95 protein-coding genes (2 of these 95 running past the window's edge) are annotated in these 115,343 nt (G+C 52.6%); 58 read left to right on the plus strand and 37 right to left on the minus strand.

The features are described 5' to 3' along the window. The 9 genes from V8L73_RS07595 to V8L73_RS07635 form a co-directional block, all read left to right on the plus strand. Positions 1-2,078: the 3' portion of a DNA translocase FtsK 4TM domain-containing protein gene (locus tag V8L73_RS07595; protein WP_347254545.1), read on the plus strand. 1,450 nt of this gene lie to the left of the window's left edge; 2,078 of the gene's 3,528 nt are visible here — the last part of the coding sequence; its start codon lies off the left edge, out of view; it ends in the stop codon at positions 2,076-2,078. A gap of 182 nt (positions 2,079-2,260) precedes the next feature. Beyond that, positions 2,261-2,872 carry an outer membrane lipoprotein chaperone LolA gene (gene lolA / locus V8L73_RS07600; protein ID WP_347254546.1) on the plus strand — a complete coding sequence of 204 codons (612 nt, stop codon included), beginning with the start codon at positions 2,261-2,263 and terminating at the stop codon, positions 2,870-2,872. Positions 2,873-2,879: 7 nt separating this feature from the next. Continuing rightward, positions 2,880-4,223 (plus strand): replication-associated recombination protein A, encoded by a 1,344-nt coding sequence (locus tag V8L73_RS07605; protein ID WP_027274500.1) that lies wholly within the window; start codon positions 2,880-2,882, stop codon positions 4,221-4,223. A 104-nt stretch (positions 4,224-4,327) separates the two neighbouring features. Then, positions 4,328-5,620: a serine--tRNA ligase gene (gene serS, locus V8L73_RS07610; RefSeq protein WP_027274501.1), complete on the plus strand. Its 1,293-nt coding sequence runs from the start codon at positions 4,328-4,330 to the stop codon at positions 5,618-5,620. 686 nt (positions 5,621-6,306) lie between these two features. Further along, entirely contained in the window at positions 6,307-8,745 is a 2,439-nt protein-coding gene (locus tag V8L73_RS07615) for a DmsA/YnfE/YnfF family dimethyl sulfoxide reductase (RefSeq protein WP_036023788.1), read from the plus strand. A 10-nt stretch (positions 8,746-8,755) separates the two neighbouring features. Further along, positions 8,756-9,373, plus strand: coding sequence for a DMSO/selenate family reductase complex B subunit (locus V8L73_RS07620; protein ID WP_261831628.1), 618 nt, complete (start codon positions 8,756-8,758; stop codon positions 9,371-9,373). A 1-nt stretch (position 9,374) separates the two neighbouring features. Then, positions 9,375-10,229 carry a DmsC/YnfH family molybdoenzyme membrane anchor subunit gene (locus V8L73_RS07625; protein ID WP_347254547.1) on the plus strand — a complete coding sequence of 285 codons (855 nt, stop codon included), beginning with the start codon at positions 9,375-9,377 and terminating at the stop codon, positions 10,227-10,229. Positions 10,230-10,323: 94 nt separating this feature from the next. Next, complete coding sequence (gene dmsD, locus V8L73_RS07630) at positions 10,324-10,965, plus strand: Tat proofreading chaperone DmsD (protein WP_036023827.1); 642 nt, start codon at positions 10,324-10,326, stop codon at positions 10,963-10,965. Between the two features lie 163 nt (positions 10,966-11,128). Continuing rightward, positions 11,129-12,277 (plus strand): MFS transporter, encoded by a 1,149-nt coding sequence (locus tag V8L73_RS07635; protein WP_027274506.1) that lies wholly within the window; start codon positions 11,129-11,131, stop codon positions 12,275-12,277. A 54-nt stretch (positions 12,278-12,331) separates the two neighbouring features. Here V8L73_RS07635 and V8L73_RS07640 read toward each other — a convergent pair whose 3' ends face one another. From V8L73_RS07640 to ycaO, 5 genes are all read right to left on the minus strand, one after another. Continuing rightward, positions 12,332-12,832 (minus strand): cytochrome c oxidase assembly factor Coa1 family protein, encoded by a 501-nt coding sequence (locus V8L73_RS07640; protein WP_347254548.1) that lies wholly within the window; start codon positions 12,830-12,832, stop codon positions 12,332-12,334. Positions 12,833-12,861: 29 nt separating this feature from the next. Then, positions 12,862-13,602, minus strand: a complete 741-nt coding sequence (gene pflA / locus V8L73_RS07645) for a pyruvate formate lyase 1-activating protein (RefSeq protein WP_036023790.1) — start codon at positions 13,600-13,602, stop codon at positions 12,862-12,864. A 175-nt stretch (positions 13,603-13,777) separates the two neighbouring features. Continuing rightward, complete coding sequence (gene pflB, locus V8L73_RS07650; RefSeq protein ID WP_027274509.1) at positions 13,778-16,060, minus strand: formate C-acetyltransferase; 2,283 nt, start codon at positions 16,058-16,060, stop codon at positions 13,778-13,780. 58 nt (positions 16,061-16,118) lie between these two features. After that, on the minus strand, positions 16,119-16,970 hold the full coding sequence (gene focA / locus V8L73_RS07655) for a formate transporter FocA (protein ID WP_027274510.1): 852 nt from the start codon (positions 16,968-16,970) through the stop codon (positions 16,119-16,121). A 365-nt stretch (positions 16,971-17,335) separates the two neighbouring features. Beyond that, a complete protein-coding gene (ycaO, locus tag V8L73_RS07660) occupies positions 17,336-19,099 on the minus strand; it encodes a 30S ribosomal protein S12 methylthiotransferase accessory factor YcaO (protein ID WP_347254549.1) in 1,764 nt (587 codons plus the stop codon). Positions 19,100-19,308: 209 nt separating this feature from the next. Between ycaO and ansB the strand changes: the two genes are divergently transcribed. From ansB to kdsB, 12 genes are all read left to right on the plus strand, one after another. Then, on the plus strand, positions 19,309-20,358 hold the full coding sequence (gene ansB, locus V8L73_RS07665) for an L-asparaginase 2 (protein WP_027274512.1): 1,050 nt from the start codon (positions 19,309-19,311) through the stop codon (positions 20,356-20,358). 313 nt (positions 20,359-20,671) lie between these two features. After that, on the plus strand, positions 20,672-21,757 hold the full coding sequence (gene serC, locus V8L73_RS07670; protein WP_027274513.1) for a 3-phosphoserine/phosphohydroxythreonine transaminase: 1,086 nt from the start codon (positions 20,672-20,674) through the stop codon (positions 21,755-21,757). Positions 21,758-21,871: 114 nt separating this feature from the next. Beyond that, complete coding sequence (locus tag V8L73_RS07675) at positions 21,872-22,567, plus strand: aspartate/glutamate racemase family protein (protein ID WP_347254550.1); 696 nt, start codon at positions 21,872-21,874, stop codon at positions 22,565-22,567. A gap of 58 nt (positions 22,568-22,625) precedes the next feature. Continuing rightward, positions 22,626-23,912, plus strand: coding sequence for a 3-phosphoshikimate 1-carboxyvinyltransferase (gene aroA / locus V8L73_RS07680; protein ID WP_347254551.1), 1,287 nt, complete (start codon positions 22,626-22,628; stop codon positions 23,910-23,912). 187 nt (positions 23,913-24,099) lie between these two features. Further along, the gene (gene cmk / locus V8L73_RS07685) at positions 24,100-24,777 is read left to right on the plus strand and encodes a (d)CMP kinase (RefSeq protein WP_261831636.1); all 678 of its coding nucleotides are present in this window, start codon (positions 24,100-24,102) and stop codon (positions 24,775-24,777) included. 140 nt (positions 24,778-24,917) lie between these two features. After that, entirely contained in the window at positions 24,918-26,597 is a 1,680-nt protein-coding gene (rpsA, locus tag V8L73_RS07690) for a 30S ribosomal protein S1 (protein ID WP_027274517.1), read from the plus strand. Positions 26,598-26,650: 53 nt separating this feature from the next. Continuing rightward, positions 26,651-26,941, plus strand: coding sequence for an integration host factor subunit beta (gene ihfB / locus V8L73_RS07695; RefSeq protein WP_027274518.1), 291 nt, complete (start codon positions 26,651-26,653; stop codon positions 26,939-26,941). A 227-nt stretch (positions 26,942-27,168) separates the two neighbouring features. Continuing rightward, the gene (locus V8L73_RS07700) at positions 27,169-29,466 is read left to right on the plus strand and encodes a DNA internalization-related competence protein ComEC/Rec2 (protein WP_347254552.1); all 2,298 of its coding nucleotides are present in this window, start codon (positions 27,169-27,171) and stop codon (positions 29,464-29,466) included. Positions 29,467-29,501: 35 nt separating this feature from the next. After that, complete coding sequence (gene msbA, locus V8L73_RS07705; protein ID WP_027274520.1) at positions 29,502-31,250, plus strand: lipid A ABC transporter ATP-binding protein/permease MsbA; 1,749 nt, start codon at positions 29,502-29,504, stop codon at positions 31,248-31,250. Beyond that, entirely contained in the window at positions 31,247-32,242 is a 996-nt protein-coding gene (lpxK, locus tag V8L73_RS07710; protein ID WP_347254553.1) for a tetraacyldisaccharide 4'-kinase, read from the plus strand. Before msbA ends, lpxK begins: the two co-directional genes overlap by 4 nt. Positions 32,243-32,347: 105 nt before the next feature. Then, the gene (locus V8L73_RS07715; protein ID WP_027274522.1) at positions 32,348-32,530 is read left to right on the plus strand and encodes a Trm112 family protein; all 183 of its coding nucleotides are present in this window, start codon (positions 32,348-32,350) and stop codon (positions 32,528-32,530) included. After that, positions 32,527-33,282 (plus strand): 3-deoxy-manno-octulosonate cytidylyltransferase, encoded by a 756-nt coding sequence (gene kdsB, locus V8L73_RS07720; RefSeq protein ID WP_027274523.1) that lies wholly within the window; start codon positions 32,527-32,529, stop codon positions 33,280-33,282. Before V8L73_RS07715 ends, kdsB begins: the two co-directional genes overlap by 4 nt. A 51-nt stretch (positions 33,283-33,333) precedes the next feature. Here the strand turns inward: kdsB and elyC are convergent, their stop codons facing one another. After that, the gene (elyC, locus tag V8L73_RS07725; protein ID WP_347254554.1) at positions 33,334-34,101 is read right to left on the minus strand and encodes an envelope biogenesis factor ElyC; all 768 of its coding nucleotides are present in this window, start codon (positions 34,099-34,101) and stop codon (positions 33,334-33,336) included. A 135-nt stretch (positions 34,102-34,236) separates the two neighbouring features. On the opposite strand from elyC, the gene cmoM reads away from it, so the two are divergent. From cmoM to V8L73_RS07760, 7 genes are all read left to right on the plus strand, one after another. Next, on the plus strand, positions 34,237-35,034 hold the full coding sequence (cmoM, locus tag V8L73_RS07730) for a tRNA uridine 5-oxyacetic acid(34) methyltransferase CmoM (RefSeq protein WP_347254555.1): 798 nt from the start codon (positions 34,237-34,239) through the stop codon (positions 35,032-35,034). Then, positions 35,031-36,353 (plus strand): chromosome partition protein MukF, encoded by a 1,323-nt coding sequence (gene mukF, locus V8L73_RS07735; RefSeq protein WP_027274526.1) that lies wholly within the window; start codon positions 35,031-35,033, stop codon positions 36,351-36,353. Before cmoM ends, mukF begins: the two co-directional genes overlap by 4 nt. Further along, a complete protein-coding gene (gene mukE / locus V8L73_RS07740; RefSeq protein WP_347254556.1) occupies positions 36,334-37,056 on the plus strand; it encodes a chromosome partition protein MukE in 723 nt (240 codons plus the stop codon). Before mukF ends, mukE begins: the two co-directional genes overlap by 20 nt. After that, positions 37,053-41,561: a chromosome partition protein MukB gene (gene mukB, locus V8L73_RS07745; protein WP_261831644.1), complete on the plus strand. Its 4,509-nt coding sequence runs from the start codon at positions 37,053-37,055 to the stop codon at positions 41,559-41,561. Before mukE ends, mukB begins: the two co-directional genes overlap by 4 nt. 210 nt (positions 41,562-41,771) lie before the next feature. Further along, entirely contained in the window at positions 41,772-43,505 is a 1,734-nt protein-coding gene (ldtD, locus tag V8L73_RS07750) for a L,D-transpeptidase (protein ID WP_347254557.1), read from the plus strand. A 228-nt stretch (positions 43,506-43,733) separates the two neighbouring features. Beyond that, positions 43,734-44,294: a YcbK family protein gene (locus V8L73_RS07755; RefSeq protein ID WP_027274529.1), complete on the plus strand. Its 561-nt coding sequence runs from the start codon at positions 43,734-43,736 to the stop codon at positions 44,292-44,294. 123 nt (positions 44,295-44,417) lie between these two features. Beyond that, a complete protein-coding gene (locus V8L73_RS07760; RefSeq protein ID WP_261831646.1) occupies positions 44,418-45,062 on the plus strand; it encodes an MBL fold metallo-hydrolase in 645 nt (214 codons plus the stop codon). A 68-nt stretch (positions 45,063-45,130) separates the two neighbouring features. On the opposite strand, the gene V8L73_RS07765 is transcribed toward V8L73_RS07760, so the two are convergent. Beyond that, entirely contained in the window at positions 45,131-46,321 is a 1,191-nt protein-coding gene (locus V8L73_RS07765) for an amino acid aminotransferase (RefSeq protein ID WP_027274531.1), read from the minus strand. Positions 46,322-46,648: 327 nt separating this feature from the next. Here V8L73_RS07765 and V8L73_RS07770 point away from each other — a divergent pair, with 327 nt between their 5' ends. The 7 genes from V8L73_RS07770 (at position 46,649) to V8L73_RS07800 (ending at position 50,477) form a co-directional block, all read left to right on the plus strand. Next, positions 46,649-47,221, plus strand: a complete 573-nt coding sequence (locus V8L73_RS07770) for a hypothetical protein (RefSeq protein ID WP_347254558.1) — start codon at positions 46,649-46,651, stop codon at positions 47,219-47,221. A gap of 137 nt (positions 47,222-47,358) precedes the next feature. After that, complete coding sequence (locus V8L73_RS07775; RefSeq protein WP_347254559.1) at positions 47,359-48,279, plus strand: CdiA family toxin C-terminal domain-containing protein; 921 nt, start codon at positions 47,359-47,361, stop codon at positions 48,277-48,279. Further along, positions 48,276-48,653 carry a hypothetical protein gene (locus tag V8L73_RS07780; RefSeq protein ID WP_347254560.1) on the plus strand — a complete coding sequence of 126 codons (378 nt, stop codon included), beginning with the start codon at positions 48,276-48,278 and terminating at the stop codon, positions 48,651-48,653. The genes V8L73_RS07775 and V8L73_RS07780 overlap by 4 nt, the downstream gene beginning before the upstream one ends. Before the next feature lie 390 nt (positions 48,654-49,043). After that, the gene (locus V8L73_RS07785) at positions 49,044-49,508 is read left to right on the plus strand and encodes a hypothetical protein (RefSeq protein WP_347254561.1); all 465 of its coding nucleotides are present in this window, start codon (positions 49,044-49,046) and stop codon (positions 49,506-49,508) included. Beyond that, on the plus strand, positions 49,508-49,717 hold the full coding sequence (xreR2, locus tag V8L73_RS07790; RefSeq protein ID WP_261831685.1) for a cell morphology transcriptional regulator XreR2: 210 nt from the start codon (positions 49,508-49,510) through the stop codon (positions 49,715-49,717). The genes V8L73_RS07785 and xreR2 overlap by 1 nt, the downstream gene beginning before the upstream one ends. Before the next feature lie 121 nt (positions 49,718-49,838). Then, positions 49,839-50,021 (plus strand): type II toxin-antitoxin system HicA family toxin, encoded by a 183-nt coding sequence (locus V8L73_RS07795; protein ID WP_347254562.1) that lies wholly within the window; start codon positions 49,839-49,841, stop codon positions 50,019-50,021. A gap of 24 nt (positions 50,022-50,045) precedes the next feature. Beyond that, positions 50,046-50,477, plus strand: a complete 432-nt coding sequence (locus V8L73_RS07800) for a type II toxin-antitoxin system HicB family antitoxin (protein WP_347254563.1) — start codon at positions 50,046-50,048, stop codon at positions 50,475-50,477. 486 nt (positions 50,478-50,963) lie between these two features. On the opposite strand, the gene ompC (V8L73_RS07805) is transcribed toward V8L73_RS07800, so the two are convergent. The 4 genes from ompC (V8L73_RS07805) to pncB form a co-directional block, all read right to left on the minus strand. Beyond that, positions 50,964-52,049, minus strand: coding sequence for a porin OmpC (ompC, locus tag V8L73_RS07805; RefSeq protein ID WP_347254564.1), 1,086 nt, complete (start codon positions 52,047-52,049; stop codon positions 50,964-50,966). Between the two features lie 311 nt (positions 52,050-52,360). Next, positions 52,361-53,461, minus strand: a complete 1,101-nt coding sequence (gene ompC, locus V8L73_RS07810; RefSeq protein ID WP_261831686.1) for a porin OmpC — start codon at positions 53,459-53,461, stop codon at positions 52,361-52,363. Between the two features lie 296 nt (positions 53,462-53,757). Next, complete coding sequence (asnS, locus tag V8L73_RS07815; protein ID WP_027274541.1) at positions 53,758-55,158, minus strand: asparagine--tRNA ligase; 1,401 nt, start codon at positions 55,156-55,158, stop codon at positions 53,758-53,760. 274 nt (positions 55,159-55,432) lie between these two features. Continuing rightward, positions 55,433-56,641: a nicotinate phosphoribosyltransferase gene (gene pncB, locus V8L73_RS07820; RefSeq protein WP_347254565.1), complete on the minus strand. Its 1,209-nt coding sequence runs from the start codon at positions 56,639-56,641 to the stop codon at positions 55,433-55,435. A gap of 413 nt (positions 56,642-57,054) precedes the next feature. On the opposite strand from pncB, the gene pepN reads away from it, so the two are divergent. The 3 genes from pepN to V8L73_RS07835 all read left to right on the plus strand — a co-directional run bounded on the left by pepN (position 57,055) and on the right by V8L73_RS07835 (position 61,662). Next, positions 57,055-59,679 (plus strand): aminopeptidase N, encoded by a 2,625-nt coding sequence (pepN, locus tag V8L73_RS07825; protein WP_347254566.1) that lies wholly within the window; start codon positions 57,055-57,057, stop codon positions 59,677-59,679. A 146-nt stretch (positions 59,680-59,825) separates the two neighbouring features. Next, positions 59,826-60,845 (plus strand): quinone-dependent dihydroorotate dehydrogenase, encoded by a 1,020-nt coding sequence (gene pyrD, locus V8L73_RS07830; protein WP_347254567.1) that lies wholly within the window; start codon positions 59,826-59,828, stop codon positions 60,843-60,845. Positions 60,846-61,116: 271 nt separating this feature from the next. After that, positions 61,117-61,662, plus strand: a complete 546-nt coding sequence (locus V8L73_RS07835) for a cell division protein ZapC (protein WP_027274545.1) — start codon at positions 61,117-61,119, stop codon at positions 61,660-61,662. A 64-nt stretch (positions 61,663-61,726) separates the two neighbouring features. On the opposite strand, the gene V8L73_RS07840 is transcribed toward V8L73_RS07835, so the two are convergent. Continuing rightward, a complete protein-coding gene (locus tag V8L73_RS07840) occupies positions 61,727-62,827 on the minus strand; it encodes a YcbX family protein (RefSeq protein WP_347254568.1) in 1,101 nt (366 codons plus the stop codon). Positions 62,828-63,366: 539 nt separating this feature from the next. On the opposite strand from V8L73_RS07840, the gene rlmKL reads away from it, so the two are divergent. The 6 genes from rlmKL (at position 63,367) to V8L73_RS07870 (ending at position 71,886) form a co-directional block, all read left to right on the plus strand. Beyond that, a complete protein-coding gene (rlmKL, locus tag V8L73_RS07845; protein ID WP_261831662.1) occupies positions 63,367-65,526 on the plus strand; it encodes a bifunctional 23S rRNA (guanine(2069)-N(7))-methyltransferase RlmK/23S rRNA (guanine(2445)-N(2))-methyltransferase RlmL in 2,160 nt (719 codons plus the stop codon). A gap of 3 nt (positions 65,527-65,529) precedes the next feature. Continuing rightward, on the plus strand, positions 65,530-67,437 hold the full coding sequence (locus V8L73_RS07850) for an ABC transporter ATP-binding protein (protein ID WP_027274548.1): 1,908 nt from the start codon (positions 65,530-65,532) through the stop codon (positions 67,435-67,437). Between the two features lie 145 nt (positions 67,438-67,582). Further along, positions 67,583-68,878 (plus strand): membrane integrity-associated transporter subunit PqiA, encoded by a 1,296-nt coding sequence (gene pqiA, locus V8L73_RS07855; protein WP_347254805.1) that lies wholly within the window; start codon positions 67,583-67,585, stop codon positions 68,876-68,878. 12 nt (positions 68,879-68,890) lie between these two features. Continuing rightward, positions 68,891-70,522 carry an intermembrane transport protein PqiB gene (pqiB, locus tag V8L73_RS07860; RefSeq protein WP_027274550.1) on the plus strand — a complete coding sequence of 544 codons (1,632 nt, stop codon included), beginning with the start codon at positions 68,891-68,893 and terminating at the stop codon, positions 70,520-70,522. Beyond that, a complete protein-coding gene (gene pqiC / locus V8L73_RS07865) occupies positions 70,519-71,082 on the plus strand; it encodes a membrane integrity-associated transporter subunit PqiC (RefSeq protein ID WP_347254569.1) in 564 nt (187 codons plus the stop codon). Before pqiB ends, pqiC begins: the two co-directional genes overlap by 4 nt. Positions 71,083-71,136: 54 nt before the next feature. Beyond that, positions 71,137-71,886 (plus strand): MipA/OmpV family protein, encoded by a 750-nt coding sequence (locus V8L73_RS07870; RefSeq protein ID WP_027274552.1) that lies wholly within the window; start codon positions 71,137-71,139, stop codon positions 71,884-71,886. A 64-nt stretch (positions 71,887-71,950) separates the two neighbouring features. On the opposite strand, the gene V8L73_RS07875 is transcribed toward V8L73_RS07870, so the two are convergent. The 3 genes from V8L73_RS07875 to gapA all read right to left on the minus strand — a co-directional run bounded on the left by V8L73_RS07875 (position 71,951) and on the right by gapA (position 74,854). Next, complete coding sequence (locus V8L73_RS07875; protein WP_347254570.1) at positions 71,951-72,829, minus strand: D-hexose-6-phosphate mutarotase; 879 nt, start codon at positions 72,827-72,829, stop codon at positions 71,951-71,953. Between the two features lie 69 nt (positions 72,830-72,898). Further along, positions 72,899-73,792 (minus strand): hypothetical protein, encoded by an 894-nt coding sequence (locus V8L73_RS07880; protein ID WP_347254571.1) that lies wholly within the window; start codon positions 73,790-73,792, stop codon positions 72,899-72,901. A gap of 66 nt (positions 73,793-73,858) precedes the next feature. After that, positions 73,859-74,854: a glyceraldehyde-3-phosphate dehydrogenase gene (gapA, locus tag V8L73_RS07885; protein WP_027274555.1), complete on the minus strand. Its 996-nt coding sequence runs from the start codon at positions 74,852-74,854 to the stop codon at positions 73,859-73,861. 469 nt (positions 74,855-75,323) lie between these two features. Between gapA and msrB the strand changes: the two genes are divergently transcribed. Further along, entirely contained in the window at positions 75,324-75,731 is a 408-nt protein-coding gene (gene msrB / locus V8L73_RS07890) for a peptide-methionine (R)-S-oxide reductase MsrB (protein WP_027274556.1), read from the plus strand. A 129-nt stretch (positions 75,732-75,860) separates the two neighbouring features. Here the strand turns inward: msrB and ansA are convergent, their stop codons facing one another. Further along, positions 75,861-76,880, minus strand: a complete 1,020-nt coding sequence (gene ansA, locus V8L73_RS07895; protein WP_036023792.1) for an asparaginase — start codon at positions 76,878-76,880, stop codon at positions 75,861-75,863. Between the two features lie 138 nt (positions 76,881-77,018). Then, entirely contained in the window at positions 77,019-78,872 is a 1,854-nt protein-coding gene (sppA, locus tag V8L73_RS07900) for a signal peptide peptidase SppA (RefSeq protein ID WP_347254572.1), read from the minus strand. 178 nt (positions 78,873-79,050) lie between these two features. On the opposite strand from sppA, the gene V8L73_RS07905 reads away from it, so the two are divergent. The 4 genes from V8L73_RS07905 to V8L73_RS07920 all read left to right on the plus strand — a co-directional run bounded on the left by V8L73_RS07905 (position 79,051) and on the right by V8L73_RS07920 (position 83,855). Next, positions 79,051-79,599, plus strand: a complete 549-nt coding sequence (locus tag V8L73_RS07905) for an NAD(P)H nitroreductase (protein ID WP_347254573.1) — start codon at positions 79,051-79,053, stop codon at positions 79,597-79,599. A gap of 157 nt (positions 79,600-79,756) precedes the next feature. Continuing rightward, positions 79,757-80,800, plus strand: coding sequence for a selenide, water dikinase SelD (gene selD, locus V8L73_RS07910; RefSeq protein WP_347254574.1), 1,044 nt, complete (start codon positions 79,757-79,759; stop codon positions 80,798-80,800). Continuing rightward, positions 80,800-81,894 carry a tRNA 2-selenouridine(34) synthase MnmH gene (mnmH, locus tag V8L73_RS07915; protein WP_027274561.1) on the plus strand — a complete coding sequence of 365 codons (1,095 nt, stop codon included), beginning with the start codon at positions 80,800-80,802 and terminating at the stop codon, positions 81,892-81,894. The genes selD and mnmH overlap by 1 nt, the downstream gene beginning before the upstream one ends. Beyond that, on the plus strand, positions 81,894-83,855 hold the full coding sequence (locus V8L73_RS07920; RefSeq protein WP_036023794.1) for a DNA topoisomerase III: 1,962 nt from the start codon (positions 81,894-81,896) through the stop codon (positions 83,853-83,855). The genes mnmH and V8L73_RS07920 overlap by 1 nt, the downstream gene beginning before the upstream one ends. On the opposite strand, the gene V8L73_RS07925 is transcribed toward V8L73_RS07920, so the two are convergent. The 5 genes from V8L73_RS07925 to V8L73_RS07945 form a co-directional block, all read right to left on the minus strand. Next, entirely contained in the window at positions 83,852-84,256 is a 405-nt protein-coding gene (locus V8L73_RS07925; RefSeq protein ID WP_422655623.1) for a pyrimidine (deoxy)nucleoside triphosphate diphosphatase, read from the minus strand. The genes V8L73_RS07920 and V8L73_RS07925 overlap by 4 nt on opposite strands. 14 nt (positions 84,257-84,270) lie before the next feature. Further along, positions 84,271-85,077 carry an exodeoxyribonuclease III gene (xthA, locus tag V8L73_RS07930; RefSeq protein WP_027274563.1) on the minus strand — a complete coding sequence of 269 codons (807 nt, stop codon included), beginning with the start codon at positions 85,075-85,077 and terminating at the stop codon, positions 84,271-84,273. Positions 85,078-85,164: 87 nt separating this feature from the next. Then, the gene (locus V8L73_RS07935) at positions 85,165-85,740 is read right to left on the minus strand and encodes a TIGR00730 family Rossman fold protein (protein ID WP_347254576.1); all 576 of its coding nucleotides are present in this window, start codon (positions 85,738-85,740) and stop codon (positions 85,165-85,167) included. A 208-nt stretch (positions 85,741-85,948) separates the two neighbouring features. Continuing rightward, positions 85,949-86,782 carry a formyltetrahydrofolate deformylase gene (gene purU, locus V8L73_RS07940; protein ID WP_347254577.1) on the minus strand — a complete coding sequence of 278 codons (834 nt, stop codon included), beginning with the start codon at positions 86,780-86,782 and terminating at the stop codon, positions 85,949-85,951. A 53-nt stretch (positions 86,783-86,835) separates the two neighbouring features. Continuing rightward, positions 86,836-87,300: a YchJ family metal-binding protein gene (locus V8L73_RS07945; RefSeq protein WP_347254578.1), complete on the minus strand. Its 465-nt coding sequence runs from the start codon at positions 87,298-87,300 to the stop codon at positions 86,836-86,838. A 236-nt stretch (positions 87,301-87,536) separates the two neighbouring features. Here V8L73_RS07945 and rssB point away from each other — a divergent pair, with 236 nt between their 5' ends. Both rssB and galU read left to right on the plus strand, forming a co-directional pair. Continuing rightward, positions 87,537-88,553, plus strand: coding sequence for a two-component system response regulator RssB (gene rssB, locus V8L73_RS07950; protein ID WP_347254579.1), 1,017 nt, complete (start codon positions 87,537-87,539; stop codon positions 88,551-88,553). Between the two features lie 170 nt (positions 88,554-88,723). Beyond that, positions 88,724-89,638 (plus strand): UTP--glucose-1-phosphate uridylyltransferase GalU, encoded by a 915-nt coding sequence (galU, locus tag V8L73_RS07955; protein WP_261831672.1) that lies wholly within the window; start codon positions 88,724-88,726, stop codon positions 89,636-89,638. Positions 89,639-90,309: 671 nt separating this feature from the next. On the opposite strand, the gene hns is transcribed toward galU, so the two are convergent. Further along, the gene (gene hns, locus V8L73_RS07960; protein WP_027274569.1) at positions 90,310-90,717 is read right to left on the minus strand and encodes a histone-like nucleoid-structuring protein H-NS; all 408 of its coding nucleotides are present in this window, start codon (positions 90,715-90,717) and stop codon (positions 90,310-90,312) included. A gap of 1,238 nt (positions 90,718-91,955) precedes the next feature. Continuing rightward, positions 91,956-94,631, minus strand: coding sequence for a bifunctional acetaldehyde-CoA/alcohol dehydrogenase (gene adhE, locus V8L73_RS07965; protein WP_027274570.1), 2,676 nt, complete (start codon positions 94,629-94,631; stop codon positions 91,956-91,958). Positions 94,632-95,066: 435 nt separating this feature from the next. On the opposite strand from adhE, the gene V8L73_RS07970 reads away from it, so the two are divergent. Then, complete coding sequence (locus tag V8L73_RS07970; protein WP_027274571.1) at positions 95,067-95,714, plus strand: YchE family NAAT transporter; 648 nt, start codon at positions 95,067-95,069, stop codon at positions 95,712-95,714. A gap of 55 nt (positions 95,715-95,769) precedes the next feature. Here V8L73_RS07970 and V8L73_RS07975 read toward each other — a convergent pair whose 3' ends face one another. Beyond that, positions 95,770-96,105: an HI1450 family dsDNA-mimic protein gene (locus V8L73_RS07975; protein ID WP_027274572.1), complete on the minus strand. Its 336-nt coding sequence runs from the start codon at positions 96,103-96,105 to the stop codon at positions 95,770-95,772. 34 nt (positions 96,106-96,139) lie between these two features. After that, complete coding sequence (gene cls, locus V8L73_RS07980; RefSeq protein WP_347254580.1) at positions 96,140-97,600, minus strand: cardiolipin synthase; 1,461 nt, start codon at positions 97,598-97,600, stop codon at positions 96,140-96,142. Between the two features lie 295 nt (positions 97,601-97,895). Here cls and V8L73_RS07985 point away from each other — a divergent pair, with 295 nt between their 5' ends. Next, positions 97,896-98,075: a YciY family protein gene (locus tag V8L73_RS07985; RefSeq protein ID WP_071783366.1), complete on the plus strand. Its 180-nt coding sequence runs from the start codon at positions 97,896-97,898 to the stop codon at positions 98,073-98,075. 87 nt (positions 98,076-98,162) lie between these two features. Here the strand turns inward: V8L73_RS07985 and V8L73_RS07990 are convergent, their stop codons facing one another. Continuing rightward, complete coding sequence (locus V8L73_RS07990) at positions 98,163-98,459, minus strand: YciI family protein (protein ID WP_027274574.1); 297 nt, start codon at positions 98,457-98,459, stop codon at positions 98,163-98,165. 405 nt (positions 98,460-98,864) lie between these two features. Here V8L73_RS07990 and V8L73_RS07995 point away from each other — a divergent pair, with 405 nt between their 5' ends. Beyond that, positions 98,865-99,563: a TonB family protein gene (locus V8L73_RS07995; protein ID WP_347254581.1), complete on the plus strand. Its 699-nt coding sequence runs from the start codon at positions 98,865-98,867 to the stop codon at positions 99,561-99,563. Positions 99,564-99,628: 65 nt separating this feature from the next. Here V8L73_RS07995 and yciA read toward each other — a convergent pair whose 3' ends face one another. Together yciA and V8L73_RS08005 are read right to left on the minus strand one after the other, a co-directional pair. Continuing rightward, a complete protein-coding gene (gene yciA / locus V8L73_RS08000; RefSeq protein WP_027274576.1) occupies positions 99,629-100,048 on the minus strand; it encodes an acyl-CoA thioester hydrolase YciA in 420 nt (139 codons plus the stop codon). 96 nt (positions 100,049-100,144) lie between these two features. Continuing rightward, positions 100,145-100,705, minus strand: a complete 561-nt coding sequence (locus tag V8L73_RS08005; protein WP_261831676.1) for a septation protein A — start codon at positions 100,703-100,705, stop codon at positions 100,145-100,147. Between the two features lie 224 nt (positions 100,706-100,929). Here V8L73_RS08005 and V8L73_RS08010 point away from each other — a divergent pair, with 224 nt between their 5' ends. Then, positions 100,930-102,642, plus strand: coding sequence for a SulP family inorganic anion transporter (locus V8L73_RS08010; RefSeq protein WP_027274578.1), 1,713 nt, complete (start codon positions 100,930-100,932; stop codon positions 102,640-102,642). 54 nt (positions 102,643-102,696) lie between these two features. On the opposite strand, the gene V8L73_RS08015 is transcribed toward V8L73_RS08010, so the two are convergent. Beyond that, positions 102,697-103,458: a YciC family protein gene (locus V8L73_RS08015; RefSeq protein ID WP_347254582.1), complete on the minus strand. Its 762-nt coding sequence runs from the start codon at positions 103,456-103,458 to the stop codon at positions 102,697-102,699. Between the two features lie 371 nt (positions 103,459-103,829). On the opposite strand from V8L73_RS08015, the gene ompW reads away from it, so the two are divergent. Next, on the plus strand, positions 103,830-104,480 hold the full coding sequence (gene ompW / locus V8L73_RS08020) for an outer membrane protein OmpW (protein ID WP_174788509.1): 651 nt from the start codon (positions 103,830-103,832) through the stop codon (positions 104,478-104,480). Between the two features lie 48 nt (positions 104,481-104,528). On the opposite strand, the gene ppx is transcribed toward ompW, so the two are convergent. The 4 genes from ppx to V8L73_RS08040 form a co-directional block, all read right to left on the minus strand. Beyond that, positions 104,529-106,058 carry an exopolyphosphatase gene (gene ppx / locus V8L73_RS08025; protein WP_027273463.1) on the minus strand — a complete coding sequence of 510 codons (1,530 nt, stop codon included), beginning with the start codon at positions 106,056-106,058 and terminating at the stop codon, positions 104,529-104,531. A gap of 5 nt (positions 106,059-106,063) precedes the next feature. Further along, positions 106,064-108,151, minus strand: a complete 2,088-nt coding sequence (gene ppk1, locus V8L73_RS08030; RefSeq protein WP_027273462.1) for a polyphosphate kinase 1 — start codon at positions 108,149-108,151, stop codon at positions 106,064-106,066. 192 nt (positions 108,152-108,343) lie between these two features. Further along, positions 108,344-108,862, minus strand: coding sequence for a bifunctional 3-hydroxydecanoyl-ACP dehydratase/trans-2-decenoyl-ACP isomerase (gene fabA / locus V8L73_RS08035; RefSeq protein WP_027273461.1), 519 nt, complete (start codon positions 108,860-108,862; stop codon positions 108,344-108,346). A gap of 96 nt (positions 108,863-108,958) precedes the next feature. Next, on the minus strand, positions 108,959-110,707 hold the full coding sequence (locus V8L73_RS08040) for a Lon protease family protein (protein ID WP_347254583.1): 1,749 nt from the start codon (positions 110,705-110,707) through the stop codon (positions 108,959-108,961). A gap of 177 nt (positions 110,708-110,884) precedes the next feature. Here V8L73_RS08040 and matP point away from each other — a divergent pair, with 177 nt between their 5' ends. Then, a complete protein-coding gene (gene matP / locus V8L73_RS08045) occupies positions 110,885-111,340 on the plus strand; it encodes a macrodomain Ter protein MatP (RefSeq protein WP_027273459.1) in 456 nt (151 codons plus the stop codon). An 82-nt stretch (positions 111,341-111,422) separates the two neighbouring features. On the opposite strand, the gene ompA is transcribed toward matP, so the two are convergent. Both ompA and V8L73_RS08055 read right to left on the minus strand, forming a co-directional pair. Then, a complete protein-coding gene (ompA, locus tag V8L73_RS08050; protein ID WP_027273458.1) occupies positions 111,423-112,484 on the minus strand; it encodes a porin OmpA in 1,062 nt (353 codons plus the stop codon). A gap of 782 nt (positions 112,485-113,266) precedes the next feature. Then, positions 113,267-113,752, minus strand: a complete 486-nt coding sequence (locus tag V8L73_RS08055; protein WP_347254584.1) for a cell division inhibitor SulA — start codon at positions 113,750-113,752, stop codon at positions 113,267-113,269. 233 nt (positions 113,753-113,985) lie between these two features. On the opposite strand from V8L73_RS08055, the gene V8L73_RS08060 reads away from it, so the two are divergent. Continuing rightward, complete coding sequence (locus V8L73_RS08060; protein ID WP_081650734.1) at positions 113,986-114,627, plus strand: TfoX/Sxy family DNA transformation protein; 642 nt, start codon at positions 113,986-113,988, stop codon at positions 114,625-114,627. Between the two features lie 16 nt (positions 114,628-114,643). On the opposite strand, the gene yccS is transcribed toward V8L73_RS08060, so the two are convergent. Further along, positions 114,644-115,343, minus strand: partial view of a YccS family putative transporter gene (gene yccS, locus V8L73_RS08065; RefSeq protein ID WP_422655624.1) — the 3' portion only. The gene runs 1,451 nt beyond the window's last position; the window shows 700 of its 2,151 coding nt (coding positions 1,452-2,151); the start codon falls outside the window, past its right edge — the gene reads right to left on this strand; the stop codon is at positions 114,644-114,646.

A 115,343-nucleotide genomic window follows, 5' to 3' on the forward strand; every position in this document is an offset into this window, starting at 1 on the left:
AACGAGAAAAGCTGAACGATCTGAAAATTCAGGACGTAGAGCAAAGCGTACAGAATAGCGAAGAAGATCTGGACGCCATGCAGGAAGAGGCGCTGAGAAGAGCCTTCGCCGAGGAGCAGCGTGAGCGCTACGGTGACGATTATCAGATGGACGATGCGCACAGCAGCGCCGGCGATTTCTCTGCACAAAATAGCCCGTTGGCCGGCGTATCCGCCCGTGACGAAGACGATGAACCAATGGAAAGCCGTCCGGTTGAGCCGCTGTTTACTTTGCCTTCGCAGGCTAACTCAACGGATTTTGACGATCTGCCGTTTGGCAATCTGAATGACGTGACTTCACCGGCGTTTAGTTCTGCTCCTGTGGCTCCCGTTCAGGAACAGCCCTCGCACCCGGCGGCGCTCTCTGAGCCCGTTACGCCGCGTGCAGAGCCTGATTATGACAGTCATCCGCAGGCTTCGATTCAAGCGCCGGCGTTCACAACCCAGACGCCAGCCTTTATGCCGGAACCGGAAGAAGAGTCAGAACCCACGGCTCCGTCGATGGAAGGGCTGATTCATCCTTTCCTGATGCGCAACGAGCGCCCGTTGGAAAAGCCAACCACGCCTTTGCCGTCCCTTGACCTGTTGGCCGCGCCGCCGGCCAACCCGACGCCGATAGATATGGAAGCGCTGGAAGAAACGGCGCGGCTGTTGGAGCGTCGCTTGGCCGACTTCCGCGTCAAAGCGCGCGTGGTTGATATCCTGCCTGGACCAGTCATTACGCGCTTTGAACTGGATTTAGCGCCCGGCGTGAAGGCCGCTCGCATTTCCAGCCTGGCGCGAGACTTGGCGCGTTCCCTGTCGGTAGTCGCCGTGCGCGTTGTGGAAGTTATTCCCGGTAAGCCCTACGTGGGGTTAGAGTTGCCGAACGAGCACCGCCAAACCGTCTATATGCGTGAAGTGCTAAACGGCCCGGAGTTCACCAACGCCGCGTCGCCGTTAACGATAGTTTTAGGTAAGGATATTTCCGGGCAACCGGTGGTGGCGGATCTGGCTAAAATGCCCCATTTACTGGTGGCCGGTACGACCGGTTCAGGTAAGTCGGTCGGCGTCAACGCCATGATCTTAAGCATGCTGTTTAAGTCCAAGCCGGAAGAAGTTCGGTTTATCATGATCGACCCTAAAATGCTTGAGCTGTCGGTCTATGAAGGCATTCCACATCTGTTGACCGAAGTTGTCACCGACATGAAGGATGCGGCAAACGCATTGAACTGGTGCGTCGGTGAGATGGAGCGTCGCTATAAGCTGATGTCTGCGCTCGGGGTAAGAAACCTGGCGGGTTATAACGAGCGTCTGGCTGAGGCGGAAGCGCTGGGCCGCCCGGTTCCCGATCCGTTCTGGAAGCCGACGGACAGCATGGACATGACGCATCCGGTACTGGAAAAACTGCCCTATATCGTCGTGATGGTAGATGAATTTGCCGATTTGATGATGGCGGTGGGTAAGAAAGTCGAAGAGCTGATTGCTCGACTGGCGCAAAAAGCGCGCGCGGCGGGGATCCACTTGGTTCTGGCAACGCAGCGTCCGTCCGTTGACGTCATTACCGGCCTGATTAAGGCCAACATTCCGACTCGAATGGCGTTTACCGTTTCCAGCAAGATTGACTCGCGTACGATCCTCGATCAGGGCGGTGCGGAATCGCTGCTCGGCATGGGCGACATGCTTTATCTGCCGCCGAACTCTTCTATGCCGATGCGCGTGCACGGCGCCTTCGTTCGGGATCAGGAAGTACACGCCGTGGTTCAGGATTGGAAGGCCCGCGGGCGTCCTCAGTATATTGAGAACATCACCGCATCCTCTGACGAAAGCGGCGATGGTTTGGGCTTTGACGGCGAAGAGGAGCTGGATCCGCTGTTCGATCAGGCGGTGGCTTTTGTTATCGAGAAGAAGAAGCCGTCCATTTCCGGCATTCAGCGCCAGTTCCGCATTGGTTATAACCGGGCGGCGAGAATTATCGACCAGATGGAAGCTCAGGGCATCGTTAGCCCGCCGGGGCACAGCGGCAACCGCGAGGTGCTCGCACGCTCTCAGTTTGAGTAAACGACGACGGGCCGCCTATGCGGCCCGAACTCTATAAGTGAAAAGATAGGTAAAAGATTATCGTTCAAGCGCTTTAGCGCGATAGTCTGTCGAAATGCACGATTTAGGTCGCGTGTCTTCTAAACGAAACGCTATGCACGCGGTGAATTAAAGAGTTACATGAGAGTGGAGTGATAGTCACGATGAAGAAGTCTCTTATTGTCGCAGGCCTGTTGTTGACCGTGGCTTCATTCGCCGCATTGGCTGATGCTCGCTCCGATCTGCAAGGGCGCTTGAATAAGCTAAACAGCTTTCAGGCGCGCTTTACCCAGACGGTGAAAGACGCCGGCGGCGCTTCAATCCAACAGGGCGAAGGCGATCTGTGGGTCAAGCGGCCGAACCTGTTTCGTTGGCATATGACTTCACCGGATGAAAGCATTCTGGTGTCCGACGGTAAAACGCTGTGGTTTTACAACCCCTTCGTTGAGCAGGTTACCGCCACCTGGCTCAATAGCGTGACGGGCGATACGCCCTTCATGCTGATTACGCGCAATAGTAAGACCGACTGGGACAAATACGACGTCGCTCAAAAGGGCGACGAGTTTGAGCTGACGCCGAAGGCGAAGAAGGGCAACCTGAAAGCGTTTTCCATCAATGTTACCAGCGACGGCGCGATTAAGAGCTTCAGCGCCGTTGAGCAAGACGGGCAGCGCAGCACCTATCAGTTGAAGGGGCAGCAGGTCGGTTCCGTTGACGCATCCAAGTTTACTTTTACTCCGCCTAAGGGCGTCACTCTGGACGACCAGCGTCGGTGAGGTCAGCGTGAGCAACCTGTCTCTCGATTTTTCACAAAACGAATTTCAGCCGCTGGCCGCGCGCATGCGGCCTCGCTCGCTTGAAGAGTACGTCGGCCAGCGCCATCTGCTGTCGTCCGGCAAGCCTTTGCCGCGTGCGATTGCTGCCGGTCAGCTTCACTCCATGATCTTATGGGGGCCGCCGGGCACGGGGAAAACGACGCTGGCGGAAATTATTGGTCGCTACGCTAGCGCTGACATCGAACGCATTTCGGCCGTGACTTCCGGTATTAAAGAAATCCGGGAAGCGATAGAAAGAGCGCGTATTAATCGTGACGCCGGCAGAAGAACCATCCTGTTCGTTGACGAAGTCCACCGTTTTAACAAAAGCCAACAGGACGCGTTTTTACCCCATATTGAGGACGGAACGATCTTCTTTATCGGTGCGACCACCGAAAACCCGTCGTTTGAGCTTAATTCGGCACTGCTGTCCCGCGCGCGGGTCTATTTGCTTAAGTCGCTGGACGCTGAAGATATCGAGCAGGTGCTGCTGCAGGCCATGAACGATGAAGAGCGCGGCTACGGTAAGCAGAACGTTCAGCTGCCTGATGAAACGCGCCGCCTGCTGGCCGAACTGGTGAATGGCGATGCGCGTCGCGCGTTGAACATTCTGGAAATGATGGCCGATATGGCGGAAATATCGTCGGACGGCCAGCGCGTTTTGACGACGGAGCTGTTAAAAGAAGTCTCCGGCGAGCGCAGCGCCCGTTTTGACAATCAGGGCGATCGCTATTACGACCTTATTTCCGCGCTGCATAAGTCGGTGCGGGGCTCTGCGCCCGACGCGGCGCTTTACTGGTATGCCCGCATTCTTACCGCCGGCGGCGATCCGCTTTACGTTGCCCGCAGGCTGCTGGCGATCGCTTCTGAAGACGTGGGCAATGCGGATCCCCGCGGCATGCAGGTGGCAATCTCTGCCTGGGACTGCTTTACGCGCGTTGGTGCCGCTGAGGGCGAACGAGCGATTGCACAGGCGATAGTATATCTGGCCTGCGCGCCTAAGAGTAACGCGGTGTACACGGCCTTTAAGGCGGCAGTGAAAGACGCACGAGAAAGGCCGGACTACGACGTCCCGGTTCATTTACGCAACGCGCCGACTAAACTTATGAAAGAAATAGGCTTTGGCGCCGAGTATCGCTACGCTCATGATGAACCTAACGCCTACGCGGCCGGAGAGAGCTACTTCCCGCCGGAAATGGATGGGCACCGCTACTATTTTCCAGAGCCGCGAGGTTTGGAAACCAAGATTGCCGAAAAGCTGAACTGGTTGGCTGAGCAGGATCAAAATAGCGCAACAAAACGCTACCGTTAGCCGATAGGTTGCGGTAAGGTACAAGCTGTAAAAGGTTTATCAGCGCCCCTCAGAGGCGCTGATATCGTTATTAATATTCAAAAACTGATAGGCACGGGATTAGCATGCTGGATCCGAATTTATTACGTAATGAGCTGGATGCAACCGCAGAAAAACTGGCTCGCAGAGGTTATAAGCTGGACGTGGATACGTTACGCCGACAGGAAGAGCGTCGTAAAGTACTGCAGGTCGAAACAGAAACGCTGCAAGCTGAACGTAATTCCCGATCCAAATCCATTGGCGAAGCAAAAGCGCGCGGTGAGGATATTGAGCCTCTGCGTCGTGAAGTGAACCTGTTGGGGGAAAAGCTGAACGCAGCAAAGGCCGAACTGGACAAGCTGCAGGCTGAAATTCATGATTCGGTGTCTGTCATTCCCAATATCCCCGATGAGTCAGTACCTTTCGGTAAAGACGACGGCGACAACCTCGAGGTTAGCCGCTGGGGCGAGCCGCGTAAGTTTGATTTCCCCGTTCGCGATCACGTTGACTTAGGCGAGATGAGCGGCGGTTTGGACTTTGCCGCTGCGGTGAAGCTGACCGGCGCCCGTTTTGTGGTCATGAAAGGGCAGATTGCCCGCATGCATCGCGCACTGGCCCATTTTATGCTCGATCTGCACACCACGCAGCATGGCTACACCGAAGCCTACGTTCCTTATCTGGTTAATCAGGCGACGCTGTTTGGCACAGGGCAACTGCCGAAGTTTGGTGAAGATCTGTTCCACACCAAGCCGCTGGCTGAAGAAGCTGAAACCAGCAACTACGGTCTGATCCCTACGGCGGAAGTACCGGTCACTAACCTGGTGCGCGACGAAATTCTGGACGAAGACAGCCTGCCGCTGAAAATGACCGCCCACACGCCGTGCTTCCGCTCTGAAGCCGGTTCTTACGGGCGCGACACTCGCGGCCTTATCCGCATGCACCAGTTCGATAAGGTCGAGTTGGTTCAGATCGTTCGCCCTGAAGATTCAATGAACGCGCTTGAAGAGCTGACGGGGCACGCGGAGAAAGTGCTGCAGCTGCTTGGTCTGCCTTATAGAAAAGTGCTTCTGTGTACCGGTGATATGGGCTTTGGTTCACGCAAGACTTACGATCTGGAAGTTTGGGTTCCTGCGCAGAATACTTACCGTGAAATCTCCTCTTGTTCAAACATGTGGGATTTCCAGGCTCGCCGCATGCAGGCCCGCTTCCGCGCCAAGGGCGATAAGAAAACTCAGTTAGTGCACACGCTGAACGGTTCCGGCTTAGCCGTAGGCCGTACGCTGGTTGCCGTGCTTGAGAACTATCAGCAGGCCGATGGCCGTATTGAAGTTCCTGCCGTTCTGCGCCCTTATATGGGCGGTTTGGAATATATTGGTTAACTGATATTCCATTTCGGGTAAATAGACAGCGCCCGGTAAGCGAAAATTCCGCTTATCGGGCGTTTTTTATTGTTTATACCAATGGAATGCGACAACATTTTTCACTGTTATTACTCCTTTTAAAAATCTTTCCTTAATTTATTAAAATGAAACGTAACAAATTGGCCTTTGTTTGCGATTCCTTATCTCCACTGCGTTAAGAATGTACGCGTTCGTTTTCTTAAAATAACGAATCGGGTTTATATTATTTGGTAATGATTATTGTTAACACTAATAAAGTGGTGAAAATGAAACAATTTATTGATTTAAATATAAAAAATAGAGGTTTATTTTATTTAAGCAGGCCATATTTCTTAACCTTTCTTTAAATAGCATTTTTTTGACTAAACGCAAGTTCCTTTTTAACCCTAAAGTAGTATAAAAAGTCAGGCAGGGATAAAAAGTATGATGGATATATTACTCCTTCCAAAAATAAATATTTCCTTAGCTGTTAGCCTTTATCGGTTGGATATTTCACAACGTTGAATATTCCTTTCTTATTACCGATCGTTTCGGAAAGCAGTAGTTTAACCCGGTGACGTTTTATCGCGGTATTCACATTTTCGGCGCTATTTCCCGTAAGCAAAGAAAAACACTGTGAAAAAACGGCCTGATATCTAGTTCAACAATAAGAAAGCAGGTGAGTTATGAGCCTTGACGAAAAGAAAAACGATGGCGTACTGCAGGTCAGTCGGCGCCAGTTGGTGCAAACCGGCGCTATCGGCGGTTTGGCGCTGGCAGCCGGCGGCGTTTCGTTGCCGTTTGGAACGGCAAAAGCGGAAGGCGGTCCCGTTCAAAGCGGAGCTGCCGATGAAAAAGTGGTCTGGAGCGCCTGCACCGTCAACTGCGGCAGCCGTTGTCCGCTACGCATGCACGTGGTGAACGGCGAAATCAAGTATGTCGAGACGGACAATACCGGCAATGACGACTATGCCGACAATCAGGTGCGCGCCTGCCTACGCGGGCGTTCGATGCGTCGTCGCGTATACAATCCGGATCGATTGAAGTATCCGATGAAGCGCGTAGGCAAAAGAGGTGAAGGCAAATTCAAGCGTATTACGTGGGAAGAAGCCTATGATGAAATCGCCAATAGCCTTAAGCGCATTATTAAAGACTATGGCAATGAGGCCGTTTACCTGCAGTATGCGACCGGAACGTTAGGCGGGACGGTGACTCGCTCCTGGCCGCCGGGAACCTCCCTGATTGCTCGCCTGATGAACTGCTGCGGCGGCTACTTAAACCACTACAATACCTACAGCACGGCGCAAATTACCACCGGGCTAAGCTATACCTACGGCAGCGGAGCGGGCAACAGCTTTTCCGATATTGAAAACACCAAGCTGGTGGTGATGTTCGGCAATAACCCGGCTGAAACCCGCATGAGCGGCGGCGGCATGACGTACCTGTTGGAGCAGGCGCGAGAACGCTCCAACGCCAGAATGATTGTTATCGACCCGCGCTATTGCGATACCGCCGCAGGTCGGGAAGACGTGTGGATCCCGATTACGCCGGGCACTGACGCTGCGCTGGTTGCCGGCATTGCCTATGTGCTGATTACGGAAAATCTGGTCGACCAGGCCTTTCTGGACAAGTACTGCGTGGGTTATGACGAGAAAACGCTGCCGGCTTCCGCGCCGCGCAACGGACACTATAAGGCCTATATTCTGGGCGAAGGCGCCGACGGCATCGCTAAAACGCCACAGTGGGCGGAAAAAATCACCGCCGTTCCCGCCGACAGCATTATCAAGCTGGCGCGCGAAATCGGCAGCGCCAAGCCTGCGTTTATCTGTCAGGGATGGGGGCCGCAGCGCCACGCTAACGGGGAAATGACGGCGCGGGCGATCGCGACGCTGGCCTGTCTGACCGGCAACGTCGGCATCAATGGCGGCAACAGCGGCGCTCAGGGCGGCACCTACGCCATTCCGTTCGTTCGTTTCCCTACGCTGGAAAACCCGATTAAGGACAGCATCTCTTTCTTCTTATGGACTGACGCCATTCTGCGCGGCCCGGAAATGACCGCTACCCATGACGGCGTGCGCAACACCGAAAGGTTGAAACAGCCGATTAAGTTCATCTGGAACTACGCCGGCAACAGCATCATCAACCAGCATTCAGATATCAATAAAACGCTTAAGATCCTGGAAGATGACACCAAGTGCGAAATGATTGTGGTCATTGACAACCACATGACCGCCAGCGCCCGCTGTGCCGATATTCTACTGCCGGACTTGACTACCTCGGAGCAGATGGATTTCTGTATGGACGCCACTTCCGGCAACATGGGATATGTGATTTTTGCCGACCAGGCGATTAAACCGCAGTTTGAGTGCCGCTCCATCTATGAGATGACCTCTGAAATTGCTAAACGAATGGGCGTCGAGCAGAAGTTTACCGAAGGGCGTACTCAGGAAGAGTGGCTGCGTCACCTTTATCAGTTAACGCGGGATAAAGATCCTCAGCTTCCGACCTTTGAAGAGTTTCGTCAAATGGGGATCGTCAAGCGTAAAGACCCAGCCGGGCATTTTGTTGCCTATAAGGCGTTCCGCGACGATCCGCAGGCTAATCCGCTTCCCACGCCGTCGGGTAAAATTGAGATTTACTCCGAACGGCTGGCCGATATTGCCAAGAGCTGGCAGCTGCCGGAAGGGGACGTCGTCGATCCGCTGCCGATTCAGGTCTCCACTTTCGAAGGCTTTGATTCTCCTCTGCGTAAGAAATATCCGCTGCAGCTAATTGGCTTCCACTACAAGGCGCGCTGTCATTCTACCTACGGTAATGTTGACGTCCTTAAGGCTGCGGCCCGTCAGGAAGTGTGGGTGAATCCGATGGATGCCCAGCAGCGCGGCATTAAAAACGGTGACGTTATTCGCATTTTTAACGATCGCGGTGAAGTTCATATTGAGGCCAAAGTGACCCCTCGCATGATGCCTGGCGTTGTGGCGCTGGGGGAAGGCGCGTGGTTCTCGCCGGATGAAAAAGGCGTCGACCACGGGGGTTGTATCAACGTGCTGACTACGCAGCGCCCATCGCCTCTGGCGAAAGGCAACCCGCAGCACACCAATCTGGTTGAAGTTGCAAAGGTTTAAGGAGCTGCTAATGACAACGCAATACGGTTTTTTTATTGATTCCAGTCGTTGCACGGGCTGCAAAACCTGCGAATTGGCCTGTAAAGACTATAAAGACCTGACGCCGGAGGTCAGTTTCCGTCGCGTCTATGAGTACGCCGGCGGCGATTGGCAAAAGGACGGCGACGGATGGCGGCATAACGTGTTTGCCTACTATTTGTCTATTGCCTGTAACCACTGCAGCGACCCTGCCTGCGTGAAGGTCTGCCCAAGCGGTGCGATGCACAAGCGTGAGGATGGTTTTGTCGTGGTGAACGAAGAGGTGTGCATTGGCTGTCGTTACTGCCATATGGCATGCCCTTACGGCGCTCCCCAGTTCAATGCGGTGAAGGGTCACATGACCAAGTGCGACGGCTGCCACGAGCGCGTAGCGGTCGGCAAGAAGCCGATGTGCGTGGAGTCCTGCCCGCTGCGAGCGTTGGACTTTGGGCCAATTGATGAACTGCGTAAAAAGTACGGCACGCTTGCCGAAGTCGCTCCGCTGCCTGAAGCAAAATACACCCAGCCGAATATCGTGCTGAAGCCTAACGCCTGCGCTCGCCCGGTGGGCGATAAAGCGGGTCATTTATCCAATCCGAAGGAGGTGTAAGATGGGACTGGGATGGCATGAATGGCCTCTGATGCTGTTTACCGTACTGGGCCAGTGCGCCGTGGGCGGCTTTATTGTAATGGGGCTTGCGCTTCTGTGCAGCAAAACGGATGAAGCGCAGCGTAAATCAATTCATAAAGGCATGTTCTTTATCTGGGTGCTGCTGGGGATAGGTTTCCTGCTTTCCATGATGCACCTGGGCACTATCGCTCGCGCGCTTAATTCGTTAAACCGCGTTGGCGAATCGGCGTTGAGTAATGAAATTGCCTGCGGCATTGCGTTTTTCGCCCTCGGCGGTATTTACTGGCTTTTGGCGATGCTGGACAAAATGCCGACCGCGTTGGGCAAGCCATGGCTTATCGTAGCCATGATTGCTGGCGTAGCCTTTATCTATGCCATGAGCAGGGTGTATCAGATTGATACTGTACCTACCTGGCATAGTGGTTACACTACGCTGAGCTTCTTTATGACCGCCATTATCGGCGGCCCGCTGTTGGGCCGCCTGCTTAGAGGCGACCAGTGCTCGTGCAGCGGCAGACCGCTTGCCGCAGTCAGCGTCATCGCGCTTATCGTCAGTGCGGCTTTTGGCATGATGCAGGGCGCGGAGTTGGGCAGCATGTACAGTACCGTAACGTCGGTGACGGCAATGGTGCCGAACTTTGGTTCAATGATGGCGCTGCGCGTGATTTTGGTGGCTATCGGACTTGCGCTGTGGATTTATCCGATGGTTCGCGGTCAACGTCCGGGGATTGCCCATATGCTACCGGGATTTATTCTGGTGGTGCTCGGTGAAATTATTGGGCGCGCCGTATTCTACAACCTGCATATGACCGTCGGCGTCACCTTCGGCGGTTAACGTGATAGAGCGGCGACTTTCAGACGTCGCCGCTTCTTTTCTGATACATTTATTGCCTTGTTTTATAAAAGCCAGAACCAATAAGGGCTATTTTATGAGTTCATCCGTTAAGCCTACCGAAAACAGTCTGAGTGCGATTTCTTTAACCGGAAGGATGCTTGGTGCCTTGTTGTACTACAGTCCTGAGCGGGAAGAGGTTGCGCCTCTGCTGGATCTGCTTTCCCAGAACGGCTGGCCCAGCGAGTGGCCCTGTGGGGCTGGCGCTGATCTGGAGCCGGCTGCGGCTGAGATATCGCAGGGGCTGGCGGCAGAGCGGCGTGCGCTCTTGCCTGAAGCCTATCAGACCCTGTTTATCGGCCCTAATGAGCTACCCACGCCCCCTTGGGGCTCGGTTTATCTCGATAGAGAAATGGTGGTGTTTGGGGAGTCAACGCTGGCGCTGCGGGCCTGGCAGGCCTCTTTGGGTATCAGCGTGGAGCAGAAGATGCGCGAACCGGAAGATCACATCGGTCTGCTATTGATGATGGCCGCGTGGCTGGCTGAGAATCGCCCCGAGCAGCTAAGCGTTTTGTTAGGAGAACATCTGTTGCCCTGGAGCGACCGCTTTTTTACCTTACTGGAAGAGCGGAGTGTGCATCCCTTTTATCGCGGCGTTGCGCAGTTGGCGAGGGCGACGCTAAAAGACTGGCGGGAAAGCGTTCAGCCGGTCGTCGTAAAAAAGACGCTGTTTTTCTGATAAGCAGGCAGAATATAACCTGAGACGGCGCGGGCAGTGCGATAGCGGAAGTGGGCCTGCGCTACTTATTTTTGTTTTATCTCCAGCGATTCCCATTGACTTTTTTTTCCGCAGTGGGATGATCTGCGTCACACATTTCTTCCTTTCTCCTATTGGCATAAACATGTCCGCGTTTAGTCGTCCCGTGCTGCTTCTGTTAGCCGGGCTGTTGCTGTTTACAACGTCGATGGCCGTTTTGAATACGCTGGTTCCCCTTTGGCTAAATCACGCCTCGCTTTCAACCTGGCAGGTTGGCGTAGTGAGCTCGGCCTATTTTACCGGTAACCTGATAGGCGCGCTTATTGCAGGAGCGTTGATTAACGCGTTTGGTTTTGTCAAAACCTATCATGGCGCCTGCGCGTTGTTTATTGCCGCTACGCTTCTTTTGGGGATTTCCGTCGGCTTTATCTCTTGGAGCGCCTGGCGCTTTCTGGCCGGCATAGCCTGCGCGATGATTTGGGTTGTGGTTGAAAGCGCGCTGTTATACAACGGCGCGCTGCGCTGCCGGGGCCAGCTTTTGGCCGCCTATATGCTGGTGTATTATACCGGAACGCTGATTGGACAAATGCTATTGGGGGCGTTGCCTACTGCGCTTCACGGCGTGCTTCCCTGGGCGACGGGCGTGCTTATTGCCTCGCTGCTGCCGCTGCTTTTTATGCGCATGCCGAAGCCGGTCAGCGAAGAAGGCAAGCGTTATCACGTTTGGTCAATGGCTAAGCGTAAGGATGCCCGCCTTGGCGTCGTCGGCTGCATGCTTTCGGGCGTCGTGCTGGGCTCTCTGTACGGGCTGCTGCCGCTTTATCTATCTCATGCCGGCTATGACAATGCGCGCGTGGGCTACTGGATGGCGCTGATCGTCTGTGCCGGCATGATGGGGCAACTGCCGATCGGCAAGCTGGCTGACCGCTTTGGGCAGCTGTTTATTTTGCGAATTCAGGTTTTTGTTATTATCGTCAGCTCGCTCAGCGTATTGAGCGGCGACTCTTTGGCGCTGTCTCTGTTTATGCTGGGACTGTCCGGCTTTACGCTTTATCCTATTGCGATGGCGTGGGGCTGCGAGCGGGCCAGCTCTGACGAGCTTATCACCATGAATCAGACGTTGCTGCTTAGCTATACCGTCGGCAGCCTGCTGGGGCCTGCGTTAACGGCCATGCTGATGCAGCAGTATTCCGATAAGCTGCTGTTTATCGTGATTGCCGTTTCCGCCGCCGTATTTATGACCATGCTGTTTCGCAAGGCCGGGCGCTATCATCGTCCACTGACGATGCAGTAGCGTTGTTTATCCCGCGCTCAGGCGCGGGTTCTACCGTCTTTCCCTTCATTAATGTTATGGGCTTGAAGGCTCATCCTTAATATCCAGCTCGATAACCTGATTCTTCTTTATGGTCGATAGGCTGAAATCGGGCACAATACCGCTATTTGACGCCAGCAGCCTTAGGCGAACGGATTGGGTTACCCAGCGATCGCTTGAATAAATTGCCTCTATCTCTATCTGCCCCGTCATTTTGCTACCCTTAATCAGGGACGTGAAGTGAGTACACTCTTGATCCTTACAGGGGCTGGTGAGAGGAATAGGGTGTACGTCCAGCGGTTCTCCCAGCAGGGCAATCACCTGCCGATCGGATTTTACCCGTTCGGCGACGGAATGATAAAACTGATAGTTTTTAGAAACGGTAGGGGAGAAAACGATAAACCTAACGGTAAACGTAATAATGAGCGCGAGAACGACTACCGCAGCGATGGCTATCCATAGCCATTTACTGCGCAGAAGCGTCGATTTTTTCCCTTCGGCGCTCGAACGGGCGCCGGGCCGAAAGTCCTTTTCCACGATGTGTCCTTGTATCGCTAAGTCTGGGGTTAATAAATAACCTTGTGACCGTACTCTTCCAAAATGGCTTTGACCCTGTCCATGGTCTCTTTTTTAGGCGGCTTGACGCCGTCGAGCTTGTACTCTTCGCCCATGGCCGTCCACTTGTGCTTGCCAAGCTCGTGATAGGGCAGCAGCTCGATTTTTTCAATGTTGGTCATGTTCTGCGTGAATTCGCCGAGCATGCGGGCGGATTTTTCATCGTCGGACCAGCCGGGCACAACCACGTAGCGGATCCAGGTTTTCTGGTTACGCTTGGCAAGATGGCGGGCGAACTCCAGCGTACGGTGGTTGGATACGCCGACCAGATTCTGGTGGACGCTGTCGTCAAGCTGCTTGAGGTCGAGCATGACCAGATCGGTAACGTCCAGCAGCTCGTCGATAACCGCGTCGTAGCGGCGCACGAAGCCGTTGGTGTCCAAACAGGTGTGGATGCCTTCTTTTTGGCAGGCGCGAAACCAGTCTCGGACAAACTCGGCCTGTAAAATCGCTTCGCCGCCGGACGCGGTGACGCCGCCGCCGGAGGCGTTCATAAAGTGGCGATAGGTCACTATCTCTTTCATTAAGTCTTCTACCGCGACCTCCGTTCCACCGTGGGTATCCCAGGTATCCCGGTTGTGACAGTAAAGGCAGCGCATCAGGCAGCCCTGAAAGAAGACGATAAAGCGGATCCCCGGCCCGTCGACGGTGCCGCAGGATTCAAAAGAGTGGATACGGCCTTTGATTGACATTACTCGATAACTCCAAATGGACCCGTACGGCCCTGTCGTTTATTGCTTTGCCCGAAACCCTTTTAGTTTACTCTTTTCAGAGCAAGATTTCCGGCGAAGCACTAATAGAACAAAATAAAAAGGCCCCACCACAGGTGGAGCCTTTAATTCTATGCTATTTCAACCAGAGTTGAAATTACATCGTTTGGGTAAACGTACGGGTGATAACGTCCTGCTGCTGCTCTTTGGTTAAAGAGTTGAAGCGAACGGCATAGCCGGATACGCGAATGGTCAGCTGAGGATATTTCTCAGGATGTTCCATTGCGTCGACCAGCATTTCACGGTTCATTACGTTGACGTTCAGGTGCTGACCGCCTTCGATAGAGGCTTCGTGGTGGAAGTAACCGTCCATCAGGCCAGCCAGGTTGGCTTTACGCACGTCGTCGTCTTTACCCAGCGCGTTCGGTACGATTGAGAAGGTATAAGAAATACCGTCTTTCGCGTAGGCGAACGGCAGTTTAGCAACGGAGGTCAGAGAGGCTACTGCACCTTTCTGGTCACGGCCGTGCATCGGGTTAGCGCCCGGTCCGAACGGCGCGCCTGCGCGACGGCCGTCTGGGGTATTACCGGTCTTCTTACCGTAAACCACGTTAGAGGTGATGGTCAGAACAGACTGGGTTGGGATCGCGTGGCGATAGGTGCGCAGCTTCTGGATTTTCTTCATGAAGCGCTCAACCAGGTCGCAGGCGAGGTCGTCAACGCGCGGATCGTTGTTACCGAACTGCGGGTATTCACCTTCGATTTCGAAGTCAACGGCCAGGCCGTCTTCATCGCGAACCGGCTTAACTTTAGCGTACTTGATAGCGGACAGTGAGTCAGCCGCAACGGACAGACCGGCGATGCCGCAGGCCATGGTGCGGATAACGTCTCTGTCGTGCAGCGCCATCAGTGAAGCTTCATAGCTGTACTTGTCGTGCATGTAGTGGATGATGTTCAGGGCGGTGACGTACTGCTTGGCCAGCCAGTCCATGAAGTGATCCATACGATCCATGACTTTGTCGAAGTCCAGAACGGCGTCGGTCATCGGTGCTTCTTTCGGACCGACCTGAATCTTCATCTTCTCGTCCATACCGCCGTTGATTGCGTACAGCATGGTCTTCGCCAGGTTAGCGCGAGCGCCGAAGAACTGCATTTGCTTACCGACGACCATCGGGCTTACGCAGCAGGCAATCGCATAGTCGTCGTTGTTGAAGTCAGGACGCATCAGGTCATCGTTCTCATACTGAACGGATGAGGTATCGATAGAAACCTTGGCGGCATACTTTTTGAACGCCAGCGGCAGCTTTTCAGACCACAGGATGGTCATGTTCGGTTCCGGAGACGGGCCCATGGTGTACAGGGTGTTCAGGAAGCGGAAGCTGGATTTGGTGACCAGAGTACGGCCGTCTAAGCCCATACCGGCCAGAGATTCGGTTGCCCAAATCGGGTCGCCGGAGAACAGCTCATCATATTCAGGAGTACGCAGGAAGCGAACCATACGCAGCTTCATGACCAGGTGGTCGATAAGCTCCTGAGCCTGAGTTTCGGTCAGGATGCCTTTCTTCATGTCGCGTTCGATGTAGATATCCAGGAAAGAGGATACGCGGCCGAAGGACATGGCGGCGCCGTTTTGAGACTTAACGGCGGCCAGGTAGGCGAAGTAGGTCCACTGAACCGCTTCTTGAGCGTTAGTCGCAGGGCGAGAAATATCGCAGCCGTACTTGGCGGCCATTTCTTTCATCTGAGCCAGAGCGCGGTGCTGTTCAGCGATTTCTTCGCGCAGCTGGATGGTCATTTCCAAGTCTTCGCCGTTTTCCAACTTGTCTTGCAGAGAGTTGAATTGGGCGAACTTGTCTTTCATCAGGTAGTCGATACCGTATACGGCAACGCGGCGATAGTCGCCGATGATGCGACCGCGGCCGTATGCGTCAGGCAGACCGGTCAGTACGCCGGACTTACGGCAGTTCAGGATGTCTTTGGTATAAACGTCAAACACGCCCTGGTTGTGGGTTTTACGATATTCGGTGAAGATTTTCTTCAGCTGAGGATCCAGTTCACGACCGTAAACTTTACAGGAACCTTCTACCATCTTGATGCCGCCGAACGGGATGATGGCGCGCTTTAACGGCGCATCGGTTTGCAGGCCAACGATGGTTTCCAGCTCTTTCTCGATATAGCCGGCGTCGTGAGAGGTGATGGTTGAAGCAACATCGGTATCAAAATCCAGAGGCGCGTGAGTACGGTTCTCGATTTTAATGCCTTCCATCACTTTGGCCCAAAGCTTGTCGGTCGCTTCGGTAGCACCAGCCAGGAACGATTCGTCGCCTTCATACGGAGTGTAGTTTTTCTGAATGAAGTCGCGGAGGTTGACGTTGTGCTGCCAGTCGCCGCCTGTAAAACCTTCCCAGGCCTTGACAAACTTTTCGTTAAGCTCGGTCATTTTTCACCTACCTTTATATACTAAGGAAATGGAGATAACTCATGTGGTAAGAAGCGTCTTAATGCTTCTCGCCGCGCAAATGCATAGCCCAAAAGGGCAAACCGACCATTAAACCGCCGATGATGTTGCCTATCGTAACGGGGATCAGGTTACTTACAATAAAATTACCAACAGTCAGGCTGGAAAACTGTTCCGGCGAGCTGCCTATGGCCTGCCAGAACTCCGGCGAGGCAAAATCTTTAATCACGATACCCATTGGGATCATGAACATGTTGGCGATGCTGTGCTCAAAACCGCTGGCGACGAACATCGCGACGGGAAGAATCATGACGAACATTTTGTCCATCAGGCTGCGGCCAGCATAGCTCATCCAGACGGCAAGGCAAACCATCAGGTTGGCCAGCGTGCCAAGGGCGACGGCTTCCAAGAAAGTATGATGCATTTTGTGGTCGGCCGTTTGTAAAACGTTTAGGCCCCACTGGCCGTTCGCCGTCATCATTTGGCCCGACATAAAAATAATAGCAACAAACAGCAGGGCGCCGACCATATTGCCGAAGTAGACGTTAACCCAGTTACGAAACATTTGACCCCAGGTAATGTGGTTAGTTGCCTTGGCCACGCAGGTCATAATGGTTGAGGTAAAAAGATCGGTACCGCAGGCGACGACCAGCATCAGGCCCAATGAGAAGCAGACGCCGCCAAGAAACTTGGCCATGCCGAAGGGCACGTTTGCCGTTCCGGTAGTGGCTGTAATATAAAAGACAAATGCGATGGAGATAAACGCGCCGGCCAAAATAGCCGAGCCGAAGGTTATTGCGGGGTGCTTGGTCGCTTTATAGATGCCGGCATTTTCTGCGACCTGCGCCATAGCAGCAGGTGATAACGCTGCAATAGGATTATCTGTTTTCACTGAATAGATCTCGTGCGCCTAAATAAAGACTAAATTGCCCGGTGATACTAACAAAGCAGTATACCGTAAAAATTGATGCCGATCATTGTGCGTCAAATGAATATTGGCCGGAAACGGCCTTTAAAAGAGCTTTTTTAAATTATTTAATTGATTTTTATGAATAAAAAATTTTTTAAATTTTATTGCATAATTTTAATCGGGGAGGATTCTAACCGATGAAATGTTAATAACTAATATTATATTTATGTTAAGGTTAAATAATAAAATTTATTTTTACTTTTTATTAACACGATGCGATTGAATTTTACTTTATATATTATTGAACCGAAGCGCATATTTACGCTTCGGCTCGGCACTTTCTGATTTTACACGGTGCGTTTTGCCTGCTGAAGCTTATTGTAAGCTTCTAAAAGCGCGACGTGAGCGGGAAGTTGCGATAAATTTTGATCTACATCAAATAATCCATAGAAGCGTTGTTTCCCCTTGATGACGTCCCAGACGGCCTTGACCGTTTCCTCTCCGTACATGCGGATGAATGCAGGATTGTACTGTTCGGGATCGCGCTCTTCTTCATCCAACAGCATCAAGAGGAGGGTAGACAGGCAGCGGTAGTAGCTGCTTTGCTCCGGCGTAAACAGCGACGCGTTGAAGTCCTGCGCCCATTCAACCCAGCTTAGTGCCTGCTCCAGGTCGCCGCCGGCCAGCGCCAGCATGGCCTTGAGTTCGCCAATTCGCAGGCTGCTCCAGCCGTTGCCGGAACCGCTCGCCATTCCCAGAAGCTCGCGAACGCGAACGGCATCGTCTAGTCCTTCATCGTCCAGAGTCGCGATAAGCGCGAGGTATTCCTGCGGCGTCCACTGGCTGGAAGGCAGTGAAAGCAGGGTTTCTCTCAGGTGAACGGCCATGTTGTTATTGGCCAAAAACAGATCTTCAGCCGGATAAATATCCGATATGCCGGGTGCGAGAATGCGGCAGGCGTCAACGCCGAGATGGTTATAGTCGGCAATATAAACCTCGACGTTCTCACGATGGAAAATGTCCATCATGGCCTTAAACTCTTCTTCGGTCGTACCGCTGAAGCTCCAGTCTACGAACGCATAGTCAGCGTCTTTCTTGAACAGATCCCAAGAAATAAGGCCGCTTGAGTCGATGAAATGGGTTTCCAGATTAGCGTGGTCGGCCACTTCTTCATTATCAAACGTGGGAGCGTTAAAGACGTCGAGATCTTTCAGGCTGCGGCCCTGTAAAAGTTCCGTTACGGTTCGTTCAAGCGCAACGCCAAAGTCCGGGTGGGCGCCGAAGGAAGCGAAACAGCTGCCGTTACTGGGATTAAAGAGCACGACGCAAATAACCGGATACTTGCCGCCGAGGGATGCATCGTAAGCGAAAATGGGGAAGCCTTCCGCTTCAAGCGCATCGATGGCTTCTTTAACCGCCGGATAGCGGGCGATGACGGTGGTAGGGATATCCGGCAGGCTGATAGCTTCAGCAATAATGTGATTTTTTACGTAGCGCTCAAAAATTTCCGACAGCGCCTGAACTCTTGCCTCATTGCGGTTGTTGCCCGCAGACATGCCGTTGGAAACGTAAAGGTTGCCTATGACGTTGACCGGGATATAAACCGTCTCTTCATCCGACTGGCGAACAAAGGGAAGGGCGCAGACGCCGCGTTCCACGTTACTTGACTGTAAGTCCACCAGCCCGCTGGCCGTCAGGCTTTGTTCCGGGTCGTAAAAATCGCGCAGGCGCTCATCAAGCAGGCCTTCTGGCAGTGATTCATCTTCAGGAATAGGGAACCATTTTTCGTTGGGGTAGTGGACAAAGTCGCCCTCGGCAACGTTTTGGCCCAGATAAAAGTCAGCAAAAAAGTAGTTGGTCGACAGGCGCTCGAAGTATTCTCCCAGCGCTGAAGCCAGCGCAGCCTTACGCGATGCGCCCTTGCCGTTGGTAAAGCAAAGGGGGCAGTCCTTATCCCGGATGTGCACCGACCAGACGTTGGGAATAGGGTTTAGCCAGGAAGCTTCCTCAATGTGGAAACCCAACTGGGAAAGCTTGTGCTGAAAGCGTTCGATTGACGTTTCCAGCGCAGCGTCTTTGCCGGGAATGAAGGTTTGCGAAGTTGTCTGCATGGTTGTTGTCTCAATAGTAGGCGTTTTGCTCGCGGGCATAATACGGGGTTTTTGGGTGAAGCTCTATTCTCTGAAGTTAAACTCTTAAGCCAAAAGCCATTTAGCGGCCGTATATCACAGAATAATATAGAACATATCGTTAGGATCGAGCGGAGCACCGTCTTGTAGCAGTTTAATAATAATTTCCGCTTATCAATGGAGATGTGTCTATGTCTGTATTTAGGAAATCTACGCTTGCCCTCGCGCTTTGTTGTATCAGTTTGAGCGCAGCAGCAAAACTGCCGACCATTACCGTTTTCGCCACCGGAGGAACCATTGCCGGCGGCGGCGCCTCTGAAACCCAAACCAACTATGTTTCCGGCCAGTTTGGCGTAGAGAGACTGGTTGACGCCGTTCCCCAGCTAAAAGAAATCGCCAATATTAAAGGAGAGCAGATAGTCAATATAGGCTCTCAGGACATGAATGATGAAGTATGGCTGAAGCTATCGAAGTCTATCAACGAACAGTGCTCATCCAGCGACGGCTTTGTCATTACTCACGGCACTGACACCATGGAAGAGACGGCCTATTTTTTAAATCTAACGGTCAAATGCGACAAACCGGTCGTCATGGTGGGCGCGATGCGGCCCGCGACGGCGATGAGCGCCGACGGCCCGTTCAACCTTTATAATGCCGTGGTTGTGGCCACTGACCCGGATTCTAAAGGTCGTGGCGTTCTGGTCTCCATGAACGACACGGTGTTGGACGCGCGCGACGTGACGAAGACCAATACCACCGGCGTACAGACATTTATGGGAATAAACTACGGCGCGCTGGGCTATATTCACAACGGTCAAGTTGACTATCAGCGTATGCCCACGCGGGTGCACGCGCCCAAAGCGCCGTTCGACGTCAGCAAGCTAACGGAGCTGCCCAAGGTCGACATCGTCTACAGCTACGCTAACGCTTCGGCCGCGCCGGTGAAGGCGCTGGTCAGCGAGGGCGCCAAAGGGATTGTCAGCGCAGGCGTGGGCAACGGGAATATGTACAAGAACATATTTGACGCCATCGTGCAGGCGAAAGAGCAGGGCGTGGTGATCGTTCGTTCATCCCGCGTTCCCAGCGGGGCGACGACTCGTGATGCTGAAGTTGACGACAATAAGTACGGCTTTGTGGCCTCCGGTACGCTCAATCCTCAGAAGGCGCGCGTGCTTCTGCAGCTGGCGCTGACTAAAACGACAGATCCCGTTGAAATTCAGGAGATGTTCAACAAGTACTAACGGTGAAACCTAAATAAGCGGCGGGGTTGGTCTATTAGCTCCGCCGTTTTTTATTTGTCGTGATATCTATTTTCAACTCGATATACGGTGCAATTTGCCGGAAATGTCGGCTCACCGTAGTGAAATGATGGGCTCAATTCCCTGATTTCCGAATACCCGACTAAAAAAGAAAAGTTGTCAAAAAAGAAGGCAACAAAATTTCCTTCTGTTAGGGATAGATAAGCATTGCAGCAAGATTGAGTGAGTGATAAAACCGGTAGTCTCGTTTGAATTTTTGGTTCTTTGAATACGCTTATCAGGACGGTGAAAATAAATGGCACAAGTTTTCAATTTTAGTGCGGGGCCGGCGATGTTACCGGTTGAGGTGTTACGTCAGGCGCAGCAGGAGTTATGCGATTGGCAGGGGCTCGGCACGTCGGTCATGGAAATTAGTCACCGCAGCAAAGAGTTTATGCAGGTTGCCGAAACCGCAGAGCAGGATCTGCGCGATCTGATGAAAATCCCGGAAAACTACAAGGTTCTGTTTTGTCACGGCGGCGCTCGCGCGCAGTTTGCCGCTATTCCGCTAAATCTTTTAGGGGACAAAACTCAGGCCGACTATGTTGACGGCGGCTACTGGGCGCACAGCGCCGTGCTGGAAGCGGAAAAATACTGTACGCCGAACGTGATAGACGTAAAAACTCAGGTTAACGGCCTGACGGCGGTAAAGCCTATGAAAGAATGGGCGCTCAACGACGCATCGGCCTTCGTTCACTTTTGCCCGAATGAAACGATTGACGGCGTGGCTATTGATGAACAGCCCGATTTTGGTAACAAAGTCGTTGTTGCGGACATGTCATCCAATATCCTGTCTCGCCCGATCGACGTCAGCCGCTACGGCGCTATTTATGCCGGTGCGCAAAAGAACATCGGTCCAGCCGGGATCACGGTCGTTATCGTACGCGAAGACCTGCTGGGCAAAGCGCGCAAAGAGACGCCTTCTATTCTTGACTATGCCGTGCTGGATAAGAACGATTCCATGTTCAATACGCCGCCGACGTTCGCCTGGTATCTGTCCGGGCTGGTGTTTAAGTGGCTGAAGGCCCAGGGCGGAGTGACGGAAATGGCTCGCCGCAACGAAGAGAAGGCGCAGCACTTGTATAGCGCGATTGATAACAGCGACTTTTATCGCAACGGCGTTGCGCCAGCCAACCGCTCAAAAATGAACGTTCCATTCCAACTGGCCGACGGCGAGCTGGACAAGCTGTTTCTGGAAGAGGCGAAAGCGGCCGGCCTGCATGCTCTGAAAGGACACCGCGTACTCGGCGGGATGCGCGCGTCTATTTATAACGCTATGCCTCTGGCCGGCGTACAGGCGTTAACCGAGTTTATGAGCGACTTTGAACGCCGCCACGGCTGATTATTCCTTATTGTAATTCGCGTCAGGCACCCACTCGGCGGAAGCTTTCACCGAGTGGCGTGCGTTAACCTCTCTCCTATTTAAAGTGACGACTGCGCGCCAGGGAGTGTCATTGTGAAAACCATCGGTCTTATCGGCGGCATGAGCTGGGAATCAACAATTCCCTATTACCGCCACATTAACGAAACGATAAAACGCCGCCTTGGGGGGCTTCATTCCGCAAAGGTTGTACTGTATAGCGTCGATTTTGATGAAATCGAGCGGCTTCAGCATCGGGGCGATTGGCATGCCGCCGGGGAAGTGCTGGTTGACGCCGCCCGTCGTTTAAATGCCGCTGGCGCAGATTTTTTGATTATATGTACCAACACCATGCATAAAGTCTATCAGCAGGTCGCCGATGCGGTACCGATCCCCGTATGCCATATTGCCGATGCGACTGCGCAGGTGATTAAGCGCGATGCTCTGAAAAAAGTCGGCCTGCTGGGGACGAAATTCACTATGGAGCAGGCATTTTATAAGGGGCGCCTGGCCGAGCAGTATGGCATTGAGGCTATCGTTCCCGATGAGGGCGACAGAGTAATTGTCCATCGGATTATTTATCAAGAGCTTTGCCTCGGCAAAATAGAGGACGCTTCCCGCCGTGAGTTTCAGCGCATTATGCAAACGCTGACGGAGCGAGGCGCCGAGGGGATGATACTCGGATGTACTGAAATCGGCTTACTGGTTGGCCCAAAAGACGTATCGGTGCCCGTATACGATACGGCGGAAATCCACGCCGTCAGGGCCGCGGAGCTTGCGCTGGAATCTTAGGCGCGCCTGAACCAGCGTTTTTACTCATTGACACTTAATAAAAAGAGAAAATCTATTCATGTTGGAGTCTTTAACCCTACAGCCCGTCGCGCGTTTCGACGGTGAGATTAACCTGCCGGGCTCAAAAAGCGTGTCCAATCGCGCGCTGCTGCTTGCCGCGATGGCGCGAGGAACGACGCGTTTAACCAATTTGCTGGACAGCGATGACGTGCGCCACATGCTGAATGCGTTGAAGACGCTGGGCGTTCATTTTCAGCTTTCCGACTGCCGAACGATCTGCGACGTGGTTGGCATCGACGGGCCTCTCAAGCCCACCTCTCCCGTTGAGATATTTCTTGGCAATGCGGGTACGGCGATGCGTCCGCTTGCGGCGGCGTTAAGCTTGGGGGCCAGCGACGCGATCCTCACCGGCGAGCCGAGAATGAAAGAGCGTCCGATTGGCCATCTGGTAGACGCCCTGCGTCAGGGGGGAGCCCAAATCGACTATCTGGAACAGACAGACTATCCGCCTCTGCGCCTGCGGGGCGGCTTCGTTGGCGGCGAAATCGCGGTTGACGGTTCGGTATCCAGCCAGTTTTTGACCGCGCTGCTGATGACGGCGCCGTTGGCGCAAAGCGATACCGTGATTACGATTATCGGCGAACTGGTATCTAAACCCTACATCGACATCACGCTACACATGATGCGCGACTTCGGCGTTGAGGTCGTCAATGAAGACTACCGTCGCTTCCTGATTAAAGGCCGGCAGGGCTATCGTTCCCCCGAGCAATATTTGGTGGAAGGCGACGCTTCTTCCGCGTCCTACTTCTTGGCCGCAGCGGCCATTAAGGGAGGCCGCGTTCGAGTCACCGGCATCGGTAAAAAGAGCGTACAGGGCGACGTTCGCTTTGCCGACGTGTTGGAAGCGATGGGCGCAGAAATAGTCTGGGGCGATGATTATATCGAATGCCGTCGCGGCGCTCTTAAGGGGATCGATATGGACATGAACCACATTCCCGATGCGGCGATGACAATCGCCACTACCGCGCTGTTTGCCGAAGGGGAAACCTGCATCCGCAATATTTATAACTGGCGGGTTAAGGAAACCGATCGGCTAAGCGCTATGGCGACCGAACTACGAAAAGTAGGCGCTCAGGTAGAAGAGGGCGAAGACTATATTCGCGTTACGCCAGCCGAAAAGCTAAAGCATGCGGAAATTGAAACCTACAACGATCACCGCATCGCCATGTGTTTCTCGCTGGTGGCGCTGTCCGATACGCCGGTAACGATTTTGGATCCGAAGTGTACGGCTAAAACGTTCCCCGACTACTTCACGCAGTTCGCCCGCTTAAGCCATTCCTCATAATACCGTTCCCGTGCGGCTATCTCTTTTTAAGCCGTGCGGGAATACTCCCTCCTTTCTTATTGATCTTTCTCACCTTGTCTTAAAATAGCCGATTGATTGGGTACGCGTTCTATCCGCATTGAGCCCAGATGCGTATAATGACCGCCGAATTGTTTCAGATACGTGGGTTTTAGCTAAGGAGTACTTTATGGCAGCAGTTGTGCCGGTCATTACGGTTGACGGCCCGAGCGGCGTTGGAAAAGGAACGCTTTGTCAGGCATTGGCTCAAAAGCTGGGATGGCACTTATTGGACTCTGGCGCTATCTATCGCGTTTTGGCGCTGGCCGCATTGCACCATAACGTGGATTTGTCTTGTGAAGAGGCGCTGGTGCCGCTGGCAACGCATCTGGACGTGCGCTTTGTTTATCAGCAAAGCGAGCTTCAGGTGGTTCTGGAAGGCGAAACGGTGACGAATGAAATCCGCAACGAAAGGGTCGGCAGCGCCGCGTCTCAGGTTGCGGCGTTTCCCCGCGTGCGCGAGGCGCTGCTGCGCCGGCAGCGCGCTTTTCGAGAGGCGCCGGGGCTGATTGCCGACGGTCGCGATATGGGAACTATTGTATTTCCTGACGCGCCGGTGAAGCTTTTCCTCGACGCCAGCGCCGAAGAACGCGCCAGAAGGCGCATGCTTCAGTTGCAGGCGAAGGGGGAATGTGTTAAATTCGACCGCCTTTTATCCGAGATACAGGAACGGGACGCCCGGGATCGTAATCGGACCGTGGCGCCGCTGGTGCCCGCGGCGGATGCGCTGATGCTGGATTCAACCCATATGGGTATTGAGGAAGTGATCCAACACGCATTAGCGCACATACAGAATGTGCTAAAATAATACTTGCCTATGGCTTGCTTAACGGTAAGCGGTAGGTTTATGTGTAACTCTCTCGCAAGGAATGCGGCGGAGTATGTATAACAACCCCACCAAACCGGACGTCTGGTGGACGTTAATTAAAAACCCTGAAGATTAACACTATGACTGAATCTTTTGCTCAACTCTTTGAAGAATCCCTTAATGAAATTGAAACCCGTCCGGGTTCCATTGTACGCGGCGTCGTTGTTGCTATCGATAAAGACGTTGTTCTGGTTGACGCAGGCCTGAAATCAGAATCTGCTATTCCTGTAGAACAGTTTAAAAACGCTCAGGGCGAACTGGAAATTCAAGTTGGCGATGAAGTTGACGTAGCGCTGGACGCTATCGAAGACGGCTTCGGCGAGACTCTGCTGTCTCGTGAAAAAGCCAAGCGCCACGAAGCCTGGATCACGCTGGAAAAAGCGTCTGTTGAAGCGGCTACCGTTATGGGCGTTATCAATGGCAAGGTCAAAGGCGGCTTTACCGTTGAGCTTAACGGCATTCGTGCGTTCCTACCGGGTTCACTGGTTGACGTTCGTCCCGTTCGCGACACGCTGCACTTAGAAGGCAAAGAGCTTGAGTTCAAGGTCATCAAACTTGACCAAAAGCGTAACAACGTTGTTGTTTCTCGCCGTGCGGTTATCGAATCTGAAAACAGCGCTGAGCGCGATCAGCTGCTGGAAAACCTGCAGGAAGGCATGGAAGTCAAGGGCATCGTTAAGAACCTGACTGACTACGGCGCATTCGTCGATCTGGGCGGCGTAGACGGCCTGCTGCACATTACCGATATGGCTTGGAAGCGCGTTAAGCATCCGAGCGAAATCGTCAACGTTGGTGACGAAATCAACGTTAAAGTGCTTAAGTTTGACCGCGATCGCACTCGCGTTTCTCTGGGCCTTAAGCAGCTGGGCGAAGATCCGTGGGTCGCAATCGCCAAGCGCTATCCTGAAGGCACCCGCCTGACCGGCCGCGTGACCAACCTGACCGACTATGGCTGCTTCGTTGAAATCGAAGAAGGCGTTGAAGGCCTGGTGCACGTTTCTGAAATGGACTGGACCAATAAGAACATCCATCCGTCTAAAGTGGTTAACGTTGGCGACGTGGTTGAAGTTATGGTTCTGGACATCGATGAAGAGCGTCGTCGTATCTCCCTGGGCCTTAAGCAGTGCAAAATGAACCCGTGGCAGCAGTTCGCTGAAACCCATAACAAGGGCGAGCGCGTTGAAGGCAAGATCAAGTCAATCACTGACTTCGGTATCTTCATCGGTCTGGACGGCGGTATCGACGGTCTGGTTCACCTGTCTGACATCTCTTGGAACGTGGCTGGCGAAGAAGCCGTTCGCGATTACAAGAAGGGCGACGAAATCGCCGCCGTTGTTCTGCAGGTTGACGCAGAGCGCGAGCGCATTTCTTTAGGCATCAAGCAGCTGGCTGAAGATCCGTTTAACAACTATATGGCGAACATCAAAAAAGGCGCCATCGTTAAGGGTAAAGTCACTGCAGTTGACGCAAAAGGTGCTACAGTTGAATTAGCAGACGGCGTTGAAGGCTATCTGCGTGCTTCTGACGCCAGCCGCGATCGCGTTGAAGATGCAACGACGATCCTGAGCGTTGGCGATGAAGTTGAAGCCAAGTTCACCGGCGTTGACCGTAAGAACCGCGTAATCAGCCTGTCCGTTCGTGCTAAAGACGAAGCTGACGAGAAAGAAGCCGTTGCTACTGTTAACAACAACAGCAAGCAGGAAGAAGGTGGATTCTCCAACGCTATGGCTGAAGCATTTAAAGCGGCTAAAGGCGAATAATGGCGAGGGGCGGTTATGCCGCCCCTTCGGTAGTTGAGCTGATTGGAGGAACGATGACCAAGTCAGAACTGATAGAAAGACTCGCTGGTAAGCAGACTCATTTACCAACAAAAGTGGTTGAGGACGCGGTAAAAGAAATGCTGGAACACATGGCGGCTACGCTGTCAGGTGGGGAACGCATTGAAATCCGTGGATTTGGCAGTTTTTCTCTCCACTACCGTGCTCCGCGCATCGGGCGTAATCCGAAAACTGGCGAAAAAGTGGAACTGGAAAGTAAATACGTTCCCCACTTTAAGCCGGGTAAAGAGCTGCGCGATCGCGCGAATATTTACGTTGAATCGTAAATTCTAGCCAGATAAACGTGAAAAAGCCCGAGGCGGGTTAACCGCTTCGGGCTTTTTGTTTTTTAGACGGTGGTTTGTCAATTTTGCGCATTTCCTCGCATAGCCCGTTAGCGCTTTCTTCTTCACGTACACAATTTTTGGTGAGAAGCCGCGGCGTTGCTTTTTGCTGCTGGCGCCGTGGTTTCCCTTCTTTTAAAAAGAACCGATGTAAATAAATCTGGTGGGCTGTGTTCTTGTTATTACGGCTATCATTCGACGCGATTGCTATCGCGGCTATCATCGGTATTCTTCCTTTGCTGTTTCTGGTTGAGCTTCCGTCATCCTCGCTGTGGTATCTAGTTGCCTGCGGGACTTGCTGCCTTGCCCTGGTGCGCAATGGCTTCTGTCGGTGGGTAAGTGTGGCGCTGGTGTTTTTCCTGTGGGGAACGCTGCTCGCCGGCAGGCTGTGTGACCGCGTTGATTTTTATAGCGGCAAAAGCGCCGTAGTTGAAGGTAAGGTGGTTAGCGCCAACCTGCATTCGGGCAATCCGTATGTGAGCAGGCGTTTTGACGTTACGCACGTAGATGGCCTGGCGCTGTCGACGGAAGGGGGTTTTCCCCTGTCGCTTGCTTTTCCCGCAGGGAAAGAATCCGTAAGCCGTCAGATGCAGTCCGGCCAGCGCTGGCGGCTGTCGGTAAATTTCAGGCCCGTCCACGGTCGATTAAACGAGGGTGGATATGACAAGCAGCGGAGCGCGATGTCAAACGGGCAGCCTCTCATTGGCCGCATAAAGTCGGCTGAATTGCTCGACGGCGAGCCCGGCCTTCGACAGCGGTTGGTTAACCGTTCTCTTGAGATAACCTCCGGCCTGAAATATCAAGGCGTTCTGATGGCGCTGGCCTTTGGCGAGAGGGAAAGGGTATCTCAGGAAGACAACCAGCGCTTCATAAAAACCGGTACTGCCCATCTGATGGCGATATCAGGACTACACATCGTTTTTGCCGGTGGGTTTGGCTTCGCGCTGTCGCGCATGGTTCAGCGCTTTCTTCCTAATCGTCTGGTTGGCCCTCGTTTCCCTCTTCTGGCGGGGTGGCTCGCCGCCGCGCTCTACGTTTGGCTGGCCGGAGCGAACCCTCCGGCGTTGAGAACGCTTTGTGCCATCACAGCTTATCTGGGACTAAGGCTTGCGGGCATTCACTGGTCGTCGTGGCAGGTTTGGATTCGCATCGTTGCTCTTCTGCTGGTTATCGATCCGATGATGGCGCTTTCCGACAGCTTTTGGTTGTCCTGCCTGGCGGTTGCGGGGCTGATTTTCTGGTTTCAATGGCTGCCGCTGCCTGAGTCAGGGAGATGGCTACGCCCCATGATAGGCTGGCTGTCGGCTCAGTTTGCCATGATGGCGCTGCTGTTGCCGCTGCAATTTTTGCTGTTTCACGGCTTGAGCCTAAGCTCACTTTTAGGAAACGCAGTGGCTATTCCCATCGTGTCGTGGGTGGCGGTTCCCTTCATCCTGTGTGGGCTCGTCACGATGGGGCTACCGGACGTTAGCTATGCCTTCTGGTGGGGAGCCGACGGAGCTCTGTCGCTGATGATGACAGCGCTTTCCAATCTTGAGTTCGGCTGGATAAACGTGTCTATTTACGGCGTAGCGTTAAGCTTTGCGGGATGGATTGCGGTCGTCGTTTGGCGATTTGGCCTGTGGCGCAGCTGTCCTTTTTCATGCGGCACTATTTTGCTGCTTCTCTCTCAACCCTGCTGGCAAAGAGAAGACGAGCGCTGGCGAGTCGATATGCTCGACGTTGGGCACGGGCTGGCCGTTATTATTCGTCAAGGAAATGAGGCGGTGATATATGACACCGGCCAAAGCTGGGGGGATACGTCCGCTGCGGAGCGGGAAATCATTCCCTTCTTACGCTGGCACGGGTTGAATCTGACCGGCATTATTCTCAGCCACCAACATTCCGACCACATAGGTGGATTAAACGTTCTAAGAAAGGCGTATCCTGACGCCTGGCTAAAGAGTTCGGTGAGCGGATTAGGCCAGCCGTGTCGACGCGCAGAGAGGTGGCAATGGAAAACGCTGACGTTTGATGCTCTATGGCCTGAACGCCTTACCGAAAGCGCTGGCAATCCGGAATCTTGCGTTATTCAAATTAGCGACGGACGATTCCGGCTTTTGTTGACCGGAGATCTTGAGCAAGGGCAAGAGCGGCGCTTGGTCGCTCACTATGGTGACGAGCTTGCCAGCACGCTGCTTCAGGTTCCCCACCATGGCAGTAGGACGTCGTCGACAAAAGCGTTTATTGATGCCGTTAATCCCCAGGCGGCGCTGGCGTCGGCGGCGCGCTTTAATCCGTGGCGCCTACCGGCTGAAAACACGATAATTCGTTACCGGCAGGCAGAAATCGACTGGTATTCTACGTCCGAAGAAGGGCAGGTAAGTGCGTTGTTTTATAATGACAATTATCATGTTTTGACGCTAAGAGCGCAGATAATGCCCCGCTGGTATCACGCGTCATTTGGTTCTTTGCGTCATAATGAGTAAAATAATGCGCTTAATCGCATAACGTTGGTATATGAATGATAAACGACAAAGACATCTCTACATGGCAGACCTTCCGCAGGCTGTGGCCCATGATAAAACCATTCAGGACGGGGCTTATCGTCGCCGCCGTAGCGCTGATTTTCAACGCGGGAACGGATGCCTTGATGCTTTCACTGTTAAAGCCGCTGCTGGATGAAGGCTTCGGCAAGTCAGAAAGCAACGTGCTGGCCTGGATGTCGGTCGTCGTATTAGGGCTGATGGTCGCTCGTGGCATTACCAGCTACGTTTCTACCTACTGCCTGTCGTGGGTTTCCGGCAAGGTCGTTATGACGATGCGCCGTAGGCTGTTTAACCACATGATGGGAATGCCGGTGTCTTTCTTTGACCAGCAGTCCACGGGTACGCTGCTTTCGCGCATTACCTATGATTCCGAGCAGGTCGCCTCTTCATCTTCCGGCGCGCTGATTACCGTCGTGCGTGAAGGCGCTTATATTATTGCGCTGTTTTCGATGATGTTTTACAACAGCTGGCAGCTTTCGCTGATTTTACTCGTGCTGGCGCCGGTGGTATCCGTCGTTATTCGCTTTGTATCCAAGCGGTTTCGCGCCATCAGTAAGAATATGCAAAATACGATGGGGCAGGTGACCGCAAGCGCCGAGCAGATGCTGAAGGGCCATAAAGAGGTTCTGCTGTTCGGCGGTCAGGAAGTTGAGACCAATCGTTTTGATAAGGTCAGCAACCGCATGCGCCAGCAGGGGATGAAGATGGTGGCGGCATCGGCCATTTCCGATCCCATTATCCAGCTGATTGCTTCTACCGCGCTGGCCTTGGTGCTGTTTGCCTCCAGCTTCCCGCAAATTATGGATAACCTTTCGGCAGGAACGATCACCGTGGTCTTTTCTTCCATGGTAGCGTTGATGAAGCCGCTTAAGTCCTTAACTAACGTGAATGCGCAGTTCCAGCGCGGCATGGCGGCCTGCCAGACGCTGTTCGCCATTTTGGATTCAGAAACCGAAAAGGATGAAGGGACGCTGAAAGTTGACCGCGTGAAGGGCGACGTTGAGCTTCGTAACGTCATTTTCACCTATCCGACGAAAGAAGAGCCCGCGCTGAAGGACATCAGTCTAACTATCCCCGCGGGGAAAACCGTCGCGCTGGTCGGGCGCTCGGGCTCCGGCAAGTCGACGATAGCCAATTTGTTGACGCGCTTTTATGATATTCAAAGCGGTGAGATTTTTATCGACGGCCACGAGATTAGGGAATATACCCTTAGCTCGCTGCGGGAGCAGGTCGCCGTCGTTTCTCAAAACGTTCACCTGTTTAACGACACCATCGCTAACAACATTGCCTATGCGCGTACCGAGCGGTACAGCCGCGAAGAGATAGAGAAAGCGGCGACGATGGCCTACGCGATGGATTTCATCAAGAAGATGGACCTGGGATTGGATACGGTTATCGGCGAGAACGGCGTTTTGCTTTCCGGCGGTCAGCGTCAGCGCATTGCTATCGCTCGCGCGCTGCTGCGCGATAGCCCGATACTGATTCTGGACGAAGCCACCTCGGCGCTGGATACCGAATCTGAACGTGCGATCCAGGCGGCGTTGGATGAACTGCAAAAAAACCGCACGTCGCTGGTGATTGCTCACCGCCTGTCCACGATTGAAAAGGCGGATGAGATTCTGGTTATTGAGGATGGGCGCATCGTCGAACGCGGCAACCATGCTTCTTTGCTAAGCAACGGCGGCGTCTATGCCCAGCTGCATCGGATGCAGTTTAGCCAATGATTGAGCGCATCTGGTCAGGGCAGTCAAAGCTTTATCTGCTGCTGTTGCCGCTGTCTTGGCTGTACGGGCTGATAAGCGGACTGAGGCAGTTAGCCTATCGCCTTGGCCTGCTTCGCGCGTGGCGTTCCCCGGTTCCCGTTATTGTCGTCGGCAATTTGACCGCCGGCGGCAACGGTAAGACGCCGGTTGTTATCTGGCTGGCGGAACGCCTTCGCCTGCGAGGGTTTCGCGTTGGCGTCGTTTCGCGCGGCTACGGCGGTAAAGCCGATAGCTATCCAGTTGTGCTGGATGAAGCTACGACGACGCAAACGGCGGGCGATGAGCCGGTGCTGATTTTTCAGCGTACGGGCGTTCCTGTCGCGGTGTCCCCCGTTCGCGCTCAGGCCGTTCAGGCCTTGCTCGCGCAGTATGAATTAGACGTTATTGTTACCGATGACGGCCTGCAGCATTATGCTTTGCAGCGGGACGTCGAACTGGTCGTTGTTGACGGCGTGCGCCGCTTTGGCAACGGCTGGTGGCTACCGGCCGGGCCGATGCGGGAACGTGCAGGAAGGCTGCGTCGCGTGGACGCCGTCATTACTAACGGCGGTGAGGCGAAAGCGGGGGAGATCCCGATGACGCTGACGCCCTCTTTAGCCGTAAATCTGGTCAGCGGTGAGAAAAAGCCGGCAACGGAGCTTGGTAGCGTGGTCGCGATGGCTGGAATTGGTCATCCGCCGCGATTCTTTCAAACGTTAAAGCGTCTTGGCGTAGAGCCAAAAGCCGTTCACGGCTTTGCCGACCATCAGCCTTACGCGCTGGACGCGCTGTCAGGGCTTACGACGGGAGAACAGTCGCTGCTAATGACGGAAAAAGACGCGGTAAAGTGCCGGGGATTTGCCAAGGATAACTGGTGGTATTTGCCGGTTGACGCCAATTTCCCTTCTGAAGACGAAGCCCGTCTGTTAGCGACGCTGGCGAATGTTATCTCTCGTCGGCGCGTAGAGGTGTAAAAACCTTGACATACACCCTAAATCATTCGAGTTGCAGGAAGTCTTGGCAAAAAATATGCTATTGTCAGCGGCAGTATAAATCTTGGTAGTGACTAGAGGTTATTCATGGATCATCGTCTGTTGGAAATCATTGCTTGCCCGGTCTGTAACGGCAAGCTGGCCCTTAATAAAGAACAGCAGCAGCTGATTTGTAAAGTGGACGGTCTGGCCTATTCGATCCGCGATGGGATCCCGGTGCTGCTGGAAAGCGAAGCACATAAGCTGACCCTGGATGAGGAAGGATCATGAGTTTTATCGCGATTGTTCCCGCCCGCTATGCGTCAACGCGCCTGCCGGGCAAGCCTCTGGCGGATATCGCCGGTAAGCCGATGGTGGTTCACGTCATGGAGCGCGCGCTGGAGTCCGGCGCGTCCAGAGTCATTGTCGCAACCGATAATGAAGAGGTTAAGCTGGCGGTAGAGGCGGCGGGCGGAGAAGTTTGCTTGACCAGCCCTGACCACAATTCCGGCACGGAACGCTTGGCGGAAGTGATTGAGCGCTACGGTTTTAGCGATGACGAAGTCATCGTCAACGTGCAGGGCGATGAGCCTATGATCCCTCCGGTTATCATCCGACAGGTTGCTGATAATCTGGCCAAGTCCGATGCCGGGATGGCGACGTTGGCTGTGCCTATTGATTCCGTTGAAGAAGCGTTTAATCCTAATGCGGTGAAGGTCGTTATCGACAGTAAAGGCTATGCGATTTATTTCTCCAGGGCGACTATCCCATGGGACAGAAACCGCTTTAGCGCTTCAACCGATGAAATTGGCGACTTCTATCTACGCCATATCGGCATTTATGCCTACCGAGCCGGTTTTGTGCGTCGCTACGTCAACTGGCAGCCTAGCCCCCTTGAACAAATTGAAATGCTGGAGCAGCTTCGCGTGCTTTGGTACGGCGAAAAAATCCACGTAGACAAGGCGAAAGAAGTGCCGACCGTCGGCGTTGATACGCCGGAAGACCTGTTCCGGGTTAGAGAGGCGCTGGGTCATCGTTTCTAATTCAGACCGCGTACTGCGCTCTGCGTGGGCTATGTCCACGCAGAGCTTTATTTATTCTTTGATTTTTAACCACCAGCTGCCCAGCGTTTCATACCAGACCCGCTCGCTGTGTGAGAGGTAGAGCGCCGATGGGAATGCCTTCTCCCATGGGTTTAACGGCCCAAGCGTCGCCATCTGGTTAGCCGGTGCAGGTATGGGATGAAGGCCCGCGTTTTGGAATATCTGCATGGCTCTGGGTAAATGGTTAGCGGACGTGACGAGCAGGAATGGCCTGTCGTCGGTAAGTTCGGCCACCGCCTGAGACTCTTCGATAGTGTCCTTGGCGCGATCCAGAACGATGATGTCCTGTTTAGCGACGCCCAGGCTTTCCGCCACCATCGCAGCCGTAGTCGCGTAGGCTACCGGATTGGTTTCGGCGTTTGCGCCGGTGAAAACCAGCTTACTGCCGGGTATCAGGCGATGAAGGCGAATGCCTTCGGCCACTCTCGGCAGGCTGTTGGGAAACAGGTTTGAGCTGGGGGCCCATTCGGCGTTGTAGGTATAGCCACCGCCGAGCACAACGATGTATTCAACGGGCGTTTCCCGCTGGGCCTCGGGAGAATAGGTAGAATAGTTTGCTTCAAGCGGCATTAAAAGCCGGTCAGCAACCGGCTGTAGGCTAATCAAAAGCAGGGTTAGCCAGCTTGCGGTTAGCAGGGTTTTGGCGCTTTTCTGCCAGCGCGTGAACCAGAGCAGAAGCAGCGCTATGGCCATCAGGCTAAGAAGAAACGGCAGCGGCAACAGCATATTGCCAATGATTTTTTTGAGCGTAAAAAGCATAGTTTTTCCTAATCGGGAAATAGACTTATGCGCCGCAGCGCACTCGCGTTCATTTTATCGTAAGCCGCCCTAAATGGCAGAAGATTGTGTCGACGTCGCCGATTGACGTTCAGCATTGGAGAGAGTCGGTTCGCCGTGAAAGATCGTAATTTTGACGATATTGCCGAGAAGCTCTCGCGCAATATTTATGGCACAACCAAGGGTGAAATCCGCCAGGCCGTACTGTGGCGGGACCTTAACGAACTTATGGCTTCGATGCCGGATCGTCCCCTACGCGTTTTAGACGCCGGCGGCGGCGAGGGCATCATGGCGTGTGAAATGGCGCGGCGCGGCCACGACGTCATATTCTGCGATATTTCCGAAACGATGTTGGAGCGTGCGCGACTATCGGCGGTGGAAAAAGGGGTTGAGGATAAGATAAAATTCATACACTGCGCCGCGCAGGATGCAGCGGATCGTTTAGATGCGCCGGTAGATCTGGTATTATTCCACGCCGTATTGGAATGGATAGACGACCAGCGCGGCGCGCTGCTCTCTGTGACGAAGTGTTTACGGCCCGCAGGGGTCTTATCCCTGATGTTTTACAACTATGACGCGCTGTTGTTTCGGAACGTCACGTTAGGCAACTTTGGCTACATTGCCAGCGGAATGCGAAAAAGAAAAAGAAAGTCGCTGTCACCCGACAAGCCGCTTGCGCCGCAGCAGGTTGACGAATGGTTGGAAGATATGGGGATGTCGATTGTTGAAAAAAGCGGCGTTCGGATATTCCATGACTACATGCAGGATAAACAGCAACAGCAGCAGGAGTTTGCTGCACTGTTGGCGCTGGAGTTACGCTATTGCCGGCAGGAGCCGTTTGTGAGTTTGGGACGTTATATCCACGTGATGGCGAGAAAGCCAAACGAATCAAACGTAAGGGATAGAAGACTATGAGTGAATTTTCCCAGACAGTACCTGAACTGGTCGCCTGGGCGCGTAAGAACGATTTTTCTCTGTCGCTGCCGACGGAGCGTTTGGCGTTTTTGTTGGCGATAGCCACGCTAAACCACGACCGGCTGGACGGAGAAATGAACGAGGGCGAGCTGGTTGACGCCTTCCGCCACGTCAGCAAGGGCTTTGACCAGACTAACGAAACGATAGCCGTTCGCGCCAATAATGCGATTAACGATATGGTAAAGCAGCGGCTGCTAAACCGCTTTACCAGCGAGCTTGCCGACGGTTACGCCATCTACCGCCTCACGCCTTTAGGCATGGGCATCACCGACTATTACATTCGCCAGCGCGAATTCTCTACCCTCCGGCTTTCCATGCAGCTTTCCATCGTAGCGCAGGAGCTGAAGCTGGCCGCCGAAGCGGCGGAAGAGGGCGGCGACGATTTCCACTGGCACCGTAACGTATTTGCGCCGCTGAAGTATTCCGTCGCGGAAATTTTCGACAGCATCGACCTTACGCAGCGCATTATGGATGAGCAGCAGCAGAACGTGAAAGAAGACATCGCTGCGCTGCTGAGCAAAGACTGGCGCGCGGCGATTTCCAGCTGTGAGCTTCTGCTGATGGAAACGTCCGGTACGCTGCGAGAGCTGCAGGATACGCTGGAGGCGGCAGGGGACAAGCTTCAGGCTAACCTCCTGCGCATTCAGGACGCGACATTGGGATCGGCCGAGCTTCAGTTTGTCGATAAGCTGGTCTTAGACCTTCAGGCCAAGCTCGACCGCATCATTAGCTGGGGGCAGCAGGCCATCGACCTGTGGATCGGCTACGACCGCCACATCCATAAGTTTATTCGTACCGCTATCGATATGGATAAAAATCGCGTATTCGCCCAGCGCCTACGCCAAACGCTGCAAACCTATTTTGATAATCCTTGGGCGCTCAGCTATGCCAACGCCGAGCGTCTTTACGATATGCGCGACGAAGAGCTGACGCTTAGAAACGACGAAGTCACCGGTGAACTGCCGCCGGAGATGGAATACGAAGAGTTTACCGAAATGCGTGAACAGATTGCTGCGCATATTGAAGCGGCGCTTGAGGTATTCAAGCGCGAAGAGCGGCCTCTCGACCTCGGTATGGTCATGCGCAGCTATCTGACGCAGTTCCCTCGCGCTCGCCATTTTGATGTTGCCAGACTGCTGGTCGATCAGGCCGTCAGGCTTGGCGTCGCGGACGCGGATTTTTCCGGATTGCCTGCCGAGTGGCAGCCCATTAACGATTACGGAGCCAAGGTGCAGGCCCATGTCATCGACAAATATTGAACAAGTAATGCCGGCCAAGCTGGCTCAGGCGATAGCCAACCCCCTGTTCCCCGCGCTGGACAGCCAGCTGCGCGCCGGTCGTCATATCGGCATTGACGAACTCGATAACCATTCCTACCTGATGGACTATCAGGACGAGCTGGAGCGCTTTTATCTGCGCTATAACGTCGAACTTATTCGGGCGCCGGAAGGATTTTTCTACCTGCGGCCTCGCTCTACGACGCTGATCGCCCGTTCCGTGCTGTCCGAGCTGGATATGATGGTAGGAAAAATTCTTTGCTATCTCTATCTCAGCCCGGAAAGGCTGGCGCAGGAAGGCATTTTTAGCGGGCAGGAGCTGTACGAAGAGCTGATTGCGCTGTCCGATGAGAGCAAACTGTTGAAGTACGTTAACCAGCGCTCGACCGGTTCAGACGTCGATCGCCAGAAGCTGCAGGAGAAGGTAAGGACCTCCCTTAACCGCCTGCGTCGCTTAGGAATGGTGACGTTTATCGGCAGCGACAGCACGAAGTTTCGCATTAACGAATCCGTATTTCGCTTTGGCGCAGACGTTCGAAGCTCTGACGACCCGCGCGAAGCGCAGCTGCGCATGATCCGCGACGGCGAAGCAATGCCTTTGGAGAATACCCTTTCGCTTTCCGATGCCGATGAAGAGCAGGGGATGGATAACGCAGCGGATAGCGCGGAGGATGAACTGGAATGATTGAACGAAGCTTAATTGAAAGAGGAAAATTTCGCTCGTTAACGCTGGTTAACTGGAACGGTTTTTTTGCGCGCACGTTTGACCTGGACGAGCTGGTCACCACGCTGTCCGGCGGTAACGGCGCCGGTAAGTCAACCACTATGGCGGCGTTCGTTACCGCGCTAATTCCCGACCTGACGCTGTTGCACTTTCGCAACACGACGGAAGCGGGGGCGACCAGCGGTTCAAGGGATAAGGGGCTGTTCGGTAAGCTTAAGGCCGGCGTCTGCTATTCCACGCTGGACGTGGTGAACTCTCGCCATCAGCGCGTGCTGTGCGGCGTGCGGCTGCAGCAGGTGGCCGGGCGGGATAAAAAGGTCGACATCAAGCCGTTTATGATTTTTGGCCTGCCGGCTTCCATCCAGCCGACTCAGCTCGTGACTGAAAACGTCAGCGAGCGTCAGGCTCGCGTGCTGCCGCTTCACGAGCTGAAAGAGCGCGTTGAGGCGATGGAAGGAGTTCAGTTCAAGCAGTTTAACTCGATCGCCGACTATCATGCGGTGATGTTCGATCTGGGCGTGATCCCTAAGCGCCTGCGGTCTTCGGCCGATCGCAGCAAGTTCTATCGCCTGATTGAAGCTTCGCTGTACGGCGGTATTTCCAGCGCCATTACCCGCTCGCTGCGTGACTACCTGCTGCCGGAAAACGGCGGCGTGCGCAAAGCGTTTCAGGATATGGAATCGGCGCTGCGTGAAAACCGCATGACGCTGGAAGCCATTCGCGTAACGCAGTCCGATCGCGATCTGTTTAAACACCTTATTTCCGAAGCGACCTCCTACGTTGCCGCCGACTACATGCGCCACGCCAACGAGCGGCGCGTCCATCTGGACGACGCGCTGGCGCAGCGCCGTGAGCTGTTTAACGGCCGGGCCCAGCTGATTACCGAGCAGTATCGTCACGTCGAGATGTCGCGCGAGCTGGCCGAGCAGTCCGGCGCTCAGTCCGATCTGGAAATGGACTATCAGGCCGCCAGCGATCACCTGAATTTAGTGCAGACGGCGATGCGCCAGCAGGAAAAGATCGAGCGCTATCGCGGCGATCTCGATGAGCTGACCTATCGTTTGGAAGAGCAGGGCGAAGTCGTTGCCGAAGCCAACGAACGGCTGGCTGACTGTCAGGTGGCCGCGGAAGCTTCTGAGCTGGAAGTTGATGAGCTAAAGAGCCAGCTTGCGGACTACCAGCAGGCGCTGGACGTACAGCAAACTCGCGCAATTCAGTATCAGCAGGCGCTGACCGCGCTGGAGCGTGCGCGCGAGCTGTGTCGCATTCCTGACCTGAGCATCGATAACGCCGACGAGTGGCTGGAAACCTTTTTGGCCCGCGAGCATGAGGCGACGTCCGCGCTGCTTCAGTTAGAGCAAAAGCTTAGCGTTGCCGACGCGGCGCACGGCCAGTTTGAAGAAGCCTACCGTCTGGTGTGTAAAATCGCTGGCGAAGTGGGGCGCGATCGGGCGTGGGATACGGCTAAAAGCCTGCTGCGCGACTGGCCGTCTCAACGGCACCAGGCCGAGCGCGTTAACGCATTGCGCATTCAACTTTCCGAGCTTGAGCAGCGTCTGCGTGAACAGCAGGAAGCCGAGCGCCTGCTGCAAGAGTTTTGCAAGAAAGCAGGGCAGGACTACTCCGTTGAAGAGCTGGAAGAGCTTCGCAACGAACAGGAGCTGCTGTTAGAAAGCCTGTCACAGGGCGCCGCCGATTTTGGCGAGCAGCGCATGTCTTTGCGTCAGGAGCTGGAGCAGGCCAATCAGCGCATCAAGGCGCTGTCAGAAAAGGCGCCTGCGTGGATTGCCGCGCAGGACGCGCTAAGCGCGCTTTCTGACCAGTGCGGCGAGCGGCTTGAAAACAGCTCGCTGGTAACGGAACAGATGCAGTGTCTGCTCGAACGCGAACGTGAAACGACGGTTGAACGCGATAAGGTAGCCTCACAAAAGCTGCTGGTCGAACAGCAAATTGAGCGGCTTAGTCAGCCTAGCGGCGCAGAAGACGGCCGCCTGTTGGCGTTGGCCGAGCGTTTTGGCGGCGTGCTGCTGTCGGAAATTTATGACGACGTCGTTCTTGACGACGCGCCGTATTTCTCTGCGCTTTACGGCCCGGCGCGCCACGCTATCGTGGTGCCGAGCCTTTCTCTTGTTCGGGAGCACCTAGAGGGGTTAGAAGACTGCCCTGAAGATCTCTACCTTATCGAGGGCGATCCGCAGTCATTCGACGACAGCGTATTTGAAGCGGAAGAAGTGCCTAACGCGGTCGTGGTTAAGGCCTCTGACCGGCAGTGGCGCTATTCGCGCTTCCCTGAGGTGCCTCTGTTTGGCCGCGCGGCGCGCGAAAGCCGCCTTGAGATGCTGGGCGCCGAACGCGAGGCGCTGGCGGAACGCTACGCGACGCTCTCCTTTGATGTACAAAAAACGCAGCGCCTGCACCAAAGCTTTAGCCGCTTCGTCGGCACGCATTTGGCCGTTGCGTTTGACAGCGATCCGGAAGTGGAAATTCGCCGGCTGACGACGCGCCGCGGTGAAATTGAACGCGAGCTCAACGGCCACGAAGGCCAGGAGCGCCAACAAAAGCAGCAGCTGGACCGCGTTAAGGAGAGCATTGCTCAGCTTAATCGCCTGATGCCGCAGCTTCACCTGATGGCGGACGAAACGCTGATTGACCGCGTAGAGACGGTGCGTGAAGACCTGATGGAAGCGCAGGAATCAGCGCAGTACGTACAGCAGCACGGTGCCGATCTGGCTCGTTTGGAGCCCATCGCCGCCGTTTTGCAAAGCGATCCTACCCAGCACGACAGCTTGCAGCAGAGCTATGAGCAGGCGCAGAGCGTGCAGCAGCAGGCGAAGCAGCAGGCGTTTGCGCTGACGGAGGTTGTACAGCGCCGGGCGCACTTTAGCTACAGCGATTCTGCGGGCATGCTGACGGAAAACTCCGACCTGAACGATAAGCTGCGCCAGCGCCTGGAGCTGGCGGAAGCGGAGCGCACCCGCGCACGCGAACAGCTGAAGCAGTCTCAGGCCCAGTGCGCGCAGTTTAATCAGGTTCTGGCGTCGCTGAAAAGCGCCTATGACGCCAAGCAGGATATGCTTAAGGAGCTTAATCAGGAGCTGAAAGACATCGGCGTTCAGGCGGATCCTAACGCCGAAGCCCGCGCCAAGCAGCGTCGCGACGAGCTTTACGCCGCGCTGAGCCAGAACCGCCACAACTGCAGCCAGTTGGAGAAGCAGATTACGTTCTGCGAGGCGGAAATGGACAGCCTGCAGAAGAAGCTGCGCAAGGTTGAACGAGATTATCACCAGTTCCGCGAACTGGTAGTGACCGCCAAGGCCGGCTGGTGTCTGGTGATGCGCCTGGTGAAAGACAATGACGTCGAGCGTCGCCTGCACCGCCGCGAGCTGGCCTATATGGACGCCGACGCCCTGCGTTCCATGTCGGATAAGGCGCTTGGCGCACTGCGTCTGGCCGTGGCGGATAACGAGCACCTGCGCGACGTGCTGCGCGCCTCTGAAGACGCCAAGCGCCCGGAGAAGAAGATCCAGTTCTATATCGCCGTGTACCAGCATTTGCGCGAGCGTATTCGTCAAGACATTATCCGCACTGACGATCCGGTCGAAGCCATCGAGCAGATGGAAATCGAACTGGCACGCCTGACGGAAGAGCTGACGGCGCGCGAGCAGAAGCTGGCGATAAGCTCCAAGAGCGTAGCGAACATTATTCGTAAGACCATTCAGCGCGAACAGAACCGCATTCGCATGCTGAACCAAGGGCTGCAGGCCGTGGCCTTCGGGCAGGTGAAGAGCGTCCGTCTGAACGTCAACGTGCGCGAAGCCCACGCGACGCTGCTTGAGGTGCTGTCCGAGCAGCAGGAGCAGCATCAGGACCTGTTTAGCAGCAACCGACTGACCTTCTCCGAAGCGTTGGCCAAGCTCTATCAGCGTCTCAATCCCCATATCGATATGGGGCAGCGGGCGCCGCAGACGATTGGCGAGGAGCTTTTGGACTACCGCAACTACCTGGAGCTGGAAGTGGAAGTCTTCCGCGGTTCCGACGGCTGGTTGAGGGCAGAGAGCGGGGCGCTTTCTACCGGTGAAGCCATCGGTACCGGTATGTCGATTCTGGTGATGGTGGTTCAAAGCTGGGAAGAAGAGTCTCGCAGGCTGCGTGGTAAGGACGTTATTCCGTGCCGCCTGCTGTTCCTTGACGAAGCGGCCCGTCTGGATGCGAACTCTATCGCAACGCTGTTTGAGCTGTGCGAGCGGCTTGAAATGCAGCTGGTGATTGCCGCACCGGAAAATATTAGTCCGGAGAAGGGCACCACCTATAAGCTGGTGCGGAAAATATTCCAAAATAACGAGCACGTTCACGTTGTCGGTCTGAAAGGCTTTGGCTCTCTTGATAAGGATAAGGCTGAAAGGCCGCAGGATGAGCCGGAAGAGGACGATGAGGAAAGTAACAGTTCGGAAGAGTTGTTACATTAAACATCGCTGTTGAGATTGTGTATTATAGTCTCATTGCGCTAATCTGTAAGAGCATATGGTCGTCGACGTCGGCGGCCATCGTTTTCTTTTCGTATGCCAACAAATACAGGATGTTTTGGTAAGGGTATAAGTAAAAGTAATTTATCAAGCCATGTTTTAGTTTTGGGCATCGATAGCAATGTGTGAGACTGTTTTAGTAGAGGACAAAGGATGTTGTTGGTAAAACGAAAAATTCTCCAAAACCTGGCGGTGAACTGTACGCTGGCAACGCTGGCGGCTTTCCCGATCGTAGGCTGTACGCAAACTGACGTTTTAAACGAACCTCAGGTCGTTGACGCGGGGGCTACTGCCGCGATCGAGGCCAGCGCCGCACGGGCGGCTCCTTCTCAGGAGCTTATCAATCAACGCCGTGAGGAGCTGCAAAAAGCGCTGCCTGCTGGCGTATCGCTAAAATACCTTTCCGAACTTAGCTCGATTTACGCCGCTTCGGACGAAATGAAGCCCCTATGGTCGGACGAAAAGGCGATGAAAGCATTTCAATCTCAACTGGCCGAGGTGGCGCTGTCCGGCGTGAACGGCCAGTTTGGGCAATGGGCGACGCTGCTGTCTAATCCGGAGCTGACCGGCATTGGGCGAGACGCGGTGCTTTCCGATGCGATGCTGGGGTATTTACACTTTGTTAACGGCGTTTATGCTAACGGCAACCGTTGGCTATATCGCGCCGACAGCTACAAAATGGCTGCGCCCGCCAAGGCGGAAATAGAGCAATGGCAACAGGCCGTTGGCGAAGGGCGTTTGGACGCTTTCGTTCAGGGGCTGGCGCCGAAAAACCCGCAGTATGAAAAAATGCGCGCCGCCATGCTTCCGTTGATTAACGATGCACAGCCTTGGCCTCAGCTCGCTACGGCCAAACAGAGCCTGCGTCCGGGCAACAGCAGCAAGGACGTTCCCGAATTAAGAGAAATACTCACCCGCAGCGGGCTGTTGGAAAAAGCCGCTGCTGCCGGTGCGGAAGATCAAAATGCGGCTAAGGCTAAAGCGTCTTTGGTTTATAGCAGCGATTTGGTTGAGGCGGTGAAGAAATTCCAGAAAATGTACGGCCTGGAGGCTGACGGCGTTATTGGCAACAGCACGCGTGAAGCCTTGAACATGGCGCCGCAAACGCGGGCGGCCGTTCTGGCGTTGAACATTCAGCGCCTGCGCTTACTGCCGGCCGCATGGGATCACGGCGTTTTTGTGAACATCCCCGACTATTCGCTGGTTTACTACGTTAACGGTGAACGCATTTTGGAGTCGCGGGTTATCGTCGGTTCAGTGCGCCGTAAGACGCCGCTAATGAGCAGCGCGATGAACAACGTGGTGGTAAACCCGCCGTGGAACGTGCCGGCTAAGCTCATTAAAGAGGACTTGGTGCCGAAGGCCAAGCGTGACGCAGAGTATCTGAAGCGTCAGGGCTATACGGTTTATGCAGGCTACGGCAAGAATGCAGAAGCCGTTGACCCCAGCACAATAGACTGGTCCGAGGGCAGCGGAAATTACCGCCTGCAGCAGGCGCCGGGAAGCGGCAACGCGCTGGGTCGTTTTAAGTTCAACATGCCTAATGACGACGCGATTTATCTGCACGATACGCCGAATCACCGCCTGTTTGATAAGAGCATGCGTGCGTTAAGTTCGGGTTGTATTCGCGTGAACAAGGCGGCGGAGCTTGCCAACATGCTGCTTAACGACGCCGGCTGGGATGATAACAAAATCCAAAACACGCTTAAGCGCGGCAGTACGACGTATGCCCAAATCCGCGAAAAAATTCCGGTCCAGCTTTACTATTTGACGTCTTGGGTATCTGCCGACGGTCAGCCGGAGTTCCGTTCTGACATTTATGGCTACGATCGCTTGGCGCAGGCGGGTGTAAAGGAACTGCCTCAGATAGAAAAACTTTTACATTAATGCCGTAATTTCCTCATTTCTGTTGTCATAACAGAAGGCTGTAACGCGCGCTTACATTTTAAGCGCGCGTTAATACAGCGTGATTCTGGACTATTCTCGTTAGCGCGTTATCCTGTTAGAAGTTCAACTTTTTGTTTCTTATGAAAAATCAAATGCTTTGCCGAGCGGGTGGTAAAAGCAGGAAGAGCATAAAGTTAATTACCGTTTTACTAATTATAGAAAGGCATTATGGATAAAATTGATCTCCACCGTCGTAAGTGGTTAGTGATTGGCGGAGCCGCTTTAGGCATAGCGCTTTTACCCGAATCGGTACTGGCCGCACCGGCAAAGACGAAAAGTACTCAGCTGCGAACTCGAACGCTGCTGATAAAAAATATCAATACCAATGAAACGATAACATCGACCTATTTCAACGGTAAAAGCTATGATAAAAAAGAGCTTTCCCGCCTGAATCATATTTTCCGCGATCGCCGTACCGAGCAGGTGACGACGATAGACCCCAAGCTTTACGACAAGCTGTATTACCTACAAAAGCAGTTCGGCAATCGCCAGATTGAGCTGATATGCGGGTACAGGAGCGTCGCCAGCAATAGCGAGATGCGCGCGCATAAGCGCGGCGTGGCGAAGAACAGCTACCATACGCTGGGGCAGGCGGCGGATATCCGCATTCCCGGCGTGGCGCTAAAGACGCTCAGAGACGCGGCGTTGAAGATGAAGTCTGGCGGCGTTGGGTATTATCCTTCCAGCAACTTTGTGCACGTGGATACCGGGCCGGTAAGAAACTGGTAACGGTAACGTCATCAGCTATGGGCGCCGAAGGCGCCTTTTTTACGCGCGGTGAAGTTGCTCTCACCGGCGGCGTGTGGAATGATAGCGTTATTTTCGCGTCGCCATAGGGCAGAGGAGAATGCTTTGAAATACCAAATTATTCCGGTTACGCCGTTTCAGCAAAACTGTACGCTGCTGTGGTGTGAAGAGACAAACGAGGCTGCTATTGTCGATCCCGGCGGTGAAGCCGAGCTGTTAAGCCAGCACATCGATACGCTGGGCGTGACGTTAAAACAGGTACTGTTGACGCACGGCCATTCAGATCACGTAGGCGGAGCGGAAAAAATCGCCAAGCGCTACGGCGTGCCTATCGTTGGTCCACATAAAGATGATGCCTTCTGGCTGGAAATCCTGCCCGATCAAACCACCCGGTTTGGCATGGAGCACTGCGATCCCTTTGTGCCCGATCGCTGGCTGAACGATGGAGATACGGTTACCGTCGGCAACCGTACTCTTAACGTTATGCATACGCCGGGCCATACTCCGGGGCACGTGGTGTTTTTCTCGAAAGCGGACAGGCTGGCGCTGGTAGGCGATGTGCTGTTTTATGGCAGCATTGGCCGCACCGATTTCCCGCGTGGGGACTATCAGACGCTGGTCACTTCTATTAACGAAAAGCTGTGGCCGATGGGCGACGACGTGCGGTTTATTCCCGGGCACGGCCCGATGTCGAGCATTGGCTATGAAAGGGTGAGTAATCCTTTTGTTGGGGAGAATGCTAGAGGCTAATGCTTGATAGCTGATGACAAAAATGAAGAAGGGCGCCAAACGGCGCCCTTTGCATATCCGTAATAAAATCACAACACCGCAACGATGGCTTCACACAGCGGCGCCATGTTGTCCAGCGTCATACCGGCGACGTTGATCCGGCCTGAGTTTACGGCGTAGATCGCATATTCGTTTCTTAAGCGAAGCACCTGTTCTTGCGTCAGGCCGCTGAAAGAGAACATGCCGTTTTGCCGAATGATGAAGCTGAAGTCCTGCTCCGCGCCTTTTTCCTGCAACGTGTTGACGAACAGCTGGCGCATGCGGTGGATGCGCTGGCGCATGTCGGTCAGCTCTTGATGCCATGAATCGCGCAGCTCCGGCGTGCTGAGCACAGTGGTAACAATCGACGCTCCGTGGGCCGGCGGGTTGGAGTAGTTGGCGCGAACGGTTGATTTCACTTGGCTAAAAGCCCGTTCAGCCGTTTCGCTGTCGGCGGCGACCAGAGTAAAGGCGCCGACGCGTTCGTTGTACAGGCCGAAGTTCTTGGAGTAGGAGCTGGCGACGATAAGTTCAGCGTGGTTGGCGGCAAAGATGCGTAGCCCCTGTGCGTCCTCTTCCAGGCCATGTGCAAAGCCCTGATAGGCGAAGTCGAACAGCGGCAGCCATCCGCGCTCGGCGGAAAGATTGGCAAGCTGCTGCCACTGCTCCGGCGTAGGATCGATGCCGGTAGGGTTATGGCAGCAGCCGTGGAATAGAACGACGTCCCCCGCCTGCGCGCCACTCAGGCTTGCCAACAGGCCGTCAAAGTCCAGCGCGTGTTCCTGTGCGTTGTAATACTGATATTCCGCGGTTTCCAGCCCGGCAGCCTGAAAAATGCTTTTATGGTTAGGCCAGGTCGGGTTGCTGATCCACACGCGCTTGGCGGAGGTGTTGGCCGCCAGAAAGTCGGCAGCGATGCGCAGCGCGCCGGTGCCGCCAGGGGCCTGGGCCGTACGGGCGCGTTTATCTGCGATGATAGGGCTGCCAGCGCCGAACAGCAGTTCCTGCGTACAGGCGGCGAAAGGCGGCAGGCCGACGATAGGAAAATAGTTCTTGGTTTTTTCCGTTTCCAGCAGCAGCTGTTCCGCTTTTTTCACACAGTTAAGCACCGGCGTCTGGCCGGTTTCATCTTTATAGACGCCGATGCCCAGATTGATTTTATTTGGCCGGGTTTCGGCATTATAGAGCTCTCCCAGGCCGAGGATTGGATCGGCAGGCGCGGCTTTTACAGTCTCAAACATAGTCGATGGTTTCCATAAAGTAAGGAACAAACGGGTTTAGCCAGATTACAGTGAATTCGTGCCGTTTGACAAATGGTTAAGAAGGAAAAGTAAATAAAACGATAGTGGGGGAAATTGTATTGATAAATCTAATGGGGGGGAGGGGAAAACGACGGCTCATAGGCGTAGCCCTACAGCTTGTCGCTGTTCTGAGTAGTAGTAATGTTGCAATCTGACATCACTCAGATCTTAATCGACATCCCGTCGATGAATCTTGCCAGCGACATATAAAAAGACAAGGCGGAGTGGAGCGGCAACCAGTACGGGGTGAACGTATCGGGCGGGATAATGAGCGATGGTGACGGCGGCTACACCCCTTACGCGCCGAGCATGCCGACGACGCCGGTAGGGCAGGTGTCGGACAAGGACAGCAGTACGACCCACAGTGCGATTGCACAGGGTGACATCATCATTCGCGACGGCGAGAACCAAAAGCAGGATATCGCCAACCTGAGCCGAGATACCGACAACGCGCACCGCGCGCTGGACGACACCTTTGATAAAGACAAAATCAAAGACCAGCTGAGCATTCAGAAAGAAGCGGTAGCCTTAGGCACGCAGGCGATGGACGCCTACAAGCAGAGCAAGCTTAACGAAGCGAAGGAGAGCATCCGCGCCGAGATGGCAGCGAAAGGCGAGCTTAACGGGCTGTCTGAAGCGCAAATCAACGCGAAAATTGCGGAGTCTGAGCAGTATAAGAGCGTAGACAAAGAGTATGGCGTCGGCAGCAACTTCTGGCAAAACGGCACGGCGGCAGCAGGGCGGCGGGCGGCTTTATCGCGGCGGCGAGTTCGGATGCGCTGGCTAACGCGTTCTACGGCAAGAAAGCCGAGGAGCTTTCACCGGATGAGAAGACGGTAATTAGCAACCTTGTTGCGTTGGTGGGCTCGGCTGCGGGCGGCGCTGTTGGCGGGGATGTTAATGGGATTGCCAGTGGGGCTAATGCGGCTCGGGTGGAGGTTGAGAATAATACGCTTAACTCCAAAAATACTCTGGATATGCATAAGGAGCTCGAAGAGGCTAAGCGGAATGGAGAAGATACGCTTCCGATTTACGAGAAATATGCTGAAATCAGTAAAAAGAATCGTGAGGAAGCCATAGCGAAGGAGTGTTCGGGTGATCCGTTCTGTGCCAGCGGGGCATTAGCAGAAACACAGGCTGGAACAGATATTGTGAAAGGCCTGAGTCGTTTATCAGCATTTTCAGACCTGAGTGGAGATGAACTGGCGCAACTGACCCGTTTTGTAATGGCGGAGAATGAAGAAAGCGCCCAGGCAATTTATCAGGCATTACCAGACTATGTTAAGGCGGCGCTATATACCAAGGAAGCAGCAGAAACGATGGGATTGGGCGCTGCAGTAGGTGGTAAAGGGCTGGCTGCGTTGGGGGTTGTGGGGAAAAATCAGGCGGCAAAAGGGACGACGGGGAATACAACCAACCAGCTGACACCTGATAACTTTATTGCGGATGTGACTAAACACAATACTCAGTTAGGAATAATAAACGCGAAAAAAACGGGTATTGCAGGAGCACACAAACAAGATGCTTTCTTGGAGTCTGTAGAAATGACAGGAGCTAAAATTAATCTTAAAGTCACAGATAAAAGCTATCCTGGTCTGATTGAATATCAGTACCAAATGCCGTCTATAGCCGGAAATGGTCCAAATGCTGGGAAGATTGTTGATTATAAAAAAGTCCAGAGCAAAACAACATATGATCCTAAAATATTATCAGATGAAAAAGTTGCCAATATGTCAACTCAAGCTGCAAAACAGTCTGAGAGCTATTTTTTGGCAAATCCTGCGCATAGAGAATATTCTGTCAAAGTTGATGGTTATTGGTTCCAGGTAACTAGAGATGCAAAAACAGGAAATGTTAGTAATGCTTTTACCACTATGCCACCAAGGAATGCTAAATGATTAATAAATTAGAATGGCTAGAAAATAAACAAGAGTATTTTTTGGAAAATGATGGGATAGATTTATATTATTTGATATCGACCATGCTGAAAGAGCAAAAAATGAGCTTTTTGCAGTTCTTATATGATGCTTCTAGAGGTATTGGGTGTACTGTTCATGAGGGGCTAGAATACGTCTTAGATCAAGACTGGGATAATCCTGAGGAGTTTGATGAAGTCAGTTTCTTGCTTGGTGACTATGAAAGTTCAACATTGTCCCCTAAACGCTTTGTTGAGCTAATGCAGGTAATAGCTGATTCCTATATTGATGCACATCAAAATGATAAAAAATCAGTAGAAAATAATATGGCTAAACTTAAAGAACGTTATTTATGAGTTTGGGGAGCCTGTTTACAATTCTGTGTAAACAGGCTCCTAATTAATCTATATCTTCGTTTTCTGCGAGCCATCCCCAAACTCCAAACAAACCCCATTGCAGCAAAAGAAGGCATACGATATTTTCACGCCACGCCTGAGAAATCGGGCGTCGGGATTGGCATCCTGAAACCATACTGACGACATATTATGTACTTACGTTACTTTTTATGTCGCACGTTCAGCCCCAGAAGCGATATACTGTCGCTTCTCTATGGTGGGCTGGGCGGAGGCATCGCAAGATGCGCCGGTGTTCAGTATGGCCGGTATGCCAACTCTGTTCAGTCCACCACCCGCGAATTTGGCATTTCCGGGGGTGGTATTTAAATATCACATACTGGAGGCTGCCACATGGCTACAACCCCTACCCAAACTCACCCATTACTCAATATCCCCTTCACCGCCAACACGGACTTTACCACGCTGGCCGACTACTGCGAGCAGTTTGCCGAAGCCCTAACCGAAAGCGACGATCCGGCGCTGCGGCTGGCGCTCTGCGGGCGATTGATTTCCTGCTTTTCACTGCTGAGGGGGACGCTAAACGATCCCATTCCTGAACACCTGGCCGAGCGCTTTATTGTCGATGAGCCGCCCGCTAATCCGCCGTGCTTTGAGCCAGACTCAGAACAGCTGTGCGACTATTGCCTGACGCTGGCACAGCTGCTAGCGGGCAGGGCGCTGCCGCTGGGAGCGGAACAAACCATTGGTGAACTGCTGTTCGGGCTGGTGGGCTATTTTGTCGCCGAGCTTAAGTTCCCGCGCTGGCTGCGGGTGCGCACGGCCGACGGCCTGCTGTTTACCAGCGAGGGCTTATGATGAAGCAGCAGGATTGGCATGCCGCTGACGTTATCGCCGGGCTGAAAAAGAGAGGCACCTCACTTGCCGCCGTCTCACGCGACGCGGGGCTGGCTTCTTCAACGCTGGCGAATGCCCTAATGCGTCGCTGGCCCAAAGGTGAACGGCTGATAGCGCAGGCGCTGGGCGTTGCGCCTGAGGAGATTTGGCCTTCGCGTTATTTTCAGTAAGACCTTTCAGGGACGTCTTCCCGCATTCGTTTACTGACGGTGCGGGATATATATCGACAGAAAAACATTTTTTCGTTTTGTGTGTATCCGTGTGTATAATCATTGCAGGCCAAGAGGAAAAATGAAATCGACTGACCTGATAACGGAATTGATTGCTGCTGGATGTGAGCTCAAAAGGCATAAGGCAAGTAGTCACCAGATATGGTGGTCGCCCATAACCGGAAAAACCTTTCCAGTGCCTCATCCGAAAAAGGATTTACCTCTCGGTACCGTCAAATCTATTAAGAAACTGGCGGGGATCTAATCTCTGCCTGCTCTGGAGGTTGATATGTTCTTTTCAGTGGGCGTTGAGACGCCGAAAGATGAAAACACCGCTTACGGTATGATTGTTCCTGCGTTTTCAGCTTACGATTGTGGCTGCTTCTCCGCTGCTGATACACAGGATCAGATTGCACCAATGATAAAAGAGGCGATCCTGATGGTAATCGAAGATCTGGTGCAGCGAGGTGTCGTTGCTGCTGGCGATATTAAAGATGCCGGGTATCTGGTTTATGCTGCAAATCCAGAATATAAGGACTTTGATAGCTGGGTCATGGTTGATGTTGATTTATCAGAGTTCGAAGGCAAACCGCAGCGTATTAATGTCTCACTGCCCGATACGTTAATCAGACGCATCGACACCGCAGTTAAATCTAGCACCGTTTATCGTGACCGTAGCCATTTTATCGCTGAAGCGGCTCGCCACGAGCTTAAACTGTAGTCACTATGCTAACGGCGTCAAGCTGGTAAACAGCCAGTGACAGCGTTAGGTTCTCAGTACTCAAAACGCTACATTCAACCGCCGTTCTTATGGCCGGAATATCCTTTGAAGCTAATTTAAGAGAATCTCAGGCGCTCCTAAGAGTGCCTGAGATTGATGACAAAGCTCTTGAATAAAGCTTACAGAGTCAATCGGAGGGAGAGTCTTCCGTTGGGGGCGACTTGACGTAAGCCAACGACAAATCGGCTTTGCCGGTTTGAACAGCGCTTGCGCTGGCCCTTTAGGGTGAAGCCCAAAGGGCTTCATAACGGCCCCCAGGAAGGCTATGCCCGACGCCCTCCCAAAGCTAATACAAGCGCCCTCCCGGCCGAGCACGATGGTGATATAGGTTGGTCGTATTTACGGCCGGAATGTCCTCTGAAACTAATTTAAGAGAATCTGAAGGCGCTCCTAAGAGCGCTTTCTAACCCCGTCGCCTAAGCGAAATCAAAACTGATAAACAATCCCCACGGCAACTACGTCGTCAGTGGGGATACCCGCCGCTTTAGTAAAGTTATTGTCGTCTAACATGTTGATTTTATAATCAACCTTAGCCGAGATGTTTTTGTTGAAGTAGTAGTTCGCGCCTACGTCGATGTAGTTCACCAACTCTTCATCGCTGTAGGTTTGAGTCCCCGTAGTAAAGTTCAAATCCTTACCCTTGGAGTACAGCCATGCCAGCGAGGGCTGAAGCCCAAAGTCGAACTGATACTGAGCCACCAGTTCGGTATTCTGCGTTTTGTTGGCGACGTAGTCGGAGTCGCTGCCATATCGCGTCATGTTGTAGGTTTGGCCGTAGATGGCGGCCAAATAGAGGTTGTTGGCGTCATACTTGATGCCGAAGGTCGCTGCGTCTGCGCGATCGCCTTCGCCGTCAGAGGTTTGCGTGTCGGTGCGGTCCGATGACGCGTAAGCGGCGCCCAGAGACAGGCCCATGCCCAAATCGTAGGTGGTTGACATCCCCCAGCCGTCGCCGTTGCGGTCAGAACCGTTGCGATCGCCGGAGTCGTTGCGGCCCTGGTACTGAACGCCGAAGTTCAGGCCGTCAACCAGGCCAAAGAAGTCCCTGTTGCGGTAGGTCGCCAGGTTGCCCGCGCGCTGGGTCATAAAGACGTCGGTTTGCTGGAAGGAATCCCCGCCGAACTCAGGCAGCACGTCGGTCCAGCCGCCGATGTCGTACAGAATGCCGTCGTTACGGCCATAGTCCAGCGAGCCGGCATCGCCGACCTTGATGCCCGCGTAGGCATAGCGGGTCTTCTGGCCGTTGTCGCCTTCTGAATCGCTGGCGTTCATCTCCGCCTGATAAAAGCCATAGCCGGTAATCTGCTCATTGACCTGCGTTTCACCTCGCAGGCCGAAACGCACGTAGGTATTATCGCCGTCACTGTCCTTAGCGTCAGAGAAGTAGTGGGAACCCTGGATTTTGCCGGTGATATCAATCTTGTTGCCGTCTTTGTTGTAAATTTCAGCCGCGTTTACGGAACCAACGACCAGCAAGGCCGGTATGACTATCGCTAGTATTCTACGTTTCATAACAATTTCTCCACTGAACGCCTTCTATCGCATTTATTGTCAACCGCTATGTAACAGGCCGCGTGATGCATTCATCCACGCTGGAGATGATGCTATTTGCGGCGGTTGCACAGGCTGCCAGCCAAACCGTACTTCGTTTAGTGCTGACAATTAAATAATGGACCCTAACAGAGAAATTGTTGTAATTTGCGTTATTATTTTTTTGAAAAATTGTTACATTTTTTTATGGGGGCGTAGTGAACTAATATGAAAGGCATAAAAAAAGCACTCCGAAGAGCGCTTTTTAAATTCATCACTTCGCTTAAGCGAAATTAGAACTGGTAAACGATACCAACTGCTACGACGTCATCAGTCATGATGCCAGCAGCTTTGGTGAAGTTGTTGTCGTCCAGCATGTTGATTTTGTAGTCAACTTTAGTGGAGATGTTTTTGTTGAAGTAGTAGGTAGCGCCTACGTCAACATAGTTAACCAGCTCTTCGCTATCGTATTGCTTGGTACCAACGGTGTAATCAAGATCCTTACCCTTGGAGTAAACCCAAGCCAGAGACGGCTGCAGACCGAAATCGAATTGGTATTGACCAACCAGTTCGAAGTTTTGAGTCTTGTTAGCAACGTTGCTGGTGCTGTCGCCAAACACGGTCATGTTGTAAGTCTGGCTGTAGTTTGCTGCCAGATAGATGTTGTTAGCGTCATACTTCAGGCCAGCGGCTACGCCGTTAGCGCGGTCACCACGACCATCAACGGTTTGTTGATCGGTACGGTCAGATGATGCATAAGCAGCACCTAAAGACAGGCCATTACCTAAATTATAGGTAGAAGACATACCCCAGCCGTCACCGTTGCGGTTTTGACCGTTACGGTCATGATCGCTTGCGTCGTTACGACCTTGGTATTGAACGGCAAAATTCAGACCGTCAACCATGCCGAAGAAGTTTTTGTTGCGGTAGGTAGCCAGGTTGCCAGCACGCTGAGTCATGAAGACGTCAGTTTGTTGGAAGGAGTCGCCACCGAACTCAGGCAGAACGTCAGTCCAGCCGCCGATATCGTACAGAACGCCGTAGTTACGACCGTAGTCGAAAGAACCAGCATCACCCACTTTCAGGCCAGCGTAAGCCAGACGAGTTTTCTGAGAGTTGCCGCCGGTGTTTTCACCTTTGCTGGCGTTCAGCTCAGTTTGGTAGTAACCATAACCGGTGATTTGATCGTTAACCTGAGTTTCGCCGCGCAGGCCGAAACGAGCGTAGGTTTTGTCGCCATCGCTGCTCTTGCCATCAGAGAAATAGTGAGACCCTTGGATCTTACCGGTGATGTCAATCTTGTTACCGTCTTTGTTATAGACTTCAGCGGCGTTTGCTGCACCAGCTGCTGCTAACAGAGCCGGAACTACCACTGCTAAAATTTTACGTTTCATCATTTTATTAACTTCCCTCATTGGAGTTGTTTTATCGCATCTGCCACTGCTTCCGACTAAAGCCGGTAACGTTAGATGCCATTTATTAGCCACCCGCAGTCTTTCACTCGCGAAGCAGTTAATCTAGCCTTTAAATGCTACTAATATCGCAAACAAGTTACAAGGGGAAAAGATGTATTTCAGGATGTGGATTTGAGGGAACTTTGTGATAAAGGTCTAACTTTGGAAAATTGAAACGGCCGCCTGAGGCGGCCGCTTGAAAGATTGTTTAAAAAACAATCTTCTGTAAAGAAGCGTCAAAATGAGACATTGCGCGGCGTTCTTGGGAATGGGATCACGTCGCGAACGTTCTGCACGCCGGTGACATAGGCTACCAGCCGTTCGAAGCCCAAGCCGAACCCTGAGTGGGGCACGGTGCCGTAGCGACGCAGGTCGCGATACCAGGAATAGTCTTCTTTGTTCATTCCCAGTTCGGCCAGGCGCTTGTCGAACTGCTCCAGACGCTCTTCGCGCTGAGATCCGCCGATGATTTCGCCAATGCCCGGCGCCAGCACGTCCATCGCGGCGACGGTCTTGCCGTCTTCGTTTTGGCGCATATAGAACGCTTTGATATCTTTCGGATAGTTCTTCACGACGACCGGCGCCTTAAAGTGCTTCTCGGCCAGATAGCGTTCGTGTTCGGAAGAGAGGTCGATGCCCCAGCTTACCGGGTTCTCAAACGTTTGGCCGCAGTTTTGCAGAATGGTGATAGCGTCAGTATAGTCGACCTGCGCAAAGTCGGAGGTGACAAACTTCTCCAGGCGCGTCACGGCTTCGGCGTCAACGCGCTCGGCGAAGAAGGCCATGTCGTCAGGACGCTCTTCCAGCACCGCTTTAAACACGTACTTCAGCATGGCTTCCGCCAGCGCCGCAATGTCGTTCAGGTCGGCAAACGCCACTTCGGGTTCTACCATCCAGAATTCCGCCAGGTGGCGGCTGGTGTTGGAATTCTCCGCGCGGAACGTCGGGCCAAAGGTATAAATCTTGGACAGCGCGCAGGCGTATGTTTCGCCGTTAAGTTGGCCGGAAACGGTCAGGAAAGACTCTTGGCCGAAGAAGTCTTCGCTGAAGTCAACCTGACCCTTGTCGGTACGCGGCAGGTTTTCCAGATCCAGCGTAGAAACGCGGAACATTTCGCCGGCGCCCTCGGTATCCGCAGCGGTAATGATTGGCGTTGATACCCAGAAGAAACCCTGCTCGTCAAAGAAGCGGTGCAGCGCCTGCGCCAGCGTGTGGCGAACGCGTGCGACGGCGCCGATAATGTTGGTGCGCGGACGCAGGTGCGCGACTTCGCGCAGATACTCAATGGTGTGGCGCTTGGCCGCCATCGGGTAAGTATCCGGATCTTCCACCCAGCCGGCCACTTCTACGCGGCTTGCCGCCAGTTCAACGGGCTGGCCTTCGCCCGGAGAGGCGACGACTTTGCCGGTAACGACCACGGAGCAGCCGGTCGTCAGGCGAAGCACGTCGTCCTGATAATTGGGCAGAGAATTATTGATGACCGCCTGTAACGGATTAAAGCAGGAACCGTCATAAACGGTTAGAAAGGAAATACCGGCTTTAGAATCACGCCGGGTACGCACCCAGCCGCGTACGGTGACTTCGCTGTCAACCGCTACGCGCCCTTGCAGTACATCGACTACAGGCACTACGCTCATAACTTTCTCTCTTATGGTGTTAATCTGAACTGTGTAATGACCGCCATACCGTCGTATTAAACGATAGGCGACGTATTTTTATTTGCCGAAGAAGCCGGCGATTGAAAACGCTCGTTTAGGCCTCAGCACGGAGCGAGGCTGTCACAGTGAAGAATATAGGGTATTAAACCGAATATTTAGCGCCTTGCTAAAGGTACTAAAAAAAGCCGCCTTTTTGTAGAGGTTTTGTAGAGGAAAGGCGGCTTTTATTTTTTGTATATGGAAAACGCGCTTCTTAACGAAGCGATTTCGCCAAAGGCAAATTGAACGCCTTATGCAATGCCTGTACAAACGCCGGATCCTGACAGATGGTTTTTCCGGGGCTGTCCGACAGCTTGGCGACCGGCTTGCCGTTGCACTTCACCAGCTTAATCACAATGTTGAGCGGACTAACGCCGGGGATATCACAGGTTAAGCGCGTGCCGATGCCGAACACCAGCTTAACGCGCTGATAGAAGCGTTGGTAAAGCGCCAGCGCCTTGTCCAGATCCAGGCTGTCGGAGAACACCAGCGTTTTAGTCATGGGATCGATACCCAAACTTTCATAGTGGGAGATGGCCTTTTCGCCCCACTCGAACGGGTCTCCCGAGTCGTGGCGAAGCCCCTCATACTGGTTGGCAAAGGGCAGGCCGAAGTCGCGGAGGAAGGCGTCCATCGTGATGCAGTCCGTCAACGCGATCCCTAACTGGTTGGGATACTCGTCAAGCCACCCCTGTAGCGCGGCGCGTTGGCTGTTGGCCAGAACGGGGCTTATTTGCTGAAACGCCTGAAACCACTCATGCGCCTGAGTGCCGATGGGCGGCAGGCTCAGCCGACGCGCTAAATCGTAGTTGCTGGTTCCCATCATATAAGGAGAGAACGAACGCTGAAGCTCGCTAACGATGGCTTCCTGAACCGCTTTGCTGTAGCGCCGGCGCGTACCAAAATCGGAAATACGAAAGCCGGACAGGTCAACGTGGGCATACCTGTCGCGAAAGCGCGCCAGATTCTCCTGCAGGTGGGATAGCGCCGATTCAACGCCCGTTTCAGGCGTTCTGTGCCGGTGTATCGTTTCACTAATCACGGCAAGTAAAGGCACTTCCCATAAAATAGCCTCGTACCAAAGGCCGCTGATGCGAATTTCCAGCCTGCCGTGACGATTTGTGACTTGAACCTGGGACGCGTCGAAGCGAAACGACTTTAGCCAGGTCAAATAGTCCTGCTTAAAAAAGGGAAGCGAAGAGAGATAACGATACTCTTCCTCCGTCAGGGATAGGTTTTCCATCAGCGCGATTTGCTGTCGGATTTCGTCCGCGTATTCTCCCAAAAGATCGTCGCTGCGACAGCGAAATTCGGCGTCAACGGTCGTATGGCGATAGTGGTGAAAAACCGCCTGCTGCATGTGCAGCTTGTAGGCATCGGTATCCAATAACGAGGTAAGAATGGGGCTGGCCTGCTGTTTCATGTTGCGATTCGCGTTTTCTCACGTTGGGTGGATCGCTGAAAAGGTCCAGAGAGTATACCTTTAATAGCGGCGTAATAAAGGTAGAAAATTCAGTGGATCGATAATCTTGCGGCCACGGGACCAAAGAAAAGTGGATAATTTAATGTAGTAAAGGAATGATTGTTTTTCTCGTTTTCTCCACCATATACACAATATCATTCAAGCTCCATCGAGGCGGCAAGTGAGAGACAAATCTGCCTGGAGCAGATTTGAACGCCGCTTGCGGCGGCCCGTAAGGGCGAGGCCTATGGATGGGCCGAGCATTTGCAGCCAACAAAGAGGCAGCTTGAAGGATGAAGCGTATGGAGTTTTGCAACTCTACGGCAAGAAGCATAGACTCAGATCATCATTGGGTTGAACACAATAGGTTTTTTATGACGCACAGGCCTCAGGCGAAGTATCGCCACGATTATTGTAAACCGGACTTCATTATTACCGACATCAAACTGGACGTCGACTTGGCGCCGAGCACAACGCGAATAAGCGCGGTAAGCCGCATTGAGCGACGGGGCGATGCGCAAGCGCCGCTGGTGCTCGACGGTGAGAACCTGACGCTGATTTCGATAAGCGTTGACGGCAAGCCCTGGAGCGACTATCTGCTGCACGAGGGCGCTCTGACGCTAAACAACGTCCCCGACCGATTTATGCTTCACGTCGTTAACGATATCCACCCCGCAGAGAACAGCGCGCTGGAAGGGCTGTATGTTTCAGGCGAAGCGCTGTGTACGCAGTGTGAGGCCGAAGGCTTCCGCCACATTACTTACTATCTTGATCGCCCCGACGTTTTGGCGCGCTTTACCACCCGCATTACGGCGGATAAGGCGGCCTATCCCTATTTGCTGTCTAACGGGAACAGAGTGGCGCAGGGCGAGCTGGCTGACGGCCGCCACTGGGTTGAATGGCAGGATCCGTTCCCAAAACCCTGTTACCTTTTTGCGCTGGTGGCCGGGGACTTCGACGTCTTGAGAGATAAATTTGTTACTCGTTCCGGGCGAGAGGTCGCGCTGGAACTGTTCGTCGATCGCGGCAATCTGGATCGCGCCGGTTGGGCGATGACGTCATTGAAAAATTCCATGCGCTGGGATGAAGAGCGCTTTGGCCTGGAGTACGATCTCGACATCTACATGATTGTTGCTGTCGACTTCTTCAATATGGGAGCCATGGAAAACAAAGGACTGAACGTCTTTAACTCCAAGTACGTGTTGGCGAAGGCGGAAACGGCGACGGATAAAGACTACCTCAACATCGAGTCGGTGATTGGTCACGAATATTTCCACAACTGGACCGGTAACCGCGTCACCTGCCGCGACTGGTTCCAGCTTAGCCTTAAAGAGGGGCTGACGGTATTTCGCGATCAGGAATTCAGTTCGGATCTGGGGTCAAGGGCGGTTAACCGCATTGACGCCGTCAGAGTGATGCGCAGCGCGCAGTTTGCCGAAGACGCAAGCCCGATGGCGCATCCGATCCGCCCTGAAAAAGTGATCGAGATGAACAACTTCTATACGCTTACCGTGTATGAGAAGGGGTCGGAAGTGATCCGCATGATGCACACGCTGTTGGGCGAAGAGAAGTTCCAGGCGGGCATGCGCCGCTACGTTGAACTTCACGACGGATCCGCCGCGACCTGCGACGACTTTGTCGAGGCGATGGAAACGGCTTCCGGCATCGATCTTACCCAGTTCCGCCGCTGGTACAGCCAGTCCGGCACGCCGCGCCTGACGGTGCGCGATGACTATGATGAAGCGAAGCGCCAGTACCGCCTGACCGTAAGCCAGATGACGCCGCCGACGCAGGATCAGGCCGAAAAACTGCCGCTGCACGTACCGCTAGACGTTGAGCTTTATGGGCGCGAAGGGGAGGTTATTCCGCTGTCGATTAACGGCCAAAATCTTTCTTCTTCTATATTAAACGTGACGAAAGAGAGCGAAACGTTCGTCTTTGACAACGTGCCGCAGCGTCCGGTGGTTTCCCTGCTGCGGGAGTTTTCTGCGCCGGTGAAGCTGGATTACCCCTATACCGACGAGCAGCTGGCCTTCCTGATGCAGCACGCCACCAACGAATTCTCCCGCTGGGACGCGGCGCAAATGCTGCTTGCCAAGCACATAGGGGAAAACGTTCTGCGTTTACAGAAGGGTGAAGCGTTTACGCTGCCGGATAGCGTGGTGGACGCCTTCCGCGCCGTCTTGTTGAGCGATACGCTGGATCCCGCGCTGGCCGCGCAGATCCTGACGCTGCCGTCGGAAAATGAGATGTCTGAGCCGTTTGATATCATCGATCCTGATGCGATACACCAGGTTCGAAGCGCCATGCTCAAGCGTTTGGCGCAGGATATGGAAGCTGAATGGCTAGCGGTTTATCTGGCTAACGGAACCGATGAATATCGCATCGATCATGAAGACATTGCCAAGCGAGCGCTGCGCAACGTCTGCCTGAGCTATCTGGCGTTTGTTGACGATCGTGACTTTGCCGATGGCCTGATAAGCCGACAGTATGCGCAGTCAAATAATATGACGGATTCGCTGGCGGCGCTCTCGGCGGCCGTTGCGGCACAGCTGCCGTGCAGCGCGGCCATGATGGCGGAATTTGACGAACGCTGGCATCAGGACGGGCTGGTTATGGACAAGTGGTTTATTCTGCAGGCTTCCAGCCCGGAAGCGGGGGTTTTGCAGCGCGTGAAGGCGCTGATGAACCATCGCTCTTTCAGTATGAATAACCCTAACCGCATCCGCTCCCTCATCGGCGCCTTTGCCTCAACCAATCCGTCGGCGTTTCACGCGAAGGACGGGTCGGGTTACGAGTTCCTGACCGACGTGCTGGTGGATCTCAACCAGTGCAACCCACAGGTGGCCGCACGGCTTATCGAGCCGATGATCCGCCTGGGGCGTTATGATGCAGATCGCCAAGCGCTGATGCGAAGATCTCTTGAACGTCTGAAAGGAATAGAAAATCTTTCCGGCGATCTGTTTGAGAAGATTGGCAAAGCGCTCGGAACCGAGTAGTTAAAGCGCTTGAGAAGCTGAATTAAGCCGGCATTTGTGCCGGCTTAATTATATAACACGCATTATTTTTAAGGATTATTGATTTATTTTTATCGGCGAATGCTGAATAATATCCCCCCGGTTAATCGCCGGATTAAGGAGAGAGTATGTTTTACCCTTTCATCAGGAAAGCGCTGTTCCAGCTCGATCCTGAGCACGCTCATGAGCTTACCTTTCGCCATTTACGCCGCATCAGCGGCACATCTCTTCAGTGTCTTATCCAGCAAAATGTTCCCGATAAGCCCGTCACCTGTATGGGACTCACTTTTAAAAATCCGCTTGGCCTTGCCGCCGGTCTTGATAAAGACGGTGAATGCATTGACGCGCTGGGCGCGCTGGGATTTGGCGCGATCGAAGTAGGAACGGTAACGCCAAAGCCACAGCCGGGAAACGATAAGCCGAGGCTGTTTAGGATCGTTTCTGCCGAGGGGCTGATCAACAGAATGGGCTTCAATAACCTTGGCGTAGATAACCTGGTTGAGAATATAAAAAGAACACGCTTTCAGGGAATTATCGGTGTTAACATCGGTAAGAATAAGGTGACGCCGGTAGAGCAGGGGAAAGACGACTATTTGATTTGTATGGATAAAGTATATTCCTATGCGGGATATATCGCCGTTAATATATCGTCGCCCAATACGCCGGGATTGCGATCGTTACAATATGGCGATGCGCTTGACGATCTATTAAGCGCGATCAAGTTAAAGCAAAGTGAATTAAGCAGCAGGCATCAGAAATACGTTCCGATCGCAGTGAAGATCGCGCCGGATCTTTCTGAAGATGAATTGATCCAAATAGCCGATAGTTTAGTAAGACATAATATTGATGGCGTAATTGCAACAAATACGACGTTGGATCGCGAGTCCGTTATTGGATTAAAGAACAGCGAGCAGGCAGGGGGGCTGAGCGGTAAGCCTCTGCGCGCCAAGAGCACCTCGACTATCGCCCGCCTCTACGCTGAGCTGAACGGGCGGTTGCCCATTATTGGCGTAGGGGGAATTGATTCTGTTGAAGCGGCAAAGGAAAAATTAGACGCAGGCGCCACACTTCTTCAAATCTATTCTGGATTTATTTTTAAAGGACCGGGATTGGTAAAAGAAATTGTGAACGGTTTGTCCCCTAAATAGTTTGAAGTATGACGGGGATATAAATTATTTCTTATTAATAAGCAACCAGGGGTTTATTTTTTCCTCTGGTTGTTCTATATTCAAAGCGTTTACCCCTCAAATTAATTATAGTGAGATATAAACGGTATCTTTTCATCCGATATTGATTTGCCATTTCATATTTTGAGGGATGAAAAGATAAGTTTCGTTTGTTATATACCCAGAATAATTTGAGTTGCGGGTATGCTGGGTGCAGCTTGAAGTATGACGGGATGAGTTTAAGGAAAAAGCAATGAGGATTAAGCCAGACGATAACTGGCGCTGGTATTTTGACAGTGAACACGATCGATTAATGTTGGATTTATCCAACGATATGATTTTTCGTTCGCGCTTTGCTGGCAAAACGTTAACGCCCGATGCGTTTACCGAATCCGCATTCTGTGTTGACGACGCAGCGCTGTTCTTTGAACTGGAAGAACGCTGCCGCAGCCTTTCTCTTACTCATGAGCAGCGCGCGGAGCTGACTCTGAACGCGCTGGCGGCGCACCGTTTTTTAAAGCCGCTGATGCCCAAGAGCTGGTATTTCGAGCAGCAGGCGTTTGAACTGCGCCCTGCGCGTAGCGATATTGTTGCCGTTTCTATCATTGAAAACGGGCAGCCGGCGCTGCTGCTGGTCGTGGACGCGGGTGAAAACGCCAGTCTGTGCCTGGTGGCGCAGCCCTCCATGATGATGGCGGGAAAGTGCCTGCAGCTGGGTGATGCAATAAAAGTGATGCACGACAGGATGCTTAGCGTTCAGTTCGAGCAGGCCCACATTCCTTTCGCTCAGGTCGGTTAACCTGAACGTTTCCGTTAGTTTTACGCCCGCACTTGCGGGCGTTTTACTTTCCTTACGCGTTAAGTCACGCCAGCTCTACGTTGGTTTTAGGCACACAGCTGCAGGCCAGAACGGAGCCGTCGCGTTTAATCGCCCCTTTCCTTAACGGGTTTACTTCTCCCGCATTGAGCTTGATGCGGCAGCAGCCGCAAATGCCGGCGCGGCAAGAGTAGGGGATTTGAATGCCGTTTTGCTCCAGCTGCTCAAGCAGTACCTGCTGATTGTTGCCGACAAAGGAGCGTTCGCCGTAGCTGATAACGACGTCTTTGGGCGCTTCTCGTATCCGCTCAGCGGTGTCCAGCTCGGACGAGCGGTAAACGCGGGGAGGGTGAGTCGCCAATATCTCAATGTCGTCGCCAAGGCGTATAACGCCCTGGTTGCGGGCAATCATATTTTGACCAAAATCGACGTCGCCGTTTTCCGCCGTTCTGAACTGCGTCAGGGTGCGTAACGGTTCTTCCTGCGGGTGCTTGCGGCCGCTTTGGGTATTCACCGTGGTTAAAATGCACCGGCTGCAGGGTTTAACCAGATCGAAAATCACTTCGCCGATGCGTATCGTTTGCCATTCGTCTTCGGCGAAGGGCGCCGCGCCGCGCACAATAAGGTTAGGGCGGAACTGTTCGATAACGATATTCGCCGGGCAGCGCGCCTGTAGGGACTGGAAAGAGGCTTCATTGATCAGCAGGTAGGGGAAACCGTCGGCGAATCCCAGCGGGACCTCCGGGCGGTTCTTTACCCTACGCGTAAGTTCCGGCCCGACCCAACGCAGCTGTACGTCGCGATTTAAGTAACCGCTCAGCCAACGGTTCACCTCGTCTGGCGCAACGTGGGCGGTAAAGTGGTTGCCCCAAACTTCCGTCGGCGATCGTTCGGCAGAAAAGTCGTTAAAAGCCACGGTCTTGTTCTGGCCGTCCGGCGCGGTTAAGGATACGCCGTTAATCAGCAGCGCGGGCGTGAAGCAAACGAGCTGAGGGTACTGGCGAGCGGTGATAAACGTGCCCGCGGGGTCAGTAATCATGAATATGCGGTCGAAAGCCAGACCGCCGGCCTGCACCTGTGCGTGGGAGAGTTCCAGCCCTCTCATGGACTTGACGGGATGTACATATAAACGAGATAGAGTAACCACGCGTAAAGCTCCGTATTGATAGCGTACAGTTTGGATGTTGCCGAACGTTGCCAGCACATCGTACTTGCTTCGGGCCTGACCGACGTACTCCCAAAGCTAATACAGGCGCTCTTCCGGCCGAGCATGCGGGTGATATAAGCAGGCCGTATTTTCGGCCGGAATATCCACCGAAGCTTAGGCTGTGTCCCGTAACTATACGCGGATGGCGCTGGCGGTCATTTTTACGCAGAACAAGGCGCGAGGTTTGGCGGGCCAAATAAGCCACGAGGAACGCAGCGCTGCGTAAAAATGGCCCCAGCCCTTCGGGACGCGCGCCAAAATCACGAACTCTGCGTTGTCGCACTTGGGCATAGGCCCACTATGCCCTGCACGCTCCGCCTTGATTACGTGATTTTGGCTCAGCGTCGCCACCGCGGACAGTTACGGGACACAGCCTTGGACGGTTTGTCAGCAATCTGAATAAATAGCAGGTAACTTTATGACAAAGAGGACGGATTGGCTATAATGTTCAACCTATTTTTATTCTGTGGTGCATGGTTATGATCTCTTTGTTTGCCAGTACGGCGCGAGGCCTGGAAGAACTGTTAAAAACCGAACTGGAAGCGCTGGGAGCAAACGGCTGTCGGGTCGTTCAGGGCGGGGTACATTTTGAAGGCGACAAGCGCCTGATGTACCGTTCGCTGCTTTGGAGCCGATTGGCATCGCGGATACTGATGCCGCTGGGCGAGTTTCGCGTTTACAGCGACATGGACCTTTATCTCGGCGTCAACGCCGTCGACTGGCCGTCGATGTTTAGCGTTAAGAATACGTTTGCCGTGCATTTTACCGGCACCAACGATGAAATCCGCAATAGCCAATACGGGGCGCTGAAGGTAAAAGACGCTGTCGTCGACAGCTTTATGCGCAAGGTCAAGCAGCGTCCGGACGTCGCAAAGCAGCAGCCCGATATTCGCATCAACGTCTTCTTGCAAAAAGAGAAAGCCAGCCTGGCGCTCGACCTGAGCGGCAGCTCTCTACACCAGCGCGGCTATCGGGATGCGACCGGCCAGGCGCCATTAAAAGAGAATCTGGCGGCGGCCATCGTTATGCGCTCCGGCTGGCAGGCGGAAACGCCGATGGTCGACCCGATGTGCGGTTCGGGAACGCTTTTGATTGAAGCCGCGATGATCGCGGCGAACGTGGCGCCCGGCCTTCACCGAAGCGCGTGGGGATTCGACGCCTGGAGCGGCCACGACGCCGAGCTGTGGCAAGAGCTGCTAAGCGAGGCTCAGGCCAGCGCCAGCCGGGGTGTGAATAAGACCGCGTCGCGCTTCTACGGCTACGATAACGATCGCCGAGTCATTGAGATGGCAAAGCTGAACGCGCGCCGCGCCGGCGTCGGCAGCCTTATTCATTTCGCCTCTCAGGATATTACTCGGTTGACCAACCCGCTGCCCGACGGGCCGCAAGGCACCGTGTTGAGCAACCCGCCTTACGGCGAACGCCTGGAAAGCGAACCCGCGCTGATTGCTCTACATACGGCGCTTGGGCAAATTATGAAGCGGGACTTTGGCGGCTGGAACCTCTCTCTGTTTAGCGCGTCTCCAGAACTGTTGAGCTGCCTGCAGCTTCGTTCAAGCCGGCAGTTTAAGGCTAAGAACGGCCCGTTGGAGTGCGTTCAGAAAAACTATCGCTTAACGGATAGCGCAGGGCGAGAGAAGAACGAGGGCGATGAAGCCCCTCAGCAAAAAGCGGAGGCGTCAGCGCCGCTGGCGGCTGATTTCGCCAATCGCCTGAGTAAAAATATTAAGCGCCTTGAGAAGTGGGTTAAGAAGGAAGGTCTCGAGTGCTACCGCCTGTATGATGCCGACCTGCCGGAATACAACCTGGCGCTGGACCGCTATGGCTCCCGCTACGTTCTGCAAGAGTATGCGCCGCCTAAAACCGTGGCGCCGGAAAAGGCTCGTCAGCGCCTGTTTGACGCCATCAACGCGACGCTGGCGGTGCTCGAACTGCCGGCCAACGCGCTGGTGTTGAAGGTGCGGGAAAAGCAAAAGGGAAAAAGCCAGTACGAGAAGCTGGCGCAAAAGGGCGAGTTTTTCCAGGTGGAAGAGTACGGCGCTAAGCTGTGGGTTAACCTGACGGACTACCTAGACACCGGGCTGTTTCTCGACCACCGCATCGCCCGTCGGATGCTGGGGGAAATGAGCAAAGGAAAAGACTTCCTCAATCTGTTCGCCTATACCGGCTCCGCCAGCGTTCACGCCGGCCTCGGCGGCGCGCGCACCACCACCACGGTGGACATGTCGAGAACCTACCTGGAATGGGCCGGACGCAATATGAGCGCTAACGGCCTTACCGGCCGCGCCCATCGCCTGATTCAGGCCGACTGCCTGGGCTGGATGGAAGAAACGACCGAACAGTTCGACCTTATCTTTATCGATCCGCCGACGTTTTCCAACTCAAAGCGAATGGAAAACAGCTTTGACGTGCAGCGAGACCACATTGCTTTGATGAGTCACCTCAAGCGAATGCTGCGCCCTGCAGGCACTCTGATGTTCTCCAACAACAAGCGCGGCTTTAAAATGGATCTCGACGGTATCGCCAAGCTGGGGCTGAAGGCGAAAGAAATTTCGGATAAGACGCTGTCTCCAGACTTCGCGCGTAACAAACAAATTCACAACTGCTGGCTGTTAACGCATGCCGGCGAGGATCGTTAATTAATGTCTCTTATCAGTTTATCCGGCGCGTGGCTGTCGTTTAGCGATGCGCCCCTGTTGGACAATACCGAACTTCATATTGAACCCAACGAGCGCGTTTGTCTGGTTGGGCGCAACGGTGCGGGTAAGTCAACGCTGCTGAAGATCTTAAATAAAGAAGTCCCGTTGGACGACGGCCAACTGGTGTTTGAACAGGATCTGGTCGTCTCGCGGCTGCAGCAGGATCCGCCTCGTAACGTTGAAGGTACGGTGTTTGACTTCGTCGCCGAAGGCGTCGAGCAGCAGGCCGAGCAGCTTAAAGCCTATCATCATCTTTCTATTGAGGTTGGAAACGACCCCAGCGAACAAAACTTAAAGCGGCTTGCCGAGTTGCAAGAGGCGCTGGAGCATCAGGGAACCTGGCTTATCGATAGCCGCATCCGCGCCGTTTTGGAGAAGTTGGGATTGGAGGCGGAAGCGCCTCTGTCATCGCTTTCCGGCGGCTGGCTGCGCAAGGCCGCTCTGGCGCGGGCGCTGGTGTGTTCGCCAGACGTGCTGCTGCTGGACGAACCGACCAACCATCTTGATATTGACACTATCGCCTGGCTAGAGTCCTTCCTGAAGGAGTTCAACGGCAGCATTATCTTTATTTCCCACGATCGCGCCTTTATCCGCAACATGGCGACGCGCATTGTCGATCTGGATCGCGGCAAGCTGGTGTCCTGGCCCGGCAACTATGATGCTTATCTACTTGGTAAAGAAGAGTCTCTACGCGTTGAGGCTTTGCAGAATGCCGAGTTCGATCGCCGCTTGGCGCAGGAAGAGGTCTGGATCCGTCAGGGGATCAAGGCGCGGCGCACGCGCAACGAAGGACGCGTCAGAGCGCTAAAGGCGATGCGAAATGAGCATGCCGAGCGCCGAGGCGTTATGGGATCCGCTAAAATGCAGGTGGAAGAGTCCCTGCGTTCGGGCAAGATCGTGTTTGAAATGGAAGACGTTAGCTTTAGCCGGGGCGATAAAACGCTGGTGAAGCATTTTTCCGCCCAGGTTCAGCGCGGGGATAAGATTGCGCTGGTAGGGCCCAACGGGTGCGGAAAAACCACGCTATTGACGCTGATGCTGCAGCAAATCCAGCCTGACAGCGGCAGCGTGCGGATTGGCACCAAGCTGGAAGTTGCCTATTTTGACCAGCACCGCGTCCAGCTGGATCCGGATAAAACCGTGATGGACAATCTGGCGGACGGCAAACAGGAAGTGATGGTTAACGGCCGTTCCCGCCATGTGCTAGGCTATTTACAGGACTTTTTATTCCATCCTAAGCGCGCCATGACGCCGGTGCGGGCTCTGTCCGGCGGCGAGCGCAATCGTCTGCTGCTGGCCAAGCTGTTTTTAAAGCCCAGCAACCTGTTGATTCTTGACGAACCGACAAACGATTTGGATATTGAAACATTAGAACTGCTGGAAGAGCTTATCAGCGACTACGGTGGAACGGTGCTGTTGGTAAGCCACGATCGGCAGTTTGTCGATAATACCGTGACGGACTGCTGGATTTTTGAAGGCAACGGCGTGATTAAGGCGTTTGCCGGCGGATATACCGACGCGCACGGGCAGCGGGCCGGTAGCGTCGAGCTTAAGGCGCAGTCGACCACTGCCGCACAGAATAAACCTGCGGTAGAAAAAGCAGAAGATCGTAAGAAAGCCGGCAATAAGATGAGCTATAACCTTCAGCGAGAACTGGAGGGGCTGCCGGCAAAAATTGAGAAGCTTGAGGCTGTTGTTGCGACGCTGCAAGAACGGGTGGGCGATCCTGAGTTCTTTAGCCAGCCTCACGAGGTGACGCAAAAAGTGTTGACCGAACTGGCCGAAGCCGAGCAGCGGTTTGAAGAAGCCTTCCTGCGTTGGGAAGAGCTGGAGTCGATGAAAAACGCTTAACGGCTTTCGCTGGTTGGGTAGCGGTTGGGTAGAGGTAGCGTAACGGAATGAGGTTAATGACTAAGACATATTCTTGTCTGCATGAAGCAGGGCGCCGCCTATGTGCGTAGACGCATCCTGTACGCACGCAGTGGGCACATCGACTATGGGGCGCTCGCCGTCTCAAGAGGCGACTTTTTCCGCTGCGACAGAGGCAGAGAAGGAAGTCATGCTATGCCCTCAGTGCGACCTGATGGTTGAGCTACCGCAGCTGTCTCAGGGGAAAAAGGCGGTTTGTCCGCGCTGTCATACCACCTTAACCGCGCGCTGGGTTGAACCGGCGCTGCAGCCGGTCTGCTTTGCCATCAGCGCGCTGATTATGATGGTGTTTGCCAACCTGTTTCCGTTTATCAACATGCGGGTGTCGGGTATTTACAGTCAGATCCGCCTCATTGAAATCCCTCAGGTGATGGTGGGGGACGATTACGCCAGCCTGGCCACGCTGTTCGTTATTTTCGTGCAGCTGGTGCCGGCGTTTTGCATGCTGGCTATCATCCTACTCGGCCTTAAGGTCAAACTGCCTTACCGCCTGCAGGTCGTGATGGGGCGCATTGTTTATTTGGCTAAAGTCTGGTGCATGGTGGAGATTTTCCTGGTGGGCGTACTGGTCAGCTTCGTTAAGCTGATGGCCTACGGCGACATTGGCGTCGGACCCAGCTTTATTCCCTACTGTTTGTTTTGCCTGCTGCAGGTAAGGGCCTTCCAATGTATGGATCGCTACTGGTTTTGGCAGAATATTCAATCCGCGCCCAAGCTGGAACGGGAACTTAGGATCGGGGAGTCCGGTTTGGCTCAGGGGCTCCGTTCCTGCCCCTGCTGCATGGCGACGCTTCCGGCGGATATGCACCGCTGTCCCCGCTGCTTCACTACCGGTTACGCGAGAAGAAAGAACAGCCTGCAGTGGACGCTTGCGCTGCTGATAACGTCAGTAATGCTGTACATACCGGCTAACCTGTTGCCGATTATGGTGACGGAAGTGCTGGGCAATCCGGAACCGTCTAACATTATGTCTGGGGTTATCCTGCTTTGGAAAGACGGTTCGTACCCGGTGTCGATGGTGATTTTTATTGCCAGCATCATGGTGCCGTCGCTGAAAATTCTTGCGATAGGATGGCTCTGCTACGACGCGTCGGAGATGGGACAAAAGAGCGGCTATTTAGACCGCCATAGAATGCATTTTATTTATGAGATCGTGGAGTTCGTCGGGCGTTGGTCAATGATCGACGTGTTCGTTATCGGCGTGCTGTCTGCGCTGGTGCGCATCGGTCGGCTGATGAGCGTCTATCCCGCCGTCGGCGCTATATTATTCGCAATGGTGGTTATTTTGACCATGATCGCCGCCATGATGTTCGATCCGCGCCTGTTGTGGGATCGTACTAAGCCAGTATCAACCAATCAGTGAGGAAGCCTTCACGTGCAGGAAAGTCATCAGGACAAAACGGCAAAGATAGAAACGATAAAACGCTGGTCGCCGGTGTGGATCATTCCCATCGTTACGGTGCTCATTGGCGCCTGGATCCTTTTTTATCATTTCAGCAACCAGGGGCCAGAGGTCACGCTGGTTACCTCAAATGCAGAAGGTATCGAGGCGGGAAAGACCGCCATCAAGACCCGCAATGTTGATATCGGCATCGTCGAAAGCGTGAGCCTGAGCGATGACCTTAAGCAGGTTATCGTTACCGCCCGTTTGCATACCGGCATGGAAAATTTGCTGAATAAGGGATCGGTGTTCTGGGTGGTAAAGCCCAAGATTGGGCGAGAGGGCGTTTCTGGTCTGAATACGCTGTTTTCCGGCGCCTATATCGAACTTCAGCCGGGAAGAGACAAAGCGGTAGAGACCCGCTTTACGCTGCAGGACAATGCGCCACTGGCTTCGCCCGATATGAAAGGGCTGCGCATTGCGCTGGAGAGCAAGCAGCCGACGCGGTTGAACGCGGGCGATCCGGTGCTGTTTCGCGGTTTTCGCGTCGGGACGGTGGAAAGCAGCGAGTTTGATCCTAAAGAGCGCGTCATGCGCTACCAGCTGTTCATTATGGAACCCTACCGCGGCCTTGTAACCAGCAACGTTCGCTTTTGGCAGGACAGCGGCATTTCGTTCGACATGTCGTCTCAGGGCGTTCGCGTTGATATGGGGTCACTGGATACGCTCGTTACCGGCGGCGTGAGTTTTGACTTGCCCAACGGGTGGTCGGCGGGCGATCCGGTGAAAAACCTCGACGAATTTGAGCTGTATTCCGATCAAAAGAGCATTCAAGAGTCGCTGTATACGCGACACGATGACTTCCTGCTCTACTTTGAAGACTCTATTCGCGGCTTAGAGCCGGGTGCGCCGGTTGAGTTTCGCGGCATTCGGGTAGGTACCGTCTCCGCAGTGCCGTTCTATATGCCGGAGCTGAAGACGATCAACAAGAACTACTATATCCCGGTTCTTATCCGCATTGAGCCAGACAGAGTGCAAAACCGGTTTGGTAAGGATTTCGATCTTAAAAGTCACCTGCTGGAGTCGGTTAACGACAGCAATCGACTCAGGGCCGCGCTGAAGTCGGGCAACCTGCTTACCGGCGCGCTGTTTATCGATTTGGACTTCTACCCTGACGCTAAGCCGTGGGGCGGGCCTAAAGAAGTGATGGGGCGTCCTATAATTCCGACGGTCAGCGGCGGTTTGGCGGAAATCCAGAAGCGCCTGATGCAGACGCTGGATAAGGTCAACAAGATGCCGGTAGAACCGATGCTGACGGAAATGACCGAAACGCTGAAGCAGACTCGCAGCACGATGGCCAGCCTGAACGCGATTTTGTCGAGCAAAGAAGTCAACAATTTGCCAAAAGACATGCAGCAGACGCTGGTTGAGCTTAACCGCAGCCTGAAGGGGTTACAGCCCGGATCGTCAGCGTATAGCTCTTTAGTGAACGACATGCAGCGTTTGGATCAGGTGATGCGTGAACTGCAGCCGCTGCTGCAGAAACTGAATCAGAAGAGCAATGCACTGGTCTTTGAAGCGCCCGGCGCGAAAGACCCTCAGCCCAAGAAGGCCAATAGTCAATGATGAAATGGAAAATTGCAGCCCTCGCGCTGTTTCTCAGTGCCTGTAGCAGTCAGGCGCCGGTTTCTTACTATCAGTTGCCCTCTGCCGGCGGAGCCTCCGTTCAGGCTTCGTCCATTAATCCGCAAAAGCAGCTGTGGATTGAAAACGTCACCGTTGCGGACTTCCTTAGCGGTACGGGCATCGCCTATCAGACCAGCGACGTGACGTATACCGTCGCCAGCAGCAACCTGTGGGCCAGCGGCCTGGAGCAGCAGTTGAAGAGGGCGTTGACCGACAACCTTAGCGCTCAGTTGGGCGATTGGCTGGTGGTGAACCAGCCGGTTGGAAGTAGCGACGTCGATTCGCTGCGGGTTACGGTCAATGCGTTCCAAGGCCGCTATGATGGGCATGCGGTAGTCAGCGGTTATTGGGTGCTGCAGCACAAAGGGCAAATCGTCCGTCGACCGTTTGACGTTGAGCTGCCGCTGCAGCAAGACGGCTATAGCGAGCTGGTAAAAGTATTGGCTCAGGCCTGGCAGCAGGAATCTGTTGAAATTGCTAACGTGTTAAAAAGCCAGTAAACCGGGTGTAATATTGGTTTTGGTGATAATTAAAAGTGTCATATTGGAGTTTTAATGAAATCAAATAAGGTTCTTTGGGGAGCCGCCGCGCTGAGCGCGGCGCTAATGGCTCCGGCAGCAATGGCTGACAATTTTTCTATCGGCCTCGGGGCAGCGGTTGGTCAGTATGCCTATAAGGGCGTTGATAACGATACCGTTCCCTACCCAATGATCAACTATGAAGGTGAGCGCTTCTTTGTTCGCGGCACCGGAGCCGGGGCGTATCTGCTAAAAGATACGCATAACCAGCTGTCTTTGAACCTATTCTATTCACCACTGCATTTCGATCCGGACGACAGCGACAGCCACCGAATGAAGCAGCTGGATAAGCGTCACTCAACCGCTATGGCTGGCGTGGGGTATCGGCATATTGCCGATTGGGGCGTTGTGCGCACCTCCTTGTCTGCTGACGTGCTGGATTACAGCAACGGCTATGTGGCTGACGCCGCCTATCTGCATCCCTTTAACTTAGGCGCTTTGACCTTAACGCCGGGCGTGGGCGTTACTTGGTACAGCAGCAATTTCAATGACTACTATTACGGCATTTCTGGTAAAGAGTCTCGCCGCAGCGGTTTTGACAGCTACAACGCGGGAAGCAGCTGGTCGCCTTATGCCGAGGTGTCCGCAAACTATGCGTTAACTCAGAGCTGGAAAATCTTTGCATTCGGCCGATATACTCGTCTAGATGACGAAGTGAAAGACAGCCCGATGGTGGATAAATCCTATACGGCGCTGGTCGCCGCCGGGGTTTCTTACGCTTTCTGATTTGATTTATTAGTGCGTAAAAAAGGCCGCAATCGCGGCCTTTTACATATCCAACGTCACTTTTTTATAACGCTTCTTTATGACAGCGAATGGCGACCGAAAGGTAGTGGGGCTTATCGCTGCGCACAATAGCGGGCTGCCTTACACAGCCGGTTTCTACGCAGGCCATGGTTTTATAGCCTTCGGCGCTCATGTCCGTCATTGAGGCCGCACCTTCCGCTCCCGGGTTCCAGACGACGACGTCCGGCGCATTTCGGTGGTGGATTTCAATCGTTCTCTTAAGTACCGGGTCGCTAATTGTACTGAATGCCTGCGGTTGGTAGTAAATGCGATCAACGGGGCCGGAAAAGCGCATCGTGGAACGTTCTGCGGTGACGTCGGCATCAGCGAGCTTGTCTATGTAAGATTCACCCAACCCGGATACGCTGACCTGCGATATGTCACCCACCTGAAAGTAGCTGTGCAGCGCCGCGGTAACGGCATAGTCGCCGTGAGACTCCAACTCTAGCTCGCAGGTTTCTCCCAGCTTGATTCTGGCAATCAGGCTAAAGGCGTTTGGCCAGACTTTACGGGTTGTTTCACTGTCGTTGAGCGTGAGCGTTAGCCAGACGCACTCTTCGCTTTCGTCGTGTGCGGTCAATCGCCACTGTTCGTTGCGGGCAAAGCCGTGAGAAGGAGTTCCTGCTTTACCGAACCACGGCCAGCAGATGGGGATCCCGCCGCGGATGGCGACGCCCGGCTCAAAGTGAGTCGCTTCGCTTAACCAAATGACGGGGTTTTCTCCCGCGGGCTGCCAGGCGAGAAGCTGGGCGCCCTGAAGCGATATCACGCCTTTGGCCTTTGGGTGATCTATCACGGCGAACGTCAGGCCCTCTTTTTTACGCAGGCTGAGGCTCGGGGTGAGCTGTTGTTCTATGGGTAATAAAAATAGTGCATCTGACATGCGATAGCCTTCTTAGTAGTGCGCGGTCGTCCTGAAAGTATAATCGAAGGCGGCCGTTTTTATGAGCGTTCAGTTCGCCCCTGAGCTGGGAGCTAAGCCGTCAATCAGGTCGTTAATCTGAATAGTGATAATTTCCTGCCTCTGGCGGGCATCGGAGACGATGGCGTTGGCCATTGCTTCCTCTTGCTCGCCTTGCAGAACGCTGGCGGCACGCTCCAGATTTTCCAATAGCCAGTCGGCTGTCAGCGCTCTTTTAAAGAAGCTCAGGTTCTCAGGCAGCCAGCCGTCGCTGTCAAAGCTTCCGCTTAGCTCAGCAAGATAGGGGCCTCCGCCTCCGTGAGTTTTGTTCCAGCGATGGAAGATAGGGTTTTCCCCGTTTTCGTAGATAAGCCCTGAAGCATACATAATGGCGCAAACGGCTTTACCTGGGGTGTCCAGGTTCCACCAGCGCTGCCAGACGGGTTCAATAACGGGCAGCGTTTCTCCAAGATCGTTGAATGCGTATAGCCATTGATAGGCCGGCGTGAACGAGCCTGAATAGATAAACCCCCGCTCTTGTTCAAGGCGATGAATAAAGCTATCGCACAGCGCGTTTAGTATGCCGTCTCTCTCTTTTGTCGTTATCATCTTTTCCAGAATCCGGCCTCGGCGCGTTACGTGCAGGAAATCCTCAAAACATTCGCCGTTAGTCAGCGATTCGCACCAAACGGCCAGACAAATGGGAAACAGATAGCGAAACAGCTCGGGCTGTAAGGGTTCGACGTAGGCGAGGTTGAGCAGATAATAGCCGCTTAGTTCTCTGGCCTGAATCTGGTCCCACTCTTTTACGGCCAGCGCCTGTAGCTGTTCGTCACAGTAGTCAAACTCTTTTTCCCATACGTAGCGGGGAGGGGGCGGGTTGCCGAAAATCTGTCGACAGCGTTCACGAAGGGTTAGAGGCCGGGTAGCTTTCTTTTTTTTCATTCTTTCTGTGGGTAATAAAAAGGGCAGCGATTCGCTGCCCTCTAAGCTTAGACGTTGCCGGATCTCTTATTTAGAGATGTGAGCAATCAGGTCCAGAACTTTGTTTGAGTAGCCGATTTCGTTGTCGTACCAGGAAACGACTTTAACGAAGTTGTCGTTCAGAGAGATACCTGCCTTGGCGTCGAACACGGAGGTGCACTTTTCGCCCAGGAAGTCGGTAGAAACAACGTCGTCTTCGGTGTAGCCCAGAACGCCTTTCAGCGCGCCTTCAGAAGCGGCTTTCATTGCTTCACAAATTTCTTTGTAAGAAGCAGGCTTTTCCAAACGAGCGGTCAGGTCAACAACGGAAACGTCCGGAGTCGGAACGCGGAACGCCATGCCGGTCAGCTTGCCGTTCAGTTCAGGGATAACCTTGCCAACGGCTTTTGCAGCACCGGTGGAAGAAGGAATGATGTTTTGAGCCGCGCCGCGGCCGCCGCGCCAGTCTTTGTGAGACGGGCCGTCAACGGTTTTCTGAGTAGCAGTGGTGGCGTGAACGGTGGTCATCAGCGCTTCAACGATGCCGAACTTGTCGTTCAGTACTTTAGCAACCGGCGCCAGGCAGTTTGTGGTGCAGGATGCGTTAGAAACGATGTCCTGGCCAGCATAGGTTGCGTCGTTTACGCCCATAACGAACATCGGGGTGCTGTCTTTGGATGGGCCAGTCAGTACGACTTTTTTAGCGCCAGCGGTAATGTGCTTACGCGCAGTTTCGTCAGTCAGGAACAGACCAGTAGCTTCGGCAACGACGTCAACGCCGACTTCGTTCCACTTCAGGTTTGCCGGATCTCTTTCTGCGGTAACGCGGATGGTTTTGCCATTAACGACGAGGTGGCCGTCTTTCACTTCAACGGTGCCTTTGAAACGACCATGGGTGGAGTCATACTTCAGCATGTACGCCATGTAGTCAGCGTCGAGCAAGTCGTTGATCGCAACGATTTCGATGTCTGAGCGCTCTTGAGCAGCGCGGAATACGAAGCGACCGATACGGCCAAAACCGTTAATACCTACTTTGATAGTCATAATGTTCCACCAGCTAGTTTGTTAGTGAATAAAGTGAGTGTCATAGCCCGTCCAGTATACCCGTTATACTTCAAGCTGCCTGTGTGTTGGCTGCGCTCGTTCACCCGAATCACTTACTTATGTAAGCTCATCGGGATTCACTCCCTTGCCGCCTTCATGCAACTTGAATTATTTAGGGTATAAAATTACAAAAACCTTGCAAAACGTCAAGCGGAATCGTGTCAACCTTTGTCAGCTCTCACAAAAAAAGAGTCGAAACAGCGACGATTTTTTGCCTGTTTTTTGTACATATCGGGCCGTGCTCTCGGGTACAGATTCAATGATTATAACCCTTTTCGTTAATTTTTAGCGAGACGTTATTCTTTTCAGGCCGACAGGCAATATTTTTACTGCCTTTTTGTTAATTTATTGTTATTTTTAATGATGGTAAGCAGCATCAGTTACATAGACGGGATCGGAGAGAGCTAAAATGCCTAATACATTGAATGAAAAAAATAAAAACCTGACGGAAATGCAGCGTTTCATTACCCAGGAAAGGGGAACCGAGCCGCCGTTTTCCGGGCGCCTTTTAAATAATAACAGGGTGGGAGTCTACCGCTGCGTTTGCTGTGATTCTCCGCTGTTTAAGTCTGATACCAAGTTTGACGCCGGGTGTGGATGGCCCAGTTTTTTTGAGCCGGTCACCCAAGGTGCCGTTAACTATCTCGATGATTATTCTCATAATATGCACAGGATTGAGATTAGATGCGCGCACTGTGACGCTCACCTTGGGCACGTGTTTCCCGATGGCCCAAAACCGACCGGGCAGCGCTATTGCATCAATTCCGGCTCAATGAGGTTTGTTGACGATGAGACGGGAGAAGCCACGGCGGGCTAGCGGTGTAGCAATCGGTTAACATAATCGATTCAGCTCAATTTGCGTCGGCTGCCGAAGAGCGCAGCCACAAGCGTGTCTAAAAACAGTATTGAAACGATTTAGCTTTGCCTTTCTCCCGTTCCTACCGCGCTATTCGGCTTCCGTTAATTCTCCCCGCAGGTTTGTTTGCATCAGCCGCCTGATGCTTGCTGCGTCTCGTTCTTGGCTAAGTAGGAGGTGAAGCTTGGTTAGCGTAGCCTCCAGCGTCATGTCAAAACCGCTGATAACGCCCGCATGGGCGAGCGCATTGCCCGTGGCATAGCCGCCCATATCGACCCTGCCGGACAGGCACTGCGTCAGGTTAACGACAATAATGCCGCGTTCGGCTGCGTCGCTGAGCGCCTTCAGCAGGGAGGGGCTCTGCGGCGCGTTGCCCACGCCGTAGGTTCGAAGAATTAGCGCCCTGACGGGCTGGCGGAGGATATTGGCAATAACGTCGGTCGAAATGCCCGGGTAGAGCGTAACGACGCCTATCGGCTGGGGAGCGATAGGATGGCAACAAAATTCCCCGTTGGCGCCAGTAAACGCGGGGGCAAGGCGCTTGATGTGGATCCCGGCTTCCAGCAGCGGAGGATAGTTGGGGGAAGAGAAGGCGTCAAAACCGTCAGCGTGAACCTTGGTCGTTCGGTTTCCGCGATACAGGCGGTTATTGAAGAACAGGCAAACCTCATTAATCGGATAGTTCGCTGCAATGTAGAGCGAATTAAGCAAATTAGCCTGTCCGTCGGATCGCAGCTCCGCCAAAGGAATTTGTGACCCTGTCACTATAACCGGCTTGTCCAGATTCTCCAGCATGAAAGAGAGTGCGGAAGCGGTAAACGCCATGGTGTCGGTACCGTGCAGAATGACAAATCCATCGTAGCGATCGTAACGATGACAAATATCGTCGGCAATGTGCTGCCAGTCGCTTGGCGTCATGTCCGATGAGTCTATCAACGGATGATATTCGTGGATAACAAATTCCGGCATTTCTTCCCGATGAAACTCGGGCATTTTCGCCAGCTGCTGCTGTAGATAACCGGATACGGGGACGTAGCCTTGGCTGGAATGGCGCATACCGATGGTTCCGCCGGTGTAGGCGACATAGATGGACTTTCTTTGTTTTGACATTGTTAATAAGCCGATGGGGAGATTGAAGAAGGATGGAGCGATTATAAAAGACACATTATCGGAAGAGAACGCTTTTCCATAATAAAATAGGCCCAGCGATGCCGCCGGGCCTACCCTATAACGCTACAACCGATAAAACTAGTTAGAATAGCTACAGCTTAAGCAGTAAACGTAGCGATGGCCGGGATCGCTCAGGCTGCCGAAGAGGCCCGGCTGCTGATTAAGCTCGTTCGCCATCTGGTTCAGCGGCGCAGGCAGCTCTATCTTGACTGATCCCGGCAGCAGGGCGTTGACCATCACGGTAGCCTGACCCAGTAGCGTCTCTTTAAGCTCTGACTCGCTGCTGATCCACTTGATTTTGTAGTCTTTCAGCTTGGCCAGTTCGGCGCTTTTCTTCAGCGCGTCGTCAAAGTCGCCCAATGCGTCGACCAGACCGTTGCTTTTGGCATCTGCGCCGATCCAGACCCGGCCTTGAGCGATGCTGTCTACCTCCGCAGGCGTTTTCTTCCGCGCTTTGGCGACTAAATCGATGAAGGTTTTATAGCCGTTTTCAATCGTAAGCTGCATCATTTCAGAAAACTCAGGAGACAGGGGCTTGGTCACGCTCGCACCGGCCAGCGGCGATGTTTCAACGCCGTCCGAATGAACGCCTACTGCATCCAGCGAATTTTCGAAGGTGTTAATCACGCCAAAAATGCCGATAGAGCCGGTCAGCGTGCTTGGGCTTGCAATAATGTAGTCGGCTGGGGTGGAAATCCAATAGCCTCCAGAGGCCGCCATGCCTCCCATAGAGACGACCACGCTTTTGCCTGAATCTTTAAGCGCCTGAACTTCAGCGCGGATGGTTTCCGATGCGGTAACGCTTCCGCCTGGGCTGTTAACTCTAAGAATAACGGCCTTGACGTTGTCATTCAGGCGGGCGCTGCGCAGCTGCCTGGCGGTGGTATCGCCGCCGACCATGCCCGGCATCTCTTTACCATCGATAATGGCTCCGTTAGCAAAAATGACGGCAATCTCTGGCTTTTTCTCCTTCGATTTCTCTTCGGGGATGCTGTAGTCGTAAATGCTGGTCAGATTGTAGTTCTTGTTTTTCTTATCCCAACCGAAGGCCTTTGTCAGGCGACTTTCCATTTCAGCACGGGAAATGATGCCGTCCACAAGCCCGTTTTTCATTGCAAGGCGCGCGCTGTCGCCGCCGTTAGCCTTCAATTGCTCAATCAGCATTTGCGCCGTGGGGTAAATTTTCTCTGGCGTAGTGTGGCGATTTGTCGCGACGTCCAGCAGGTAGTTTGACCACAGGCCGTTCAGCCAGCGACTGCCGGCCTGGCGCGCTTCTGGCGACATGTCGTCGCGGATGAAGGGCTCGACGGCAGACTTATAGGTGCCGACGCGAAAAACGTGGGTTGTCACCTTCAAGTTGTCCAGCAGTGACTTGTAATACAGGCCGTTGGCGGCGATGCCGGGGAGCATAACGCCGCCTTGGGGGGTAAGATAAACTTTGTCAGCAAAGCTCGCCAGATAGTATTGGCTTTGGGTATAGCCGTCACCAATCGCATAAATCGGCTTTCCGCTTTCGCGAAATTCACTGAGGGCCTTGCCTATATAGCGAAGAGACGGCTGGTCAGCGCCGAGGAATCCGCCAAGGGACAACACCAGCCCGCTGATGGATTCATCGCTCTTGGCGTATCGAATCTGCTTTACTATCTCAAACAGCGAGTTTTCCTGAATGTCCCGGCTGCCGCCGATGAGCTCTTTCCCCAGTTGGCGAAGCTTGTTGTCCGGATTCACCGCGTCGACAACGGTGCCCTGTAGGTCAACCAGCAGAGCGCCCTGCGGCGGCCGCTGATAGGGTTGTTCAAGCTGAAAGTAAACGCCGAGGCCAATAATCAAAACAAAAAAGAAAATAAGGTTGAGAAAGACCTTACGGACAAAGTTAATAACGTACCAACAGATCTTGAAGATGGTCGCGAAGATTTGCAGAAGTGCCTTCATGAGCGTGCCTTTATTGATGCCCTGAGTCAGGGAAAAACGATGTCGATTATCCTAAAGGGTTGGATTGAAAAAGTCAGTGTCTATCACGTAACGTCGAGCGTTATTTTGCTGTCATTAACAAATAATTAACCTTACAATAAAACGATATTTTTATATAGCGTAATGTCAGGAGAATTCTATGGATGCACTCACTTTGCTGCTCAACCGCCGTTCCGCATCGCGTTTAGTCGAGCCAGCGCCCTCCGGCGAGGCGTTGCAAAACATCATTCGCGCTGGAATGAGGGCGCCTGACCACGGAACGCTGGAACCCTGGCGTTTTATCATCGTCGAGGGGGAAGCGCGCCACCGTTTTGCAGAGGTGTTGCTGAAGGCGGCGCTTGAAGAAGGGAAAGACGAGTCCGTTCAGGAAAAGTCAAAGACCGGACCGCTGCGGGCGCCGATGATTATCGTGGTGGTTGCCCACTGTACCGAGCACCTTAAAGTACCGCATTGGGAGCAGGTCGCTTCGGCAAGTTGCGCCGTTCAGGCCATGCAGATGGCCGCGGTTGCGCAAGATTTCGGCGGAATTTGGCGCAGCGGATTTTGGACGGAAAACAAAACGGTCAGAGAGGCCTTTGGATGTAGGGAATTGGATGAAATCGTCGGATTCCTTTATCTGGGTACGCCTCAGGTGCAGCCGGCGAAGGTGAAGGCGCCCGATACGACGCCTTTTGTCTCCTATTTTTAAGCTGAGTTCTCCATTAAACCGCGGTTTTATCAAGCCGCGGTTCGCCCCTAATGCGCAGAGCGCCTTTCCCTAAATCACGCTCAACTCTTATCAACGACGTCGAGGCGCGGTACTATATGCGATTACTTCAGACGGTTCGGAAAAGGGGAGCATACAGATGTCAGAACAAACCGTTCGTTTAACCCAGTACAGCCACGGGGCGGGATGCGGGTGCAAGATCTCGCCAAAAGTGTTGGAAACGATCCTCCATTCCGAGCAGGAAAAATTCCTCGATCCTCATTTACTGGTGGGGAACGAAACGCGAGACGATGCCGCCGTGTATGACATCGGCAACGGCGTCGGCATTATCAGCACCACCGATTTTTTCATGCCCATCGTGGATGACCCCTTCGACTTTGGCCGCATAGCCGCCACCAACGCCATCAGCGATATTTACGCCATGGGCGGCAAACCCATTATGGCGATCGCTATTTTAGGCTGGCCTGTCGACAAGCTGTCGCCGGAGATTGCGCAGAAGGTGATCGAGGGCGGGCGAGAAGTCTGCCGCCAGGCAGGGATTTCTTTGGCCGGCGGCCACTCTATCGACGCGCCCGAGCCGATTTTTGGGTTGGCGGTCACTGGCATCGTCAGCACGGAACAAATCAAGAAAAACAGCGCCGCCAAGCCCGGCTGTAAGCTCTATTTAACCAAGCCCCTGGGCATCGGCGTTTTAACCACGGCGGAGAAAAAAAGCAGGCTGAAGCCAGAACACGAAGGCGTCGCGACGGAAGTGATGTGCCGCCTGAATAAGCCCGGTGCGGAGCTTGCAGCTCTCGACGGCGTTACGGCAATGACCGACGTGACCGGGTTTGGGCTCCTTGGGCACTTGAGCGAAATTTGTCAGGGCTCCGGCGTACAGGCGACGGTTTGGTTTGACGCCGTGCCTCAGCTGCCGAACGTGGCTGAATATATCGCAGAGGGCTGCGTGCCGGGCGGGACGCAGCGTAACTTTGACAGCTATGGTCACCTGATAGGCAGCTTAACCGACCTGCAGCGCAGCCTGCTGTGCGACCCGCAGACGTCGGGAGGGCTCCTGATTGCCGTTATGCCTCAGGCGGAAGACGACGTGATTGCGCTGGCTAAACGCCACCAGATTGAGCTCACTGCGATAGGCGAACTGACGATGCCGCAGGCCGGTCGGGCGCTGATTGAGGTTGTTTAATGTTCGAGCTTCATAGCGCCGACTATCGGCGCATTTTCCTAAACGATACCCCGTTAATCGACGTGCGCGCCCCGGTGGAGTTCGCTCAGGGCGCTTTTCCTACGTCGACCAACATTGCTCTGATGAATGATGAGGAGCGTAAAGCCGTCGGGACCTGCTATAAGCAGCACGGTCAGCAGGCCGCGCTTTCGTTGGGACACCGGCTAGTCAGCGGCAGCGTAAGAGAAGAGCGGGTAGCGCAGTGGCTGGCATTTTGCAGGCAGCATCCGGAAGGGGTTCTATACTGCATGCGCGGCGGTCTGCGGTCGCACATTACCCAGCAGTGGCTAAAAGAGGCCGGTCAGGACTACCCCTTGGTTTCGGGGGGATATAAGGCGCTGAGAAACTTTCTTATTGCTATTAATCAGCAGCTGGCCGAGCAGCCTATGCGCATCGTGGGCGGAAATACCGGCAGCGGAAAAACGCTGCTGATTCGCGAGCTGCCGTTTGGCGTCGACCTGGAAGGGGCAGCCAAGCATCGCGGCTCTTCGTTCGGCCGTACGGTAGCCGGGCAAAGCACGCAGATAAATTTCGAGAATATTCTGGCGATTGACGTGCTCAAAAAACAGCACGCCGGCGTTAGCCGCTGGGCGCTTGAGGACGAAGGCCGCACGATTGGCTCGAATCACGTGCCGATAGAAATTTTCGACGCCATGCAGCAGTCGCGCATCGTCGTTATTGACGACCCGTTTGAGGTTCGTCTGGCACGGCTGAAAGAAGAGTATGTGAACGCCATGTGCCGCGGCTTTATTCAGCGCTATGGCGAGGAAGAGGGCTGGTTGAACTTCAGCGAGTACCTGCACCAGGGAATGTTTGCCATTCGCAAACGTCTGGGACTGGAGCGCTATCAGGCGCTCAACGCCGAACTGGACATCGCGCTTGAACAGCATCGGCGCGGTGACGGCGACGACGGGCATGAAAACTGGCTGGTGCCGCTTTTGAAGGAGTATTACGACCCCATGTATACCTATCAACTGGGCCGTAAGGCTGAGCGCATTATTTTCCGCGGAGACTATGCGGCGGTGCGCGAGTTTTTAATACACGATAACGCCTGATGCGCCTGTTTATTGCCGAAAAACCAAGTCTGGCGCGGGCCATTGCCGATGTTTTGCCGAAGCCTCACAAGCGTCAGGACGGGTTTATCGCCTGTGGGCAGGATCAGGTCGTGACCTGGTGCGTAGGCCACCTGCTGGAGCAGGCTCAGCCGGAGCAGTACGATCCGCGCTTTGCCCGCTGGACGCTGGGCGATTTGCCAATCATTCCTGAAAAATGGCAGTTGAAGCCCAGAGATTCCGTTACCAAGCAGCTTAACGTGATTAAGCGGCTGCTGGCCGACGCCGGCGAAGTGGTTCACGCCGGGGACCCGGATCGGGAAGGGCAGCTGTTGGTTGACGAAGTGCTGGAGTTTTTGGACCTGCCGCTGGAAAAGAGGCAGCAGGTTAAGCGCTGCCTCATTAACGACCTGAACCCGCAGGCCGTGACGCGAGCTATCGATAAGCTTAGGGAAAACAGAGAGTTCATTCCCCTGTGTGTTTCCGCGCTGGCCCGCTCTCGTGCGGATTGGCTGTACGGCATCAACATGACCCGTGCCTATACGCTGCTGGGTCGTAATGCCGGCTATGACGGCGTGCTGTCCGTGGGGCGGGTACAAACGCCGGTGCTGGGGCTAGTAGTGCGAAGGGATGAAGAGATAGAAAACTTCGTGCCGAAAGACTTTTTTGAAGTCAAGGCGCACATAGTTACGCCGTCACAGGAGCGTTTTACCGCCGTTTGGCAGCCCAGCGAGTCGTGCGAGTCCTTTTTGGACGACGAGGGGCGGTTGCTCAATCGGGCGTTGGCTGAGCACGTAGTTAAGCGCATCACCGGCCAGCCGGCGCTGGTGAAAGAGTATAACGACAAGCGGGAATCCGATTCGGCGCCGCTGCCGTTTTCTCTGTCTGCGCTACAGATTGAAGCGGCCAAGCGACACGGTTTTAGTGCCCAACAGGTGCTGGATCTCTGTCAGCGGTTGTATGAAACCCACAAGCTGATTACCTATCCGCGTTCGGACTCTCGCTATCTGCCTCAGGAGCATTTTGCCGATCGCCACGCGGTGCTGGCGGCCATTGGGTCACACTGCCCTGAAATGCTGCCCGTCGCCGGAATGGATACCGAAAGGCGTAACCGCTGCTGGGATGATAAAAAGGTGGATGCGCACCATGCCATTATTCCTACCGCCCGCGGTGGCAGCGTATCACTCTCCTTCGATGAGCAAAAAATCTATGAGCTGGTGGCGCGCCAATATCTGATGCAGTTTTGCCCGGATGCGGTATATCGCAAGTGTGTGATAGAACTGGACATCGCCGGCGGAAAGTTTATCGCCAAGGCCCGCTTCTTGGCCGAAGCCGGTTGGCGCGTGCTGCTCGGCAGTAAAGAGCTGGATGAAGAAAATGAAGGCATGCCTCTGCCGGTTGTTGCCAAAGGCGATGAGCTGCTGTGTGAGAACGGCGAAGTGGTAGAGAAACAGACGCAGCCGCCGAGGCCGTTTACCGATGCGTCGCTGCTGTCAGCAATGACCGGGATCGCCCGCTTTGTGCAGGATAAAGAGCTTAAGAAAGTTCTGCGGGCAACGGACGGCCTGGGTACGGAAGCCACCCGAGCGGGTATTATCGAGCTGCTGTTTAAGCGTCGTTTCTTACAAAAGAAGGGGCGTTCGATTATTTCTACTCCGGCCGGGCGCGCGCTGATTCACTGCCTGCCGGAAACCGCTACGCGACCGGACATGACGGCGCACTGGGAATCCATTCTGACGCAGATTAGCGAAAAGCAGTGCCGCTATCAGGATTTTATTCAGCCGATGGTGACGGAGCTGCAGACGCTGATTTATCAGGCCAAACGCAATCGGCTGCCGCCGGTGTTTAAGAATGTCGCCCAGCAGGAGCAGAAGAGTAAGGAAAAAGCCGCAGAGGATAAGCCCAAGCGAAAGCGCGCAGCGCGAGCGAAAAAAGGCGCTGAGGCGACGGAAAAGGACGTTTAGCCCTTTTTTAGCGACCGCTGTAGGTAAGCGTCAAGTAAAGGTACGTCGGCCGGGGCAAGAAGATAGTCGGACGCCTCCTGCGGCGAAACCCAAGCGAAGCGGCTGTGGCAGCGTAGCTGTATTTCACCCTCGAAGCCGACGACTCTCCAGGCCTGCAGGCTCAAAACCCTTGCTGGCTGTGATATCGTGCTGGTGGCGACATGCTCGGCAATCTGCAGGCCTGTCAGGCCCATCTCTTCGTTCAGTTCACGACAGAGCGCCCGTTCGGGCGTCTCTCCCGCTTCAATCTTACCACCGGGAAATTCCCAGTAGCCGGCCAGATCGCTTTGCTCATCGCGCTGAGCGAGCAGGATTTTTCCCTGTCGCTCAATAATCGCTGCAACGACGTCGACTATGTTGATGGTGTCCATCAGGTTCAAAGTGCGAACTCGGCCCATACCGGCGCGTGGTCGGAGGGTTTTTCCATCGCACGAATATCGTAGTCGATTCCGGTATCTATGCAGCGTTCAGCCAGAGCGTGGCTGGCCAGCAGCAGGTCGATGCGAAGCCCGCGATTTTCATCAAACCCCTTGGAACGGTAGTCAAACCACGAGTAGCGGGAAGCGACGTCCTGATTACGCTGGCGGAAGGTGTCCACCAGACCCCATCCCATCAGCTTTTGCATCCATTCGCGTTCTTCCGGCAGGAAGGAACATTTACCCGTACGCAGCCAGCGCTTGCGGTTGTCTTCGCCGATGCCGATGTCTAAATCGGTTGGGCTGATGTTCATATCGCCCATGATGAGCACCGGCTGGGTTGGGGCAAGCTGCTGCTCAAGATAGGACTGCAGGTTGGCGTAAAACGCCCGCTTGGCGGGAAACTTTATCTCGTGGTCGCGGCTTTCCCCCTGAGGGAAGTAGCCGTTCATTACGGTCAAGGTGCCGAGCGGGGTGGCTAAGTCGGCCATAATCATCCGACGCTGTGCGTCGGGCTCATCGCCGGGAAATCCTTTTCTTACCGCTAAAGGTTCGGCCTTGGTGAGAAGGGCGACGCCGTAGTGCCCTTTTTGTCCGTGATAGAAAACGTGATAGCCGAACTGGCTGACCTCGTCGAGCGGAAACATGTCGTCATGGACCTTGGTTTCCTGCAGGCCGATAACGTCCGGCTGATGCTGTTCGATAAGCGCCGCAAGCTGGTGGGGTCTGGCCCTTAGCCCGTTAATATTAAATGAGACAAATTTCATGATTAAGGCTCTTTTTTCTGGGAACTGCCGTCGGGCGGTTGTTCTTATATTTTATACTCATCCGCGACGAGCGCGGGCGGTGAAAGCTTACTGCTTTGCCCAGCGATCCAGATTATGGGGCATGTACAGGTCGATATCGTTCAGCAGCTGTTGGACGTTGTCGCTGATAAGCAGCGTATTTAAATAGCTTTGGCGAACAAAGCCTTCGTCGGCGACGTGCTGCAAGAAGGTGCTCATCGGTGAGTAGAAGCCCTGAATGTTGAGCAGCCCGACCGGATTTTTGTGATAGCCGATTTGACTCCAGGTCCAGACTTCAAACAGTTCTTCTAACGTACCGATGCCGCCGGGTAGGGCGATGAAGCCGTCGGCCAGTTCGCTCATTCTGGCTTTGCGGGCGTGCATATCGGGAACGACTTCCAGCGTGGTTAATCCCTTGTGAGCCGTTTCGGCTTCAACCAGGCGTTCGGGGATAACGCCGGTCACTTCTCCGCCTGCGTCTAAAACGGCGTTGGCCAAAATGCCCATCAGTCCTTTATTTCCACCGCCATAGACCAAGCGGCGTCCTTGTTCAGCGATGGCTTTATCCAACCGCTCTGCGGCCTGGGCATAGGAGGGATTGTTGCCGGTGCTGGCGCCACAATAAACACAGATATTCTTACGCATGAGGAATTCCACTCGATGAGACAAAGGGGGTTGTATAGCCTATTTACCGCTAACCTTCAAGGCTGAGGGTGAAATTGTCGCACCTAAATGCAACGCTTTACGCGGCGTTTTCCAGTATAAAAAATCAAAAACAGAGAGGCGACCTTTATTTCGGCCGCCTCAATGCGGTGTCTCGCTGCTATACGCGGGGCTCCGTTTGATACGTATGCTATAGAATAACGGTCCTGTTTCCGTATACAAACACGCGCTGGGCCAAGACTTCGTGCAGGCCGTGGCTTAACACGTTTTTCTCGACGTCTTTGCCGGCACGGGCCATATCTTCAGCGCTGTAAGTATGGTCAACGTGGATGACGTCCTGCATGATAATCGGCCCTTCGTCCAGGTTATCGTTCACGAAGTGGGCCGTTGCGCCGATAATCTTGACGCCGCGCTCATAGGCCTGATGGTAAGGGCGCGCGCCGATAAACGCCGGCAGGAAGGAGTGGTGAATATTGATGATGCGGTTAGGATAGTGGCGAACGAAGTCCGGCGTTAATATCCGCATGTACTTCGCCAGAACGACATAGCTCGGCGAAATGCGATCGATGGCCTCAACCACCTGCTTGTCGTGTTCTTCGCGCGTCAGTCCTTCATGGCTTATCAAGTGAAACGGAATATCAAAGCGCTCAACTAAAGTACGCAGCGTGTCATGGTTGCCGATGACGGCGGCAATTTCTACGTCAAGCCCGCCGTAGGTGCTTTTCATCAACAGATCGCCCAGGCAGTGGGCCTCTTTGGTGACTAAAATAACAATCCGCTGTTTTCCCGCTTCGTTGAGCTCACGTACGGAGCCTTCCGGCAACGCGTCGTCCAGATCGGCGAGCAGCGTTTCGTCATTAAAGATGCCCTCAAGCTCGGTGCGCATAAAGAAACGCCCGGTTCGGTGATCGACATATTCACTGTTTTGAACGATGTTGAGCTGGTGTTTGTAGCAAATGTTGGTGATTTTGGCGATGAGTCCTTTCGCATCGGGACAAATCGTACGCAGTATTTTTCTTTGCATAGCGCAGTTAAACCTTCGGTGTTGTGTTTGCTGTTGTTTGCGTGTGGGAAACGTTAGTCGTTTCCACAGCACTTTTTATATTTTTTATTTGAGCCACAGGGGCAGGCGTCGTTTCTCCCAATACGGGGTTTAACGCCTTGAGTATAGTACCAGACGCCCTCCTGTCTGATAAACGTAGAACGCTCGTAGATTGCATGGGAACGTTGCGTTTGAGTATCAATGAAGCGCGCGACGAACTCGACGTATCCACATTCCGGCGATTCTTCTCCCGCCTCAACGACGGTGAGCCCAAGCCATTGCGTATTGTTAAAACTTTGGCTAATCGCGGCAGCAAGCTCAGGGTGACGAAAGTCCGGATGCCAAGTGGCTATCAGGTACTCTACGTTTTTGTGAACATAGGCGCTATAGCGGGATTTCATCAGGGAAAGCGGCGTCGGCGCAGCAAGACTTCCGCAAATATAGGGTTCACAACAGGCGTTAAATGCGATTTTACTGCCACAGGGGCATGGTTCGACCAATTCCGGCCTCCGAGTGTGCTATAAGAGTATTAGGCCAATCCTTTATCCGCTTGAAAACGTGACGGTGTACGGTGGCGCATAGGATAAAAGGAAGCTGGGTTCATATTAAGAAATGTAATCAGCTCACGTGGAGCTCGCTTGGCAATATTTGTTAACAAGAATAAGTGAAGTATTTATCGCGCACAAGCGCCAAACTTGAACCAAAATATATGTAATGAACAGCATGGAAGTGAAGAATGACACCCCCTTTAGTCGACAGACATATTCTTATTGTTGAAGACGATCCCGTATTCCGCGCTATGTTGGCTGGGTATTTAGCCTCATTGGGCGCTAAGACGGGAGAAGCTGAAGACGGCGAGCAGGCTCTGATTTATGTCAAGGCGCATCCCCCTGAGCTGATGATCTGCGATCTTATCATGCCGAAGATGGATGGGATCACGCTGCTTGACCGCCTGCGCCATGAGGGAAGTCAGATCCCCGTCATTGTTATTTCCGCCACGGAAAAGATTGCCGATATAGATAAAATGCTGCGCCTTGGCGTTCACGACGTTCTGTTAAAGCCCATTGGCGATTTGAATCGCCTGCGAGACGCGCTGCTTTCCTATTTTTATCCCTACCTGTTTTCCTCTCCGGCCAGCGATGAAATGATGATGATGGAAGACTGGGCGGAGCTTAGCGGTAAGCCTCAGGAGGCGGTTCAGCTTTTGCGGCAGCTGCAGCCCCCGGCGAAGCAGACGATTGCCAACTGTCGGGTTAACTATCGGCAGCTGACGCTGGCCGAGCGTCCCGGTATCGTTTTTGACATCGCTCCGCTGTCTGAACGTGATTTTGCGTTTTACTGCCTGGATATATCGTTAGCGGGAGATAAGGGGGTACTTGCAGCGCTTATGCTAAGAGCGCTTTTTAATAACCTGCTGCAGGAACATTTGGCCGAGCGCAACGAGGCGCTTCCGCAGATGTCCAGCGTACTTAACCAAATTAATACGCTTTTGCGACAGTCCTATCTGGAAGGGCAATTTCCTTTTCTGGCGGGCTATTACCATTCTGTGAAAAAGCGGCTGCTGATTGTTTCAGCCGGCCTTCACGCTAGCGTGATTACCGATGATGAAACCCACAAAATAAATGAAAGCGTCCCTATGGGAACGTTGCACCTGCTTTATCCGGGACAGTGTCATCTGGTAGCGGAACGCTGGACGTGTCGGATTTGGGGGGCCGGAGGCCGCCTACAGCTAACCTGCGACGGTGCTGAATAGCCAAATGCTTAGAGAATAAGCTTCTAAAAGAACAATGAATTACTGCTATACTGGAGCCATCTTTTGCTCGGGCGGCTTTTGTCTATAGTTCAACGTTGGACTCAGGCAATGAGATTTTTACCAAGCTGCTTTAGCCATAGTCTGTTTTCATTTTGTATTGGGAGTTTGTTATGTCCGCTTTGCCTAAAGTCAAAAAGGCGATTATTCCAGTTGCCGGGTTAGGGACCCGAATGTTACCCGCAACAAAGGCCATTCCAAAAGAAATGCTGCCGCTGGTGGATAAACCGCTAATTCAGTACGTTGTTAACGAATGTATTGAGGCCGGAATTCAACACATCGTCTTAGTGACGCATTCATCTAAGAACTCGATAGAAAATCACTTCGATACTAGCTTTGAGCTTGAGGCAATGCTGGAAAAGCGCGTTAAGCGCCAGCTGCTCAATGAAATACAGCTAATATGTCCTAAAGACGTGACGATTATGCACGTGCGTCAAGGCCTGGCAAAGGGGTTAGGGCATGCGATTATGTGCGCCTATCCTTTGGTTGGGGATGAGCCTTTTGCTGTCATACTGCCTGACGTGATTATTGATAAGTATGATTCGAATCTTGCCGTTGATAATTTAAGCGAGATGCTGAAACGCTTTGAAGAGACGGGGCGTAGCCAAATCATGGTTGAACCCGTACCGATGAATGAAGTCAGTGACTACGGTATCGTCGACTGCAACGGTCATGGGCTCAGCGTCGGTGAGAGCGCGCCTATTGTGAAGATGGTTGAAAAGCCGAGCGTGGAAGAGGCGCCGTCAAATCTTTCTATTGTAGGCCGCTACGTGCTTTCTGCCGATATTTGGCCTCTGCTGTCGCGCATTCCTCCCGGAGCCGGTGACGAAATCCAATTAACGGACGCCATTGCTCTGATGATGATGTCCTCTCCGGTTGACGCCTATCATATTAAGGGGCGTAGCCACGATTGTGGAAACAAGATGGGCTATATGCAGGCTTTTGTTGAATATGGCCTGCGGCATTCGACGCTGGGCGCTGAATTTAGAGCATGGATGCAGCAGCTTCAGGTTAAGCTCAAAAATTAAGGTTATATACTTTTGAGTAAGTTGCTCTATAGCACTTTGGGGGCAGGGGCGTAATCGTCAAGCATTCGCATTTAACATGCCTGCGGCTCGATGTTCGTATCGGCAAGGAACTCAGATAGTGTGATTAAATAAGATATCGGCCTCTTTTCGCGGCCGGTATTTTTTTGCTTAAAATTTCTATGGTAGGCTACGCCATTTTCTAAAGCTCATAATGGAACCCTACAAGTGACATTAATTACTATCACTTACTTACCAAAATGGATGAGTCTCAGGATATGGAAAGCTAATAGAAAACGCTCATATAGGCTATGGTGGATGAGATGTTAAAGAACCACTATAAATTACGGCATAGCGCAGGTCGGTTTTGTAATCCAGCGATCGATAAGTAAGTTTCTGGGTTATGCCATAGTGAATATGATTTGTTATTTATGCGTGATTCTTTATACGTCGCAGACGAAATTTATGACTTTTAAATACTCACCAAGATATTTTTTTTAAATGGAATTGTTACAAATGTAACTATTGATTAATGCTTGTGTTCTAAATGGCATCGTAGATAGGAAAAAAGAGAAGTACCGAGATAGTTATTGATGCTGTATATATAGAGCTAAGGTACAAATAAAAAAGCCCCCATGAATATGGAGGCCTTTAAAAGCTGAAAAGCTGGCTAATTACAGCAGGAAATCGTCAAGCGATTTACCTTCCTCTTCAATTGCTTTTTTAATTACAGCTGGCGTACGGCCTTGGCCTGTCCAGGTTTTTGTTTCACCGTTTTCGTCAACGAATTGGTACTTTGCAGGACGAGCAGCACGCTTGGATTTACCACCGGTTTTAGCGGCGGAAAGAGTTTGTAGAAGCTCGTTAGGATCAATACCGTCTGCAATAAGCATTTCACGGTACTGTTGCAGTTTACGAGTGCGCTCCTGAATTTCAGCCTGGCTAGCTTCTTCCTCTTCACGGCGCTCTTTTACAACGACTTCCAGCTTCTCTAGCATTTCTTCCAGAGACTCAAGAGTACATTCTCTTGCTTGAGCACGCAAAGTACGGATGTTGTTAAGGATTTTTAATGCTTCGCTCATTGTATTGTTCTCGAATTAATTATGGATTGAAATTGCCAGCAATAATAAAACGTGAGATTTATTTCTGCAATAGGGTATTACATAAATAAAGCTAATTTATTTATGGGCGATAGTCAAATAATGTCATCAAGAAGGTGTAAATAACCTAGAAACACATTCTTTATGGTGTAAAAAATCTTTGTTGTTCATCGCTTTTTACCGTTCGATGGCTTTATTCGCGTTGTTATTAAAGGTTATGTAAAGGTGGAGATTATATCGATGCCCTGACGTAGGGAAACCTTGCTTTCTTGCGATTCTTAATGATTTCCGGATGGTTTATTTTTAGTGGCGACCGTTGTTTGGATCATTTTAATGAAAGCAATTGACTTGTTTCTTCGAATGAAGCGGGGAAGCGCGATAGAAAATCATATGTAGCGCATGAGAACCGCGCTATTTAAGTAGAAATATCACGCTATGGCACCGAAAATATTTTTAAATTCAATGAAAAGCGGAGCTATCAAAATCAATATAATCGCTCATATATAATAGCAATATGAAATCTGAAAATGAAAAATTTTCTTTTATTTTCATGTAACTACGTAAAAAATAAACAATAATTTTTTTGTTGTCCACTTGTCTGCTATGGCAGATTTTAAGTTCCAATTGATAAATGTGTTGGAAAGGAATAACGTACATAAAGCACCATTTAAACTATATTAATGAAAATATTAAAATTTTTATTATTATATTTCGTTTAATTTATATCGTATCAGGCTAATGAAAGCCTTTGTTTTCAGGCTCTTTGAGGTTGTTTAGGCGTGTGTAGGTTGATGTCATAGACCCCCGTAAACTCGCGTTAGGACTGCCAATGGTTTTCTGGCGCAATCATGGGGTAAGAAGGGGCTCAATCGGCTGGTGGTTTATGAGCATTGCTATAAATCACCGTTAACCGCTGCATAAAGGGAGGCGCATAGGCGGAAATACGACCATTATTTTATACCTTGCACATTGAAAGGCGTGCTGGCATTAGGCCGTATCCTACAACGTGTGGGTCTAAAAGCTCATCATCACGGTGAATACGCAATGCCATAGTGTGTTGGTGCTCAAATATGACAGCGTAGAGTACGGCCTTTGAGTCTATGCATGGGGACATCTATGAATATGAACAACCGCAGGACGCTGCTTGGCTATGAAAGATAGACGCTCATAAAAAAGCCGCCCACCAAGTGGGCGGCTTCGCCTATTTTAGCGGCTATGCGCTATTTCTTAGCTTTTTTAGCTGGGGCCTTTTCAACCTTTTTTTCCAGAACGGGCTGAATCTGTAACTCTTCTACGTAAGGGCGGCCGTAGTAGGTATCAAGCAGAATGGTTCTCAGCTCGGAAATCAGCGGGAAGCGAGGGTTGGCGCCGGTACACTGATCGTCAAACGCGTCTTCGGACAGTTTGTCGACTTTCGCCAGGAACTCTGCTTCCGGCACGCCAGCCTCACGAATAGAAGCTGGGATATCCAACTCTTTCTTGATTTCTTCTAACCAGTTCAGCAGCTTTTCAATTTTTGCCGCAGTACGATCGCCCGGCGCAGAAAGGCCTAGGTGATCGGCGACTTCGGCATATTGGCGGCGTGATTGCGGCCTGTCATACTGACTAAAGGCCGTCTGCTTGGTTGGGTTGTCGTTGGCGTTATAGCGGATAACGTTACAAATAAGCAGCGCGTTGGCCAGGCCGTGCGGCAGGTGGAACTCGGAACCGATTTTATGAGCCATTGAGTGACAAACGCCCAGGAACGCGTTGGCAAAGGCGATGCCGGCGATGGTTGCGGCATTGTGCACTCGCTCGCGAGCCACAGGGTTCTTCGCGCCTTCTTTATAGCTTTGCGGAAGGTACTCTTTCAGCAGTTTTAGCGCCTGCAGCGCCTGGCCGTCGGTATATTCGTTCGCAAGAACGGAGACATAGGCTTCCAGCGCGTGAGTAACGGCGTCAAGGCCGCCGAATGCACACAGCGACTTCGGCATGTTCATCACCAGGTTTGCGTCGACGATGGCCATATCCGGCGTTAACGCGTAGTCAGCCAGTGGATACTTCATGCCGGTAGCGTCGTCGGTTACAACCGCAAACGGCGTTACTTCTGAGCCGGTGCCAGAGGTTGTCGTAATGGCGACCATTTTGGCTTTTACACCCATTTTAGGGAACTTGTAGATACGCTTACGAATGTCCATAAAGCGCAGCGCCAGCTCTTCAAAGTGGGTTTCAGGATGCTCGTACATGACCCACATGATCTTGGCGGCGTCCATCGGGGAACCACCGCCCAGCGCGATGATGACGTCCGGCTTAAAGGAGTGCATCTGCTCTGCGCCCTTGCGGACGATGCTCAGCGTTGGATCAGCTTCAACTTCAAAGAATACTTCGGTTTCAATACCGTGCTGCTTTAAAACGTTGGTTATCTGATCGGCGTAGCCGTTGTTAAACAAGAAGCGGTCGGTCACGATAAATGCGCGCTTGGCCCCGTCGGTCGCTACTTCTTCGAGCGCAATCGGCAGTGAGCCGCGGCGGAAATAGATAGATTTGGGAAGTTTATGCCATAACATGTTTTCTGCTCGCTTAGCGACGGTCTTCTTGTTGATAAGATGCTTCGGCCCGACGTTTTCAGAAATGGAGTTACCGCCCCAGGAACCGCAGCCCAGCGTTAAAGAAGGAGCCAGCTTGAAGTTATACAGATCGCCGATGCCGCCCTGAGAGGTTGGGGTATTAATCAAAATACGGGCGGTTTTCATCTTGTCGCCGAAGTAGTTGATGCGTTCGGATTGGTTGTCCTGATCGGTATAAAGACCGGAGGTATGGCCAATGCCGCCCATAGCGACGAGCTTAACGGCTTTTTCTACGGCGTCTTCAAAATCTTTGGCGCGATACATCGCCAGCATAGGAGACAGCTTTTCGTGAGCGAAAGGCTCGGATTCATCTACGTTAGTCACTTCGCCAATCAGCACCTTAGTGCTTGCCGGTACGGTTACGCCCGCCATTTCCGCAATTTTGACCGCCGGTTGACCGACGATAGCCGCGTTAATAGCGCCGTTTTTCAGGATGATTTCCTGAACGGCCTTCAGCTCTTTGCCCTTCAACATATAGCCACCGTGCGAAGCGAAGCGCTCGCGTACGGCGTCATAGATTTTATCGACGACGATAACTGACTGTTCCGAGGCGCAGATAACGCCATTATCGAAGGTTTTCGACATCAAAATAGAGGCGACGGCGCGCTTGATGTCCGCCGTTTCGTCGATAACGACAGGGGAGTTGCCTGCACCAACGCCGATAGCCGGTTTGCCTGAGCTATAGGCGGCTTTAACCATGCCCGGCCCGCCGGTTGCCAAAATCAGGTTGATATCAGGGTGATGCATTAGCTGGTTAGAAAGCTCCACGCTGGGTTCATCGATCCAGCCGATGATGTCCTTCGGGGCGCCCGCTTCGATCGCTGCCTGAAGCACTAAATCGGCCGCTTTATTTGTGGCGTTTTTGGCGCGTGGGTGAGGAGAGAAGATGATGCCGTTGCGGGTTTTCAGGCTAATCAGCGCCTTGAAGATTGCTGTGGATGTCGGGTTCGTTGTCGGAACTATGCCGCAAATAATCCCAGTAGGTTCCGCAATAGTGATGGTGCCGAACGTATCGTCTTCTTCCAGCACGCCGCAGGTCTTTTCATCTTTATATTTGTTGTAGATATACTCGGAAGCGAAGTGGTTTTTAATCACCTTGTCTTCCACGATCCCCATGCCTGACTCCTCAACGGCCATTTTCGCCAGAGGGATGCGGGCGTTGGCGGCGGCCAGCGCGGCGGCTCTGAAAATCTTGTCTACCTGCTCCTGAGTATAGTTAGCGTATTCACGCTGCGCTTTCTTCACTCGGGCGACAAGGGCATTCAATTCAGTGCTGTTACTTACTGTCATGAGACTCTCCTAAGATTGATAAATTTTTTTAGTCAATAAACCGCGGCGTTAACAACAGGATAAGAATTACCGTATAGTGATTGACTGACTGAAAAAACCTAAGTTAACTATTTGTTATTAATAAATTAATTTTTAAAACGTCCACTAAGTTATGTACAAAATGGCTATGAAACACAGCTTACCCATTAAGAGGGGGTAATGGAGTGATCTGAATCACAAAAACAGCATGCTGACACCATTCAGCATGCCGTTTTTTGCACAATTTAACGCTTTTGAGATCGAAAAGGCGTTTATTCAGCATTCTTTAACTATAGTGGATAAAATGCAGCGTCTAGGCTGTGTTCCGTAATTGCGGGTCACAGCCTAGATCTTTATGCCTAACTCGATTACATTAGCCGCGTTTTTGTTCCCTTTCTTCTTTATACGGAGTCAGCGATGGCGCATGCCGCACTGGATTTTTCAGGATACATCAAGTTTCTCGTCGGCCTGTTTGCGCTAGTAAACCCAGTGGGAATTTTGCCGGTTTTTATCAGCATGACGAACTACCAGTCTCCGGCGGCTCGTGACAAAACTAACCTGACGGCTAATCTTTCCGTCGCCATTATTCTTTGGTGCTCTCTTTTTCTTGGCGATACGATACTGCGCCTGTTCGGCATTTCGATTGACTCTTTCCGTATCGCCGGTGGGATTTTGATTGTTACCATCGCCATGTCGATGATTAGCGGTAAACTGGGAGAGGATAAGCAGAATAAGCAAGAAAAGACCGAAACGACTGCCAGGGATAACGTAGGCGTCGTTCCACTGGCGCTGCCGCTGATGGCGGGGCCGGGTGCCATCAGTTCGACGATCGTTTGGAGCACGCGCTACAACACCTGGTTGGACTACATCGGCTTTTTTATCGCTATTGCGTTTTTTGCCTTTTGCTGTTGGCTGCTGTTTCGCGCGGCCCCTTGGCTGGTTCGACTGCTAGGGCAAACGGGCATTAACGTGGTAACACGGATAATGGGGCTGTTGCTGATGTCGCTGGGAATTGAGTTTATCGTTACCGGCATCAAGGTTTCATTCCCTGGGCTGCTTGCCTAAAGAAACGCCCCGAGATTTAAGCACGGGGCGATTTTTACTGCTTCATCTTCCTTAGCTATTCTTTCCACAGAATGTGGCAGAACTTATGGTCTTTTTCTCGGCAGATAAGCAGGCGAGCAAAGACGTCGTCCACTTCGTCCTGCTCGTTGGTGAGCCCTATGATGACTTCGGCAAAGAAGTCAGGGTTCAAATCGAAATCGACGTGTTCCTGCCATTCCGGTGACGGATCGTGCAGCTCTGCTGCGCCGCGCTCCTCAAACTGCAGGTTGAACAGCAGGACGTCAGCGGGATCGAGATTATCGGGCGCCAATTCAAGAAATATGTCGTAGGCCTGATCCAGCGTTTCGTCTTCATCAAGACGGTTGTTCAGGTCAAAGTCGTCGTTGTCCATCAATGGGGTATCCGTTCGTCAAGAATATAATCGGCTATAGTAGCGGACTAAAGAAATAATATAAACGCTCAATGATGCGCTGCCACAGAGGGCGCTTGGCCCACTCTTCCGGATTTAGCAGCGTCGAACGGGCTATATAGTCGGCCTGTACGCAGGCCAGATCTTCACCAAAGGCATTATCGTCGACCAATACGGTGACTTCAAAATTAAGCCACAGGCTGCGCATGTCCAGGTTGACGGTGCCGACCAGACTCAGTTCTTCATCGACCAGCACGCTCTTGGTATGCAAAAGCCCATCCTGGAACTGGTATATCTTGACGCCGGCTTCCAGCAGTTCAGTGAAGAACGAGCGGCTGGCCCAGCCAACCATCAGGGAGTCGTTCTTATAGGGAACGATGATGCTGACGTCGACGCCGCGCAGCGCTGCCGTGCAAATCGCATGAAGAAGGTCATCGCTGGGCACCAGATAGGGGGTTGTCATGATGAGCTGCTTTCTGGCCGCATAAACGGCGGTCAACAGCGACTGGTGGATAAGCTCTTCCGGAAATCCGGGGCCGGAGGCGATAACCTGAACGGTGTGACCATCCTCCTCTTCAAACGGCAGCAGGTTTGCGTTAGGCGGCGGCGGAAGTTGCCTGACGCCGGTTTCAATTTCCCAGTCGCAGGCGTAGATCAAACCGAGCATGGTCGCGGCGGGTCCTTCAATGCGCGCCATGAGATCAATCCACTGGCCGACGCCCGCCCCCTGTTTGAAGAAGCGAGGATCGACCATGTTCATGCTGCCGGTATAGGCGATGTTGTTGTCGATGATAGCGATTTTTCGGTGCTGACGTAGGTCCATGCGGCGTAGGAATACACGCAGCACGTTGACTTTTAGCGTCTCGACCAGCTCAATGCCGGCATCGCGCATCAGCGCAGGATAGGGGGTCCGAAAGAAGTGCATACTGCCGGCGGAGTCTAACATCAGGCGACAGCGTACGCCTCGGCGGGCCGCCGCCATCAGGGCTTCGGCCACGTTGTCTACCTGACCGCCGCTTTGCCAGATATAGAACACCATCTCAATGCTGTGTTCCGCTTTATCGATATCGCGGATCAGCGAAATCATGGTGTCGCTGCTGTTGGTCAACAGCTGGAGGCGGTTTCCCCGTACGGCGGGAACGCCGTTACGGCGCTTACATAGCTGGAAAAGCGGTTCGGATACCGGGCTTATGTGAGTAGTAAAGACGTTTTGGCAATTTTTTAAGTCCGCCAGCCAGGTTACCGTAGAGGGCCACATCTCTTTCGCCCGCTCTGCTCGCCGCTTTCCAAGATGCAGTTCGCCGAAGAGCAGATAGGCTACGATGCCGACCAGAGGGAGGATGTAAATAACCAAAAGCCAGGCCATGGCTGAAGGAACGGCGCGCCGCTTCATTAAAACTCTAAGCGTCACGCCGGCTATCAATAACCAATAGCCGATAACCAACAGCCAGCTTAGAACGGTATAAAAAGTGGTCATTGAAAGCCTGCTATCCCGTTGACGTTAAATCGCGAGAGTTCGTCTCATTCTCGCCTTATGGTTTATTCCTTGCCGGAACGTTGCATAGGCAGCGTAATTTGAGAAACCGGCGTCGCTATAAAAGGATAACACATGTTTTAACATTCTGATTATCGGCGCTATCCCTCATTTCGCCGTTTAATCGGAGCGGCACTTCAGGTCATTCTCCCGCAATATTTGATTTTAAATAGCCTAAGGGCTGCTTTGAATGCGCTACAATAGGCGCTCCCGTTGTTTTTATCAGGCTTTTTACACTATGCACAGATCCAGAACTGAAGTTGGACGCTGGCGCATGTTGCGTCAGGCTCAGCGGCGTCGACACCGCTGGTTGGAAGGGCAGTCGAGAAGAAACAGCCGCATCCATCACATCAGGTCGGAGAAGGAGCTCGGTCGTCAGCGTCGGTCATTGCTGTATGCGTTGGACTACATGGGATAAATAAGGCCCCCCGATGAAAGGGGTTTTATACTTGATAACGGAAGGAAAACGCGGCGGATTTCTCAGGGAAACTCCGCCGCAGTAGCATTAGAATACGCGCTTAAACGGTTTGATCGTTACGTTCTTATAAACGCCGGCGTCGATATAGGGATCTTTGTCCGCCCAAGCCTTCGCCGCCGACAGGCTGGGAAAATCGGCGATGATGACAGAACCGGAAAAACCGGCGGCGCCGACCTCTTCGCTATCGGCTACGGGATTTGGCCCTGCGACGATCAGACGATTCTCATCTTTAAGCTGCTGCAGGCGCGCCAGATGGGCTGGGCGGGCTGCGAGGCGTTGTTCCAGCGTGTTTTCAACGTCTTCGGCGTAAATAAGATATAGCACGGTATTATCCTCGATAGGGTTATCGGTCGATTTTTTGATACATATTAGTTTTATGGCGATATGAGGGACGCCAAATATCATTTCGGTACCTACGTTATGGGATTTTTATCGCAACATCAACGTCAATTTTTGACTTATAACCTACCGATTGATAAATAAAAATTGTCGACTTGACGTGGATGAAGAGGGCGCTTTTCTTATAAAGCGTTGTTAATTTGATATTGAATCTCATTACCATTTTCATTTAAAATCAGCCTATATCACTCTATAGCTGAACATTGAAGTGGCTCTTTCTTGAAAAGTTTCTTTCTAGCTCGCCGTTTTTCATGGCCTATAACGTTCTCTGTCTGCCTTCACGCTTCTCTGATTGGCGGCATTGTTTTTGCCTCGATTCAAGAGAACGTTATGCTGCCAGAGGAAGAACAGTCTGCCCCCATGAACGTTGTGATGGTTAATCCCGCTATGTTCGCGGCGCCAGTGCAGAGTGAGGAAGCGACGCCGGCTCAGGAAGCAAGCGAGCCTGAGGCGGTAACGGAACCTACGCCGGAGCCGCAACCGGTTCCCGAACCAGAGCCTGCGCCGGAGCCTGAACCAATTCCAGAACCAGAGCCTATCCCTGAGCCCGCGCCAGTTCCGGAGCCGAAGCCTGCGCCGCCAAAACCGGTAGAAAAGCCCAAGCCGAAGCCTAAACCGAAAAAGCAGGTTAAAAAAGAGAAGGTTGAGAATAAGGCCGAACGGGCGGAAATATCAAAGCCAGCGACTTCGCCTGTCGTCACGCCTAATGCGAGTCCGGTAGCCAGCGGCCCGGTATCGTCTCAGGGGGCGTCAACGTCGTTGGGTTCGAAAGCGTTAAAACAGTCTCAGCCAACGTATCCTAAGCAGGCGTTCGATCGCCGCATTGAAGGGCAGGTCGTTATCCTGTTTGATATTAACGATAGCGGTAGGGTTGAAAACGTGCGCTTCCTGTCCGCGACGCCGCCGAATATGTTTGAGCGAGAGGTGCGTACCGCGCTTAAAAAATGGCGCTATACGCCGGTAGAAGTGAAAGACAAAAAGTTGACCATCATTTTTAGAATTGACGGTGGGGCCCAGATTCAGGGGTGATTGCCGTTTATTTAATGTTAAAGGCCGCTCTTATGCGGCCTTTGTGCTTTTTAGTCGATGACAATTTATTCTGCCGTGTAGTTTCTTTTCCCTTCCGGCAGCGGGCGGGATTGGCCGTCGTCGCTAACGGCGACATAGGTGAATACGGCCTCCGTCACGCAGTAGCGCTGGCCGATGGGTTCTGAAGACACCTTTTTCACCCAGACTTCCATATTGACCGTAACCGAACTTCTTCCCGTACGGACGCAGTGGGCATAGCAACAAACTACGTCGCCGACGGAGACGGGCTTTAAGAATGTGATGGCGTCTACCGCAACGGTGACGACTCTGCCTTGAGCGACTTCTTTAGCCAGAATAGCGCCGCCGATGTCCATCTGCGACATGATCCAGCCGCCAAAGATGTCGCCGTTGGCGTTGGTGTCGGCCGGCATGGCCAGCGTTCTTAAAACTAGCTCCCCTCGGGGAGAACGGCTTTTTGTACTCATGCTGTCTTCTGTCGTTTTAGTGTTTAAATAGAGAGTATGGGTTCTTTATCTCGCCTTTTCCTGACGCAGTGGCAAAAAATAGACGAGATATCGTGGCTATTCGTTGGGCTTGTCCACGCCGTTTTTTTCCTGCTCGGCCATATTGCGATAAATATAGACGCCGCTCAATAGCGTAAAAGCAAAGGTCATTCCCGTAAGGCCGAATACTTTAAAGTTCATCCAGGCGTCCAGAGAATGCCAGAAAGCAATATAAATATTCAGCAGGCCGCAGAACAGGAAAAACAGCGCCCATGAAATATTAAGGCGCGACCAGACGGCGTCAGGAAGTGAGATTTCCTTACCCAACATGTTCTTAATGATTATCTTTTTAAGGGCAAACTGGCTAAACAAAAAGCCGCCGGCGAACAGCCCGTAAATAACGGTCACTTTCCATTTGATGAATTCTGTAGAGTTATACTTAATCGTCAGCGTTCCGAAAATAAGCACCATCACGAACGTGACCAGCATCATTTTCTCAACCTTGCGGTACTTTATCAGGCTATAGATAACGGCTATGGCGGTAGCGACAATCAGCGCTTTGGTAGCGGTGAGGATGTCGTAAAACTTATAGAAACCAAAAAAAACGACCAAGGGTAAAAAATCAAGTAGCTGCTTCATAACTCGTCTCATCGATAAGCAAGTGTGGAACTATACCCGATTTAGCGTTGGCTGTGTACTCTCACCGCGCGATGCCGCGCCTGTATTGAGTTACGGCGGGTTAGAGTAGGGTAATGCTTGATTATATAAGCTTTTTTAAGCCGTGCGGTTTTAACGTTATACGGTATGATGGTGCGATATTTTTTGTATCTTCATGTGGGCTGGCGTTCAGAAGTTGAGGTCGTATGTTTTCGCGCGTGTTTTTAAAATGGATGCCAGGTTTAGCCAATTTGCTGGCCTACGATCGAGCCTGGCTTAAGTCTGACGTTCAAGCCGGGCTGTCGGTCGCTGCCGTTGCATTGCCGGTCGCTATAGCCTATTCCGAGCTGGCCAATCTGGGCGCGATTGTCGGCCTTTATTCCTGCATTTTGCCCATGATAGCCTACGCGCTTTTTGGTTCGTCTAGGCAGCTTATCGTTGGCCCTGATGCAACGACCTGCGCGGTGATTGCGGCAGTGGTTACGCCGTTGGCCGCCGGGGACAGCTCGATGCAGTGGCAGTTGACCATTGTCATGACGCTGATGATGGGGGGCTGGTGCCTGTTAGCCAGTAAGTTTCGCCTGGGCGCGCTGGCCGATCTGCTGTCTCAACCGATATTAACAGGCCTGCTAAACGGCGTAGCTATAACTATTATGGTAGGGCAGATAGCCAAGATTTTGGGGATAACGATTCAAGCCAGCGAGCTTATTGAGAAAATTATCGCGCTACCCCTGTTGATTTTAAAGAGCCACCTTCCCACGGTGGGAATGTCTGTATTGACGCTGTTGCTTCTGATTGTCATAAGAACGTTTCGCCGCCAGTGGCCGGCGCCGCTGTTGGCTATTATGATTACCACCGCCATTTCCTGGGGCGGTTCGCTTCAGCAATACGGTATTGAAACGTTAGGGAACTCCGGGCTTGACGGTATGCTGCCCATGGTGGACTGGCATAGCTTTCAGCCGGGATTAATGAGAGAGCTGGTTATTCCAGCGCTTAACCTGGCGTTAATCAGCTTCGTGAGCCTGATGCTGACCGCACGAAGCTTCGCGTCTAAAAACGGCTATGACATCGATGCGGATGCGGAGTTTAGGGCGCTGGGCATTTCTAACATTATGTCTGGCCTGTCGCAGGGATTCGCCATCAGCGGCGCAGATTCTCGTACGGCGGTAAACGATGCTAACGGCGGAAAAACTCAGCTGGTTTCTATTATTGCTGCGCTGGTTATTGCGGTCATCGTACTGTTTTTTACTCATCCCTTGCAGTTTATTCCCGTCTCGGCGCTAGGCGTGGTTCTGGTGTTTTCCGCCTGGTCGCTGATGGATCTGCGCGGTATCTGGAACCTTAGAAAGCGCAATCGCTCCGCGTTTCGTCTGGCGTTGTTTACCTTTGCCTGCGTGCTGCTTATCGGCGTTATTCAGGGCATTGGGCTAGCGGTGCTGCTGGGGCTGCTTCAGTTCCTTCGAACGGTGTTTCGCCCAACGGAGCAGCTGTTGGGCATAAACGATGACGGTATGATTCATTCCCTCGGCAATAATAGCGACGTCAAAGCGGTGCCGGGCGTAATGATGTATCGTTTTAATTCCCCGCTGACCTATTTTAACGTGGCCTATTTTAAGCGTCGCATTCTTAATCTGGTCGACAGCACGCCGTTTCAGCCACGATGGGTCGTTATTGATGCCGTAGCGAGCTTTACCTATGCGGATATCAGCGTGCTGGCTTCAATTGACGAACTGAAAAGGGACTTAAAGAACAGGCAAATAAAGCTGGTGCTGGCCGGAAGGCGAACGGAACTCACGCGCTGGTTTAAAGATAACCGCCCTGCGCATGACGAAGAGGACATCATGCTGGTCCCCGACCTCTATCTGGCGCTGAAGCTCATTCAGAGTAAAGAGAGTGCGGAAGTTGCCCCTGGCTTTTAGTCGAATCTCGTCATTGTTAAAGCCGGCTATTGCCGGCTTTATTGCGTATTGACGCTATTTAACCTGCATATAAAGGCGGAACAGATAAACAAACATAAACGCGGTGAGCATGTTGCTAAGGGCGGTCATTAATAAAACGGCCAGTGCGGGAGAAAGGGACGATACGTTGACGGTTAGCGCAAACAGGATGAACTTTGCCGATAGCGTGAACAGCAGCATCGGCAGCACCAGGCGCAGGTGGGAGAACGCGATATTCCAGCCGGTAGTTATTGCGTAGATGAGCCCCTGTCGGCTCTCCAGTAGAACAATGGGCGAAAGCACCAGAGCGAAGGCAAAAAAGAGACCGGGAAGCAGATATAAAGACAGTCCAAAAATAATCAACAGGTAGGCCGCAGCCATCAAGATTAACAGCATTGGGAGCGAGAACGCGGAAGCGCCGATAGCTCTGAGCGCACTGGTGTGAATTCCCTGCGATACCTGAATCGTCAGGGTAATGACGCCGGCGACTAAAATAAGGTCACTAATAAAAACGCTGAGCGCAATAGAGCCAAACAGCGGCACTGCCATTTTCACTATGTCTTGCTTTTGATCGGCCGACAGGCCGTTCAGCGCGGCCTGTAGCTCCTGCGCGCTCAGCTGTTTGCTGCCTACTGATTTAGTAATCAGCAGATGAAGCTGGGTAACGTCAGGGGCCGTGACCTGCAGAAGTAGATAAAATATAAACGAAGCCAGTAGGGCCAGCATGATAAAGCTGGAAAGCCGATTACGAATAAAATTCAGGCTGTCACGGAAAAGGGAATTGGCCGTGATGGGCATGCTGTCTCCTGTTTTATGCTAATGATTTACACATTTGTTCGGCCGCTATTGTACCGCGTGTAACCCTTTTTGCCTTAAATCTTGCAGCTTATCCTCTTTACATTTTTCTAATAGCGCTTTATTTACGCGTTGATGACTATTTTTTATTCAATGAGCCGTGTTTTTGATTTATTAATTGGTTATTTAATGTTCGTTATTTGTCATTTTGTGATGTTTTTGATTTGAATCAAAAACGATATTTTGCAAATAAATGCATAAACTGCCAATTTGTCAATTTTTGTCATGAAGTGTGATCTTGGTTAGATCAATTTTACTACCAAGGAGGTATATTTCCCCACACATTAACCCTAAAAGGAATATGGATAATGAAAGTGAAAGCATTACCTTTGGCATGTTTAGTTGCAGCAATGTTGGCTCCGTCGGTAACAGTGGCGCATCAGGCCGGTGATTTCCTGTTCCGTGCGGGCTCCATTACCGTGAGACCAAATGAAGGTTCTGATAACGTACTGGGACTGGGGTCGTTTAACGTCGATAACGATACGCAGCTTGGTTTGACCTTCGGCTATATGATTACCGACAACATCGGCGTTGAGCTGCTGGGCGCAACCCCGTTTCAGCATGATGTTGGCGTGGGGAAAGTGGGGACTATCGCAACGGTAAAACATCTGCCGCCTTCTCTGATGTTGCAGTACTATTTTGGATCTAAAGAAAGCCAGTGGCGTCCTTATTTGGGCGCGGGCGTTAACTATACGACTTTCTTTAGCGAAGATTTTAACAGCACTGGCAAAGGCGCAGGTTTGAGCAACCTTAGCTTGGACGACTCTTGGGGCGTTGCGCTGCAGGCTGGTCTTGACTACAACATTAATAAAAACTGGATGATAAACACGTCCGTTTGGTGGATGAACATCGAAACCGACGTGAATTTTACTTCGACAGACGCAGCGGGTAACCGCACTCGCCACAGCATTGATACGCGCCTGGATCCGTGGGCCTTCATGTTCGGCGTAGGCTACAAGTTCTAACTATCATCGCCTATAAAAGAAGAATGCCGGTCAAACGACCGGCATTTTTTAATCATCGCATTCAAGCATAAGGCGCCAGCCGCTGACGTTTTCCCAATACTCCTGTTCCCGTTCCAGATCTGCCTGTACCAAGCTGTTTTTCTCCAGATAGTCACAAGGGAAGGTCAACGTTATGTGGAAACCGTCGCTTTTTAGCTTCAGGTAGTCTGGCTCCGTCGTTGAGCGACGCTGGTTGCTTAACAGTACGGCCAGGCGCAGTAACTGGATCAGGGGAATAACCTGATGCCGTTTGACCAGGTTAAAGCTGGGAAGCTCATCCAGCTTTATGCTTTTACGATGGAAACGCACCAGCGTAGCCAACAGCAGCTGGTGTTCCTGATTAAAGCCGGGGAGGTTGGTGTTCTGCAAAATGTAGGCGGAATGACGCTGCAGGTTGCTGTAGTTAATGCTGAGGCCAACCTCATGCAGCATCGCGGCCCAGCCCAGCAGTGCTTCCGACTGAGGGTCGGCCAGCGCTTCGTTTTGCTTAACCCACTGGGCATATAGATTTTTCGTCAGCGTTAAAACGCGGTTGGCCTGATCTCGGTCGATATTGTAATGCTCGGCCAGGCTGATAGCGGTTCGGCTACGAATGTCCTGATGCCGAAAGTGGTGCTCCATTTCATAGATAACGCCTTCGCGCAGGGCTCCGTCGGACAGGCGAAGCGCTTTTAACGATAGGGCATTGAAAACGGCGCTCAGAATGGCTAGCCCTGCAACGAATACGCCCTGACGGTCGGGAGAAAGCCCGGCCAGCTTTAGTGAGCGAAAGGATTTAAACTTCAGCGTCTGCTTGATGACCCATTCAAGACGCTCGGGCGTGATGGTACCGTCAGGCTCTCCCATCTCTTCAATAATAACGTTGTGTACCGCCTTTATCGTGCCGGATGCGCCGAATGCGTACTGCCAGCCGTGAACCTTATACTGCCAGGTTAGGCTTTCCAGCTTTTGTTCGGCCGCAATCCTGGCCCTGTTGAAGTTTTGCGAGCTTATTTCCCCATCGGGGAAGAATTGGCGAGAAAAGCTTACGCAGCCCATGCGTCGACTTTCGGCCAAGACCGGAGAGAAGTCTTCGCCGATAACCATTTCGGTTGACCCCCCGCCGATATCAATGACCAGCTTACGGCCTTTTTCCGGCTGCGTGTGAGCAACGCCCATATAGATAAGGCGAGCCTCTTCTTGGCCGGAAATAATCTCTATGGGGTAGGGCAAAATCTCTTTTGCCCGCTCAAGGAATTCCTGACTGTTGGCGGCCTGTCTTAGCGAATGCGTTGCAACAATGCGGACGCTGTTAATAGGAAAACCCTGCAGGCGTTCAGCAAACAGACTAAGACAGTTAAGGCCGCGAACGATAGCCTCTTCGCTTAATACGTTGTCTTTGTCCAAACCGTCGGCCAGTCGAACGCGCTGCTTCAGGCGACCTAAAACTTGCAGCGCGCCGTTGACGACGCGCGCAATCACCATGTGGAAGCTGTTGGACCCCAGATCGATCGCGGCAATTTCTTGTTGTTTTGATGCGGTAGTTTTGGTTAAAGGCATAAAAATTACTCAATTGACGTTGGCGTTTCTGTCGAGGCTTCTTCAATCGCTTTTAAATAGTCATAGATGGCTATTTGGGAGCGCACTTTCCGGCGGTTGCCGCGCGGAACGTAATCATTGCTTAAGTCTTTATCGATAATGCGGGCTTTGACCGTATCGGAAAGCTGCAAGTCAATAATGTCGAGCACTCTCTGCTTCAGCACCGGGTCAAGGATCGCGACGCCGACTTCGATACGGTAGTCGATATTGCGGGTCATCCAGTCGGCTGAGGAGATAAAGACCTGCTTGTCGCCCTGGTTTTCAAAAATATAGACGCGGGCGTGTTCAAGGAAGCGATCGACGATGCTCGTTACCTGAATGTTCTCGCTAACGCCCGGAATGTTAGGGACGAGAGCGCACATTCCCCGGACAATCAGCCGAATTTTTACGCCCGCGCCGGATGCTGCATAAAGTCTGTCGATGAGCTCTTTGTCCACCAGGTTGTTGATTTTTAGCGTGATACCGGCCTCAAGGCCTGCCTGCGCGCAGGAAATCTCTCGGTCAATGAGCTTGTTAAGCATCAGGCGCGAGTTTTGAGGTGAAACCAAAAGGTGCTCAAAGCTGACGGGGCGATAGGGGTTCTCAATAAAGTTGAATACCCGGCGAACTTCGTTGGTTATCCGGGCGTCGGCCGTTAGGAGGGAGAAGTCCGTATAAAGCCGGGCGGTTTTTTCGTTAAAGTTACCCGTCCCTATGTGCGCATAGCGGACGATTTGCCCCTCTTCAATGCGTGAGATTAAAAACAGCTTAGCGTGGATCTTGAGGCCCGGTGCGGAGAAAATGACGTGGACGCCAGCCTCTGTCAGGCGCTTGGCCCAGTGAATATTGGCCTCTTCGTCAAAGCGCGCCTGCAGTTCCACGACGACGGTGACCTTTTTACCGTTGTGGGCGGCGTTGATCATCGACTCTACAATGCGGGAATCTTTCGCGACGCGATAAATATTGATCTTTATCGCCAGCACGCTTGGGTCAAAAGAGGCCTGGCGCACCAGCTCAAGTACGTGTTCAAACGTGTGGTAAGGATAATAAAGCAGAACGTCCCGTTCCCTTATGGCTTCGAATCCGTTGCGAAACAGAGTAAACCAATTGTGCCTTAGACGGGGCAGCGGCCTGTTTAGCAGATTATCTTTCCCCACGTTGGGGAAGTTGATAAAGTCTTTAAAGTTATGGTAGCGCCCGCCGGGAATAATCGAGTCATAGGACGAAATGCCAAGCTTATGGCGCAGGATTTCCACCATGTCGTTCGGCATATCGCGCTGATAGACAAAGCGCACCGGTTCCGCCGTTAATCGCTGCTTAAGGCTGGAGGACATTAGCTCAAGCCAGCTGGATTCCATTTCGTTGACCAGATCGTATTCGGCATCGCGCGTCATCTTCATCGAGTAGGCTTCCAGATACTGGTAATCGAAAAAGCCTTTAAAGATGTCGTCCAAGCAGAGGCGGATAATGTTGTCCACCAGAATCATGGGCTTACGCCGTCTGGGCGGTTCGGGCGGCAGCGTAATAAAGCGCGATACTTTATTGGACGGAATTTCCAGCAGCGCGTACTCTTTTTTGTCTTCGCTAATGACGATCTCAACCGCCAGATAGGTGAAGTCATCTTTTAAAAATGAAACGAGATTGATGTCGTTAGACAAAATAATGGGCGTAATGTACTGGCGGAGATGGTTTTTAAAATAGTGGCGCAGCCACACCTGCTGATTTTCCGACAGCTGGCGTTCGTTGATAAGAAATATCTGGTTTCGCGCCATTTCCAGCAGCAGCTCGTTATACAGGTTATCGAATTCCTGATCGGTTTTTAGCACCTTCGACTGGATCTTTTTCAATACCTGTTTAGAGCTGGAAGCAGAACCCTGTTCCTCTTTAATCAGAATGCGTCGCTTAACGTCGGCAAAACGGACCTTGTAAAACTCATCCAGATTGCTTGAATAGATGCCCAGAAAGCGGATCCTCTCGATAAGCGGATTGCTTTTATCCGCCGCTTCCTGAAGAACTCGCTCGTTGAACGATAACCAACTCAGCTCTTTTTCGATATAGAGTTTTTCCTGATTCATCATGACTCCGTGGCAACTGAATGGTGGCGACTGAATAGTGACGCCATTATGACGACTTGTTGAAAGGTAAGTCTATCACTTAGCGTAGAATTTAAGTGTACTACGCAGGGAGCGTATTCGCGTAACGGATAAAAAGAGGGGGCGGGACGATAGTAAAAAAGCGCCCGAAGGCGCTTTTTTCAGTGAGGATTTTTAGAATGCGCTGGTGTCTTTAAACAGGCCGACTTTTAAATCGGTAGCGGTATAGATAACGCGGCCGTCGACCAGCACTTCACCATCGGCCATGCCCATGATCAGGCGACGGTTAATGACGCGCTTCATGTGAAGGCGATAGGTCACTTTCTTCGCCGTCGGCAGAATTTGGCCTGTCAGCTTAACTTCACCGACGCCCAGCGCGCGGCCTTTACCTTCTCCGCCAAGCCAGCCCAGATAGAAGCCAACCAGCTGCCAAAGCGCATCCAGACCGAGGCAGCCGGGCATGACGGGATCGCCGATGAAGTGGCAACCGAAAAACCACAGGTCGGGCTGAATATCCAGCTCGGCTTCAACATAGCCTTTGTCGTACTGCCCGCCGGTTTCTGTCATTTTGATAATGCGATCCATCATCAACATATTTGGGGCCGGAAGCGGCGGACCGCCTGCGCCAAATAGTTCACCGCGACCTGAGGCAAGCAGGTCTTCTTTTGTATAGGATTCGCGTTTTTCAAACATAATTGACTAACCTTAATTTTTTAACAGGTAAAGGGCAGTATACCCACAATCGTAGCCGACTAGATTAGCTTACAGATGTAAGCCGAACAAGTCCGATCAGCCACGGTTAAACCAATTAATCCAGCGTAAAAACCAGGGAAGACGGTTACGATCGCCGCCGCCGGCCTGAGATATCCGCTCTTGAATGGCGCTTAAAATACAGGGCGCATTCTCTTCAATATAGGGCACTCCCGTCAGCAGAGGCAGCGCATCGCGGACGTGCTCGACCGCCCACAGCGTGAATTGTCCAAGCTTTACGGCCTCGATGACTTCATCCTTCAGGCACAGATGGCGCACGTTGGTTAGCGGCAGAATGATACCCTGCGAGCCGGTTAAGCCACGCGCGTTGCATACGTCAAAAAAGCCTTCGATTTTTTCATTAATGCCGCCGATAGTTTGGACGTTGCCGAACTGATCGACAGAACCGGTTACGGCGATTTGCTGGCTTATCGGCAACTGAGAAAGGGCGCTTATCAGAGCGCACAGCCCTGCCAGAGAGGCGCTGTCGCCGTCGACTTCGCCATAAGACTGTTCAAAAACGATCGAGCTGGAGAAAGGAAACTGCTGTTCAGAGGCCAGTTCAGAAGTAATAAAGGCCTGCATAATCATAATTCCCTTTGCGTGCAGGTTGCCGCCAAGTTCGGATTTGCGCTCTATGTCGGTAATTTCACCGTCACCGAGGTGAACGACGCAGCTGATGCGAGACGGTTCCCCCATCGCACGCGGATGACCGGGATATTCCAGCACGGACAGGCCGTTGATTTGGCCGATGACCGCGCCTTCGGTTTCAATATGAACCTGCCCTAAATCGATATCGTCCAGCACCATTTCTGACAGATAGCTTTCGCGCCAGCGCTTATCGTCTCTTGCCTGGATAACGGCCTGGGCCGTGATTGACGAATCGGTAAAGCGCGCCGCGTCTGACAGCAGGTGGCTAATAAACAGCGGACACAGCGGCAGCCTTTCCTGATCTCCGCTTCTCCTGGCGCCTTCTCTGATAAGATGCGGATAGGCGTCGGCATTAACTTCAGGCAGCTGATAGCGGCAGGCGACGCTGGCAACGTAGGCGCACCAGGTTACGATATCGTTTTCATCATTAAGCGTCAGATCGTCTTCAAATTCAGCGTAAAGCGCCTGTTCGATAAGCTCAGGCTCCTGATCTTGTAACGCTCCCAGTCCATAGCGGTCGCCCACCAGAATGACCTTCAGGTCGAGAGGCATCGAAGGGATGGAAAGCGCAAGAGGTCTGGTTTCGTCGGCTGAGCACCACTGAAAGCGCTTGCTGAGTACGGCCTGCTTTAAACGCAGCCACAGATGGGGTTGTGCCAGCAGCGTTCTGACGGAGAGAATAAGCACGCCGCCGTTAGCCTGATGAACCAGCCCCGGCTCAAGCGTATAGCTATCGCCGCATTTGCGCAGACAGCCAAACAGCTGTTCCGCTTCCAGCCATTCTTCATAGAGGCTGGCTGACTTTGCGGCAAAGTTGTCTTCAGCGCTTTGCGCATCGGAACGAGTTACGCTCTTTCCCTGGATGTCGTAACGGCTGCCGATAGGCGAGGGGGACAGAGAGACAAATTTTTCAACGCCGTCGTTAATCAGGGCAAGATAGGCGCGGCTGTCTACCGCTTTGACTACCATAAAAGGCGATGCGGTATGTTGACCACAGAAGGCAGCCAAAGCCTGGTGAAGGCGCGGCTGCGTGATGGCGAGATCGATAGGCTCGCGGCGGAACTCTTGCTCAAACAGTCCTGTATAGGGCGTGGTGTCCGGCAACAGCTGTTGCCATTCAAGCTGATTAATCGTCAAAATATTCGCTGCTTTTATTTAAAAAGAAAACGAGATTATACAAGAATCGAGCGCAGTTCATACTCCCTAGGGTAGGTTTAAAATCAATGCGGGCGAAAGAGTGGGATTGGGGTTGTGATGGTGAAAAAAAGTGCTATGCTACGGATGTTACGCGGTCACTAAGCGGGTGTTTATACCATGAAATATCAGCAGTTGGACAATTTGGAAAGCGGCTGGAAATGGAAGTATCTAGTCAAAAAGCACCGGGAAGGCGAGGAAATCACCCGCTATATCGAGTATAGCGCGGCGCAAGAGGTCGTTGAAGAACTGCTGCGGTTGGAGAATGAGCCAACAAAGGTATTGGAGTGGATTAAAGCTCACATAAATCCAAATTTGGAAAATCGCCTTAAGCAGACCATCCGGGCGCGGCGCAAGCGGCATTTTAACGCAGAGCAGCAGCATACTCGCAAGAAGTCTATCGATCTGGAGTTTTTAGTCTGGCAGCGGCTTTCCGCGCTTTCACAGCGCCGCGGCGCTACGCTATCGGAAACGATAGTGCAGCTGATAGAAGACGCTGAACGAAAAGAGCTGTACGCGAACCAAATGTCTCTGCTTAAGCAGGATCTGAAGGCTATTTTGTCTGAGGACAAGTAGCTAAATAATTTTTTAATATGTGTTATCAATAAAAAACCCCGCTTAGCGCGGGGTTTTTTGATGCTAAGAGCGTAAGGGTTGCTTATTTAGCAGCCTGTACAGCTTCGTTAACTTGAGTAACGACGTCTTTAGCGCCAGTTACTTCGATTTCTACACGACGGTCCGGAGCCAGGCAGTCGATCAGAGCTGCGCCGCGCTTCATGCCATCACAGGTAGAACCGGTAACCGGGTTAGATTTGCCTTCGCCGCGAGCAGAGATCTTGTCTGCCGGGATGCCTTTGCTGACCAGGTAGTCAACAACGGTCTGTGCACGCTTCTCAGACAGCTTCTGGTTGTAGGCTTCTGAACCGATACGGTCAGTGTGACCGATAACTACCAGAGAACCGTCCTGAGGCTTAAGCGCGCTCAGTTCGCCGTACAGTTGATCCAGAGCCTGCTGGCCTTCTGCTTTCAGGCTTGCTTTGTTGAAAGCGAACAGAACGTCAGACTTCAGCGTGAAGCGCTTGGTCTGTACAACCGGCAGAGCAACGGCAGGAGCCGGCTTGGTCTGACCGAAACGGTAAGCCAGGCCCAGGCTCAGCATGCCGTTATCCGGACGGGTGCCAACGCTGTCGGCGTCACCGATGTTGTTAACCCACTGGTAGTCCAGGCGAGTAGCAAGGCTCGGGGTGATTGCATATTCAACACCAACGGCAGCCAGCGGAGAAACGCCAGTTTCGTGATCTTTGTAGGTACCGCCTGCTGCAGGGTGAGCAGTTACGTCACCACGCCAGCCCATCGCACCTAAACGGGTGTAGATATCCAGATCGTTCATGATCGGGTAGCTCAGCTTGGCAGACAGTTGGATGCCTTGTGCTTTATAAGCAGCGCTGTCATCGCCACGGTAGGTCATACGGCCTAACCAGTCGTAGCCAAACTCAAAGCCCAGATACTGGTTAGCCTGGTAGCCAACGTAAGCACCGGCACCGAGTTGATGCGGATGAGTATCTGCACCAGATGCATACTTGTTATAGAAACCAGTATCATGGTAGTAAGACCAACCCACTTTAGCACCGGTGTACCAGGTGTTATCTAGGGGAGCAGCTTGCGCTACGGTAGCGAAACCTGCTAATGCCACTGCTAATGCAATTGCTGTCTTTTTCATTTTGCGCCTCGTTATCATCTAAATTAGTTATGATTCAGTTATACGCTTATTGGGCCCGGTACAAAGGTTCGAAGTTAACATTCAACTATCATTCCATGACTGACATCGAAAAACCGGAACCATAACAAGCAACCTGATCATGCTAAAGTTTACCGCTTGTAAGAAAAGTTACAAGTCTTGAATACTAAAAGAACATAAAAATATCTTGTTTAGCATGCTTATTAACATAGTTTATAGAAGGAAATATGGCTTAATAAAGGAAAGCGTTTTCCTTAGTAATAATGGCGTTCGGACACGATATGCAAAAAAATTATTGTACTACGCTTGAGATACATATGTTTATGAGCATATTGTGCGATTTCACAGCTCGAAGGCAGCAAGGAGTTGGCTTAACAATAAGGAGAAATGTAATTTTATGTTAGCTTAAGTAAAGAAGCATATTTAATGCGTTAATAAAACGTCTTTTTATTATGTTGTAAGTATAGGTTGAGCTAATTTGAGTAGCTTATTTATATAGTAAAAATAGCCGGCGTTCTTTCTTGGTTAATAATGAATTATCTCCTTTATGCTTTAGGTGTTGATTTATATATATGAAATTTTCACCTATAAAAACCACCTCATTCTTCCTTTGGGTTATAAGCAGTAGGCTGGCAACAATAAGAAAGGTGGCGTTATCGTCTTGCTCACCTGATGTTTTGCTCTTTTCACTAATTTCAATTTGTTTTTCATATAGATATTGATTTTTTTCGGGTGCTCTGAGGCCGCATTCGCTGTGCTAAATTTTAGTGCCACTGTCCGTTAAGCGAACCTTGAGGAGCATTGTTTCGGTATATCATCATCGGCTGTAATACGAAGCAGTAGCAGTCTCCTTCAGCTGCGGCCTGATTCAAGCTCTCTTTATCCTGCTGGGTTAATTCCGGTAGCCATGCGATGACGGAGCTGAAGTTGCCGCTGCGAAGCGCTTTTTCCAGCATTAACACGCTTTCTTGTGTAGAAGAAGTGCGCAGAGAAATGCTTTTTTTCTCCGATAGCCCCAAACGGCTTATCCAATGTCTGTTCAAGCGACGCTCAGATGAAAGCCATAGCTGCCAGCGCGGCTGCTGCCCGAGCTGCTGCAAAAAGGGGAGCAGCAAATGTAGCGTAAAAGGGTTCTGTGGGTCGTACACAATCTCGCTGACCAGATTGGTGGTCATGCCGGTTCTGCTGTTACTCAATCCGGAAAAAAGTGTATGTGAAGCGTTATTGGTAATCAGTGGCGCGATGTACATAAAATACCCCTTCAATCTTTACTGTATGCATATACAGTATCCGAGGCGTTAATTAAAATCAACTATTTTCACGATGTCTCGCAAATTTGACATGAACAGGCGATTAACTATCTATTAATTCAAGGGAAAATTTGATAATTGTTCTTTTTGTCGATTATTTCATCGACTAACTAATCTATCTTAGTCGTTCAATGAGGCCATATGCTACACATTGAAAACAATTAAGGATCTGTATGAAAAGAGAAGTTATGAGGCAGTATGTCAAAGAAATCATTGCCCACTTTAGTGATTTTGGGGAGCTGAGTTCCCAGTCTATGTTTGGAGGATACGGCATCTGCAAAGATAACGTTATGTTCGCATTGGTTTCTGAAGGAAAATTTTACCTAAGGGCTAATAGCAAGCTGGAGTCGACATTCATCAATCAGGGAATGGAGCAGTATATTTATCATAAAAAGGGCGTTCCGGTTTTCATGAAGTACTATCACGTACATCAGGCGCTTTGGCAAAATGAAGAAAGATTGAGAAGCTTTCTTTCATGCGCCTTTGTGGCGGCTATGATGGACAGTAAGAAAAAGAACGCTCCTAAGTGTACGCGCTTAAAAGATCTTCCTAACCTGACGTTAGCTACAGAGCGCCTGCTGTGGTTAGTGAACGTAGAAAGCATTGAAGATTTGATTAAAGTCGGCGCATTAGAAACGTTTATTAAAATCAGAGAAATTAGAAAGGATGTCAAAACCGAGCTGCTGTTTTCTTTAGCTGGTGCGATTTTAGGCTGCCATGCAGCCGCGTTGCCTAGTGAAGTACGTCAAGCTCTGCTCGATGGGCTTAGTCAACACGATGCGTTGGAAGAGGAGGCGTTTCCCCACCACAAATAACAACGGTCAGCCTGGCTCAGACTGCGGAAATGCGCTCGTTCGCCAGGCTACCTGATAGCGTTATGAACTCGGGCAGCAGATCGATAATCAGGGAAAGTTGCTGAGCGATAAGCTGCGCCGTATCGTCGTTGTTTGCGCCGATTGCTGATATCTGGCGATTTACGTTTTTCAGCGTCTGTGCCAGAGCGCTTTCGCTCGCTTCACGCTGTAGGGCTCCGTCGATATAACAAACGGCGTCGTTTAACATAGCCAATACGTTTGAGTTTTCCGTCAACTTTTCTCTATGGGCGCCTAGAGCCGAGATGTAGCCAAGAAGGGTATGGTTTAGGCCGAGCAAGCGAAATCCTTTGTCTAATAAAGCCGGATCCCGTTTCGGTTCTGCTGCCATTCCTGAAACAACGGAGGCCAGCTCAGCGTCGCAATTGTGGGCGTTGCGACGTACGATCCGATAATCGACACCGTTGCTTTTCCCTTGATGGTACTGTTCGAGAATAGCGTCCAAATATCGACAGTTAGCGTTGACCGCTTTATTCAGAACGGTACTGATGTGGCGGAATTTCCAGTCTGGCCATATAAAGCTAACGGCCGCCCAAGCGATGGCGCAGCCCAGCAGGGTGTCAACCACGCGCGGAAGCGCGATGCGAAATCCTTCTCCCAACAGGTTAAAACAAAACAGAACCAGCAACGTAATGAACATTGTGGCGTAGGCGTAGCGC

This window comes from Leminorella grimontii (assembly GCF_039789245.1).
In the GTDB taxonomy this organism is placed as follows: domain Bacteria; phylum Pseudomonadota; class Gammaproteobacteria; order Enterobacterales; family Enterobacteriaceae; genus Leminorella; species Leminorella grimontii.

Bases quoted from the DNA above. Each gene is read 5' to 3' on its own strand.
- lolA (WP_347254546.1), top strand. From the start codon at position 2,261: ATGAAGAAGTCTCTTATTGTCGCAGGCCTGTTGTTGACCGTGGCTTCA.
- serS (WP_027274501.1), top strand. From the start codon at position 4,328: ATGCTGGATCCGAATTTATTACGTAATGAGCTGGATGCAACCGCAGAA.
- V8L73_RS07615 (WP_036023788.1), top strand. From the start codon at position 6,307: ATGAGCCTTGACGAAAAGAAAAACGATGGCGTACTGCAGGTCAGTCGG.
- V8L73_RS07620 (WP_261831628.1), top strand. From the start codon at position 8,756: ATGACAACGCAATACGGTTTTTTTATTGATTCCAGTCGTTGCACGGGC.
- V8L73_RS07625 (WP_347254547.1), top strand. From the start codon at position 9,375: ATGGGACTGGGATGGCATGAATGGCCTCTGATGCTGTTTACCGTACTG.
- dmsD (WP_036023827.1), top strand. From the start codon at position 10,324: ATGAGTTCATCCGTTAAGCCTACCGAAAACAGTCTGAGTGCGATTTCT.
- V8L73_RS07635 (WP_027274506.1), top strand. From the start codon at position 11,129: ATGTCCGCGTTTAGTCGTCCCGTGCTGCTTCTGTTAGCCGGGCTGTTG.
- pflA (WP_036023790.1), bottom strand. From the start codon at position 13,602: ATGTCAATCAAAGGCCGTATCCACTCTTTTGAATCCTGCGGCACCGTC.
- pflB (WP_027274509.1), bottom strand. From the start codon at position 16,060: ATGACCGAGCTTAACGAAAAGTTTGTCAAGGCCTGGGAAGGTTTTACA.
- ycaO (WP_347254549.1), bottom strand. From the start codon at position 19,099: ATGCAGACAACTTCGCAAACCTTCATTCCCGGCAAAGACGCTGCGCTG.
- ansB (WP_027274512.1), top strand. From the start codon at position 19,309: ATGTCTGTATTTAGGAAATCTACGCTTGCCCTCGCGCTTTGTTGTATC.
- serC (WP_027274513.1), top strand. From the start codon at position 20,672: ATGGCACAAGTTTTCAATTTTAGTGCGGGGCCGGCGATGTTACCGGTT.
- aroA (WP_347254551.1), top strand. From the start codon at position 22,626: ATGTTGGAGTCTTTAACCCTACAGCCCGTCGCGCGTTTCGACGGTGAG.
- cmk (WP_261831636.1), top strand. From the start codon at position 24,100: ATGGCAGCAGTTGTGCCGGTCATTACGGTTGACGGCCCGAGCGGCGTT.
- rpsA (WP_027274517.1), top strand. From the start codon at position 24,918: ATGACTGAATCTTTTGCTCAACTCTTTGAAGAATCCCTTAATGAAATT.
- ihfB (WP_027274518.1), top strand. From the start codon at position 26,651: ATGACCAAGTCAGAACTGATAGAAAGACTCGCTGGTAAGCAGACTCAT.
- msbA (WP_027274520.1), top strand. From the start codon at position 29,502: ATGATAAACGACAAAGACATCTCTACATGGCAGACCTTCCGCAGGCTG.
- lpxK (WP_347254553.1), top strand. From the start codon at position 31,247: ATGATTGAGCGCATCTGGTCAGGGCAGTCAAAGCTTTATCTGCTGCTG.
- V8L73_RS07715 (WP_027274522.1), top strand. From the start codon at position 32,348: ATGGATCATCGTCTGTTGGAAATCATTGCTTGCCCGGTCTGTAACGGC.
- kdsB (WP_027274523.1), top strand. From the start codon at position 32,527: ATGAGTTTTATCGCGATTGTTCCCGCCCGCTATGCGTCAACGCGCCTG.
- elyC (WP_347254554.1), bottom strand. From the start codon at position 34,101: ATGCTTTTTACGCTCAAAAAAATCATTGGCAATATGCTGTTGCCGCTG.
- mukF (WP_027274526.1), top strand. From the start codon at position 35,031: ATGAGTGAATTTTCCCAGACAGTACCTGAACTGGTCGCCTGGGCGCGT.
- mukE (WP_347254556.1), top strand. From the start codon at position 36,334: ATGTCATCGACAAATATTGAACAAGTAATGCCGGCCAAGCTGGCTCAG.
- mukB (WP_261831644.1), top strand. From the start codon at position 37,053: ATGATTGAACGAAGCTTAATTGAAAGAGGAAAATTTCGCTCGTTAACG.
- ldtD (WP_347254557.1), top strand. From the start codon at position 41,772: ATGTTGTTGGTAAAACGAAAAATTCTCCAAAACCTGGCGGTGAACTGT.
- V8L73_RS07755 (WP_027274529.1), top strand. From the start codon at position 43,734: ATGGATAAAATTGATCTCCACCGTCGTAAGTGGTTAGTGATTGGCGGA.
- V8L73_RS07765 (WP_027274531.1), bottom strand. From the start codon at position 46,321: ATGTTTGAGACTGTAAAAGCCGCGCCTGCCGATCCAATCCTCGGCCTG.
- V8L73_RS07770 (WP_347254558.1), top strand. From the start codon at position 46,649: ATGAGCGATGGTGACGGCGGCTACACCCCTTACGCGCCGAGCATGCCG.
- V8L73_RS07775 (WP_347254559.1), top strand. From the start codon at position 47,359: ATGCATAAGGAGCTCGAAGAGGCTAAGCGGAATGGAGAAGATACGCTT.
- V8L73_RS07780 (WP_347254560.1), top strand. From the start codon at position 48,276: ATGATTAATAAATTAGAATGGCTAGAAAATAAACAAGAGTATTTTTTG.
- V8L73_RS07785 (WP_347254561.1), top strand. From the start codon at position 49,044: ATGGCTACAACCCCTACCCAAACTCACCCATTACTCAATATCCCCTTC.
- xreR2 (WP_261831685.1), top strand. From the start codon at position 49,508: ATGAAGCAGCAGGATTGGCATGCCGCTGACGTTATCGCCGGGCTGAAA.
- V8L73_RS07795 (WP_347254562.1), top strand. From the start codon at position 49,839: ATGAAATCGACTGACCTGATAACGGAATTGATTGCTGCTGGATGTGAG.
- V8L73_RS07800 (WP_347254563.1), top strand. From the start codon at position 50,046: ATGTTCTTTTCAGTGGGCGTTGAGACGCCGAAAGATGAAAACACCGCT.
- ompC (WP_347254564.1), bottom strand. From the start codon at position 52,049: ATGAAACGTAGAATACTAGCGATAGTCATACCGGCCTTGCTGGTCGTT.
- ompC (WP_261831686.1), bottom strand. From the start codon at position 53,461: ATGAAACGTAAAATTTTAGCAGTGGTAGTTCCGGCTCTGTTAGCAGCA.
- asnS (WP_027274541.1), bottom strand. From the start codon at position 55,158: ATGAGCGTAGTGCCTGTAGTCGATGTACTGCAAGGGCGCGTAGCGGTT.
- pncB (WP_347254565.1), bottom strand. From the start codon at position 56,641: ATGAAACAGCAGGCCAGCCCCATTCTTACCTCGTTATTGGATACCGAT.
- pepN (WP_347254566.1), top strand. From the start codon at position 57,055: ATGACGCACAGGCCTCAGGCGAAGTATCGCCACGATTATTGTAAACCG.
- pyrD (WP_347254567.1), top strand. From the start codon at position 59,826: ATGTTTTACCCTTTCATCAGGAAAGCGCTGTTCCAGCTCGATCCTGAG.
- V8L73_RS07835 (WP_027274545.1), top strand. From the start codon at position 61,117: ATGAGGATTAAGCCAGACGATAACTGGCGCTGGTATTTTGACAGTGAA.
- rlmKL (WP_261831662.1), top strand. From the start codon at position 63,367: ATGATCTCTTTGTTTGCCAGTACGGCGCGAGGCCTGGAAGAACTGTTA.
- V8L73_RS07850 (WP_027274548.1), top strand. From the start codon at position 65,530: ATGTCTCTTATCAGTTTATCCGGCGCGTGGCTGTCGTTTAGCGATGCG.
- pqiA (WP_347254805.1), top strand. From the start codon at position 67,583: ATGGGGCGCTCGCCGTCTCAAGAGGCGACTTTTTCCGCTGCGACAGAG.
- pqiC (WP_347254569.1), top strand. From the start codon at position 70,519: ATGATGAAATGGAAAATTGCAGCCCTCGCGCTGTTTCTCAGTGCCTGT.
- V8L73_RS07870 (WP_027274552.1), top strand. From the start codon at position 71,137: ATGAAATCAAATAAGGTTCTTTGGGGAGCCGCCGCGCTGAGCGCGGCG.
- V8L73_RS07875 (WP_347254570.1), bottom strand. From the start codon at position 72,829: ATGTCAGATGCACTATTTTTATTACCCATAGAACAACAGCTCACCCCG.
- V8L73_RS07880 (WP_347254571.1), bottom strand. From the start codon at position 73,792: ATGAAAAAAAAGAAAGCTACCCGGCCTCTAACCCTTCGTGAACGCTGT.
- gapA (WP_027274555.1), bottom strand. From the start codon at position 74,854: ATGACTATCAAAGTAGGTATTAACGGTTTTGGCCGTATCGGTCGCTTC.
- msrB (WP_027274556.1), top strand. From the start codon at position 75,324: ATGCCTAATACATTGAATGAAAAAAATAAAAACCTGACGGAAATGCAG.
- ansA (WP_036023792.1), bottom strand. From the start codon at position 76,880: ATGTCAAAACAAAGAAAGTCCATCTATGTCGCCTACACCGGCGGAACC.
- sppA (WP_347254572.1), bottom strand. From the start codon at position 78,872: ATGAAGGCACTTCTGCAAATCTTCGCGACCATCTTCAAGATCTGTTGG.
- V8L73_RS07905 (WP_347254573.1), top strand. From the start codon at position 79,051: ATGGATGCACTCACTTTGCTGCTCAACCGCCGTTCCGCATCGCGTTTA.
- selD (WP_347254574.1), top strand. From the start codon at position 79,757: ATGTCAGAACAAACCGTTCGTTTAACCCAGTACAGCCACGGGGCGGGA.
- mnmH (WP_027274561.1), top strand. From the start codon at position 80,800: ATGTTCGAGCTTCATAGCGCCGACTATCGGCGCATTTTCCTAAACGAT.
- V8L73_RS07920 (WP_036023794.1), top strand. From the start codon at position 81,894: ATGCGCCTGTTTATTGCCGAAAAACCAAGTCTGGCGCGGGCCATTGCC.
- xthA (WP_027274563.1), bottom strand. From the start codon at position 85,077: ATGAAATTTGTCTCATTTAATATTAACGGGCTAAGGGCCAGACCCCAC.
- V8L73_RS07935 (WP_347254576.1), bottom strand. From the start codon at position 85,740: ATGCGTAAGAATATCTGTGTTTATTGTGGCGCCAGCACCGGCAACAAT.
- purU (WP_347254577.1), bottom strand. From the start codon at position 86,782: ATGCAAAGAAAAATACTGCGTACGATTTGTCCCGATGCGAAAGGACTC.
- rssB (WP_347254579.1), top strand. From the start codon at position 87,537: ATGACACCCCCTTTAGTCGACAGACATATTCTTATTGTTGAAGACGAT.
- galU (WP_261831672.1), top strand. From the start codon at position 88,724: ATGTCCGCTTTGCCTAAAGTCAAAAAGGCGATTATTCCAGTTGCCGGG.
- hns (WP_027274569.1), bottom strand. From the start codon at position 90,717: ATGAGCGAAGCATTAAAAATCCTTAACAACATCCGTACTTTGCGTGCT.
- adhE (WP_027274570.1), bottom strand. From the start codon at position 94,631: ATGACAGTAAGTAACAGCACTGAATTGAATGCCCTTGTCGCCCGAGTG.
- V8L73_RS07970 (WP_027274571.1), top strand. From the start codon at position 95,067: ATGGCGCATGCCGCACTGGATTTTTCAGGATACATCAAGTTTCTCGTC.
- V8L73_RS07975 (WP_027274572.1), bottom strand. From the start codon at position 96,105: ATGGACAACGACGACTTTGACCTGAACAACCGTCTTGATGAAGACGAA.
- cls (WP_347254580.1), bottom strand. From the start codon at position 97,600: ATGACCACTTTTTATACCGTTCTAAGCTGGCTGTTGGTTATCGGCTAT.
- V8L73_RS07985 (WP_071783366.1), top strand. From the start codon at position 97,896: ATGCACAGATCCAGAACTGAAGTTGGACGCTGGCGCATGTTGCGTCAG.
- V8L73_RS07995 (WP_347254581.1), top strand. From the start codon at position 98,865: ATGCTGCCAGAGGAAGAACAGTCTGCCCCCATGAACGTTGTGATGGTT.
- yciA (WP_027274576.1), bottom strand. From the start codon at position 100,048: ATGAGTACAAAAAGCCGTTCTCCCCGAGGGGAGCTAGTTTTAAGAACG.
- V8L73_RS08005 (WP_261831676.1), bottom strand. From the start codon at position 100,705: ATGAAGCAGCTACTTGATTTTTTACCCTTGGTCGTTTTTTTTGGTTTC.
- V8L73_RS08010 (WP_027274578.1), top strand. From the start codon at position 100,930: ATGTTTTCGCGCGTGTTTTTAAAATGGATGCCAGGTTTAGCCAATTTG.
- V8L73_RS08015 (WP_347254582.1), bottom strand. From the start codon at position 103,458: ATGCCCATCACGGCCAATTCCCTTTTCCGTGACAGCCTGAATTTTATT.
- ppx (WP_027273463.1), bottom strand. From the start codon at position 106,058: ATGCCTTTAACCAAAACTACCGCATCAAAACAACAAGAAATTGCCGCG.
- ppk1 (WP_027273462.1), bottom strand. From the start codon at position 108,151: ATGAATCAGGAAAAACTCTATATCGAAAAAGAGCTGAGTTGGTTATCG.
- fabA (WP_027273461.1), bottom strand. From the start codon at position 108,862: ATGTTTGAAAAACGCGAATCCTATACAAAAGAAGACCTGCTTGCCTCA.
- matP (WP_027273459.1), top strand. From the start codon at position 110,885: ATGAAATATCAGCAGTTGGACAATTTGGAAAGCGGCTGGAAATGGAAG.
- ompA (WP_027273458.1), bottom strand. From the start codon at position 112,484: ATGAAAAAGACAGCAATTGCATTAGCAGTGGCATTAGCAGGTTTCGCT.
- V8L73_RS08055 (WP_347254584.1), bottom strand. From the start codon at position 113,752: ATGTACATCGCGCCACTGATTACCAATAACGCTTCACATACACTTTTT.
- V8L73_RS08060 (WP_081650734.1), top strand. From the start codon at position 113,986: ATGAAAAGAGAAGTTATGAGGCAGTATGTCAAAGAAATCATTGCCCAC.